Origin of the sequence: Streptomyces sp. cg35, from assembly GCF_050410835.1 — a bacterium.
GTDB lineage: Bacteria > Actinomycetota > Actinomycetes > Streptomycetales > Streptomycetaceae > Streptomyces.
In genome coordinates this window covers 1,121,905-1,237,247 of sequence record NZ_CP191268.1, presented here as the reverse complement: position 1 = coordinate 1,237,247, position 115,343 = coordinate 1,121,905, and the positions used below count along the sequence as shown (strand labels likewise).

General features: G+C 72.2%; 88 protein-coding genes, 2 tRNA genes and 3 pseudogenes (2 of these 93 only partly in view). 49 read left to right on the top strand and 44 right to left on the bottom strand.

Annotated elements, in window-relative coordinates; genetic code table 11:
* Together ACQUQD_RS05900 and ACQUQD_RS05895 are read left to right on the top strand one after the other, a co-directional pair.
* Positions 1-1,173, top strand: partial view of a glycine C-acetyltransferase gene (locus tag ACQUQD_RS05900; protein ID WP_428950870.1) — the 3' portion only. 24 nt of this gene lie to the left of the window's left edge; the window shows 1,173 of its 1,197 coding nt (coding positions 25-1,197); its start codon lies off the left edge, out of view; the stop codon is at positions 1,171-1,173.
* Between the two features lie 22 nt (positions 1,174-1,195).
* On the top strand, positions 1,196-2,098 hold the full coding sequence (locus tag ACQUQD_RS05895) for a LysR family transcriptional regulator (protein WP_428950869.1): 903 nt from the start codon (positions 1,196-1,198) through the stop codon (positions 2,096-2,098).
* Between the two features lie 67 nt (positions 2,099-2,165).
* On the opposite strand, the gene ACQUQD_RS05890 is transcribed toward ACQUQD_RS05895, so the two are convergent.
* Positions 2,166-3,182, bottom strand: a complete 1,017-nt coding sequence (locus ACQUQD_RS05890; protein WP_428957464.1) for a LacI family DNA-binding transcriptional regulator — start codon at positions 3,180-3,182, stop codon at positions 2,166-2,168.
* Between the two features lie 220 nt (positions 3,183-3,402).
* Between ACQUQD_RS05890 and ACQUQD_RS05885 the strand changes: the two genes are divergently transcribed.
* The 5 genes from ACQUQD_RS05885 (at position 3,403) to ACQUQD_RS05865 (ending at position 7,376) form a co-directional block, all read left to right on the top strand.
* Positions 3,403-4,266 (top strand): ABC transporter permease, encoded by an 864-nt coding sequence (locus tag ACQUQD_RS05885; protein WP_428950868.1) that lies wholly within the window; start codon positions 3,403-3,405, stop codon positions 4,264-4,266.
* 43 nt (positions 4,267-4,309) lie between these two features.
* Positions 4,310-5,338, top strand: coding sequence for an ABC transporter substrate-binding protein (locus ACQUQD_RS05880; RefSeq protein ID WP_428950867.1), 1,029 nt, complete (start codon positions 4,310-4,312; stop codon positions 5,336-5,338).
* Positions 5,339-5,341: 3 nt separating this feature from the next.
* Positions 5,342-6,169, top strand: coding sequence for an ABC transporter ATP-binding protein (locus ACQUQD_RS05875; protein WP_428950866.1), 828 nt, complete (start codon positions 5,342-5,344; stop codon positions 6,167-6,169).
* A gap of 68 nt (positions 6,170-6,237) precedes the next feature.
* The gene (locus ACQUQD_RS05870; RefSeq protein ID WP_428950865.1) at positions 6,238-6,837 is read left to right on the top strand and encodes a helix-turn-helix domain-containing protein; all 600 of its coding nucleotides are present in this window, start codon (positions 6,238-6,240) and stop codon (positions 6,835-6,837) included.
* Complete coding sequence (locus tag ACQUQD_RS05865; protein WP_428957463.1) at positions 6,837-7,376, top strand: GNAT family N-acetyltransferase; 540 nt, start codon at positions 6,837-6,839, stop codon at positions 7,374-7,376. The genes ACQUQD_RS05870 and ACQUQD_RS05865 overlap by 1 nt, the downstream gene beginning before the upstream one ends.
* Positions 7,377-7,383: 7 nt before the next feature.
* On the opposite strand, the gene ACQUQD_RS05860 is transcribed toward ACQUQD_RS05865, so the two are convergent.
* Both ACQUQD_RS05860 and ACQUQD_RS05855 read right to left on the bottom strand, forming a co-directional pair.
* On the bottom strand, positions 7,384-8,247 hold the full coding sequence (locus ACQUQD_RS05860; RefSeq protein WP_428950864.1) for a sugar phosphate isomerase/epimerase family protein: 864 nt from the start codon (positions 8,245-8,247) through the stop codon (positions 7,384-7,386).
* 11 nt (positions 8,248-8,258) lie between these two features.
* The gene (locus tag ACQUQD_RS05855) at positions 8,259-11,768 is read right to left on the bottom strand and encodes a ThuA domain-containing protein (RefSeq protein ID WP_428950862.1); all 3,510 of its coding nucleotides are present in this window, start codon (positions 11,766-11,768) and stop codon (positions 8,259-8,261) included.
* Between the two features lie 283 nt (positions 11,769-12,051).
* Between ACQUQD_RS05855 and ACQUQD_RS05850 the strand changes: the two genes are divergently transcribed.
* The 3 genes from ACQUQD_RS05850 (at position 12,052) to ACQUQD_RS05840 (ending at position 14,933) form a co-directional block, all read left to right on the top strand.
* On the top strand, positions 12,052-13,002 hold the full coding sequence (locus ACQUQD_RS05850; RefSeq protein ID WP_428950861.1) for an alpha/beta fold hydrolase: 951 nt from the start codon (positions 12,052-12,054) through the stop codon (positions 13,000-13,002).
* Positions 13,003-13,050: 48 nt separating this feature from the next.
* On the top strand, positions 13,051-13,410 hold the full coding sequence (locus ACQUQD_RS05845) for an MmcQ/YjbR family DNA-binding protein (protein WP_428950860.1): 360 nt from the start codon (positions 13,051-13,053) through the stop codon (positions 13,408-13,410).
* A 104-nt stretch (positions 13,411-13,514) separates the two neighbouring features.
* Complete coding sequence (locus ACQUQD_RS05840) at positions 13,515-14,933, top strand: MFS transporter (RefSeq protein WP_428950859.1); 1,419 nt, start codon at positions 13,515-13,517, stop codon at positions 14,931-14,933.
* 23 nt (positions 14,934-14,956) lie between these two features.
* On the opposite strand, the gene ACQUQD_RS05835 is transcribed toward ACQUQD_RS05840, so the two are convergent.
* On the bottom strand, positions 14,957-15,502 hold the full coding sequence (locus ACQUQD_RS05835; protein WP_428950858.1) for an SMI1/KNR4 family protein: 546 nt from the start codon (positions 15,500-15,502) through the stop codon (positions 14,957-14,959).
* Positions 15,503-15,631: 129 nt separating this feature from the next.
* On the opposite strand from ACQUQD_RS05835, the gene ACQUQD_RS05830 reads away from it, so the two are divergent.
* The 3 genes from ACQUQD_RS05830 to ACQUQD_RS05820 all read left to right on the top strand — a co-directional run bounded on the left by ACQUQD_RS05830 (position 15,632) and on the right by ACQUQD_RS05820 (position 16,705).
* On the top strand, positions 15,632-16,120 hold the full coding sequence (locus ACQUQD_RS05830) for a glutathione peroxidase (protein WP_428950857.1): 489 nt from the start codon (positions 15,632-15,634) through the stop codon (positions 16,118-16,120).
* 190 nt (positions 16,121-16,310) lie between these two features.
* Positions 16,311-16,523, top strand: a complete 213-nt coding sequence (locus ACQUQD_RS05825) for a hypothetical protein (protein WP_428950856.1) — start codon at positions 16,311-16,313, stop codon at positions 16,521-16,523.
* Positions 16,524-16,631: 108 nt separating this feature from the next.
* A tRNA-Pro gene (locus ACQUQD_RS05820) sits at positions 16,632-16,705 on the top strand.
* Positions 16,706-17,269: 564 nt separating this feature from the next.
* On the opposite strand, the gene ACQUQD_RS05815 is transcribed toward ACQUQD_RS05820, so the two are convergent.
* From ACQUQD_RS05815 to ACQUQD_RS05785, 7 genes and pseudogenes are all read right to left on the bottom strand, one after another.
* Positions 17,270-18,586 carry a S8 family peptidase gene (locus ACQUQD_RS05815; RefSeq protein ID WP_428950855.1) on the bottom strand — a complete coding sequence of 439 codons (1,317 nt, stop codon included), beginning with the start codon at positions 18,584-18,586 and terminating at the stop codon, positions 17,270-17,272.
* Positions 18,574-19,356, bottom strand: a complete 783-nt coding sequence (locus tag ACQUQD_RS05810; RefSeq protein ID WP_428950854.1) for a hypothetical protein — start codon at positions 19,354-19,356, stop codon at positions 18,574-18,576. Before ACQUQD_RS05810 ends, ACQUQD_RS05815 begins: the two co-directional genes overlap by 13 nt.
* A 375-nt stretch (positions 19,357-19,731) precedes the next feature.
* Positions 19,732-20,103 (bottom strand): annotated as a pseudogene (locus tag ACQUQD_RS05805) (LysR family transcriptional regulator); the annotation flags it as partial.
* The gene (locus ACQUQD_RS05800; RefSeq protein ID WP_428950853.1) at positions 19,992-21,107 is read right to left on the bottom strand and encodes an integrase; all 1,116 of its coding nucleotides are present in this window, start codon (positions 21,105-21,107) and stop codon (positions 19,992-19,994) included. The gene ACQUQD_RS05800 and the pseudogene ACQUQD_RS05805, both read right to left, overlap by 112 nt.
* Before the next feature lie 113 nt (positions 21,108-21,220).
* Positions 21,221-22,507: a phospholipase D-like domain-containing protein gene (locus ACQUQD_RS05795; RefSeq protein ID WP_428950852.1), complete on the bottom strand. Its 1,287-nt coding sequence runs from the start codon at positions 22,505-22,507 to the stop codon at positions 21,221-21,223.
* A gap of 196 nt (positions 22,508-22,703) precedes the next feature.
* The gene (locus tag ACQUQD_RS05790) at positions 22,704-23,300 is read right to left on the bottom strand and encodes a hypothetical protein (RefSeq protein ID WP_428950851.1); all 597 of its coding nucleotides are present in this window, start codon (positions 23,298-23,300) and stop codon (positions 22,704-22,706) included.
* A 190-nt stretch (positions 23,301-23,490) separates the two neighbouring features.
* Complete coding sequence (locus ACQUQD_RS05785; RefSeq protein ID WP_428950850.1) at positions 23,491-23,646, bottom strand: hypothetical protein; 156 nt, start codon at positions 23,644-23,646, stop codon at positions 23,491-23,493.
* A gap of 259 nt (positions 23,647-23,905) precedes the next feature.
* Between ACQUQD_RS05785 and ACQUQD_RS05780 the strand changes: the two genes are divergently transcribed.
* Both ACQUQD_RS05780 and ACQUQD_RS05775 read left to right on the top strand, forming a co-directional pair.
* Positions 23,906-27,796, top strand: coding sequence for a Pls/PosA family non-ribosomal peptide synthetase (locus ACQUQD_RS05780; RefSeq protein WP_428950849.1), 3,891 nt, complete (start codon positions 23,906-23,908; stop codon positions 27,794-27,796).
* Between the two features lie 71 nt (positions 27,797-27,867).
* A complete protein-coding gene (locus ACQUQD_RS05775) occupies positions 27,868-29,199 on the top strand; it encodes a M1 family metallopeptidase (RefSeq protein WP_428950848.1) in 1,332 nt (443 codons plus the stop codon).
* Positions 29,200-29,203: 4 nt separating this feature from the next.
* On the opposite strand, the gene ACQUQD_RS05770 is transcribed toward ACQUQD_RS05775, so the two are convergent.
* Together ACQUQD_RS05770 and ACQUQD_RS05765 are read right to left on the bottom strand one after the other, a co-directional pair.
* Positions 29,204-31,222 (bottom strand): GxGYxYP domain-containing protein, encoded by a 2,019-nt coding sequence (locus ACQUQD_RS05770; RefSeq protein ID WP_428950847.1) that lies wholly within the window; start codon positions 31,220-31,222, stop codon positions 29,204-29,206.
* Between the two features lie 177 nt (positions 31,223-31,399).
* Positions 31,400-32,965 carry a long-chain-fatty-acid--CoA ligase gene (locus ACQUQD_RS05765; protein WP_428950846.1) on the bottom strand — a complete coding sequence of 522 codons (1,566 nt, stop codon included), beginning with the start codon at positions 32,963-32,965 and terminating at the stop codon, positions 31,400-31,402.
* 223 nt (positions 32,966-33,188) lie between these two features.
* On the opposite strand from ACQUQD_RS05765, the gene ACQUQD_RS05760 reads away from it, so the two are divergent.
* Positions 33,189-34,352, top strand: a complete 1,164-nt coding sequence (locus tag ACQUQD_RS05760) for a TetR/AcrR family transcriptional regulator (RefSeq protein ID WP_428950845.1) — start codon at positions 33,189-33,191, stop codon at positions 34,350-34,352.
* Between the two features lie 74 nt (positions 34,353-34,426).
* Here the strand turns inward: ACQUQD_RS05760 and ACQUQD_RS05755 are convergent, their stop codons facing one another.
* On the bottom strand, positions 34,427-35,635 hold the full coding sequence (locus ACQUQD_RS05755; protein ID WP_428950844.1) for an oxygenase MpaB family protein: 1,209 nt from the start codon (positions 35,633-35,635) through the stop codon (positions 34,427-34,429).
* 205 nt (positions 35,636-35,840) lie between these two features.
* Between ACQUQD_RS05755 and ACQUQD_RS05750 the strand changes: the two genes are divergently transcribed.
* The 5 genes from ACQUQD_RS05750 to ACQUQD_RS05730 all read left to right on the top strand — a co-directional run bounded on the left by ACQUQD_RS05750 (position 35,841) and on the right by ACQUQD_RS05730 (position 42,130).
* Entirely contained in the window at positions 35,841-37,472 is a 1,632-nt protein-coding gene (locus ACQUQD_RS05750) for a succinic semialdehyde dehydrogenase (RefSeq protein ID WP_428950843.1), read from the top strand.
* On the top strand, positions 37,469-37,948 hold the full coding sequence (locus ACQUQD_RS05745) for a DUF4334 domain-containing protein (protein WP_428950842.1): 480 nt from the start codon (positions 37,469-37,471) through the stop codon (positions 37,946-37,948). Before ACQUQD_RS05750 ends, ACQUQD_RS05745 begins: the two co-directional genes overlap by 4 nt.
* A gap of 8 nt (positions 37,949-37,956) precedes the next feature.
* Positions 37,957-38,997, top strand: a complete 1,041-nt coding sequence (locus ACQUQD_RS05740) for an alcohol dehydrogenase catalytic domain-containing protein (RefSeq protein WP_428950841.1) — start codon at positions 37,957-37,959, stop codon at positions 38,995-38,997.
* 132 nt (positions 38,998-39,129) lie between these two features.
* Complete coding sequence (locus ACQUQD_RS05735; RefSeq protein ID WP_428950840.1) at positions 39,130-40,293, top strand: acyl-CoA dehydrogenase family protein; 1,164 nt, start codon at positions 39,130-39,132, stop codon at positions 40,291-40,293.
* 97 nt (positions 40,294-40,390) lie between these two features.
* Entirely contained in the window at positions 40,391-42,130 is a 1,740-nt protein-coding gene (locus tag ACQUQD_RS05730; RefSeq protein WP_428950839.1) for a hypothetical protein, read from the top strand.
* A gap of 75 nt (positions 42,131-42,205) precedes the next feature.
* On the opposite strand, the gene ACQUQD_RS05725 is transcribed toward ACQUQD_RS05730, so the two are convergent.
* Positions 42,206-43,777 carry a DUF4139 domain-containing protein gene (locus ACQUQD_RS05725; RefSeq protein WP_428950838.1) on the bottom strand — a complete coding sequence of 524 codons (1,572 nt, stop codon included), beginning with the start codon at positions 43,775-43,777 and terminating at the stop codon, positions 42,206-42,208.
* Positions 43,778-43,785: 8 nt separating this feature from the next.
* Positions 43,786-45,862, bottom strand: a pseudogene (locus ACQUQD_RS05720) (DUF4139 domain-containing protein).
* 98 nt (positions 45,863-45,960) lie between these two features.
* Between ACQUQD_RS05720 and ACQUQD_RS05715 the strand changes: the two are divergent.
* Positions 45,961-46,611: a DUF6226 family protein gene (locus ACQUQD_RS05715; protein WP_428950837.1), complete on the top strand. Its 651-nt coding sequence runs from the start codon at positions 45,961-45,963 to the stop codon at positions 46,609-46,611.
* A gap of 489 nt (positions 46,612-47,100) precedes the next feature.
* Positions 47,101-47,448: a DUF4333 domain-containing protein gene (locus ACQUQD_RS05710; protein WP_428950836.1), complete on the top strand. Its 348-nt coding sequence runs from the start codon at positions 47,101-47,103 to the stop codon at positions 47,446-47,448.
* Between the two features lie 45 nt (positions 47,449-47,493).
* Here the strand turns inward: ACQUQD_RS05710 and ACQUQD_RS05705 are convergent, their stop codons facing one another.
* Positions 47,494-47,985 carry an FBP domain-containing protein gene (locus tag ACQUQD_RS05705; RefSeq protein WP_428950835.1) on the bottom strand — a complete coding sequence of 164 codons (492 nt, stop codon included), beginning with the start codon at positions 47,983-47,985 and terminating at the stop codon, positions 47,494-47,496.
* A gap of 71 nt (positions 47,986-48,056) precedes the next feature.
* Here ACQUQD_RS05705 and ACQUQD_RS05700 point away from each other — a divergent pair, with 71 nt between their 5' ends.
* The 4 genes from ACQUQD_RS05700 (at position 48,057) to ACQUQD_RS05685 (ending at position 52,716) form a co-directional block, all read left to right on the top strand.
* Positions 48,057-48,632 (top strand): TetR/AcrR family transcriptional regulator, encoded by a 576-nt coding sequence (locus ACQUQD_RS05700; RefSeq protein ID WP_428950834.1) that lies wholly within the window; start codon positions 48,057-48,059, stop codon positions 48,630-48,632.
* Positions 48,633-48,697: 65 nt separating this feature from the next.
* A complete protein-coding gene (locus ACQUQD_RS05695) occupies positions 48,698-49,876 on the top strand; it encodes a GDSL-type esterase/lipase family protein (RefSeq protein WP_428950833.1) in 1,179 nt (392 codons plus the stop codon).
* A 72-nt stretch (positions 49,877-49,948) separates the two neighbouring features.
* The gene (locus tag ACQUQD_RS05690; protein WP_428950832.1) at positions 49,949-51,400 is read left to right on the top strand and encodes a glyceraldehyde-3-phosphate dehydrogenase; all 1,452 of its coding nucleotides are present in this window, start codon (positions 49,949-49,951) and stop codon (positions 51,398-51,400) included.
* A gap of 374 nt (positions 51,401-51,774) precedes the next feature.
* Positions 51,775-52,716 carry a TauD/TfdA dioxygenase family protein gene (locus tag ACQUQD_RS05685; protein ID WP_428950831.1) on the top strand — a complete coding sequence of 314 codons (942 nt, stop codon included), beginning with the start codon at positions 51,775-51,777 and terminating at the stop codon, positions 52,714-52,716.
* Positions 52,717-52,776: 60 nt separating this feature from the next.
* Here ACQUQD_RS05685 and ACQUQD_RS05680 read toward each other — a convergent pair whose 3' ends face one another.
* From ACQUQD_RS05680 to ACQUQD_RS05665, 4 genes are all read right to left on the bottom strand, one after another.
* Positions 52,777-53,265 carry a thioesterase family protein gene (locus ACQUQD_RS05680; protein WP_428950830.1) on the bottom strand — a complete coding sequence of 163 codons (489 nt, stop codon included), beginning with the start codon at positions 53,263-53,265 and terminating at the stop codon, positions 52,777-52,779.
* Complete coding sequence (locus ACQUQD_RS05675) at positions 53,262-54,245, bottom strand: 3-hydroxyacyl-CoA dehydrogenase NAD-binding domain-containing protein (RefSeq protein WP_428950829.1); 984 nt, start codon at positions 54,243-54,245, stop codon at positions 53,262-53,264. The genes ACQUQD_RS05680 and ACQUQD_RS05675 overlap by 4 nt, the downstream gene beginning before the upstream one ends.
* Positions 54,245-55,141 carry a 3-keto-5-aminohexanoate cleavage protein gene (locus ACQUQD_RS05670; protein WP_428950828.1) on the bottom strand — a complete coding sequence of 299 codons (897 nt, stop codon included), beginning with the start codon at positions 55,139-55,141 and terminating at the stop codon, positions 54,245-54,247. The genes ACQUQD_RS05675 and ACQUQD_RS05670 overlap by 1 nt, the downstream gene beginning before the upstream one ends.
* Positions 55,142-55,240: 99 nt before the next feature.
* Positions 55,241-56,095 (bottom strand): TetR family transcriptional regulator C-terminal domain-containing protein, encoded by an 855-nt coding sequence (locus ACQUQD_RS05665; protein WP_428950827.1) that lies wholly within the window; start codon positions 56,093-56,095, stop codon positions 55,241-55,243.
* Between the two features lie 310 nt (positions 56,096-56,405).
* Here ACQUQD_RS05665 and ACQUQD_RS05660 point away from each other — a divergent pair, with 310 nt between their 5' ends.
* Entirely contained in the window at positions 56,406-58,346 is a 1,941-nt protein-coding gene (locus ACQUQD_RS05660) for a beta-N-acetylhexosaminidase family protein (protein ID WP_428950826.1), read from the top strand.
* Between the two features lie 108 nt (positions 58,347-58,454).
* Here ACQUQD_RS05660 and ACQUQD_RS05655 read toward each other — a convergent pair whose 3' ends face one another.
* Positions 58,455-61,517: an NACHT domain-containing protein gene (locus ACQUQD_RS05655; RefSeq protein ID WP_428950825.1), complete on the bottom strand. Its 3,063-nt coding sequence runs from the start codon at positions 61,515-61,517 to the stop codon at positions 58,455-58,457.
* Positions 61,518-61,616: 99 nt separating this feature from the next.
* The gene (locus tag ACQUQD_RS05650; RefSeq protein ID WP_428950824.1) at positions 61,617-62,813 is read right to left on the bottom strand and encodes an amidase; all 1,197 of its coding nucleotides are present in this window, start codon (positions 62,811-62,813) and stop codon (positions 61,617-61,619) included.
* Between the two features lie 146 nt (positions 62,814-62,959).
* Here ACQUQD_RS05650 and ACQUQD_RS05645 point away from each other — a divergent pair, with 146 nt between their 5' ends.
* The 6 genes from ACQUQD_RS05645 to ACQUQD_RS05620 all read left to right on the top strand — a co-directional run bounded on the left by ACQUQD_RS05645 (position 62,960) and on the right by ACQUQD_RS05620 (position 70,073).
* Positions 62,960-64,714, top strand: coding sequence for a sensor histidine kinase (locus ACQUQD_RS05645; RefSeq protein WP_428950823.1), 1,755 nt, complete (start codon positions 62,960-62,962; stop codon positions 64,712-64,714).
* Positions 64,711-65,349 (top strand): LuxR C-terminal-related transcriptional regulator, encoded by a 639-nt coding sequence (locus ACQUQD_RS05640; RefSeq protein ID WP_428957462.1) that lies wholly within the window; start codon positions 64,711-64,713, stop codon positions 65,347-65,349. The genes ACQUQD_RS05645 and ACQUQD_RS05640 overlap by 4 nt, the downstream gene beginning before the upstream one ends.
* 306 nt (positions 65,350-65,655) lie before the next feature.
* Entirely contained in the window at positions 65,656-66,843 is a 1,188-nt protein-coding gene (locus ACQUQD_RS05635; RefSeq protein WP_428957461.1) for a thiolase family protein, read from the top strand.
* Between the two features lie 52 nt (positions 66,844-66,895).
* Positions 66,896-67,654 (top strand): 3-oxoacyl-ACP reductase FabG, encoded by a 759-nt coding sequence (gene fabG / locus ACQUQD_RS05630; protein WP_428950822.1) that lies wholly within the window; start codon positions 66,896-66,898, stop codon positions 67,652-67,654.
* Positions 67,655-67,724: 70 nt separating this feature from the next.
* Positions 67,725-69,242 (top strand): long-chain-fatty-acid--CoA ligase, encoded by a 1,518-nt coding sequence (locus tag ACQUQD_RS05625; RefSeq protein ID WP_428950821.1) that lies wholly within the window; start codon positions 67,725-67,727, stop codon positions 69,240-69,242.
* A 66-nt stretch (positions 69,243-69,308) separates the two neighbouring features.
* Entirely contained in the window at positions 69,309-70,073 is a 765-nt protein-coding gene (locus ACQUQD_RS05620; RefSeq protein ID WP_428950820.1) for a sulfite exporter TauE/SafE family protein, read from the top strand.
* 23 nt (positions 70,074-70,096) lie between these two features.
* On the opposite strand, the gene ACQUQD_RS05615 is transcribed toward ACQUQD_RS05620, so the two are convergent.
* Positions 70,097-72,181, bottom strand: a complete 2,085-nt coding sequence (locus tag ACQUQD_RS05615) for an MDR family MFS transporter (protein WP_428950819.1) — start codon at positions 72,179-72,181, stop codon at positions 70,097-70,099.
* A 135-nt stretch (positions 72,182-72,316) separates the two neighbouring features.
* The gene (locus ACQUQD_RS05610; protein ID WP_428950818.1) at positions 72,317-72,814 is read right to left on the bottom strand and encodes a DUF309 domain-containing protein; all 498 of its coding nucleotides are present in this window, start codon (positions 72,812-72,814) and stop codon (positions 72,317-72,319) included.
* Positions 72,815-72,929: 115 nt separating this feature from the next.
* Here ACQUQD_RS05610 and ACQUQD_RS05605 point away from each other — a divergent pair.
* Positions 72,930-73,003: transfer RNA gene (locus ACQUQD_RS05605), tRNA-Pro, on the top strand.
* 73 nt (positions 73,004-73,076) lie between these two features.
* Here the strand turns inward: ACQUQD_RS05605 and ACQUQD_RS05600 are convergent.
* Positions 73,077-73,529 carry a hemerythrin domain-containing protein gene (locus ACQUQD_RS05600; RefSeq protein ID WP_428950817.1) on the bottom strand — a complete coding sequence of 151 codons (453 nt, stop codon included), beginning with the start codon at positions 73,527-73,529 and terminating at the stop codon, positions 73,077-73,079.
* 114 nt (positions 73,530-73,643) lie between these two features.
* Here ACQUQD_RS05600 and ACQUQD_RS05595 point away from each other — a divergent pair, with 114 nt between their 5' ends.
* Both ACQUQD_RS05595 and ACQUQD_RS05590 read left to right on the top strand, forming a co-directional pair.
* On the top strand, positions 73,644-75,062 hold the full coding sequence (locus ACQUQD_RS05595; protein ID WP_428950816.1) for an MFS transporter: 1,419 nt from the start codon (positions 73,644-73,646) through the stop codon (positions 75,060-75,062).
* 90 nt (positions 75,063-75,152) lie between these two features.
* Complete coding sequence (locus ACQUQD_RS05590) at positions 75,153-76,046, top strand: aminoglycoside phosphotransferase family protein (protein WP_428950815.1); 894 nt, start codon at positions 75,153-75,155, stop codon at positions 76,044-76,046.
* Between the two features lie 10 nt (positions 76,047-76,056).
* Here the strand turns inward: ACQUQD_RS05590 and ACQUQD_RS05585 are convergent, their stop codons facing one another.
* The 7 genes from ACQUQD_RS05585 to ACQUQD_RS05555 form a co-directional block, all read right to left on the bottom strand.
* Positions 76,057-77,151: a mechanosensitive ion channel family protein gene (locus ACQUQD_RS05585; protein WP_428950814.1), complete on the bottom strand. Its 1,095-nt coding sequence runs from the start codon at positions 77,149-77,151 to the stop codon at positions 76,057-76,059.
* A gap of 246 nt (positions 77,152-77,397) precedes the next feature.
* Positions 77,398-78,411 (bottom strand): Gfo/Idh/MocA family protein, encoded by a 1,014-nt coding sequence (locus ACQUQD_RS05580; RefSeq protein ID WP_428950813.1) that lies wholly within the window; start codon positions 78,409-78,411, stop codon positions 77,398-77,400.
* Positions 78,408-79,424 carry a Gfo/Idh/MocA family protein gene (locus ACQUQD_RS05575; RefSeq protein ID WP_428950812.1) on the bottom strand — a complete coding sequence of 339 codons (1,017 nt, stop codon included), beginning with the start codon at positions 79,422-79,424 and terminating at the stop codon, positions 78,408-78,410. Before ACQUQD_RS05575 ends, ACQUQD_RS05580 begins: the two co-directional genes overlap by 4 nt.
* Before the next feature lie 29 nt (positions 79,425-79,453).
* Positions 79,454-80,290 carry a carbohydrate ABC transporter permease gene (locus tag ACQUQD_RS05570; RefSeq protein ID WP_428950811.1) on the bottom strand — a complete coding sequence of 279 codons (837 nt, stop codon included), beginning with the start codon at positions 80,288-80,290 and terminating at the stop codon, positions 79,454-79,456.
* Entirely contained in the window at positions 80,283-81,251 is a 969-nt protein-coding gene (locus tag ACQUQD_RS05565) for a carbohydrate ABC transporter permease (RefSeq protein ID WP_428950810.1), read from the bottom strand. The genes ACQUQD_RS05570 and ACQUQD_RS05565 overlap by 8 nt, the downstream gene beginning before the upstream one ends.
* Positions 81,251-82,516: an ABC transporter substrate-binding protein gene (locus ACQUQD_RS05560; protein WP_428950809.1), complete on the bottom strand. Its 1,266-nt coding sequence runs from the start codon at positions 82,514-82,516 to the stop codon at positions 81,251-81,253. Before ACQUQD_RS05560 ends, ACQUQD_RS05565 begins: the two co-directional genes overlap by 1 nt.
* 34 nt (positions 82,517-82,550) lie before the next feature.
* A complete protein-coding gene (locus tag ACQUQD_RS05555) occupies positions 82,551-83,420 on the bottom strand; it encodes an ROK family protein (protein ID WP_428950808.1) in 870 nt (289 codons plus the stop codon).
* A gap of 11 nt (positions 83,421-83,431) precedes the next feature.
* Between ACQUQD_RS05555 and ACQUQD_RS05550 the strand changes: the two are divergent.
* Both ACQUQD_RS05550 and ACQUQD_RS05545 read left to right on the top strand, forming a co-directional pair.
* Positions 83,432-84,430, top strand: a pseudogene (locus ACQUQD_RS05550) (aspartate aminotransferase family protein); the annotation flags it as partial.
* Entirely contained in the window at positions 84,366-85,613 is a 1,248-nt protein-coding gene (locus tag ACQUQD_RS05545) for an NAD-dependent succinate-semialdehyde dehydrogenase (protein WP_428950807.1), read from the top strand. The pseudogene ACQUQD_RS05550 and the gene ACQUQD_RS05545, both read left to right, overlap by 65 nt.
* On the opposite strand, the gene ACQUQD_RS05540 is transcribed toward ACQUQD_RS05545, so the two are convergent.
* The 3 genes from ACQUQD_RS05540 to ACQUQD_RS05530 all read right to left on the bottom strand — a co-directional run bounded on the left by ACQUQD_RS05540 (position 85,608) and on the right by ACQUQD_RS05530 (position 89,334).
* A complete protein-coding gene (locus ACQUQD_RS05540; RefSeq protein ID WP_428950806.1) occupies positions 85,608-86,762 on the bottom strand; it encodes a hypothetical protein in 1,155 nt (384 codons plus the stop codon). The two genes, ACQUQD_RS05545 and ACQUQD_RS05540, sit on opposite strands and share 6 nt — an antisense overlap.
* On the bottom strand, positions 86,759-87,961 hold the full coding sequence (locus ACQUQD_RS05535) for a hypothetical protein (RefSeq protein ID WP_428950805.1): 1,203 nt from the start codon (positions 87,959-87,961) through the stop codon (positions 86,759-86,761). The genes ACQUQD_RS05540 and ACQUQD_RS05535 overlap by 4 nt, the downstream gene beginning before the upstream one ends.
* 161 nt (positions 87,962-88,122) lie before the next feature.
* A complete protein-coding gene (locus tag ACQUQD_RS05530) occupies positions 88,123-89,334 on the bottom strand; it encodes a L,D-transpeptidase (RefSeq protein ID WP_428950804.1) in 1,212 nt (403 codons plus the stop codon).
* A gap of 253 nt (positions 89,335-89,587) precedes the next feature.
* On the opposite strand from ACQUQD_RS05530, the gene ACQUQD_RS05525 reads away from it, so the two are divergent.
* Positions 89,588-90,499, top strand: a complete 912-nt coding sequence (locus ACQUQD_RS05525) for a YceI family protein (protein ID WP_428950803.1) — start codon at positions 89,588-89,590, stop codon at positions 90,497-90,499.
* 596 nt (positions 90,500-91,095) lie between these two features.
* On the opposite strand, the gene ACQUQD_RS05520 is transcribed toward ACQUQD_RS05525, so the two are convergent.
* Complete coding sequence (locus ACQUQD_RS05520; RefSeq protein WP_428950802.1) at positions 91,096-91,272, bottom strand: hypothetical protein; 177 nt, start codon at positions 91,270-91,272, stop codon at positions 91,096-91,098.
* A 91-nt stretch (positions 91,273-91,363) separates the two neighbouring features.
* Entirely contained in the window at positions 91,364-92,173 is an 810-nt protein-coding gene (locus ACQUQD_RS05515; protein ID WP_428950800.1) for an SAM-dependent methyltransferase, read from the bottom strand.
* A 166-nt stretch (positions 92,174-92,339) separates the two neighbouring features.
* Between ACQUQD_RS05515 and ACQUQD_RS05510 the strand changes: the two genes are divergently transcribed.
* Positions 92,340-93,185 carry a GNAT family N-acetyltransferase gene (locus tag ACQUQD_RS05510; protein ID WP_428950799.1) on the top strand — a complete coding sequence of 282 codons (846 nt, stop codon included), beginning with the start codon at positions 92,340-92,342 and terminating at the stop codon, positions 93,183-93,185.
* Between the two features lie 51 nt (positions 93,186-93,236).
* On the opposite strand, the gene ACQUQD_RS05505 is transcribed toward ACQUQD_RS05510, so the two are convergent.
* Positions 93,237-94,004 (bottom strand): crotonase/enoyl-CoA hydratase family protein, encoded by a 768-nt coding sequence (locus tag ACQUQD_RS05505; RefSeq protein WP_428950798.1) that lies wholly within the window; start codon positions 94,002-94,004, stop codon positions 93,237-93,239.
* Positions 94,005-94,029: 25 nt separating this feature from the next.
* The gene (locus tag ACQUQD_RS05500) at positions 94,030-96,303 is read right to left on the bottom strand and encodes a glycoside hydrolase family 3 N-terminal domain-containing protein (RefSeq protein ID WP_428950797.1); all 2,274 of its coding nucleotides are present in this window, start codon (positions 96,301-96,303) and stop codon (positions 94,030-94,032) included.
* A 214-nt stretch (positions 96,304-96,517) separates the two neighbouring features.
* Here ACQUQD_RS05500 and ACQUQD_RS05495 point away from each other — a divergent pair, with 214 nt between their 5' ends.
* Both ACQUQD_RS05495 and ACQUQD_RS05490 read left to right on the top strand, forming a co-directional pair.
* The gene (locus tag ACQUQD_RS05495; RefSeq protein ID WP_428950796.1) at positions 96,518-98,419 is read left to right on the top strand and encodes an ABC transporter ATP-binding protein; all 1,902 of its coding nucleotides are present in this window, start codon (positions 96,518-96,520) and stop codon (positions 98,417-98,419) included.
* A 105-nt stretch (positions 98,420-98,524) separates the two neighbouring features.
* A complete protein-coding gene (locus tag ACQUQD_RS05490; RefSeq protein WP_428950795.1) occupies positions 98,525-101,278 on the top strand; it encodes an ATP-binding protein in 2,754 nt (917 codons plus the stop codon).
* Between the two features lie 179 nt (positions 101,279-101,457).
* On the opposite strand, the gene ACQUQD_RS05485 is transcribed toward ACQUQD_RS05490, so the two are convergent.
* Together ACQUQD_RS05485 and ACQUQD_RS05480 are read right to left on the bottom strand one after the other, a co-directional pair.
* Positions 101,458-102,864, bottom strand: a complete 1,407-nt coding sequence (locus ACQUQD_RS05485; protein ID WP_428950793.1) for a flotillin family protein — start codon at positions 102,862-102,864, stop codon at positions 101,458-101,460.
* 66 nt (positions 102,865-102,930) lie between these two features.
* Positions 102,931-103,446, bottom strand: a complete 516-nt coding sequence (locus tag ACQUQD_RS05480; RefSeq protein WP_428950792.1) for a hypothetical protein — start codon at positions 103,444-103,446, stop codon at positions 102,931-102,933.
* 172 nt (positions 103,447-103,618) lie between these two features.
* On the opposite strand from ACQUQD_RS05480, the gene ACQUQD_RS05475 reads away from it, so the two are divergent.
* The gene (locus ACQUQD_RS05475) at positions 103,619-104,671 is read left to right on the top strand and encodes a PucR family transcriptional regulator (RefSeq protein ID WP_428957460.1); all 1,053 of its coding nucleotides are present in this window, start codon (positions 103,619-103,621) and stop codon (positions 104,669-104,671) included.
* 16 nt (positions 104,672-104,687) lie between these two features.
* Here ACQUQD_RS05475 and ACQUQD_RS05470 read toward each other — a convergent pair whose 3' ends face one another.
* Entirely contained in the window at positions 104,688-105,674 is a 987-nt protein-coding gene (locus ACQUQD_RS05470) for a helix-turn-helix domain-containing protein (protein ID WP_428950791.1), read from the bottom strand.
* A gap of 136 nt (positions 105,675-105,810) precedes the next feature.
* Here ACQUQD_RS05470 and ACQUQD_RS05465 point away from each other — a divergent pair, with 136 nt between their 5' ends.
* From ACQUQD_RS05465 to ACQUQD_RS05455, 3 genes are all read left to right on the top strand, one after another.
* Positions 105,811-107,220, top strand: coding sequence for an aminopeptidase P family protein (locus ACQUQD_RS05465; protein WP_428950790.1), 1,410 nt, complete (start codon positions 105,811-105,813; stop codon positions 107,218-107,220).
* 228 nt (positions 107,221-107,448) lie between these two features.
* Positions 107,449-108,159, top strand: a complete 711-nt coding sequence (locus ACQUQD_RS05460; protein WP_428950789.1) for an ANTAR domain-containing protein — start codon at positions 107,449-107,451, stop codon at positions 108,157-108,159.
* Positions 108,160-108,362: 203 nt separating this feature from the next.
* On the top strand, positions 108,363-109,199 hold the full coding sequence (locus ACQUQD_RS05455) for a helix-turn-helix transcriptional regulator (RefSeq protein WP_428950788.1): 837 nt from the start codon (positions 108,363-108,365) through the stop codon (positions 109,197-109,199).
* 21 nt (positions 109,200-109,220) lie between these two features.
* Here ACQUQD_RS05455 and ACQUQD_RS05450 read toward each other — a convergent pair whose 3' ends face one another.
* Positions 109,221-110,504, bottom strand: a complete 1,284-nt coding sequence (locus ACQUQD_RS05450; protein WP_428950787.1) for an ROK family protein — start codon at positions 110,502-110,504, stop codon at positions 109,221-109,223.
* Positions 110,505-110,795: 291 nt separating this feature from the next.
* Here ACQUQD_RS05450 and ACQUQD_RS05445 point away from each other — a divergent pair, with 291 nt between their 5' ends.
* Together ACQUQD_RS05445 and ACQUQD_RS05440 are read left to right on the top strand one after the other, a co-directional pair.
* Positions 110,796-112,622 (top strand): RICIN domain-containing protein, encoded by a 1,827-nt coding sequence (locus ACQUQD_RS05445; protein ID WP_428950786.1) that lies wholly within the window; start codon positions 110,796-110,798, stop codon positions 112,620-112,622.
* A 121-nt stretch (positions 112,623-112,743) separates the two neighbouring features.
* On the top strand, positions 112,744-115,343 hold the 5' portion of the coding sequence (locus ACQUQD_RS05440) for a S8 family peptidase (RefSeq protein ID WP_428950785.1). Its footprint extends 742 nt past the window's final position; 2,600 of the gene's 3,342 nt are visible here — the first part of the coding sequence; the start codon lies at positions 112,744-112,746; its stop codon lies beyond the right edge, outside the window.

The window sequence follows — 115,343 nt, the reverse complement described above, 5'->3', positions numbered from 1 at the left end:
CTGCAGGCCACCCTCGACGAGATCGTCGCCGCCGGCCTGCACAAGCCCGAGCGGGTCATCGGCACCCCGCAGTCCGCCACCGTCGGCGTGACGGCGGGCGGCCGCCCCGGCGAGGTGCTCAACTTCTGCGCCAACAACTACCTCGGCCTCGCCGACCACCCCGAGGTGATCGCCGCGGGCCACGCCGCCCTCGACCGCTGGGGCTACGGCATGGCCTCCGTCCGCTTCATCTGCGGCACGCAGGAGGTGCACAAGGAGCTGGAGGCGCGCCTGTCCGCGTTCCTCGGCCAGGAGGACACGATCCTCTACTCCTCCTGCTTCGACGCCAACGGCGGCGTCTTCGAGACGCTCCTCGGCCCCGAGGACGCGGTGATCTCCGACGCCCTCAACCACGCCTCGATCATCGACGGCATCCGCCTCAGCAAGGCCAAGCGGTTCCGCTACGCCAACCGCGACATGGCCGACCTGGAGGCCCAGCTCAAGGCGGCCACCGAAGCGGGCGCCCGGCGCAAGCTGATCGTCACCGACGGCGTCTTCTCCATGGACGGCTACGTCGCGCCGCTGACGGACATCTGCGACCTCGCCGAGCGCCACGACGCCATGGTCATGGTCGACGACTCGCACGCCGTCGGCTTCGTCGGCCCCGGCGGCCGCGGCACCCCCGAGCTGCACGGCGTCATGGACCGCGTCGACATCATCACCGGCACCCTCGGCAAGGCCCTCGGCGGCGCCTCCGGCGGCTATGTCGCCGCCCGCGCGGAGATCGTCGCGCTGCTGCGCCAGCGCTCGCGCCCGTACCTGTTCTCCAACAGCCTCGCCCCGGTCATCGCGGCAGCCTCCCTGAAGGTCCTCGACCTCCTGGAGTCGGCCGGTGACCTGCGCGAACGCCTCGCCGCGAACACGAAGCTGTTCCGTACGCGGATGACCGAGGAAGGCTTCGACATCCTCCCCGGCGACCACGCCATCGCGCCGGTCATGATCGGCGACGCGTCGGTCGCGGGCCGGATGGCCGAGCTGCTCCTGGAGCGCGGCGTGTACGTGATCGGCTTCTCGTACCCGGTCGTGCCGCAGGGACAGGCCCGTATCCGCGTCCAGCTCTCCGCCGCGCACTCGACCGAGGACGTGAACAGGGCCGTGGACGCGTTCGTCGACGCCCGCGCGCAGCTCGGCTGACCGGTTTGCGAGAATCGGGGACATGATCGAAGCGCGGCGGCTGCACATCCTCCGGGCGGTGGCCGACCACCGCACGGTCACGGCGGCTGCCGCCGCGCTGTACCTCACCCCGTCCGCGGTCTCCCAGCAGCTGACCGCCCTGGAGCAGGAGACCGGTCACAAGCTGGTCGAGCGCGGCGCCCGCGGGGTCCGTCTGACCCCCGCGGGCGAGATCCTGCTCACCCACGCGAACGCCGTCCTGGCCCAGCTGGAGCGGGCCGAGGCGGAGCTCGCCGCCTACAGCACGGGCGAGGCGGGCACGGTCACGCTCGCCTCCTTCGCGACCGGCATCGGACTGGTCGTCGGCCCGGCCCTGGCCCGGCTCGCCCTGGCCGCGCCCGGCATCCGCGTCCGCGTCCAGGACGCCGAGGGCGACGCCAGCCTGCCGATGCTCCTGGACCGGCGCATCGATGTCGCGGTCGCCGTCGAGTACCGGGGCGCCCCGGGGGCCGACGACGACCGGATCACCCGGGTGCCGCTGTACGCCGAGCCGTTCGACGCGGTGCTGCCGGTCGCGCACCGGCTCGCGGACGCCGAGCGGGTGCCCGTCGGGGACCTGGCGAAGGACACCTGGATCGGCCCCTACCCCGGCAACCCGTGCCATGACGTGGTCGTCCTGGCCTGCGAGCACGCGGGATTCTCCCCGCAGTTCGAGCACTCCTCCGACGACTTCCGGGCGGTCGTCGCCCTGGCCTCGGCCGGCGCGGGCGTGGCCCTCGTCCCGCGTTCGGCCCTGGTGGGCATGGACCTCACCGAGGTCGTCGTCCACCCGATCGACGGCGTGGCCCCCACCCGGAAGGTCTTCGCCGCGGTCCGTCACGGGGCGGAGTCGCATCCGCTGATCCGGCCGGTCCTCGACGCGCTCGGGGAGGCGGCCCGGGGCTGACACCCCCGGTCACAGCACGCCGCCCGCCTCGTCGTCGCTCGCGGTCCGTGATCACGGCCACGCCCGCCTACGACAGGGCCCTCGTACTGCCCCGCACCATGACCTCCCCGGCGAACCGCTCCACCCGCGCCCGCTCCCCGCGCGGCTCCCGCAGGGCCAGGGCGAGCGCGGCCCGCCCCATCTCGGGCAGCGGCAGCGCCACCGTGGTCAGCGGCGGGGTCAGCTCCCGTACGAGCGGCACGTCGTCGAACCCGGCGAGCGACACGTCGTCCGGCACCCGCAGCCCCCGCTCGCGCAGCGCCGCCAGCGCGCCCACAGCCATCACGTCCGTCACCGCGAAGAGGCAGGTGGGCGACGCGCCCGGAGCGTCGAGGAGCCGGAGTGCCGCCGCGTGGCCGCCGTCCCGGGTGAAGGCCCCGCGCACCACCCGGTCCGCGGGCAGCGGTATCCCGGCCTCGGCCAGCCCCGCCCGGAACCCCGAGACCCGGTCGGCCACCGTCGTCAGCGACGCCGGGCCCGCGAGCACCGCGAACTCCCGGTGGCCCAGGGCGACGAGGGCCCGGGCCAGCGCCGCGGCCCCGGCCCGGTTGCCCGGCAGGACCGAGTCGACCCGCAGGCTGCGGTGCCGGCTGACCACCGCCACCCGGCCGCCCGAGCGCAGATACGGGGCGAGTTCGGCGTCCAGGGCCCGCTCCCAGGCCCGGTCCTGGATGCCGGAGCCGATCAGCAGGATGGCCCGCGCCCGCTGCCCCCGCAGCATCGACAGATACGCGATCTCGCGCTCGGGCTCCCGGAACGTGGAGACCAGCATCACCAGCAGATCCCGCTCCGCCGCGGCCGCCATCACCCCGCTCGCGATCGCCGCGAAGTACGGGTCGCCGACGTCATGGCAGATCACCCCGACGGTACTGCCCGTCGAACCGGCGAGCGCCTGGGCGTGCGCGTTCGGGATGTAGCCGAGGGCGTGCGCCGCCGCCCGGACCCGGCCGAGCAGTTCCGTCCGTACCCTCGCCGTACCGTTCAGCGCGCGTGACGCGGTGGCGGGGGAGACGCCGGCCCGGCGGGCCACGGCATCGAGCGTCACGTGCGGTCGTGCGTCCAGTGGTCCGTCCGGTTCGTCCACCGCGCCCCCTCGGTCCCGGTTCGCCACCGGTCACAGGAAACTTCTGCACGGTCTCTTGACCGCTCAGACATCGGCTCATTAGCGTGACTGACACCGTATCAGAAAGCGCTTTCTGAAAGCGATTTCGTAGCACCTGCTCCGCCGCTCCGCCGAAGCCGACCTGATATCAGGGGAGTTCCACGTGAGTCAGAGCACGGTCAAGTCAACTCCTCTGTGGATCAGTGGTGTTGATGAACGAAAGAAGCCGAGTGCCGGCCGCCGTCTCGCCGCGGCGGCCGAGAAGAGCTGGCGGCCGCTCGCCCTTCTCCTGGTCTGCTTCGGCGCCTGGTGGCTGATCGCCGCCGCCGAGCTCGTGGAGCCGTACCTCGTTCCCTCGCCCGGCCGCACCCTCGACGTCGTGCTCGACAAGCCCGACTACCTCTGGCAGCACAGCTGGGTCACCACGTACGAGACGCTGCTCGGCTTCGTCATCGCGGTGGGCGTCGGCGTGCTGTCGGCCGTCGTCATGGTGTACTCGACCACCGTCGAGAAGACCCTGTACCCGATCCTGCTGTTCGCCCAGGTCGTCCCGAAGATCGCGATCGCGCCGCTGTTCGTGGTGTGGCTCGGCTTCGGGATCGCGCCGAAGATCCTCATCGCGGTGCTCATCGCGTTCTTCCCCGTCGTCATCTCCATGGTCACCGGCCTCAAGGCGGTCGATCCGGAGATGCTGCAGCTGTCCGCGACGATGGGCGCGAGCCCCTGGCAGACGTTCCGCAAGATCCGGTTCCCGGCGTCGCTGCCGCACCTCTTCTCCGGGCTGAAGGTCGCGGTGACCCTCGCCGTCACCGGCGCCGTGGTCGGCGAGTTCGTCGGCGCGAACGAAGGGCTCGGCTACGTCATCCTCCAGGCCAACGGGAACCTGGACACCCCGATGCTGTTCGCCGGGCTGCTCGTCATGTCGCTGATCGGCGTCGTGCTGTTCGTGGCGGTGGAGATCGCGGAGAAGCTGCTGCTGCCGTGGCACGCCAGCCGGCGCGACGCCGCCGCCGTGACGACGTACTGAACGCGACCGGTCCATGGAACGTCCCTTCGCAGAAAGGCCCGCCATGCCCCCGCGCAGACTGCTGACCGCCACCGTGCCGCTCGCCCTGCTCGCGCTCGCCGCGACGGCCTGCGGCGGCGGCTCGGACACCACCTCGACCAGCGACTCCGGCAAGAAGCTCGACAAGGTCACGCTGACCCTGAACTGGTACCCGTACGGCGAGCACGCCCCGTTCTACTACGGCAAGCAGCGGAAGATCTTCGAGAAGCACGGCATCGACCTGGACATCCGGGCGGGCCAGGGCTCGCAGAAGACCGTGCAGGCCACCGGCGCCGGGCAGACCGACTTCGGCTGGGCGGACACCCCGGCCGTCCTCGCCGGTGTCGACCAAGGGGTGCAGGTCAGGAGCCTGGGTGTCTTCCTGCAGACGACGCCCGCCTCCGTGCAGTCCTTCGCCGCGCAGGGCATCGCCACCCCGGCCGACCTGAAGGGCACGACCATCGCGGGCACGGCCGGTGACGCGCTCTCCAAGACCTTCCCGATCTTCCTGAAGAAGAACGGCATCGCGGAGTCCGACGTCAAGGTCCAGAACACCGACCCGGCGGGCAAGATCGCCGCCGTCATCTCCGGGAAGACCGACGGCCTGCTCGGCTACGCCAGCGACCAGGGGCCCACCATGCAGGACAAGGCCAAGAAGGACGTCGCGTACCTGCGCTTCTCCGAGCACGGACTCAACTTCTACTCCAACGGGCTCATCGCGGGCCGCAAGACGCTCACCGGCCGCGGCGACCTCGCGCGGCGCATGGCGACGGCCGTCAGCGAGTCGTGGACCGCCGCCGAGAAGAGCCCGCAGCCCGCCGTCGCCGCCATGGACGGTGCCTCCGAGCAGCTTCCGCCCGCCGGTGTGCTGGCGGAGCAGTTCAGGACGACGCTGACGCTGCTGCACACGGAGGCGACCCGGGGCAAGGCGCCCGGTGTCAACACCGAGGCCGACTGGCAGCAGACCATCGACGTCTTCGCCCAGGCCGGTCTGGTCAAGAGCGCGAAGCCGGTCGAGCAGTACTGGGACGCCGACAACGCGATGAAGGGCTGAGGGATGACGATGGCCAAGGACGCCCCGGCCGGCACCGGTCCCCTCGCCCCGCCGCAGCCGGCCCCCGCCGTCCGCCTCGACGACGTCGCCGTCCGCTTCCGGACCAGGAGCAAGGACGTGACCGCCCTGCACGACGTCCGGCTCGACGTGTCCGACGGGGAGTTCGTCGCGATCGTCGGCCCGTCCGGCTGCGGCAAGTCCACGCTCCTCAAGCTCGTCGCCGGCCTGCTCGCGCCGTCCTCCGGTGAGGTCCTGCTGCACGGCGAGCGGGTGCGCGGGCCGCGCCACGACATCGGGTACGTCTTCCAGCGCGCGGCCCTGCTGGAATGGCGCTCGGCGCGGCGCAACATCCTCCTCCAGGCGGAGATGCGCGGCATGGCCGCCGCTCAAGCGCGGGCGCGCACCGCCGAGTTGATGGCGACGGCGGGCCTCGAAGGGTTCGAGGACGCCTACCCGCACGAGCTGTCCGGCGGGATGCAGCAGCGCGTCGCGCTGTGCCGGGCGCTGCTGCACGAACCGCCGGTCCTGCTGATGGACGAGCCGTTCGGGGCCCTCGACGCCCTCACCCGTGAGCAGCTGAACGTCGAGCTGAACCGGATCTGGCGCCGCACCCGCACCACCGTCCTCCTCGTCACGCACTCGATCGCGGAGGCCGTCTACCTGGCCGACCGGGTGCTCGTGATGAGCCCGCGCCCGGGTACGGTCACGGAGATCATCGAGGTCGGTCTCCCGCCGGAGCGCGGGTACGCCGAGACGCTCGCCACCCCGCAGTTCCGGTCGGCGACGGGCCGGATCAGGGAACTCCTGGGGGCGGTGGCCGCCCACGACTGAGCGGAGCGGGACCCTTCGCGGAGACCCCCGTGACCTCGCTGTTTCATATCTGGGATATCGTGCCGAATATGAGACGCGATGGTGAAGTGCCCACGGTTACCGATGCCGAGACGGATCCGGTCGACGCCCGGCTCGGCGCACGCCTGGCCGAACTGCGGGCCGAGCACGGCTGGTCCCTCGGTGAGCTGGCGGACCGCAGCGGGGTGAGCCGCTCCACGCTGTCCCGGGCCGAGCGGGCCGAGATCAGCCCGACCGCGGCGCTCCTCAACCGGCTGTGCGCCGTCTACGGACGCACCATGTCCCAGCTGCTCAGCGAGGTGGAGTCCGCCCCGGCCCAGGTCGTACGGGCCGCCGAGCAGCCCGTGTGGCGCGACGGCGCGACCGGCTTCGTCCGGCGCTCGGTCTCGCCGCCGCTCGCCGGTCTGCGCGCCGAGGTGGTCGAGGGCAGCCTCGAACCGTTCGCGGACGTCGTCTACGACCGGCCGCCCGTCCCCGGCCTGGAGCAGCACATCTGGGTGCTCGACGGCCGCCTCGACCTGACCGTGCAGGGCGTCACGCACACCCTCACCACGGGGGACTGCCTGCGCTTTCGCCTGTGGGGCCCGACGCACTTCCACTGCCCGGGACCCGAGGCCGTGCGCTACGCGCTCGTGGTGGTCCTGCCGTGATCCGTACCGAACGGCTGACCCCGGATCAGTTCGCGCCGCACGCAGGCGCGTTGGGGGAGCTGCTCGCCGACGTCGTGGCCGGCGGCGCCTCGCTCGGCTTCCTGAGCGGGCTCACGCGCGACGAGGCGACCGCGTGGTGGCTGGGCCGCACGCCCGTCGTCGAGACCGGTGACCTCGTCGTCTGGGCGGCGCTCGATGCGGCGGACGTCTGCGTGGGCACGGTCTCGCTCGGCTTCACCCGCTGGGCCAACGGCCGCCACCGCGCCGAGATCCTCAAGCTGATGGTGCACGATTCGGCCCGCGGCCAGGGGCTCGCCCGCACCCTGCTCACGACCGCCGAACAGGCCGCCGCCGACGCGGGCATCACCCTGCTCGTCCTCGACACGGAGACCGGCAGTCCCGCCGAGACCCTGTACCGCAAGGCCGGCTGGACCGAGGCCGGTGTCATCCCCGACTACGCGGCCGATCCGGCCGGGGTCCCGCGCCCGACGACGCTCTTCTACAAGCGTCCCCGGACCCAGGACCCCGACGCGCACTGACGTCGCGTCAGTATCTGAGCGCCGCGAGGTAGTTGTAGCTGTTACGTGCGGTCGCGAACGGATCGGCGGGTGTGTCGTGTTCGACGAGCCACTGCCGGACGCCGCCCTCGCGGGCATGCGCGAACATGGCGGCGAAGTCGAGCGTCCCCGACCCCACATCGGCGAAGTCCCCGTTCGGCGCCATGTCCTTGACGTGCAGCGCGGGGAACCGGCGCGGATGCCGTACGAAGTACGTCGCCGGGTCCGCCGCACCGCCCTTCGCCGCCCAGTACACGTCCAGCTCGAACGCGACCAGATGCGGATCGGTCTCCCGGACGAGGATGTCGTACAGGTTCTCCCCGTCCACCACCACATGGTCCGAACCGTGATTGTGGAACAGCACCGGGCCGAGCCCCGCCGCGCGCGACGCGGCCCCGATCCGGTTGAACTCCCGTGCCGCTTCCCGGAACCCGGCCACCGTGTGCATCGAGCCCGGCAGACTCGGCACGACCGGCCATGTCGCACCCAGCGTGTGCAGGTCGTCGAGGGCCTGGCCGAGACCGTCGCCGGTCAGTGTCGGGTACGCGACGTGCTCCAGGACCGCGCGCAGCCCCACCGCGTCGAGCATGCCGCGGATCCCGGCCGCGGTGTACCCGTGCCGGCCGCTCACGCCGACTGTCGCGTAGCCGATCTCCGCGAGCTGCCCGACGGTGCCCGCGAAGTCGCGCGCCAGTACGTCGCGCATCGTGTAGAGATGCATGCCGATGGCGCCGCGCGGGATCCGCCGTCGGCCGGACGCCGCGACGGGCGAGGTGAGGACGGCGGCTGCCGAGGCGCCGAGTGCCGTACCGAGAAGGGCTCTTCGGGTGACCGTTCGTGCGGTGCGTGTCATGTCGTCCTCCCTCACTTCACGGTGACGCGGACCGCGCCGGTCGTCGTGTCGCCCTTGTCGTCCGTCACCGTCAGATGCGCCGTGTAGGCACCCGCGCGTGCATACGTGTGCTCGGCCGTGGCCCCCTCCGTGCCGCTCGGTTTCCCGTTGTCGCCGAAGTCCCAGTGGTACGAGGCCGCTGTGCGGCCCTCCGGGAGCCGGACCGAGCCCTTGAGCGCGACCGCGAGCGGCGTCGTGCCCTCGGCGGGCGTCGCGCGCACGGTCACCTTGGCGCCGGCCCGCTTCTCCACCCCCGGCCCGTTGAAGTGCAGCCAGTCGAGGGCGAGCAGATCGGGCCCCTCGGCGGACCAGTCCGGGTTGCGGAACACCACGTAGAGCTTGAACGTGCTCTCATGCGGGGCGAGTTGCGTGGTCGGGGAGACCGCGTTGCCGTAGCCGCCGGTGTTCGGCACGGTCGCCTTCCCGAGCAGCGGCCCCGTCGGGGAACCGGCGCGGAACTCCACGTCCCCGCCGATCCCGCCGGACGCCGCGCCCACCGTCACCGAGTCGACGCCCTTGAGGTGCGCCGGGTCGAACGACACCCAATCGCCGTCCTCGATCTCGCCGAGCCGTTTGCCGCCCGACGCCTCCGCGCGACTCACCGTCTCCGCACCGTCGTGCGCGCCGCCGGTCGCCGTGAAGTGCTCGGCCTCCCGGAACGACGTGCGCAGGGTCAGCGAGTCCGACCCGGTGAGCGCCGGGACACCGGCCGTGCCGCCCTTGTCCTCGTACTGCGCGCTGATGCCGTAGTACAGGTTCTGGCCGGGGCCGTGGCTGTCCCCGGCGTCGGTGACGATCTCACCGGTGCAGCCCGTGTAGTTGTCCAGCGGATGCAGGTGGGTGTCGTGGCCGAGCTGCGACTGCACGACGACCCGCGAGCAGTCGATCCGCTTGCCGGAGCCGTCCTCCCGGTCCGTCACCTTCACCGTGAACGGAATCGTGTCGCCGAAGGAGAACATTCCGCCCTCGGGAGGCTGGTGGATCGTCACCACCGGTCTGGTGTTGCCGACGGTGACATCCGTGACCGCGCGACTGCTCAGCCCGCCGGGCCCGGTCACGGTGAGCCGCGCCGTGTACTGGCCGTTCTTCGTGTACGTGTGCGTGGGCTTCGCCTCGGTCGAGTCGGTGCTGCCGTCCCCGTCGAAGTCCCAGGCGTACGTGACCTGTTGCCCCTCGGGCAGTCCGGAGCCCGCGCTGTCGAACGCCACCTTCAGCGGCGCCTGCCCACTGTCCGGCGCCGCGGCCGCTCGGGCCTCCGGCAGCCTGCTGTCGGCGACGTAGTCGATACGGTAGATCCCCGCGCCCTCGTTGCTGCCGCCGCGGCCCGTGCCGCTGCCGAGCCCGAAGTCGATGACGTACAGCGCGCCGTCAGGACCGAAGTCCGCGTCGAACGGCTGGTTCCATTTCATGTCGCCGAACACGGAGTTGATGGAATTCAGATCGCCCGACTTCGCGGCCGGGAACCGCGGGTCGGTGAACGTCTGGTCCTTCTCCTGCATCGAGAAGACCTTGAACCACTGCCGCGTCAGCTCGTACGTGAACCACTTCCCGTCGAAGTACTCGGGGAATTTGGTGCGATACGTGTTCTCGGAGTCGTAGGCGTAGACGGGGCCGCTCATCGGGCCGCCGCCGCCCGTCCCCAGTTCCGGGAACTGCTCGGACGCAGAATACGCGTACCAGACCGTCGCGGGCTGCGCGGGCGGCAGTTCCGTCAGACCGGTGTTGTTCGGCGAGTCGTTCACGAGCTTCGCGCAGTCGAACTTCGCTCCCGAGGTCTTCGTCGCGAAGTCGTAGTCGTTGAACGGGGTGTTGTTCCCGATGCAGTACGGCCAGCCGAAGTTCCCCGCCTTCGTGATGCGGTCGAACTCGACCGTGCCCTCGGGGCCCCGGTCGGCCACGGCCTGCCGGGCGTCGGGACCGTAGTCCGCCACCAGCAGCGCCCCGGTCCTGGGATCCGTGGTGATGCGGAACGGATTGCGCAGCCCCATCGCGTACACCTCGGCCCGCGTCTTCTCCGTGCCCGGCGCGAAGAGATTGCCCTCGGGGATCGCGTACGTGCCGTCGTCCTTCGGCGTGATCCGCAGCACCTTTCCGCGCAGATCGTTCGTGTTGCCCGCGGTGCCCTGGGCGTCCCAGGCGCGGCGGTCCGCGCGCTCGTCGATCGGCGCGAAACCGTCGGAGGCGAAGGGATCGGTGTTGTCACCGGTCGCGATGTACAGATCGCCCTTCTTGTCGAAGGCGATCGACCCGGCCATGTGCGAATTGGCGCGGCCCTCGCCCCGCAAGGTGGGAATGGCGAGCAGGCGCTTCTCGCTCGCCGGATCGACCTTTCCGCCCGATTCCGTGAACCGCGACAGATTGATCCGCTTCTCCGTCTTGTCCGAATTCAGGAGATAGACCCAGTGGTTCTCCTGGAAGTCCGGATCGAGGGCGAGCCCCAGCAGCCCGTCCGACTGGCTCGTCATCTCCGGCGTGTACGCCAGATCGAGCGCCGTCGTGACCTTCATCGACTCCTGGTCGACGATCTTCAGCTTGCCGGTGCGCTGGATGAAGAACACCCGCCGGTCCGGCGCCACCGCCAGCTCGAACGGATCGGCGAGATCGGCCGTCGCCAGCGGCGTGCGCTGGAAGGCGCCCGTCTTCGTCGCCGAGCAGTCGCCCGCCTTGCTGCCCGCCGCCCACTCGATGCCGCCGAGCAGATGCCGCAGGAAACCCGCCTCCTGGAACGCCGACTTCGCGTGCCCGCCGGCCGTGTACCAGGAGCGGCCGCCGTCGTAGTTCTGGCACCACGACCACGGGTGGTCCACCCCCTCGTCGAGCCCGGAGACACCGTCACGCACCTTGATCTGCGCGAGCGTGTGCACCTTGCCCGTCGGATCGGCGCGCCAGTTGTACCACTCCTCCGTCCGTTCCCACAGCTCGGGAAGACCCTTCGTGGAGGGGTGCGCGTGGTCCAGGACCTTGACGCGGCCGGTCTGCACGGCCGGGTGCTGGTCGAAGATCGCCCCGACCAGCCCTTCGTACCAGCCCCAGTCCCGCTCGCTGGCCGACGCCGCGTGCAGTCCCACCCAGCCGCCGCCCCCGCGCACGTACTTCTGCAGGGCCGCGCGCTGGTCCGCGTCGAGCAGATCCCCGCTCTCCGGGGTGGAGTTGGTGTTGTTGAAGACGATCGCCCGGAAGCGGGCCAGGTTCGTGTCGGTGAACGCGGTGGCGTCGTCGGTCGCCTCGACCTCGAAGCCGTTCTCCGCGCCGAGCTTCTCGACGGCGTCGACACCGGCCTGGATCGAGTCATGGGCGAAGTTGGTGACCTTGGAGAAGACGAGGACCCGGAAGGCCTCCTCCTGTGCCTGGGCCCGCGGGCTCAGCCCGAGCCCGCCGGCGAGAAGAGCCAACAGGGCGAGGAGCAGGGTGAGGTGAGGGAGGTGACCTCTGGGTCTGCTCCGGCGGCGGACGGGCGGTGCGGCTGTACTCGACGTACTCATGGCGCTCCCTTGGCTGTCGGCCGCGGACGGATGCCGTGGCTGCGTGATGCTGCGGGTGTGCGGTGAGTGCTGGTGGAGTGCAGCCGGGAACGCCGGAGTGCGCCTTCCGGATTCACAGGACGTACCTAGAAAGCGCTTTCCCGAATGCGTCGTTCAGCGTAGGTTCGCCGGACCTGAGGGGTCAATGGGTCGGAAGCGGCGTACGTACCGACAGGAATGAGGGCCGACGGGGCAGGGGAGATGCAGGAAACCCGCACACCCAGCAGCGAACAGGAGCCGCCCCATGACCGACCCCGCCTACACCGCCACCGCTCTGAGCACCGGAGACGGCGCGGCCGTGGCCACGTACACCTGGCTGCCCGACGGCGGCCGGCCCCGCGCCTTCGTGCAGATCGCCCACGGCGCGGCCGAGCACGGACTGCGCTACGACCGGTTCGCCCGCCACCTCACCGCCCACGGCTACGCCGTCATCGCCTCCGACCACCGAGGCCACGGCGCCACCGCCGCCTCCACCGGCGGCTACGGCGTGACCGACGACGCGGAACCCGGCACCGTCGACGCCTGGGTCGCGATCGTCGAGGACATCAAGGCCATCGGCGACCAGGCGCGGGCGCTGCACCCGAACGTCCCCTTCGTGCTGCTCGGCCACAGCCTCGGCTCGCTGCTCGCCCGCGACTACGCCCAGCGGTACGCGGACGACCTCGTCGGGCTGATCCTCTCCGGCACGTTCCGCTCCCTGCCCGGCGCCGACAACGAGGGCTCGATCGCGGCCCTGGAGGCGGAGATCGCCCGCTCCGGCCGGGCCGCGCCCTCCTCCTACGTCCCCGACCTGTTCGCCTCGTTCAACGACCCCTACCCGCACCGCACCGGCTTCGAGTGGCTCTCGCGCGACGAGGCCGAGGTCGACAAGTACGTCGCCGACGAACGCTGCGGCTTCCCGTTCTCCGCGGGCCTCGCCCTGGACTGGGTCCGGGCCGTGCGCCGGATCAACGACCCGGCGAACCTCGCCCGCATCCCCGCCGACCTACCGATCCACGTCGCCGTCGGCACCGAGGACCCCTGCAACCAGCGGATGACCCTGGTCCACGAACTCCTGGAGGACTTCCGCTACGCGGGCGTCACCGACCTGACCTGGCGGGGCTACGAGGGCGCACGCCACGAGATCCTCAACGAGACCCACCGCGACGAGGTGCAGGCCGATCTCACCGCGTGGCTGGACAAACGAGTGCCGTGACCAGGTCGCCTGCCGTGATTGTCAGTGCCCTTGGCTACGGTTTCTCCCATGCCGGACGCCGAGGATGTACGCACCATCGCCCTGTCCCTGCCGGACACGACGGAGAAGATCGCCTGGAGCATGCCCACGTTCCGGGTCGCGGGGAAGATGTTCGCCACGCTGCCCGAGGAGGAGACGTCGATCGCCGTGCGCTGCCCCAAGGAGGAGCGCGACGAGCTGGTCCTGGCCGAGCCGGACAAGTTCTGGATCGCCGACCACGAGGCCTCCTTCGCCTGGGTCCGCGCCCGGCTCGCCGCCCTCGACGACACGGCGGAGCTGCGCGCCATCCTCGCCGACTCCTGGCGCCAGGCGGCCCCGCCCCGACTGCTCGACGCTCACCCGGAGTTGGGGCTCCCGGCCACGGACTGAAACTCCGTGGGGCCCGGCCCGGGGCGCGTGGCATGATCCGCCCGTAGAGAGGGCGGATGCGGCGTCGCAGGGGACGGCCGTGAGCCGGAAGGAGCCGGGCGGGCATGGGCGGGGACGGACCGACAGGACAGAACGGCGGAGAAAGCGGCGGTCCGGCGGGCGATGAGCGTGCCCCGGCCGGACAGGAGCGAGGCCGCGGACCGGGCGGCCTGACGGCGCGGCACGGCCCGTGGCGCCGGCGGAAGCGCGACGCCTCGACGACCCGCCCGCGCGGCATCTGGTCACGGGACTTCGGGCTGTTCTTCACGGCCCGGGCCGTCGCCAAGCTCGGCGACACCATGCTGCCCGTGGCGCTCGCCGCGGGCCTGCTCCAGTACGGGTACGGCGCGGGCGCCGTCGGCCTCGCGATGGCCGCGTCCGTCGGCTGCTTCGCCGGGCTCGTCATCTTCGGCGGGGTGTTCGCGGACCGGTTCAGCACCCGGTGGCTGATGATCGGCGCCGACGTCACACGCCTCGTCTCCCAGTCCCTCGCCGCCGTCATGTTCTTCACCGGGCACGTCGTGCTCTGGCAGATCTGCGTCATCGGCGCCGTCAACGGCGCGGCGTCCGCGATCTTCCAGCCCGGCGTGGCCAGCACCGTGCCCCGCCTCGCCGCCGATGTGCAGGCCGCCAACGGGGCGATCCGCGTCGCCGAGTCCGGCTCGCAGCTCGCGGGGCCCGCGGTCGCCGGTCTGCTCGTCGCGTTCGCCTCCCCGGGCCTCGTCTTCGCCGCGCACGCGGGGACGTACGCGCTGAGCGCCCTGTGCCTGCTGCTGCTCCGGCTGCCGCCCGCGGCCCCCGACAGCCGGGCCCCGAGCAACGGCTTCCGCAAGGACCTCGTCCAGGGCTGGCGGGAGTTCCGGTCCCGATCCTGGCTGTGGGGCGTCATCGCCGTCTGGTGCGTCCTGCAGATCGGCGCCTCGGGCCCGGCCGTCCCGCTCGTCGCCACCCAGGTCACACAGGAGTACGGGCCGCGCGCCTACGGCCTGGTCAACTCGGCACTCGGCGCGGGTACCGTCATCGGCGGCCTGATCGCCCTGCGCCTGCGGCCCCGCCGCATGCTCCGCGCGGGCTCCCTCGCCCTGCTCGGCTTCGCCCTGTTCCCCGCCGCGGTCGGCGCGGGCCTCGGCGTGCCCGGGATGATGGCGGGCTGTGCGGTCGCCGGGGTCGGCATGTCGTTCTGGGGTGTGATGTGGGCGACGAGCGTCCAGACGCAGGTGCCTCACGACGTCCTCAACCGTATCCACGCGTACGACGTCGCCGGCTCCCTCGCCATGGCGCCGGTCGGCCAGGCGCTCGCGGGCCCCGCCGCCGGGGCGTTCGGTACGCATCACGTCCTGCTCGCCGGCGGCGTGGTCACGCTCGGGTGCGTCGCCGCCCTGCTCCTGATCCCGGCGATCCGCGGCCTGGAACGGGCCGATGCACCCCGCATGCCTTCCTTGCCCGTGCCGGAGCCGCGACCGGCGAGGTCCGGCCCCCGCTGACCCGCTGGGCCGGACCTCGGCGATCAGGCGTCGCCGTACCAGCCCCTGCCGCTGGACCAGTGCGCGACCCAGCCCGCGAAACCGGGATCGCCCGCGAAGCCCCCGAACGCCGCGCCGAGCGGGGCGGCGCCCTCTCCGCTGATCCACCAGATGCGGCCGCGCTGGGGGCCGGTGACGACGAGGTGCCAGTTCATGCCGCAGCCGTCCGTCCCGAGCACGAGCGACCCGTGGTCGAAGACCGCGTCGGGCACGTCCTCGTCGGGATCCACGTCGTCGGCCTCCCACACCCATTCCTGCTCGAGCGGGAACGGCAGATCCGGCCGACGCGCGTCCCGCTCGTCCCCCCAGTCGCCCGGCAGCCCGGCCAGCGGCACGAGCCCGTACTCGGGCGGCCCCTGCTCGCAGCCGTCGGATATCTCGGCCACGCAGGTGCGGTACGGCTCCGGCAGCACGATGCCGTGTTCCGCCTCGAAGGCGCGCACCGCGTCCCAGCCGAGCGGGGGAGCGCCGTCCTCGAGCGCGGCGCGGAGCAGGTCGAGCTCCGCCGGATCAGCCTGATCGACATTCATGGGGAACAGTTACCACCGACGACGCCCGCGGCAGGTGGGGGAGCCGGGCCCCCACGCGAGCCGGCGGGGCCCGGGCCCACAATGGGCGGACCGGCAGAACCCATTGGGTACCGAACACACAGGAGTGACATGTCTGTCTTCGACACCGAGATCGGCGCTCTCACCGGCGGCTCCGCCGACCTGGGGCAGTACAAGGGCAAGGCCGTGCTGATCGTCAACGTCGCCTCCAAGTGCGGCCTCACCCCGCAGTACACCGCGCTGGAGGAACTGCAGAAGCGGTACGCCGACCGCGGCTTCACGGTGCTGGGGGTGCCCTGCAACCAGTTCATGGGCCAGGAGCCCGGCACCGCCGACGAGATCGCCGAGTTCTGCTCGGCGACGTACGGCGTGACGTTCCCGCTGACCGAGAAGGTCGACGTCAACGGGGACGACCGGCACCCCCTCTACGGCCAGCTGGTCACCACGCCCGACGCCGAAGGCCACACCGGCGATGTGCGGTGGAACTTCGAGAAGTTCCTGATCTCCCCCAGCGGCACCGTCACCGCGCGCTTCGCCCCGCAGACGGAGCCGGACGCGGAGGCCGTGACCGCGGCCATCGAGGGCGTCCTGCCGCACTGACGCCGGTCCGGGACACAGCAGGGTGCGTCCCGGTTCGCCCGGGCCACCCGCGTTCGCTCGGGGCACCCGCCGCGTCCTCGTGCGCGGCCGTGTCCCGGCGGCGCCGCTTGCCTCAAAAATCGAACACATGCTCTAGTGGTGTCATGCGGAACACCCTCACCGATGGCCCCACTCCGAGCGGGAGCGCCCCGTGGCCGACGAAATAGTCGTGCACCGTCCGTCGCCGACCGGTGGTCGCCGGGTCACGGCCGGCCAGACGATCCTCGGCCTCGCGCACAGCGACCGCGACGTGATCGAGTTCCTGCGCCGCGCCGGGCTCGACGACGCCGAGGGACTCGTGCTGGGGGATTCGCCGCTCATCCGCTGGGCGGGCGGACGCGCGCACGAGTACGGGGCGCCTTGAGCCGCGCTGGTACCTCCCCGCACGGGAAAGGCGTGCGCGACCACGGCTCCGAGTGCGGTATGGTTTCCGTGCACGTTCGGCCAGGGGAAACTCCAGGTCAGCGAGCACCGGGACGTGGCGCAGCTTGGTAGCGCACTTGACTGGGGGTCAAGGGGTCGCAGGTTCAAATCCTGTCGTCCCGACAGTTCGACTCGTCGAATGTCGCAGGTGAAGGGCCGTTTTCGAACGGCCCTTTTTCTGTTTTCCGGTGCGCTCCCTGGTGGGAGCGGGGGAGTGGGGCGGGCTCCCGCTGTCCCCTCGTCTGTTTGCTCCCCCTGGGGGCGGTGCGCGCATATTCGATTTCTTGCGCCCATGGGGCGGGGAGCCGCAGGCGACAAACCAGGCACGGATGTGAACGTGAGCGACATCTTGACCCCAGTTCCGCTTTTGTTCACGTGTTATGTCGACTATGGGGCTCGCTGGTTGCGTGGGGTGTGGAGGAGTTGAACGCGGAGGGGAGTCCTGCAGCGGCTCGCCCGCATCGGGTCATCGCGGCTGCGGACTTCGCGCACCGGTCGAGGGATACGTCGGAGGCGCCGCATCCGGGGGAGTCATCGTGGGGTGAACTGGCTTACTACGCAAAAGAGTTGGCGGCATCCACCGAGGACAGCGATGTCGCGGCGCCGGCCGATGCGGTGCGCGAGGCGGGACGGTTGAGGGAGGGCGGCGGCAGGCAATGAGGCCCGCCGCCGCCCGTGCCACAGGTGCTACTGGTTACCCCAACCGGCTCCCGGTCCGGCTCCCGGCCCCGGTGCTCCCCAGCTGGCCACCGGTGCGGCGGGTGCCGCGCCGCGGGCCTTGCGGCCGCGGCGGAGCAGCAGGATGCCGCCGATGAGTGCCAGCAGCCCCGGCCCGCCGAACGCGGCGGCCATCCCCACGTATTCGCTGTCGAGGCCCGCGGCGATACGGGCCGGGGTGCCGTCGTCGCCGGAGCCGAAGTGGGCCCCCGCGCCCTTGGTGCCCACTGGCACCGTCCTGGTGCCCTTCACCTTCGCGGCGGCGCGCAGCGCGGCCGCGGCGTCGATCTCGCCGTAGCCGGTGGTCGGCGAGTACGTGCCGGGGTGCGCGGCCGTCTTCCGCAGGACCTGGGACACCTGGGCGGGCGACAGATCCGGGTACTTCGACAGCAGCAGCGCCACGACGCCGGAGGTCAGCGCGGTGGCGGACGAGGTGCCGTCGATCGGCATCAGGCCCTTGCTGTGGTAGTCGGCGCTGTAGATACCGGTGCCCGGCGCCGCGATGTCCACGTAGTTGTGAACGGACGAGAACGACGTCCGCTGCCCGCCCGGCTGGGTGGCCGCCACGGTGAGCACGCCCGGGTAGGCCGCCGGATAGCCGACGTTGTTCTCGCCGCCGCCGTTGCCGGTGTCGTCGATCTCGTTCAGGTCGCCGCTGTTGCCGGCCGCGACGACCACGGTGACGCCCTTGGAGAGCGCGTACGAGATCGCCGCGATGTCGGTGGTGTCGCTGTGCGAGAACATGGCGTCGCTGCCGAGCGACATCGAGATCACCTTGACGCCGTGCTTCACCGCGTACGTGATCGAGTCGCTCAGGGCGTGGACGTTGTCGTCGTTCCCGCCGCCGTTCTCGACGGCCTCCTTCCAGGTCTCGTAGTCGGGGTCCTTGTCGTCGCGGATCGCCCGCAGCCCGAGGACCTTCGCCTGCGGTGCTGCCTCCAGCACGTTCGAGGCCATGGCCGTGCCGTGCGCGCCGTACCAGGACGCGTCCTGGTCGGTCTCCTGGAGCATGTCAGGGCCGTTGGTCACGCGGCCGTTCAGCGCCGGGTGGCCGGTGCGTATCCCGGTGTCGATGACGGCCACCTTCACGCCGTCGCCCTGGGTCACGGCGTGCGCCTGGGGCAGCGAGAGCGCCGCCTTTTCCCAGCCGCGCGCGGCCGCGGTGGCGGTGCCCGGTGCTGTGGCGACCAGCGTGAACGCGAGCCCGCCGACCAGGGTGGCGAGGGCCGACCGCGGCGGACGGCGCAGACGCGGCTTCGGTGCTTCGGCGCGGCTCAGACGCCCCATGACTTCTCCTTGCCGCTGAGGACATCCGGGAACGAGCGGCCGTAGGCGCTGGCGATGTCGTCGGCCATGTCGGGGTAGATCGACAGCTCGCTGAGGTCGCCGTAGGCGTCCCATTCCTCGGGCAGCGTGCCGTACGTGCGCTTGAGGTCGACCGGCCCCGCGGTGACGGCCACGACATAGGGCGGATCGTCGATGCCCACACCGATGTCCGAGACGCCGCCGCCCATGGCCCGCCAGTTGGCGGCCAGGGTACCCGGCGCGGAGAGCGGCTTGACGGGCGGTGTGACGGGCTCGCTGGCCCGGGCCGCCGACTTGGCCTCGTAGTAGTGGTTCGACAGCGCCTTCGCGCCCGCGTAGGAGTCGGTGACGATGAGCGCGACCGTGGCCGCGTTCTTGCCGCCGCCGTCGACATACGTGGCGGCCAGCACCCGCTTGCACCCGACCGACTTGGCCTTCTTCAGGAAGGTGCCCTGCAGGTTCTTCGCGCAGGAGCCCTCGCCGATGATGCCCTGCCTCATCCAGCCCTTGTTGTGCTGGATGAGGCTGGTGTCCTCCAGGTGCGCCGGGAAGATCTGGTCCGTCTTGAGGTTGTGCCAGGCCTTGGGCATGAACTCCGGGTTGGACACGGTGTGTTGTGAATTCTTGACGGCGGCGGCGAACACGGCCGCGCCGATCAGCAGCGGGAGGACGCCCAGCACGATGAGGACCGTGCCCCAGATCCGCGAGCCCTTCCCGGCGGAACGGTTGCCCGGCCCGCCGGCAGGAGGCATCGGCGCGAAACCGCCGCCCTGGGGCGGGACGTTCGGGAGGGGCGGCGCGGGCTGTGCCGGGTAGCCGTAACCGGGCTGCGGCTGCGCGGCTTGGCCCGCGCCCGGAGACGGCGGATAGCCCCCATAGGGTGGACTCCCGTAGGCACCCCCTTGGGCAGGGTACGACTGCGGCTCCGGCTGCCAGGGCCCCGGAGCGGGTGTGGACGGCACGTGTGCTTCCCCTCGTGATCTTCAGCCGGTGACCGCACCCTGTTCAGTTGAGGTGGGGCGGGTTCGGCAATGACCGTGTGCAGGGGTAAAGGTAATAGGAACATAAGGAACCAGCCGTGGCGGGGCTGCTTTCGGCACGGGAGATCCACGGTCTTGCGGGGCTGGTCAGGCAGTGCGTAGCGCTTCTTCATGCCGCGTAATCTCCGGCAACGGATCGGCCCGCCGTCCCACCTCCAGCACGTCGCGCACCGCACCCTCCGCCGCCCCCAGCCGCTCCCGCCGGCGCGCGACGATGCTGACCGGACGGAGTGGTTCGGTCAAGGGGAGTTGGAGGTCGCCGGAGTCGAGTCGGTGGGCGACCGCGAGGCGGGGGAGGCTCCCTGGCCGTGGCCACGTCAGGCGGAGCAGGGCCGACAGCGAGCCCGTCACCATGGAGAGTTGGGCGCCGGCCGGCAGGTCGCGGCTGAAGCGGTCGACCAGCATCTCGCTCGTGCAGCCGGGCTCCGCCACCAGGAAGTCGACGGCCAGGAGGCCGTCGGGCCCGGCTGCGTCCCGCGCCGCCAGCGGGTGTGCCGGGCCCGCCACCAACCCCTGCGGTCGTGGCCGACGACCGCGTGCGGGCCATGCGCTCGCGCCCCGCGGTCGTACTGCAGAGTTAGGTGCAACTGGTGCAACTGGTGCAGCGCGTGGTGCAGATGACGTTCATTCCAGATGAGGGTGCGGTCCAGTAGTTCGTGACGGCAGGTCTGGACCCAACGCTCCATGAGGGCGTTCATGCGCGGGATTCGGATGCCGGTGCGCACGACTTGGATGCCGGCGTTGGCCAGGATCTCGTCGAAGAGGGCAGGGTACTTCGCGTCCCGGTCTCGGATCAGGTAGGCGACGGTGGCTTGCGCGTCCGTCCGGTCGATGGCCAGGTTGCGGGCAGTCTGGGTGACCCAGGCCGCGGAGGGACGGGCAGTGGTGCCAAGGATCCGAATGCGGCGGGTGGCGTGTTCGATGATCGCGAGGATGTACTGGCGTCGGCCGGTCAGGGGGACGGTCTGGATCAAGTCGCAGGCCAAGAGAGCGTCTGCCTGCGAGCGCAGGAAGTCGGCCCAGGTGGTGGCGGCCCGCTCGGGCGCTGGATCGATGCCCTCACGCGTGAGGACTTCCAAGGTGGTGAAGGCGGCGATCTGGATGCCGAGGGTGGCGAGCTCGCCGTGCACCCGGCGGTAACCCCACGAGGGGTTCTCACGGACCAGGCGCAGGATCAGCATGCGGATCGAGCGGATTGTGGGCGGGCGGCCGGGTCTCTTCGGCCGGCAGGTACGGACATGACGCCGTTTCGTCAGGTCGCGATGCCGGCGCGGCACAGTGTCAGGCCGGGCCAGTAACTGCAACCGCCGCAGGCCTTGACGGCGCAGGGGCACCAGCAGAGCAGCAAGAAACACCCGGACTTCCGGAGCGAGCTTCACCCGGTCCGCCCCGAGCGGTCGTTCGAGGACGGTGAACTGGTGGCGCAGGGCGAGGACCTCCGCGTCCTTGTCGCGGTCGCTCATCACATCGCCGTCAGGGCCGACCTGGGGTGCCGCGCTCCATGGAGCGCGCATCGGGCGTGATCAGCCTCACGGCAGGGTTCGGCAAGTAACCGGCTGGCGGTGACCGAGAATGCCTATTCCTCGACCTGCGCCGGATCGATCGGAATCTCGCGTGCCGTGTTCTCGGCGCGCTCCTCGGCGCTCAACTGTCGCGCCACAGTCCCACAGCAGCGGTTGAACTGGTTCTGCCAGTCCGTCATGAACATGTCGTAGCTGGACTGGCCGACCAGCTTCAGGTCCGACTCGTCGTTGTGCCAGACGCCGTTGCTCGTCCAGTTCGAGGAGCCGACGAACACAAGTCTGGAGTTGGACGCACCCGCGTAACCGCCGCTGACCATCATGTACTTGTCGTGCGTGTAGTGCAGAGCGTTGCCGTTCGCGTCGGTGCCGCGGGTGGTGTCGTGCACGTCGATATTCGGCCGGTCCTTCAGGTAGTTCTGCACGCTGCCATCAACCATGCCGGCGGTGAAGAGTATCCGTATCTTCACGCCGGAATTCGCCAGGCTCACCAGCTTCTTCGGCAGCTCCAGATAGTTCCGGTCGCCCGGCTGCCCGTGAGAGGTCCACTCGAACATGGCGATGTTGATCGTGGCCGGCGCCTTGACGTTGTTCAGGAAGTCGACCCAGGTGTCGCTTCTGGAGCGCGCCTTGGGCCACTGGTAGGAGGGTGGCGACAGTGTCCTGGCGGCCTGGCCGCTGGTGGAGTTGTAGTAGTCGGGCACCAACGGGCCCGGGCCGCCCAGCGCCCCCTTGGTCATGGCTGTGAAGTAGCGCACGTAGGAGTTGTACAGATCGACGTTGCCCTTGACGGTGGCGGCACTGTTCCACGCGGTTCTGGCCTGGGCGGAGGTGGGGTTGGCGCTGCTGACGGTCACCGTCCTGTTCGCGTCGCTCCCGCCGCTGAGCATGTAGTACTTCGCGTGCAGGGCGGAGCCGGAGTAGTGGGTCAGGCAGCCGCCCGGGCACAGCGCGGCGAAGCTGGAGGCTCGCGGGTCGTTGCCCAACTCGGTGACCATCGACTGCCAGATCGCATTGTCGCTGTGAGAGTCCATCAGCGCCTTGACGATGACGCCACGTTGGTGTGCGGCGATCAGGGCGTTGGCGAACTCCGGGCCCGGGTGTGTGCTGCCGATCGAGTACATGGCGACGCGTATGGTCTGCCCGCAACTGGCGCTGTTGATCGATTCGATGATCGGGCCCATGATGTTCATCTGGGCGTCGGCGTCCTCGGGGTCGCTGAAGTGCGGGCCCGGTCTTGAGATGAACGTCCGAGACTCGCAACTGAGCGGAGGCTTGGCCTTCTTGACCGCCGCATGCGCCGTTGTAGGTGACAGCGCGGTGACGGCCAGCGCGGTGATCAACGTGAGCGTACGCTTCATGGACGGGCCTTTCGCTGGGTTGTTGACGATGGCGAGTCGGGGTGTTGCTGTGCTGATCGACCAATGAGTGGTCGCCGAGGTGGGCCTGGTGGCCGACGTCGCAGTGCGGTTCCGTCCGGCAGTTCGGTGTGACGGAGTCGCAGGTCACCCGGTCGCATGAGCTACGCGCGGCTACGCATCAGTTGGCGGCTTTCGCGCCGAACATCGGGTAGCCGTCGCCGTTGATGTCGCTCGCGGTGAGGGCGGCGCCCCAGCGGTCGTGAGAGGAAGCCGCGGAGTCGGCGATGGTGGTGCCACCGGGCAGGCCGCAGGCCGAGCCCTGAAGGAGCGCGACGGTGCCGCCGTCGAGGTCGGCACCGACCTGCTCGTGCCCGGCGCCCATCGCGAGGTCGTCGAAGCCGTCGCGGTTGAAGTCGCCGTAGGCGCCGACCCGGCCGAAGCCGTCACCCGCCTCGGAGGAGCCGGGCGCGCTGGTGGTGTTCTGGCTGATGGTGGTGCGTTTGACCGACGTGATGCCGTTCGCCGATGCGTACAGGGCGACGAAGTCCCCGGCGTTCTTCCGCCCGGACGCAGTGGCGTTGCCGGCGGAGAACGCGACGTCGCCGTAACCCTCCCCGGTGAAATCCGCCTTGTGGTGCGTGACGGAGTCGGCCGCGCCGGCCGTGTCCGCCGACGCGGCGAGGAGGCCGCCGGTCAGGTGCGCCGCCCAGGCGTTCGCTGTGGCGACGCGGATGCGCGTCGGAGGCGGGGTGGTAGGGCGTATGTGCTTGGCCATGCGGTGAGCTCCTGCAGGGGACAGAGGCGTCCGGCGGACATCCCGCTTCGATGAGGTGGTGGGCCGTTGGTGTTTGCCCGAATTGGTTGTTTCAGGCGTGAATCACCGTTCCGCAAACAGGAGACTCGCAAAGGCGTCCGAGGGTTGCACGAGAAAGCCGGGAAGCGGCCGCGACGCTGCGCAAGTTGAGTCAGAGGGCGAGCCGGTCGCCCGGGCGTTCGGTGGGCTGCTGGTGGGCGAGCCGGTTGCCGGTGTCGGGGTGAGTGTCGTACTCGGACAGGTGGAGAGCTTGCCCGCGGAGGAGGAACCGGGATTCGTGGCGGGCCTGTTCGGCTGTGTGGCGCATCTGCCTGAAGAACCGGACACGGTCCGCCGCGGCCGGCTCCGGCCCGTTCGGGGATGGGCCGCGCCCGGGCGGGGGTGCTTCTGTCCACCGGCAGGTGATGGGGCCGGACCGACGTGGCCTTGCCCACTCCGCACGCCGCGCGCGTGCGAACCGAATAGGCTAAGCCGGTTGTTTGGTTCCAGGTACGGACAAACCCAGGCGATCCGAGTGCGCCACGTCACACTCTCGGGGACCCGTGGCCCTCGACGAATAGGACCCGATGGAAGCCACGCGCACGAACGCCGAGCTCAGCCTGCTCGACGTGGAGATGGGCGAACAGTTCGAGGAACCGGCCTTGTTCACCGCGGGCCGCGCCGCCGCGCCGCGCACCCTGGCCGACATCCTCGACGCGACGGTGCGGGCACACCCCGATGAGCCCGCTCTCGACGACGGCACCCGACAGCTGACGTACCGTGAGCTGGCCGCCGAGGTGGAACAGCTACGGCGTCGGCTCGACGTCGCCGGGGTGGGGCAGGGCGACCGCGTCGGCGTCCGCGCACCCAGCGGGACGAACGAGCTGTACATCGCGATCCTCGCGGTCCTCGCCGCGGGCGCCGCCTACGTCCCGGTCGACGCCGAGGACCCCGACGAGCGCGCCGACCTCGTCTTCGGTGAAGCGGAGGTCCGTACCGTCATCGGTGCCGGGCACGGTTTCGTCGTGGAGAAGCCGTGCGACGTTCCGGCCGCACGGCCCGGCGCCGACGACGACGCCTGGATCATCTTCACCTCCGGTTCGACCGGTAAGCCCAAGGGCGTCGCGGTCAGCCACCGCAGCGCCGCCGCGTTCGTGGACGCCGAGGCCTCCCTCTTCCTCGCCGAGGACCCCATCGGGCCCGGTGACCGTGTGATGGCGGGACTGTCCGTCGCGTTCGACGCCTCCTGCGAAGAGATGTGGCTGGCCTGGCGCCACGGTGCCTGCCTGGTGCCGGTGCCGCGCTCCCAGGTGCGCAGCGGCGCCGACCTCGGGCCGTGGCTCGTCGAGCAGGAGATCACTGTTGTCTCGACGGTGCCGACCCTTGCCGCCCTGTGGGAGCCGGAGACCCTCAACGACGTACGCCTGCTGATCTTCGGCGGTGAGGCCTGTCCGCCCGAGCTCGTGCAGCGGCTCGTCACCGAGGGCCGCGAGGTGTGGAACACCTACGGGCCCACCGAGGCCACCGTCGTCGCGTGCGCCGCCCTGATGACCGGCGGCGATGAGCCGGTCCGGATCGGACTGCCCCTGAACGGCTGGGAGTTGGCCGTCGTCGACGACAACGGTCGGCCCGTGCCCATGGGGGAGAGCGGGCAGCTCGTCATCGGCGGCGCGGGACTCGCCCGCTACCTCGACCCCGAGAAGGACGCCGAGAAGTACGCGCCCCTGGAGTCGATGGGCTGGCAGCGCGCCTACCGCAGCGGCGACCTCGTCAAAGCCGACCCGGCAGGCCTCGTCTTCCTCGGGCGCACCGACGAGCAGATCAAGCTCGGCGGCCGCCGCATCGAACTCGGCGAGGTCGACGCCGCCCTGCAGGCCCTGCCCGGCGTCGCCGGCGCGGCCGCCGCCGTCCGCACCGCACGCGGCGGCAACCAACTGCTCGTCGGCTATCTCGTCACCCAGGACGGCTTCGACCACACGGCCGCCGTGAACCGGCTGCGCGCCGAACTGCCCGCCGCGCTCGTCCCGTTGCTCGCCCCCGTGGACGAACTCCCCACCCGCACCTCCGGCAAGGTCGACCGCGCCGCCCTGCCCTGGCCGCTGCCCGACCTCGACACCGGCACCACGACCGAGCAGCTCTACGGCACCGAGGCCTGGCTCGCCGAGCAGTGGAGCGAGACCCTCGGCATCCCCGTGACCGGTGCGGGCGACGACTTCTTCGCGATCGGCGGCAACAGCCTGGCCGCCGCCCAGCTGACCACCCGGCTGCGGACGCGCTATCCGAGCGCCGCCGTCATCGACATCTACGACCGGCCCGTCCTGCGCAAGCTGGCCCGCCGCCTGGAGAAGTCCGCGCAGGACGACGGCGCGGAACGCGTCGTCGCGCCCGTGCCCCGGCGCACCCAGATCACCCAAGTCCTGCTGCTGCTCCCGCTGTTCACTCTGGTCGGGCTGCGCTGGAGCATCGCGCTCGCCGCGCTCGGCAACGTCCTGCACCACTTCGGCGCCTACCCGTGGGCCCCCACCGCCTCATGGTGGCTGATCGGCGCCGGCGCCCTCGTCCTGTACAGCCCGCCCGGACGTCTGGGCATCGCCGCGGGCGGCGCCCGGCTGCTGCTGCGCGGCGTCGGACCCGGCACGTACCCGCGCGGCGGTTGTGTGCACCTGCGGCTGTGGACCGCCGAGCGCCTCGCCGAGCACAGCGGCGCGACCGCGCTGACCGGATCCTGGCTGGAGCGGTACGCCCGCGCGCTCGGCGCCAAGATCGGCCCCGACGTCGACCTGCACTCGCTGCCCCCGGTCACCGGACTGCTCAAGCTCGGCCGCGGCTGCGCCGTCGAGACCGAGGTCGACCTGTCCGGACACTGGCTGGACGGCGACCGCCTGGAGATCGGCCCCCTGAAGGTCGGCGCGGGCGCCGTGGTCGGCACCCGCAGCATCCTGTTGCCCGGCGCCCGCGTCGGCAAGCGCGCCGAGGTCGCCCCCGGTTCCGCCGTCCGCGGGCAGGTCCCGACCGGTCAGCGCTGGGCCGGATCGCCCGCGGTCAAGCTCGGCCGGGCCAAGCACGACTGGCCGAAGCAGCGCCCGCCGCGCGCGGTGCACTGGCGCGCGATGTACGGCGCGACCGGCACGGCCCTCACGCTCCTTCCGGTCGCGGCGCTGGTCCCCACGCTGTTCGTGGCGCACGCCTTCGTCCCCGCCGACGCCGCGCTCGGTGGGGCCGTGCGCGGCGCACTGCTCGCGCTCGTCCCCGCGACCCTGGCCTTCGGCCTCGCGTACGCCGCGCTGATCCTCGTCTGCGTACGGCTGCTCAGCCTCGGCCTGCACGCCGGAACCCACCCCACCCACAGCCGCGTCGGCTGGCAGGCGTGGACCGTCACCCAGCTCATGGACCTGTCCCGGCGGACGCTCTTCCCGCTGTACGCCGGGCTCGTCACCCCCTTCTGGATGCGGCTCCTCGGCATGCGCATCGGACGCGGCGCCGAGGTGTCCACCGTGCTCGCGCTGCCCAGCCTGACGACGGTCGGCGACGGCGCGTTCCTCGCGGACGACACACTGACCGCGCCGTACGAACTCGGCGGCGGCCGGGTCCGCATCGGCCGCGCGGAGATCGGCCGCCGTGCCTTCCTCGGCAACTCCGGTATGGCCGCGCCCGGCCGCCGCGTGCCCGACGACGGACTGGTCGGCGTGCTCTCGGCCACCCCCAAGAAGGCCAAACAGGGCAGCTCCTACCTCGGCCTGCCGCCGGTGGAACTGCCGCGTGCGGCGGCCGACGCGGACACCAGCCGCACCTACACGCCGCCCGCCCGCCTCAAGCTGGCCCGCGCCCTGGCCGAACTGTGCAGGATCGTCCCGGTGCTCTGTTCGACGGCCCTCGTGGTCCTCGTGACCGCGGTGCTCGCCGCGACCGCCGCGCACGGGCTGTGGCTCGCCGCCCTGCTGTCCGGGGTCGTGCTGCTCGGCGCCGGAACGCTCGGCGCTCTCGTCTCGATCGCCGCCAAATGGCTGCTCGTCGGCCGCCACCGCACCGGTCAGCACCCCCTGTGGTGCGGCTTCGTCTGGCGCAACGAACTCGCCGACACCTTCGTCGAGATGGTCGCCGTGCCCTGGCTCGCCGGAGCCGTCACCGGCACCCCGGTCCTGAATCTGTGGCTGCGCGGGCTCGGCGCGCACATCGGCAGGGGCGTGTGGTGCGAGAGCTACTGGCTGCCGGAGACCGACCTGGTCACCCTGGAGTCCGCCGTCGCGGTGAACCGCGGATGCGTGGTGCAGACACACCTCTTCCATGATCGGATCCTTCGGACGGATACTGTGGTCCTGCGCGAGGGCGCGACCTTGGGACCTGGCGGAATCGTGCTGCCCGGCAGCGAGATCGGAGCCCGGTCGACCCTGGGGCCCGCGTCCCTCGTGATGGCCGGCGAGTCGGTACCGGCGGACACCCGCTGGCTGGGCAACCCGATCGAGGCCTGGCGCCCCTGAGGTGGCGGGCCGCCGCCGGACGACGGCGCGGCGGCACGTCGTACGAGGACAGGGCAGGGAGCGGACCAGGCGTGAGCGGGCACCAGAAGACGGCACCGGACCCCTATTTCCCGGGCAACGGTGACGCCCGCTTCCGGGTGCACCGCTACGAGCTGGAGCTCGACTACCGGCCCGGCCCGAACCGGCTCGCGGGCCGCGCCCGGCTCAGCGCGATCGCGGGCCGGGCCCCGCTGACCGAGTTCCAGCTCAACCTCGCCGACTTCCGCATCAGCCGCATCCGCGTCGACGGCCGCGCCCCCCACTACACGCATCGCGGCGGGAAGCTGCGGGTGCGCCCCGCGAAGACGCTGCCCGCCGGGTCCGCGTTCACCGTCGAGGTGCACTACGCGGGCAACCCCAAACCGGTCAACAGCCCCTGGGGCGGCCTCGGCTGGGAGGAACTGACCGACGGCGCGCTCGTCGCGAGCCAGCCCGTGGGGGCACCCTCCTGGTACCCGTGCAACGACCGGCCCGCGGACAAGGCCGCGTATCAGATCTCGGTCACCACACCCTCGGCGTACCAGGTGGTGACCGGCGGCCGGCTGCTCACCCGTACCGCAAGAGCTTCCACCACCACCTGGGTCTACGAACAGCCCGCGCCCACGCCCAGCTATCTCGTCGGCCTGTCCATCGGCAAGTACCGGACGGCTCTGCTCGGGGACCCGGGGCTCAGCGGGGTGCCGCAGGCCGGGCACTTCCCGGCGCATCTGCTCACCGAGTTCTCCCGGGACTTCGCGCGCCAGCCGCAGATGATGGCACTGTTCGAGGAGCTTTTTGGCCCATATCCGTTCGCCGAGTACGACGTCGTCGTCGCCGACGAGGAACTCGATGTGCCCGTCGAGGCGCAGGGCCTGTCGCTGTTCGGCGTCAACCACGTGGACGGCTCCCGGGGTTCGGAGCGCCTGATCGCCCACGAACTCGCCCACCAGTGGTTCGGCAACAGCGTCACCGTCGCCGACTGGCGGCACATCTGGCTCAACGAAGGCCTCGCCAAGTACGCGGAATGGCTCTGGGGGGAACGCGCGGACGCCCGCGACGCCCAGGAGTCGGCCGCCGGCGCGCACCGGCTGCTGGCCACGCAGCCGCAGGACCTCAAACTGGCCGACCCCGGGCGCAAGTCGATGTTCGACGACCGGCTCTACGAACGCGGCGGCCTCGCCGTGCACGCGGTGCGGTGCGCGCTCGGCGACGACGCGTTCTTCCGGATGCTGCGCGCGTGGGCCACCGTCCACCGGCACGGCGTGGTCAGCACGCAGATGTTCGCCGCGCACGTGGCACGGTTCGCGTCCGGGCCGGTGGACGAGCTGCTCGACAGCTGGCTGTACGAGACGCGGCTGCCTCCGCTGCCCGCCCCGGTGGCCTGACGGCTCAGCGCCGGTTCGCCGTCATCGCCTCGTCCAGCAGGGCGAAGAACACGTCGCCGCGGACGACTTCGAAGGGATCGTCGAGGAGTGCGGCGAGGTCCGCGATGTCGCTCGGCGTCCAGCTCCAGGCGTTGATCGCGCCCGCGACGAACAAGGGGGCGGTCGGGTCCCGGTCCTCGACGTGGGCCAGGAGCGCGTCGCGGAACTCCGCGCCCTTGCCCTGCGGGTAGAAGTTGCCGATCACCGGGATCCCCGCGGGCCGGCTCCGCAGGTCGCCGGTCTCCCAGGACTGGATGATGCCGCGCAGCGGGGTGTTCTTCGCGTACGAGGCGACGACGCGCTCGTCGAAGGGGATCCAGCCGTCACCGGCCGCGGTGCGCGGGTTGTAGGCGTAGACGAGGTCCATGCCCGTGCGGCGCAGATAACGTCCGGTCAGCTCGGTGTAGGCGTCCAGGTGCTCCGCGGGCCACGAGGCGGGGTAGGTGTAACCGGCGCCGGACGGGCCGCAGACGAGCAGGTCGTTGGCGGTGGCGGTCCGCTGGTAGTGGGCCAGGATCGCGGGACCGATGTCGGCGAGCAGCGGGCTGACGGTCCAGTTGACGGGGACGCTGCCGCGCGCGGGGTCGTCCCAGATGTCGCGCATCCGGCGCTGGCAGTACTGCACGTTGTCGCCCTCGCCGACGGTGAGCGTGACGTAGACGCGGTTGCGGAGTTTCGCTTTCGGCCGCGGGCGGACGCGGCCGGAGATCTTCGCGGGGACGCCCGCGTGGACCGTGCCGTTCATGTAGAAGTCCGTGGCGACGACCTCGACGCCGTGCTGCGACGCCCGGTCGACGCCGCCCCATTCACCGGCCACGTCGTGGGGGAACCAGCCGGCGTACGGGGTGGTCGGCGCGAGCCGGCTCAGCGTCTCGTCGAGCAGGTCCCCGGTGTCGCCGGCGGGCGGCAGCCACAGCACCATGGCCCTGCTCGCGACCACGTAGTCACGGAAGTGGGGGAACGGCTCCACACGGGTGGGGGCCGTGGTGGTGGCGGTGACGAGGAACTGGTTCCACAGGTCGACCTCGGCGACCAGCTGCTTCGTACCTGCGGGGGCGGCGAAGCGGTACACGAAGGAGCCGCCGCCGTCGCTGAACCGGTTGGAGCTGTCGCCGACCGAGGAGTTGAGACCGTCGAAGAGGTACGGCGACTCGGCGGCGGTGCCCGGGGTGAAGGAGGCGATCTCCTTGCCGTCGGCCTTCACGGTGACGGCCCCGACGGACGCGCCCCAGCCGTCGTCGCCGAAGGAGTCCTGGAACCGCAGATAGACCCCGTCGTCGCCGCTCAGCTCCGGGCTCAGGTCGAGGCTGCGCACCCGGCGATTGGAGGTGTCGCGCACGCGCGCGGTCTCCCGCGCGACCTCCCGCCACTTCACGCCCGGGACGTTCACGGTGCGGGTGGGCGGCAGCCCGGCCACCAGCGCGTGGTCGCACTGCGGGAAGAGGTGGTCGAGCTGCCAGCGGTAGGTGGCGGGCACGTCGTCGGGGTCGAAGTGGCCGCGCAGGTCGTCGATCGTCTTCAGGCCGTACGTCCTCGCCTGCTCCGCGGTGGCCGCGACCGCGCTCCGCAGACCGGCCAGCGTGGTCGCGACATTGACCGAGTCGGGCACGTCCGGGTCGATCAGAACGGCGCCGCGCACCTCACGCCGGTACCGGTCCACCAGGTCCAGGGCGTGCTCGTGGCGGGTGACGGCCGCGCCGGTGCCGTCGAGCCAGCGCAGGTCGGTGTCCCCGGCGTCGAAGCTGAAGTAGAGGCGGGGGCCGCGCCGGTTGACGACACCCTGAAGGGTCGTCAGGAGCAGCTGGTCATGACCGTCCAGCGCGCTGACGTCCGCCACGTCGAGCCGGGTGGGGCGGCCGAAGGAGGGCAGGACGCGACTTGCCGCACGACCGGCGGCACCGGCCTCGTGCGGCGAGGAGAGCCCCAGTCCTCCTGCCGCCAGCACCGCGCCGCCCGCTTGCAGAAGACTTCTTCGTGACACCACGACGATCACCGCTCCTCGCAGCCGGTACGGATGGACCGATCCGGATGGACATCGTTGTCATCGATCGGTGAACGTAGCGACGGCGTACGGCAGTTGTCCATGGTGCGAACCGAGTTCTCCGCCCGGTTCGCACCATGGACGTGCGGTACGACGGCGAGTTCCGGACAGGCCCTCGCGCTATGCGCGTGCCGCGTCCTGGGCGCGGAGCACCTGCTTGACCACCTTGCCGCCCGCGTTGCGCGGCAGCTCGGTGACCAGCACGAGGTCCTTGGGCCGCTTGAACGAGGCGAGCCTGCCGTCGAGGAAGTCCGTCAGTTCGGGCAGTGACAGTCCGGCCCCCGGGGTGACGGTGACGAAGGCGACCGGTATCTGGCCCCAGCGCTCGTCGGCGCGGCCGATCACCGCGACCTCCCGTACGGAAGGGTGGGCGGCGACGGCGTTCTCCAGCTCGGCGCAGTAGATGTTCTCGCCGCCGCTGATGATCATGTCCTTCTTGCGGTCGACCACCCAGACGAAGCCCTCGTCGTCCTGCCTGACCAGGTCGCCGGAGTGGAACCACCCTCCCTCGAAGGCCTCCGCGGTCTCCCGCTGCTTGCGCCAGTACCCCTGCATCAGGGTGGGGCCGCGGTAGACGATCTCCCCGACCTCGCCCACGGCGACGTCGTTCATGGCCGCGTCGACGACGCGGTACTGGATGCTCGGGATCGGCAGACCCACCGAGCCGAGCTTGCGCAGGGAATCCTCCCCGCGCAGCACGCAGGTGATCGGCGAGGTCTCGGTCTGGCCGAACACCGCCACGTTGAGCGCGCCGGGGAACTTCTCGCCCATGGCGCGCAGCGTCGCGTCGCTCGCGGGCGCGGCCCCCCAGCTGATGATCCGCAGCTTCAGATCGCGCTTGTCGATGTCCGGCTGGGCGCAGATCAGGTCCCACTGCTGCGGAACGTTGAACACGACGGTGGCGCCTTCACGTTCATAGGCGTCGAGCACCGCCCCCGGGTCGAAGGCCCCCAGCGGATGGATCACGACCGTGCTGCCGACCGCGAAGTTCGCCACCACCGAACCCAGTCCCGCGATGTGGAAGAAGGGCGCGGTCAGGAAGCCGACATCGGAGTCGTCGAAGATCTCCATCGCGCGGATGCACGTGAGCGCCTGCATCTGCATGTTGCGGTGGGACAGCATCGCCCCCTTCGGCCGGCCGGTGGTGCCCGAGGTGTACATGATCAGCGCGGTCGACTCCTCGCTGACGTCGGGCAGTTCCATCGGCTCGTACGCCGACAGGAACTCCTCGTACCCGACGCCGCTTCCGGCCTCGGCCTCGCCGATGACGACGACCGTGCCGATCGACGCGGCGCCCGGCACCGACCGGAGCAGCGGCAGGAGCCGCGCGTCCACGACGATCGCCGAAGGAGCGCAGTCGGTCAGGATGTAGTCGAGTTCCAGCGGCGCGAGCCGGAAGCTGAGGGGCACGGCCATGGCCCCCAGGCTGTTCGCCGCGAGCACGCTCTCCACGAACCACGGATGGTTCAGCGTGAGCATGGCCACGCGGTCACCCGCTGCGACGCCCCGGTCGGCGAGCGCGGCGGCCAGTTGCAGCGACCGCCGCGACAGCTGTGCCCACGTCGTGGTCTCCCCGAGGAAGCGCAGGGCCGGCTTGTCCGGCCGCATCCTCGCGTGGGTGGCCGCCTGGGACATCCAGTGGTGCCGGAAGGACCAGGCGGGAACGGGAACCGTGTCGGTCGACATGGGCGACTCCTCGGGCGTCGTGTCGGTCGGTGGCCGCTGCGGCATTGTGCCGCTCGATGCCGCGGGCGGAGAAGGGTCATGTACCAATTTTGTAAATGGAGAATCACATGGGGCGCGGCCCGGGCCGGGCGGCTGCGCGGTCCGCACGCGGGCGGCCCCGGGCCCGGCTCGGCGTGTGATTGACTGGCCGCATGGCCCCGTCCCCGCGTTCGTCTGTGCGTTCATGACCACCGAGCCGACCTCGGCCACTCGTCCCCGCAACCGCAGGCAGCTCATCGTCGAGGCGGCCGGCCGGCTCTTCAGCGAGCGCGGATACCACGCCGCGTCCATGGAGGAGATCGCCGCGCGGGTGGGCATCACCGCCGCGGCCCTGTACCGGCACTTCCCGAACAAGTACGCACTGTTCGCCGAGTGCGCGCACGCCATGGTGGACCGACTCGTCGGCGCGCTCGACGAGCTGCCGCCCGAGGCGGCCCCGGCGGACGTGCTCGCCGCCCTCGTCCGGGTCACCGTCGAGCATCGCGCGTCGGGCGGCGTGTACCGCTGGGAGGCCAGGTACCTCGACCGCGAGGACCGCCGGCTCCTCAGGGCGAAGTTCGGGCACGTCGTCGGGCGGGTCGCCGAGGCGGTGCGGCGCGAAGGTCCGCTGCCTGACGAGCGGTTGCGGGTCGTGGCGGCGCTCGGCGCGATCGGGTCCATCACCATGCACCACACCTCCATCGCGCAACGCCGGGTCGAGGAACTGCTGTTGGCGTGCGCCCTGCGCGTGGTGGCGACCGCCCCCGCACCGGCCACGGGGAGCAAGCACTCCGTGGAGCTGCCCGCCCTGCCGGTGGCGCGCTCGCGGCGTGCGGAGATCCTCGCGGCCGCCGTCCCGCTGTTCGCCCGGGACGGGTTCGCCAACGTCACGAACGGTCAGATCGCCGAGGCGGTCGGGCTGGCCCCGTCCGCGCTCTACCGTCACTACCCGGGCAAGGTCGACATCCTGGCGGCGGCATGCCTCCAGGCGGCGGGGCTGCTGGCGCAGGCGGTGGACCGGAGTCTGCACGAGGTGGCCGATCCGCGGGACGCCGTCGTGGCGCTGGCGGCGACGTACGTGGCCTACAGCTTCGAGCACACCGCCCTCACGAGCGTCGCCGAAGCCGAGTTCGTCGGCCTGCCGGCCGAGCTGCAGCGCCCCCTGGTGCAGGCGCAGCGTGAGCACATCGCCGTCTGGGAGCAGCAGTTGCGGCTGGCCCGTCCCGAGCTGGACCCGCGCCAGGCCCGGGTGCTGGTGCACGCCGGGTTCGGTGTGGTGGTCGAGGCCGGGCGGAGCCTGCGGTGGCAGGACGGCCCCGACCGTCGTGCGGCCGTGACCGGTCTGGTCGTGGGCGCCCTGGGGCTCTGAACAGAGGCCGCGCGGGTGCCCGTCCCGCGGCAGGCGCGCCGTGGGACGGGCCCGCGTGCGCGCGTCCCGGCGGCTCAGGAGCCCGCTCTGTTCCCCGTCGGGATCACGATGGGGGTGGTCGTCCCCGAGGTGCCGTTGTTGAGGAACGCCATGGCCAGGGCGCGCACGAACTGGTCGAACACGTAGAAGGCGCCGGGCGCGACAGGTGACAGCCCCTCGCGGAACAGGATGAAGGCCGGCCATGCGGTGCGGATCAGGGCCGCCGAGGCGTAGTCGCGCTTCAGCCCCAGCCAGTCGCCGATCTCGTCGCTGAGGACGTAGCGCACGAACTCGTTGAGGAACCCGCGCGTGACGCCCAGGTCGACCTGGGCGGTCAGCCCGAGCAGGTCCTCGGCCAGCTCGATGCCCTCGGTCGTCGGGGCGAGGATCGGGGTGAGCACCTGGCCCGACTGCGCATCCGCGTCGGCCCACGTCTTGGGGATGTACTCGTCCCGCACGCCGAGCAGGTGCAGGGCGACCTGCCAACTGTGCAGGAAGGCCTCCTGGTCCTGGGCCGGGAACGGGACCTTCCAGTCGAGCAGCCTCCTGCGCACGAAGGTGCCGAGGCTGTGGAAGGTGACCAGGATGTCCGCGTTGCTGATCGGGATGCGCTCGTCCGCGACCGCCGTCCAGTGGGGCGACTGCGGCAGCAGGTGACGCACCGCGGCGTGCACCACCCGCGTCTTGTTGGCGGTGACCACGAACTGGCCCGTCGGCTCGAAGCCCTTCAGCTGGGCCAGGTCGTAGCCGAACGTGAACGTCTTGGCCGCGCGGTCCTTCATGTCGGCGCCGCCCGCGGACCAGTAGACGCTCCGGGCCTCCCGCGGGATCACGGTGCTCATGATCCCGCTGCCGAGACCGTAGAGCATGAAGAGGTACGTGTCCTTGCGGCGGTTGAAGTCGGCGGCGCGGGCCAGCTTGGCGGAATCCGCCCAGGAGGGCAGCTTGTTGGCCCGCTGCAGGTATGCGGTGAGGTCGGCCGGCAGGCCGCTGGGCAGCGGGTCGTTGTTGTTCACCCACGACGCCATCGCCGCGTTCACCGCCGGAACCTGGCCGTTCTCGAAGAGCGAGACCGCCAGCTGGTCCACCTCGTCGTCCCACACGTACTCCGGGTCGGCGCCCGTGCCCGTTCCGGCGACCGAGCCCGCCGGCGACCACGCCCAGGCGTCGGCGGTGCTCGCCGCGCCCGCGAGACCCAGCGCGGCACCCAACGAAAGGACTCTTCTACGGCTGAGATTGCTCATTAACTTGCTCGCTTTCCTGGTAGGACGAGCGGCGCGTCATTGCGCTTTGCCTGGCTCGGTGTTGGCGTTACTGCCACGTTTCAGAGCTTGTTCCAGGATGTGATTTCCGATTAACATAGCGAGGCGCGCTGCCGTCGACAAGGGCATCGACGTGACCGAGGAGCCGCCCCCGGCTCGACCAGTCCCGTACGACCGAGGAGCCCGCATGACCACGGAGCAGGACCAGATCCCCGCACCCGAGAGCCGTGCGGCGACGACTTCCCGGCCCTCGTGGGTGACGGACGAGTCGATCGCGCGATGGTGTGCGTTGGTGTGCCGGGACGCGACGCGTCGCGGGTCCGACGACGCCGAGCCGGTGACCGCGGCCGCACCGTTCGACCTCTCGCCGATCGCGGCCGTTCCCGCGTGCGTCCCGGAGGACGTCGCGGCGGCGGTGGCCGGGGCCCGGGCGGCCCAGCCGGAGTGGGCGCGGACACCGCTGAGGCGCCGCGGCGATGTCGTACTCGCCTTCCACGACCTGTTGTTGGAGCGACAGGACCAGGTGATCGACCTGATCCAGTGGGAGACGGGCAAGGCCCGGTACCACGCCTGGCAGGAGGTGGCCCAGGTCGTGGCGATCGCCCGGCACTACGCGCGGCGCGCCCGGCACTACCTGGCGCCCCGCCATGTGCGCGGGATGGTCCCCGGCCTGACGAAGGTCAGGGAGGTGCGCGTGCCGAAGGGCGTCGTCGGCGTCATCTCGCCGTGGAACTACCCCCTCTACCTCGGTGTCGGCGACGCGTTGCCCGCCCTCATGGCCGGCAACGCCGTGGTCTCCAAGGCGGACTCCCAGACCGCGCTCACCATGTTGTGGACGCGGGCCCTGATGGCGGAGGCCGGACTGCTGGCCGGTCTGTGGCGGATCGTGGCCGGTCCGGGGGACGTGGTCGGGACCGCCCTGGTCGACGCCGTCGACTTCGTCTGCTTCACCGGGTCGACCGCCACCGGACGCGCCGTCGCGGAGCGGGCCGCGCGGCGCCTGGTCGGAGCCTCGCTCGAACTCGGCGGCAAGAACCCGCTGATCGTGCGGGAGGACGCCGACCTCGCCGCCGCGGCGGCCGGCACGGTGGCGGCGGCCTTCGCCAACACCGGGCAGATGTGCATCCACATCGAACGCGTCTATGTGCAGGAGAAGGTCTACGACGCCTTCCGCGCCGCGCTCGTCCGCGCGACGCGGGCGCTGCGGCTCGGGCAGTCCTACGACTACGCGGCGGACATCGGGTCGCTGACATCGGCGGCGCGGCTCGCGGCTGTCGAGGCGCATGTCGAGGGCGCGGTGGCCAAGGGGGCGACCGTGCTGGTGGGCGGCCGGGCCCGCCCCGACATCGGCCCGCTCTGCTACGAACCGACCGTCCTCGAAGGCGTCACGCACGAGATGACCGTGTGCGGCGAGGAGACGTTCGGCCCGGTGCTCTCGCTCTACGCCTACGGCACGGACAGCGAAGCGGTGGACCTGGCCAACCAGGGGACCTACGGACTGTCGGCGTCGATCTGGTCGAAGGACTCCCGCGAGGCCGGCCGGATGGCGGCGCGGATCCGCGCCGGGTCGGTCAACATCAACGACGGCGCCGCCGCGGCGGCCGGCAGCATCGAGGCCGGGATGGGCGGCATGGGCGACAGCGGACTCGGCAGGCGCCACGGGGCCGAGGGGATCCGCAAGTACACCGAGAGCCAGACGGTCGCCGCGCAGCGCCTCCTGCCGCTCGGACCGGCGAAGCCCGGGCAGGGCTCCGTGGAGAGCTTCGTCCGCCGCACCAACGGACAGCTGGCGCTGCTGCGCCGGCTCGGTGTCCGATGAGCACCGGCGCGTCGCCCGTGGGCCGGCGGTGGCAGGCACTGCGTGCGGCGACGGGTCCGCTCGACCCGGTCGACCTCGACGCCCTGTGGGCGGATCTCGACGTCGTCGACGCGTCCTCGATCCTCGGCCACTGGCGCGGGTTCGCCTTTCCGACCGGCCACCCCATCGAGAGGACGCTGGCCACCAGCAGATGGCACGGCAAGCGGTTCGACGCGCTGCACGATGCCGCACCGCTGATCTGCCGGGCCGAGGACGGCGGCCTCTACTCCGACACCACAGCGGGCCGCGGCGGGGCCAGCCTCTGGAACGTCGAGTTCCGCGGCGAGGTGACCGCCACCATGGTGTACGACGGCATGGCCGTGCTCGACCACTTCAAGCGCGTGGACGAGCACACCCTGATGGGCGTGATGAACGGCAAGCCCGAACTCGTGCTCGCGCGGGGCCGCCACTTCTACTTCGGCCTGGAACGCGAATGAGGACCTCGGTGCTCCTCTCGAGCGGCCCCGAGGCCGGCGAGGTCGTCGAGGCCGAACTGGACGACCCGCGCCCGGACGAGGTGATCGTCCGGATCGAGGCGGTCGGCGTCTGCCCGACGGACCTCGCCACCCGCAGAGCGCTCGGGGACCGGCCGGCCGTGCTCGGCCACGAAGGGTGCGGCATCGTGGAGCGGCTGGGCGCGGACGTCGACACCCTGGGCCTGGGGGACCGGGTCGTGATCTCCTTCGCATCCTGCGGCCGCTGCGGGCAGTGCCGGGCCGGTCATCCGGCGTACTGCGACCTGGCGAGCGCGCTCAACGCGTCGGGGCGACGGCTCGACGGGTCCCCGACGATCCACGTCGGCGACGAGCCGGTGTTCGGCGCCCACTTCGGCCAGTCGTCGTTCGCGGCGGCCGCGCTGACCGACGCCCGGTCGTGCGTTCCGGTCGGCGACGTGCCACCGGAGGTCGCCGCCCCGCTGGGGTGCGGATTCCTGACCGGTGCGGGCGCGGTGCTCAACGTCCTGCAGCCCGGTCCCGGCGACCGGCTGCTGGTGGTCGGCGGTGGTGCGGTCGGCACCGCGGCCGTGCTGACCGCCCTGTCCGACGGGGTGGAGGTGGTGGTGGCGGAGCCCGTTGCCGCGCGCCGGGAACTCGCCGTCCGGTTCGGGGCGACAGCCGTCGCCTCCCTGGACGACCCCCTGCCGTCGGTGACCCACGCGCTCGACACCACCGGCCGCCCCGGGCCGCTGGCTCGCGCACTCGCTCTGCTGCGGCCCCGAGGAGTGCTGGCGGTGATCGGCCTCGGGCCTACCACGGCCGCCATCGATGTGCGTGCCCTGATGCTGCGAGGGCTTCAACTGCGCGGCTGTGTCGAGGGCGATGCCGAGCCGTCGCTCCTCGTGCCCGAGCTGATCCGGCGCCACCGGCAGGGGAGCCTGCCCCTCGACGCACTGGTCACCACCTACGGCCTGGGCGACTTCGCCCGGGCGGTCGCCGACCAGCAGGCCGGCCGGACGCTGAAGCCCGTACTCGTCCCGACCGGTTGACCGTCCTCTTCACCTCGCCTCGCCTCACTCACCCCTTGCCGTGCCCCTCCCTCGCTCCTTCCTCGTTCGCCCCTCGCCCCTTCCTGCTCTCTTCCCGCCGCATGTACGCGAACAGTTCAGATCGGAGTCCTGATGACCAAAGCGCTCTTCGGCGAACGGGTGCTCTACGACGACGAGCACGAGCTCCTGCGCGAGACGGTCCGGGCGTTCGTCGACAAGCACGCCGCGCCGCACGCCGAACGGTGGCGGGCCGAGGGCAAGGTCGACCGCGAACTCTTCCAGGAGGCCGCCCGGGCCGGGATCCTCGGCTTCAACATCCCCGAGGAGTACGGGGGCGGCGGGGTCACCGACTTCCGCTTCAACGCGGTGATCGGCGAGGAGTTCTCCCGCCACCCCGCGTCGGACGGCCTCGCCGGGGTCGGGCTGTCCAACGACATCGTCGTGCCCTACTTCACCGACCTGACCGACGAGCAGCAGAAGGCCCGCTGGCTGCCGGGCATCGCCGCCGGGGAACTCGTCGTGGCGGTCGCGATGACCGAGCCCGGAACCGGGAGCGACCTGGCCGGCATCGCCACCACCGCCGTCCGCGACGGCGACGACTACGTGGTCAACGGCAGCAAGGTGTTCATCTCCAACGGCCAGAACGCCGACCTGGTCGTCACCGCCGTACGCACCGGACCGGACCGGCACGGCGGGATCAGCCTGCTCGTCGTCGAGGCCGACCGGCCCGGCTTCTCGCGCGGCCGCAACCTGGAGAAGATCGGTCTGCACGCCCAGGACACCAGCGAGCTGTTCTTCCAGGACGTCCGCGTGCCGGCCGCCAACCTGCTCGGCGAGGAGGGCTCCGGCTTCAAGGCCCTGATGCGCAATCTGCCCCAGGAGCGGATCTCGATCGCCGCCAACGCCGTGGCCTCCCTCGAGGGCGTGCTGGAACGGACCGTGGAGTACGTCAGGGAGCGCAAGGCGTTCGGCCGGACCGTCGGCTCCTTCCAGAACACCCGCTTCCAACTGGCCGACATGGTCACCACCGCACGCGTGGGCCGCACCTACATCGACGCGCTGCTCGCCAAGCACTCCCGCGGTGAACTGAGCGCCGTGGACGCCGCGTCGGCGAAGTTCTGGGCCACGGAGGCCTACGTCGACATCGTCGGACGCTGCCTGCAACTGCACGGCGCCTACGGCTACATGCTCGAATACCGCATCGCCCACGACTACCTCGACTCACGCATCACCACCATCTACGGCGGCACCACGGAGATCATGAAGGAGATCGTCGCCCGCGACCTGGGTCTCTGACCACCGGCTCGCTTCGCGCGCCGTACTGGCGCTCCCGCCTCCCGTGCCGGTAGGACATCCGCAGGAGCACACGGCCGACCGGCATCGAGGAGCACGCATGGATCACGGCCACGAGGACTATTACGATCTCGGCCGCCACACGCGCCGCGTGACGACGGTGTCCGCCGAGGCGCAGGTCTGGTTCGACCGCGGACTGAACTGGACCTTCGCGTTCAACCACGAGGAGGCGGTCCGCTGTTTCGAGGCCGCCGCCGCAGCGGATCCCCGCTGCGCCATGGCCGACTGGGGCGTGGCCTACGCGCTCGGACCCAACTACAACAAGCCCTGGGAGTTCTTCGACGAACAGGAGCTGGCGCAGACCGTGGAGCGCACGCACGCCGCCACGCAGCGTGCGCTCGCCAAGGCCGAGGCCGGTGAAGTCACCCCGGTGGAACGAGCGTTGATCGACGCGCTGCGGGCCCGTTACCCACGGGCCGACGCCTCCGGCGGCGCACAGGAGTGCTCCGTGTGGAACGCGGCCTACGCCGACCGCGTGCGCGACGTCCACCGGCTGGCCCCGGACGACCTCGATGTGGCCGCCCTGTACGCCGACGCGCTGATGAACCTCACGCCCTGGCAGCTGTGGGACATCCGCTCGGGCCGGCCCGCCCCGGGTGCGCGCACCACCGAGGCGAAGGCCGTTCTCGAGCAGGCCATGGCGGCACCGGCCGGCGCGCACCACCCGGGTCTGCTGCACTGCTACATCCACCTGATGGAGATGTCCCCGACCCCCGAGACCGCCCTGCCGGCCGGTGACCGGCTGCGCGGTCTGGTGCCGGACGCGGGACACCTGCAGCACATGCCCTCGCACCTGGAAGTGCTCTGCGGCGACTACCGCCGGGTGCTCGTCGACAACACCGCGGCGATCGCGGCCGACGCGAAGTTCCACGCGAGGCGGGGCGCGGCGAACTTCTACACCCTGTACCGCTGCCACAACCATCACTTCAGGATCTACGGGGCGATGTTCCTCGGCCGGTTCGAGGACGCGATCGACGCCGCGCGACAGCTCGAAGCGGCCGTGCCCGACGAGCTGCTGCGCGTCCAGAGCCCGCCGATGGCGGACTGGCTGGAGGGCTTCCTCGCGATGCGCGTGCACGTGCTCATCCGCTTCGGCCGCTGGGCCGACGTCCTCGCGCTTGCGCTGCCCGAGGACCAGAAGCTGCACTGCGTCACCACGGCGATGCTGCACTACGCGCGAGGTGTCGCCCTGTCGGCGACGGGCCGCGTCGACGAGGCCGAGGCCGAACGCCTGCTGTTCCGCACCGCCGTCGCCCAAGTCCCGGACACCCGGATGCTGTTCAACAACACATGCGCCGACATCCTGGCGATCGCCTCGGAAATGCTCGACGGGGAGCTGGAGTACCGCAAGGGGGAGTACGACGCGGCGTTCGCCGCGCTGCGCCGCTCGATCGAGCTGGACGACGGCCTCCCCTACGACGAGCCGTGGGGCTGGATGCAGCCCACCCGGCACGCGTACGGCGCCCTGCTCCTCGAACAGGGCAGGGTCGCGGAGGCCGAGGCCGTCTACCGAGCCGATCTCGGGCTCGACGACACCCTGCCGCGCGCCCAGCAGCACCCGCGCAACGTGTGGGCCCTGCACGGGTTCCACGAGTGCCTGGTGCGGCTCGGCAAGGAGGGCGAGGCGCGGATCGTGGCCCAGCAGCTGAAGATCGCCGAGGCGCTCGCGGACGTACCGATCAAGGCGTCGTGCTTCTGCCGCACGGAGGCCGGCCCGGCCCTTGCCGGGGACTCCCCGGTGAAGGCCGCGCCCGGCGACGACGGGTGCTGTACCGGGTGACCGCCGAAGGGCGCGGGCCCGGTCGCCGGCATCGCGGCCGGGCCCGTGCCCGCGATGCCGGCGACCGGGGTCGCTTCAGAGCCCGTTGACCTTGGCGTTCGCCGTGAGTTCGTAGACCAGCGTCACCGTGCGGCGGCCGTCCGGCGGGAGGGACACGTCCCAGCGCGCGATGCCTTCGGCGTCGAGCGCGTCCGGGGCGGGGGAGCAGGCCTCCTTGCGCAGGCGGACCTCGACGTCCGAGACCTCGGAGACCGGGATCCGTTCGCGCAGCGTGATCACCTGGTCGTCGGCCTCGCCGGGGGCGGAGAACCGGGTCAGGTGCAGCCGGACCGTGCGGGTGATCACGGTCCGCTGGGTGAGGCCGGTGGTGTCACGGGACTCGTCGGTCTCGCGTATCACCCGGTAGGTGTCCGAGCTGCCGAACGCCAGCTCGTGGACCGCTCCGGGCGCGGTGAAGTCGAGGGTGCCGCGGCCGGTGAAGCCACTGCCGCGGACCAGCTCCACCGGCCCGGCGAGCAGCGCGTGGCCGCTGGAGTTGGTGGCCCGCACCACCTGGGTCACCAGCGGCGACAGTTCGGGCGCGCAGACGTGCTCGACGTGCGCCGCCGAGGTGCTGGTGGTGAGGGGCACGCGGTGGGCACGGCCGTCGCCGGCCACCGAGGCCGGGGCGGGGGCGTGCAGGACGCGCACCTCGCCGCCGTCGTCGACGCCCGGCAGCCCGGGCACCGCGGTCGGACCGAGGTCGGTGATCGCCTCCTCGCGCAGCTCGATGTCGACGGAGCGGCGTTCGGTGGCGGACCGGTCCCGAAGGGTGAGCCGGTCCTCGACGAGCCGCGGCGGGGCGGTGGCCAGCGCCGACCGGGCCGTCGACAGCGTCAGGCGGACGCCGGACCAGTCCTCGCCGGTGCGCTGCCACACCACCGCGTCCGTCTGCAGGGTCAGTTCCCCGCCGTCGAGCGTCGCCCGGTACGCGGGACGCCACAGCGCGCACGGAGCGAGATGGCTCAGGCGCAGGTCGACGGGGCCGGCTGCCGTCGCCCGCACGGTCAGTTCGACGTGCGCGGTCAGCTCCGGCGGCTCCTGCTCGGCGATCCCCAACGCCCGCCGCGCCTCGTTCAGTTCGGCAGTCAGTCTGCCCAGGCGGGCTTCGACCGCGCCGAGCCCGTCCTCGTACTGGTCGCGTTCGGCGTCCACCCGGTCCAACTCTGCGGACCAGCGCTCCGGTTCGGCCTCGCCGAATCCTGCTCCCTCGCCGATCTCGCGCAGCAGATCGGAAGCCAGCCCGCCCAGCAGGTCCAGGCGGGCCCGCAGCCGGTCGCGGCGCTGTTCCAGGGTGCGCAGCTCCTCGTCGAGGGCGTGCGCGCGGCGGCGCAGCGGGGAGTCCTCGTCGGTGGGCGGCTCGGGAGCGCGCGGTGTCCAGGCCCGCACCAGGCGGAGGTCGAGGACGGTGGCGTCGCCCGGGCCGCCGGTGAGTTCGGCGTGCAGGCTGCGGTCGACGGCGAGCGCGCTGACCGGGCCGAGGCGCAGCCGCTGGACACCCGCCTCCAGCGCAAGGGCGGCGGCCCGCTCGACGTGGGCGCGGTCCTCCAGGCAGGTCACCGCGGTGACGGGCAGCGGAATCGGTTCGGGGACAGGGGAGTCGGTCATGGCGGGTGTCAGCTCCTCCGGTTGCCGCCGGTGAGGGCCTTGGCGGCCGGGATGCGGATCTCGTAGCCGCCGTCGAGCGCGGTGGCGCCGCCCGCGGGTACGTCCACCCGCCACAGGCGGGTGCCGGGGGCGTGCTGCCCGGGGCCGTCGCCCGCGTCCTCCGGCGCGGACCAGCCGCCCCGCTCCTCGATGCGGATGTCGGCATCGGAGGTGACCGGGACGCGCTCGCGGACCTCCACGGTGACCGGCCGGGAGAGGCGGTTGGCCAGCTCCACGTGGATCCGGTGGTCGAGCACGGTGGTCGTGCTGCGCAGACCGGCGGTGGATTCGCGCAGCTCGGTGCGGCGGCCGACCCGGACCGCCTCGGCGGGCCCGAGCCCCACCCGGCCGGTGCCGCCGGGAGCGAGGCGGGGCAGGGCCGTCGTCGGCAGCCGGTCGCCGTCCACCGCCACGTCCACGGGGCCGGCGAGCAGGGCCTGGTCGGTGGCATTGGTGACGACCAGCGTCGCGTACACGGTCTCCTCGACGGACGGTACGCAGCGGTACTCGGTGCGCAGTCGGACCGGGAGCTCCGTGACGGTGACGGTGTGCCAGGTGCCGTCGGAGGGGATGTCGGCGGAGCCCTGGGCGTCGTAACGGTGGTCGAAGGAACCCGCCGACTCGCGCGGCCGTACCGCGTGCCCGGGGAGGGGCAGCTGAGCCACCGCGTGGGCGCGGCGCCGGTACTCGGCGGCCACCGGGTCCGTGGGAGTGCCGGGCGCGAGGAGGCCGCGGCGGCCGTCCGGCGCGTCGGGACCGGCGAGGACCAGGTCGGCGTAGTCGAGTTCGGCGGTTGCGGGCCGCGGCGGACCGGGCGGTGGCGGGGGCGGCGCCGCGGTGGTTCCGGCCGGTGCCGCGGGCGGTGGGGCGCCGTAGCCCGCGGGGGCCGGGGGAGGTGGGCCCGCCGTATCCGGCGGGTGCTGCCGGTGCCGGAGGTGCCGGAAAAGCCGCCGGTGCCGCGGCGAGGGGCATCTGTTCCGGCGCGTCGAGGCTCATGCGCCTGCCGCCCGTACGAGCCCGGGCCGCGGGCTGGGGAGCGGACGGCGCCCCCGCGAACGCCGGGGGCTCCGGGACGAACCCGCTGCCCGCCGCGGGCGGCGCCCCGTACCCGAGCGGGACCGGGCGCGGCGCCGCCGCCTCGTACCCGGTGAACAGGTCGTCCAGTCCCGGCGGGGGCTCGCGCCAGCCGGACGGGGCGGGAGCGGCCTGGCGGCGCCCGATCCGCACGGAGCGCAGGTGCGGTACCCCGGTGGCGCGGTGCAGGTCGGCGGTGGACAGGCCGATGCGGACGCCCGTCCAGTCCTCGCCGGTGCGCTGGGCGACCGAGGCGCGCAGTACCAGCCGTCCGCCGTCCTCTCCCTGACGGTGGGTCAGCCGGTAGGACGGGACCCAGACGGCACCCGGCACGCGGTACTCGACCTCGACGTCGGTCTCCTCGGCGTCGGCACCTTCCAGGGTGAGGACGGCCGAGACCGTGGTCCGTACGGGAGCCGACGGCGTGTCCGTGGAGGCCCGCTCGGCGCGGTCCGTGGCGATACCGAGTTCGTGCCCGATCCGGCGCAGTGCCTCGTCCAGCTCGACGAGCCCGGCCTGCAGGGCGGCCAGCCGCTCGTCGACGAACCCCGCGAGGTCGAGCCACGCCTCGACGGGCGTGCGCCGGTGCGGGTCCTCGCGTCTGCGCGGCGGCGGGACCGGGCGCAGCGCCGCGACCTCCTCGATCCGTCGGACCTGCCGGTCCCGGCGGGCGTGCGCCGCCTGCTGTTCCTCCGTCAGCCGGTGCACCTCGTCGACCAGGTCCTGGGGCGTGCCGGGCGCGGCCGGTTCGGCCTCGACGGCGATCCGGGCCTCGGTCACGCGCGCGCCGGGTGCGTCCACGACGCGGGCGCGCAGCGAACCGGGGTCCAGGGACCGCGGCAATCCGCTCACCCGTACCCGGCCGCCGGCCGGAGCGACGCCGCGGGCCAGCCGCCGGCACACCGCGCCGCGCGCGTACACCACCACCGACGTGAGCGTGGACTCCCACACCTGTGCCGCCGCGTCCGTCATCGCGTCTTCCTCCCCCGTACGCCGCCGAGCACGGCGCGAACCTCGGCCGAGACTACGCCGCGATCGTCGGACGGGCAGCCCCGTCTAGGGTGTCCGGTATGGATCGAGCGGGGCTCCACAGGGCAGTCGACGAGGCGTTCGCCGTCACCGGCGCGGACACTCCGCCCTGGCCCGATCCGCATCCCGACCGCGACGTGCGCGACGAGGAGTACTCGCGCTGCTCGGAGCCGGAGAAGTACCGCATCCTCGCCGCTCGCGCGGAGGCGTGGACGAAGGCGTTGTGCGGGCTCGGGCTGGCCGAGGCGGAGACGGTCGCCGATCCGGCGGGGCTCTGGCGGCGGGCACCCGATGTCGCCGTCGACGGCGCGGTCCGGCTGCGCCCGGCGCGTGCGGGGGCGGTGCCGCTCGTGTTCGGGTTCTCCGCCGTGGAGGGTGTGCCGCGGACCGTCCTCGTGCTCGGGGCGGGGGAGTCCGTCGCGACGCTGGCGGTGCTGCCGGACTGCGGCTGCGATGCCTGTGACGACGGTTCCGAGGGCCTGATCGAGGCGGTCGACGAGGTGGTGGAGGCCGTGGTCACCGGCATGTTCGTGCACGTCGACGCCGGGGACGGCCGGGAGATCGTCGCCCTCGGCGACAGTTGGTCGGCGAGCGACTGGGACGACTCCCGGCCGCCGGTGGAGGACGCGGTCGCCGACGCGCGGGCCGGGCGGTCGCCGTATCGCGTCGTGCACGGTCAGGCCTGGAGATGACGGCCGGAAGCGGGGACTGACGGGCGCATGACCGCCCGGGTCGCCGATGAGCGGCGGATCGTCATGACCGTCGCCGCGAACCGGGACGGGACGGGACGAGCGAGCGGCGTACGCCTTCTTGAACTCCGTTACGGGCCAGGGCTGTTCGAGCGAGGGGACGGCTCGCTCGGCGACGGTCGGCGCTGCCCATCGGCACGGCCGGGACCGTCGGGCACCGGCCACTCGGCCGCGTGGCCCCGAGGGCCCGTTGTGCCACAGCGCCCTATGACGGTAGGTCCCGCACCGGCGTGGGGGACCAGGTCCTCGCCCGTACGGCGTGGGTGGCTGCTGCCCGCGCGGACCGGCTGGTGGCGGCCATGTGTGGAGGCCATGTGAGGGTGCGTGACCGCGGCGGCCGTGTGTCGGGGCACTGATACCGTGCGGGGCGCGTCGGTGGCCGACCGCCGGAGCACGGACGCACAGCATCAGCCGCTCGAGGGGAACCCCGCCATGATCAAGTCCTGGACGTCCGCTGCCGCCACGATCGGCACCGCCGTGTGCGCGGGGGCGCTGCTCGTGGGCTGCTCCGCCTCGGTGAGCACCACGCCCAAGATGTCCAAGGAGAAGGTCGGCGACACCATCGCGCAGAAGCTGGCCTCGACGACCGGGGCGCCGAAGCCGGACGTCAGCTGCCCCGAGGACCTCGAGGGCAAGGCCGGCACCAGCATGCGCTGCACGGTCACGGCGACGGACGGCAGCACCGTCGCTGTCGACGTCAAGGTCAAGTCCGTCGACGGCGACCAGATCAACTTCGACTACGAGGTCGACCAGAAGGTGAACCCGGCGCCGTCCAACTGACCCCGGCAGTACCCCCGACGCCCGGCGCGTGCGCCGGGCGTCGACTCATGCCGTGACCTTGGCGACGAACGCGGCCACGTTCGCCACCGTCCGCTCGATCTTCTCCTCCGCCGTGAGCGTCTCGTGCAGCCGCGCACCGGCGCCCGCGTCCTTCTTGCCGCGCACATAGAGCGAGCACGCCAGATCGCTGCAGATGTAGGCGCCCACCGAGTTGCCCTGCTTCCCGGCCTTGCCCGCCTTCGGCGCCACCATCAGGGAGACGCCGCCGGTGTGCGTCGTCACGCACATCGAGCACATGCTGCGCCGGGTCTGCCACGACGCGGCGTGCGAGGAGCGCAGCGCGACCCCCTGCGGGCGGCCGTCGATCTCGGCGACGAGATAGGCGCGGTCGGGGGCCTGTGGATCCCGCCAGCCGAAGTAGTCCAGGTCGTCCCAGGGGCGCTCGGCCAGATCGTGCGGCACGTTCATGCGCTTCGCCTCGCCCTTGGTGCAGTTCACGAATGCGGAACGGATCTCCCGCTCGGTCAGTGGCTTCATAACACCGAGGCTAAGTTGCCTAAAGGTTTGAGGCAAATGCATAATGGTCACGGTCGAGAGGAAGGGCAGTCATGGTGCGTGTGGGGCTCAGTGCGGAGCGCTTGGCGATGGCGGGCGCGGAGCTGGCCGACGAGGTGGGCTTCGAGCACGTCACGGTCTCGGCGCTCGCGCGGCGGTTCGACGTCAAGGTCGCGAGCCTGTACTCGCATGTGAAGAACTCGCACGACCTCAAGACCCGGATCGCCCTGATCGCCTTGGAGGAGATGGCGGACCGGGCCGCCGAGGCGCTGGCCGGGCGCGCCGGCAAGGACGCCCTGACCGCCCTCGCGAACGTCTACCGCGACTACGCCCGTGAGCACCCCGGCCGCTACGCCGCGGCCCAGTTCCGCCTCGATCCCGAGGCGGCCGCCGCCGGCGCCGGGCCGAGGCACGCGCAGATGACGCGCGCACTGCTGCGCGGCTACGACCTGACCGAGCCGGACCAGACGCATGCGGTCCGACTCCTCGGCAGCGTCTTCCACGGCTACGTGAGCCTGGAGATGGGAGGCGGGTTCAGCCACAGCGCACCGGACTCCGATGTGACATGGGTACGCACTCTTGACGCACTGGACGCCCTGTTGCGGAACTGGCCCGAGCAGGGCGCCTAGCCCGCCACGGGACTCGTAGTCCATCAATTGATCAATATCCGCCGCTTGATCAACAGGTTGAGGTCATGAACACCGAGCATCACTGGATCACCACACCGCTGACCGCCGGACTGCTGCGCGGCGCCCTCGACGTCGAGCGCACCGAGCTCGGGCTGCTGCCTCATCGGCTGCCCGCATGGGCCCGCGCCCAGAACGCCGACGGTCAGCTGGCCATGGTCGAGGCACAGCCCTCCGGCGTACGGCTCGCGTTCCGTACGCGGGCGACCGCCGTCGAGCTGGACACCCTGCCGGTCAAGCGCGTCTATGTAGGTGTGCCGCAGCGACCCGACGGGGTGTACGACCTGTTGGTCGACGGGCGTCTCGCCGCGCAGGGGAGCGTGCCGGGCGGCCACACCCTGACCATCGACCTGGCCACCGGGTCCGCCGAGCGCACCGCCGGCTCGCCCGGCACCCTGCGTTTCACCGGCCTGGCCGACGCGATGAAGGACATCGAGATCTGGCTCCCGCACAACGAGACCACCGAGCTCATCGCCCTGCGGACCGACGCCCCCGTCGAGCCCGCCGCGGACCCCGGCCGCCCGGTGTGGCTGCACCACGGAAGCTCCATCAGCCACGGCTCCGACGCCGCGAGCCCGACCGCCATCTGGCCCGCCCATGCCGCGTCACTGGCCGACGCCGAGCTGATCAACCTCGGCTTCGGCGGCAGCGCCATGCTGGACCCCTTCACCGCGCGCACGATGCGGGACACCCCCGCGGACCTGATCAGCGTCAAGATCGGGATCAACCTCGTCAACTACGACGTGATGCGCATGCGTGCCTTCACCCCGGCCGTGCACGGCTTCCTCGACACCATCCGGGAAGGGCACCCCACGACACCGCTCCTGCTCGTCTCGCCGATCCTGTGCCCGATCCACGAGGACACCCCGGGTCCCGCGGCCCCCGACCTCGACACGCTCTCCAGCGGACAGCTCAAGTTCAGGGCCATGGGGGACCCCGCGGAGCGCGCGTACGGGAAGCTCACGCTCAGCGGGATCCGCGAGGAGCTGGCCCGGATCGTGACGGCGCGCGCGGCCGAGGACCCGCATCTGCACTACCTCGACGGCCGCGAACTCTACGGCGAGGCCGACGTCGACGAACTGCCGCTGCCCGACGACATCCACCCCGACGCGGCCACCCATCGCCGCATCGGAGAGCGCTTCGCGGACCGCGCCTTCGCCTCCGGCGGACCGTTCGCGAAGCGCTGATCCGGGGGCGGCGAAGCGGTGCTGAGCGGGCGGGTTAGCATATGAGCGCCGCCTAGCTCGAAAGAGACGCACGTGACTGTCAATGACGACTCGTTCACCAATTGGAAGCACCGCGAGGAGACCGCGGAGTCGATGATCCCGATCATCGGGAAGCTGCACCGCGAACGGGACGTGAACGTCCTCCTGCACAGCCGTTCCCTGGTGAACAAGTCGGTGGTCAGCATTCTCAAGACCCACCGATTCGCCCGGCAGATAGCCGGCGCCGAGCTCTCGGTCACCGAGACCATGCCGTTCCTGCGCGCCCTCACCGCGCTCGATCTGGGGCCCTCCCAGATCGACATCGGCATGCTCGCCGCGACGTACCGCAGCGACGAACGCGGCCTCAGCGTCGAGGAGTTCACGGCCGAGGCCGTCGCCGGCGCCACGGGTGACCACAAGATGGAGCGCGGCGCCGGCCGCGACGTCGTCCTCTACGGCTTCGGCCGCATCGGCCGCCTCGTCGCCCGCCTGCTCATCGAGAAGGCCGGCTCCGGCAACGGGCTGCGGCTGCGCGCCATCGTCGTGCGCGGCGGCGGCGAGGCGGACCTCGTGAAGCGGGCCTCGCTGCTGCGCCGCGACTCCATCCACGGCCAGTTCCAGGGCACGATCACCGTCGACGAGGCGAACAGCACCATCGTCGCCAACGGCAACGCCATCAAGGTGATCTACGCGAACGACCCGTCGGAGATCGACTACACCGCGTACGGCATCAACGACGCCATCCTGATCGACAACACCGGCAAGTGGCGCGACCGCGAGGGCCTGTCCGGGCACCTGCGCCCGGGCATCGACAAGGTCGTCCTCACCGCCCCCGGCAAGGGCGACGTCCCGAACATCGTGCACGGCGTCAACCACGACATGATCAAGCCGGACGAGCAGATCCTGTCCTGCGCCTCCTGCACCACGAACGCGATCGTGCCGCCGCTCAAGGCGATGGCCGACGAGTACGGCGTGGAGCGCGGGCACGTGGAGACCGTCCACTCCTTCACCAACGACCAGAACCTGCTGGACAATTACCACAAGGCCGACCGCCGCGGCCGCTCCGCGCCGCTCAACATGGTCATCACCGAGACCGGCGCCGCCTCCGCCGTCGCCAAGGCGCTGCCCGACCTGAAGGCGCCGATCACCGGCAGCTCGATCCGCGTCCCCGTCCCGGACGTCTCCATCGCGATCCTCAGCCTGCGGCTCGGCCGCGAGACGACCCGCGAAGAGGTCCTCGACTACCTCCGCGACGTCTCGCTGACCTCGCCGCTCAAGCGTCAGATCGACTTCATCAGCGCCCCCGACGCGGTCTCCAGCGACTTCATCGGCTCCCGGCACGCCTCGATCGTCGACGCGGGCGCCACCAAGGTCGACGGCGACAACGCGATCCTCTACCTCTGGTACGACAACGAGTTCGGCTACTCCTGCCAGGTCATCCGGGTCGTCCAGCACGTCTCCGGGGTCGAGTACCCGACCTTCCCGGTGCCGGTCCCCGTGGTCTGAGCACCGTCGACGGACCGAGCCCGAGGCCGCCTTCGCACACCGCGAGGGCGGCCTCGGCCGTTCGCGTGAGGCCGGTCGTCGTGCTGCGCGAGGACGACTTCTTCCGCAACCGCCAGGTCGTACGGCACGGAGACATGCGCCACCTTGACCCGGTGATCACTCACGGCGCAGGATGAGGGCATGTTCACGCATCGCGCCCACGCTTTCGGAACGGCCACCGTGCCGGACCGATGTGGTTGCGCGCGCAGCGGCTTGTAGCGGACGCCAGGTCCCTCGTCGCTCCTCTCCGTACGTTCCGCGGTGACCCCTGTCCGGGCCGCGCGCGTACGGACCTTCCGCGTTCCTCACCACCGCGTGCCCTCCGGAGAGTGCCCATGTCCGTGACGGAAATCCCGCCCTCGACCACCCCACTGCGCCCCGCCCACATCCCCGCCGACGGCCTCTACGAGGGGCGGCGCCTGCTGCGCCGCACCCCGGACGGGTGGCAGCACCGCCCGTACGAGCTCTTCGACGTCGTCCCGCAGGGCGCCACCATCGGCGCCGAGATCCGCGGCCTCGACCTCGCCCGGCCGCTGTCTCCCGCGCTGCGCGAGGAGGTGAACCGGGCCCTGCTGGAGTGGAAGGTGCTGTTCTTCCGCGGCCAGCATCTGAGCAGCGCGGATCAGCGTGAATTCGCCCGCAACTGGGGTGAGTTGGAGACCAATCCGCTGCTGGAGCGCGGCGACAGCGACGAGGTCGTGCGGTTCGACAAGAGCGCCTCGTCCACACCGACCTTCGAGAACGTGTGGCACACGGACGTCACCTTCCGCGAACGGCCCGCCATGGGCGCCGTGTTGCAGCTGCGGGACGTCCCGCCGTCCGGCGGCGACACGATGTGGGCCGACATGGCGGCCGCCTACGACAACCTGCCGCAGGACGTCCGCGCCCGCATCGACGGAGCCGTCGCCGAGCACGACTTCCTGCCCGGCTTCCGCCGGTTCTACGGTCCCGAGCGGCTCGCCCGCTGGCAGGACGCGTTCCCGCCCGTGACCCACCCGGTCGTGCGCAGGCACCCCGAGACCGGGCGGCGCATGCTCTTCGTCAACACCTCGTTCACGACGAGGATCGTCGGGCTGGAGCGGGCCGAGAGCGACCGGCTGCTGCGCCTGCTGTTCCAGCAGGCCCACGTGCCGGAGTTCCAGGTCAGGTTCCGCTGGCAGGCGGGTGACATCGCGTTCTGGGACAACCGGGCCACGCAGCACTACGCCGTCGCCGACTACGGCGACGCCCGGCGGGTCGCCGAGCGCGTCGCCATCGCGGGGGACCGGCCCCACTGACCGCGGCGTCCCACGACGAAGGGCACCGGCCCGGTGGCCGGTGCCCTTCGCGTGCGTGGTTCAGGCCACGGGGGCGATGGATCGTCCCGCCCAGTCCGGCGCCGGTTCCGTGAGGGCGCGGAACCGGTCGTGGACCGGCTCGGGGAACTCGGTGGCGCGGCCCGCCTTCTGGTCGACGTGCAGGGCGAGCAGCTCCGTCGTCGCCACCGGAGCCGCGTCCGCGTCCGGTTCGGCGGAGTCGTCCGGGACCACGTACATCTCGTGCGTGAAACGGGCCTTCTTCGCCGCCACGCCCAACACCCGTGTCCGGATGGCCAGATGGGCGCCCTCGGGAACGTCGCGCAGATAGCGGATGTGGGACTCGACCGTGTAGAGGGAGCAGCCGGTCGACTCGCGGTAGCCCGAGTGCAGGCCCGTCTCGATCATCAGGGCGTCCGTGGCGTGCCCGAAGGCCAGGATGTAAAAGGCCTCGCTCATATGGCCGTTGTAGTCGATCCACTCGGGGCGGACCGTGCGGTGCAGCAGCGGGATCATGGTCGTCTCGGTCATCGGGGGTCCGCCTCGCGGTCGAGGCGGCCGGTCGCGCGCAGGACGTCGATGACGCCCCGGTCGCGTTCGGCCACCAGCTCGGCGATGGTGCGGCCGTCCGCCGCCTCGTCGCAGCCGGCGACCACCGCGTCGTACAACTCCCGGTCGAGCTCGGGTGCTTCGAGCCGGGTCCAGGGGGACTTCAGGGACGGGCCGAAGTGGTCCAGCATGTGCGCCATGCCGCCCTCGCCGCCCGCGAGCGCGAACGTGAGCATCGGGCCCATGACCGCCCAGCGCAGTCCGGGGCCCTCGGTGATCGAGGCGTCGATGTCCCGCACCGTCGCCTCGCCGTTGGCGACCATGTGCAACGCCTCTCGCCACAGGGCCTCTTGGAGGCGGTTCGCGATGAACCCGGGCACCTCGCGGTCCATGGTGATCACCGACTTGCCCGCCGCCTCGTAGAAGCGCGAGGCCCACGCGACGGCCGCCGCGTCGGTGCGCTCGCCGCCGACGACCTCGACGAGCGGGATCAGATAGGGCGGGTTGAACGGATGCCCGACGACAAGGCGCGACGGGTCCGCGGCGGTCGTCTGCATGTCGGTCATCGGGTAGCCGGACGTCGACGAGGCGATGACGACGCCCGGCGGCGTCGCCGCGTCCAGCCGGGTCAGCAGGTCGCGCTTGAGGTCGAGCTTCTCGGGGGCGCTCTCCTGGACGAACTCGGCGTCTGCGACGGCCAGTTCGAGCGTGGGGGCGACCGTGAGGCGGTCGCGGGACGCGCCGTCCGCGAGGCCCAGCCGGGTGAGCGCGGGCCACGCCGCGTCGACCAGGCGGCGCAGCCTCGACTCGGCGTCGGGCGCCGGGTCCCAGGCCGTCACGTCGTAGCCGCGGGCCAGGAAGTGGGCGACCCAGCCGCCGCCGATGACACCGGCACCGACGCAGGCGACGCGCTGCACGTTCTCAGGAGTGGTGGGGGAGATGGGGGAGGTGGGGGAGGTCATCAGTGGTTCGCCTTCCTGAGGCCGAGGAGCTCGCGGGCCTCGTCGGGGGTCGCGACGCGCGCGCCGATCGACTCGGTGATCGTCACGGCCCGCTCGACGAGCTGGGCGTTGGTCGCCTTGTTGCCCTTGCCGAGGTAGAGGTTGTCCTCCAGGCCCACGCGGACGTGCCCGCCCAGCAGGATGGACTGCGCCACCCACGGCATCTGCATCCGGCCGAGCGCGAAGCTGGCCCAACGGGCCCCGTCCGGCAGCATGTTGACCATCGACTGGAGGACACCGGGGTCGGCCGGGGCGCCCCAGGGGATGCCCATGCACAGCTGGAACACGGTCGGGTCGTCGAGCAGGCCCTCGGCCAGCAGTTGCTTGGCGAACCAGAGCTGGCCGGTGTCGAAGATCTCCAGCTCGGGCCGGACGCCCAGCTCCTGGATGCGCCGTGCGCCGGCGCGGAGCATGTCCGGGGTGGAGACGTAGAGGTTCGAGCCGTCACCGAAGTTGAGGGAGCCGCAGTCGAGCGTGCAGATGTCGGGGAGCAGGTCCTCGACGTGCGGGAGGCGTTCGAGGCCGCCGACCAGGTCGGTGCCGGGGAGGTGGGTCAGCGGGTCGTCCGGGTCGATGACGAGGTCGCCGCCCATGCCGGCGGTGAGGTTGATGACGACGTCGGTGCCGGTTTCCTTCACGCGCTCGACGACCTCGCGGTACAGGCGGGGATCGCGGGAGGGGGCGCCGGTCTCGGGGTCGCGCACGTGGATGTGGACGACGGCCGCGCCGGCCTCGGCGGCCTGCACCGCGTTCTGGGCTATCTGTTGAGGGGTTACCGGGACGTGGGGGCTCTTGCGGACGGTGTCGCCCGCGCCGGTGAGGGCGCAGGTGATGATGACGTTCTCGGTGACGGTCATGTGGGGGCCTCCCGTTGGCCTACTCGCCGTAGGGGTGGGTGATGTGTTCGCGGGTGCGGGTGGCTGGTCGCGCAGTTCCCCGCGCTTCTGAGGAGCCGCCTACGCGGCCTTGAGGAGCGCCGTACGGACGTGCGCTTCCAACGCGGTGTGCATCGCGTCCGGATCCGTACCGGCCGTACCGGACGCCAGTACCTGTGCGGCCAGGCCGTCGATGAGCGCGGTCAGTGTCAGCGCCGCCGCCTCCGGGTCGACCGCCGGACGGAACACGCCCTGGGCGACCCCTCTTCGTACGACGTCGGCGACGGTCTCCCGCCACTGCCGGTAGTACTCGGCGTGCAGCCGTCCCACCGCCGTGGAACGCGCGGCCTCGGCCCACAGGTCGAGCCAGACCGCCCACTGGCGGCGCTGCTGCTCGGTGCGCGGTGTCTGCAGCTCGATGAGCTGGGCGAGCTCCGCCACCGCGTCGTCCGCCGCGGCGAGCCGGGCGGCACGGCGGGCGGTGTCCTCGTCCATACACCAGCGCACCGCGGCCTCCAGCAGGTCGGCGCGGCCCGGGAAGTGGTAGTGGATCGCGGCGGTGCTGGTGGCGCAGGCGCGGGCGATGTCGGCGACCCGCACCGCGTGGAATCCGTGCTCGGCGATCAGCCGGACCGTCTCGCGGACGATCTGCAGCGGACGCCCGCCCTCGACGGGGGCGACGGCGGCCTGGGACTGCTCCCGGGGCCGCGCCCCGAGCAGGCGGCCGACGTCGACCCGCCCCTCGTCGGCGATCCGCGCCAGCTCGGCGGCCGTGAAGCGGCGGGTGCCGCTCAGCGAACGCGAGAGCTTCGACGGATCCATGACGATACGGCGCGCGAACTCGCGCTGGCTGACGCCCGCCGCCGTGATGACCTCACGGACACGGGCGGCGGTGTCGGCGCTCGGGGCGCGGCCGGGGACGTCGTCGGTTTCCACAGGACACGACCCTAATCACGTATTGAGAAAAACTCAACAGTGAGTCCCCTCAAGTGGTGCCCTCACCTGGGTGTTGCGCATCTGACTGGCTCATCAGTCGGTCGGCGCACCATCGGCCGCCGGCTCCTGTGCCGGCGCCTGCCGAAAGGCCCCGGAGTCAACCGGAATCCGTGCCGCCGCGCCCTCTTGTCGACGGTGCGGCAGCGCCTTAGCCTGCTCCGAGGCGCAAGCGCTTTCTGCCCCCCCTGTGGCCCCACGCCTCACGCGCCCCACCGCGACCGAGTCACGCGATCCCCTGGAGGAGTCCCGCATGACCGCCCGGAGAACACTGAAGGCCTGTACCGCCGCGGCCCTGCTGCTCGCCGCCTCCGTCGGGGCGGCCCCGACCGTCACCGCGGCCCCCTCCGCACCGCCCGGCCCGCTGCCCACCGTCTCGCCGACCCCGCAGCACCTCGCCCGCGCGGGCGACGACCTGCCGCTGCCGGCCCGCGCCGAACTCGTCGTCGGCGACACCACCGACCCCGCCGCCCGAGCCCTCGTCACGAAGACCCTCCAGGACCGGGGTGTGCAGCGTCTGGACGTCCGGGCCAAGGCCTCCGGGCACGCCGCGCTCACCGTCCTGCTCGGTCCCGCCGCCCGCCCCGACATCGCGCAGGCGCTGCGGGGCACCGAGGTCCCCGACCATGAAGAGGGCTACGCGCTGCGGGCCGCCCGCCGCACGGTCGCGCTCGGCGGCACGGACGCCACCGGCCAGTTCTACGCCGCGCAGACCCTGCGGCAGCTCGTCGCACGGCACGCCGTCGCGGGCGCCTCGGTCTCCGACTTCCCGTCGATGCGGCTGCGCGGCAGCATCGAGGGGTTCTACGGTCCGCCCTGGACCACCGACGAACGCCTCGACCAGATGGACTTCCTCGGCGAGGTCAAGTCCAACACCTATGTGTACGCGCCCAAGGACGACCCCTACCACCGCGACAAGTGGCGCGACCCCTACCCCGCCGACAAGCTGACGGAGCTCGGCGAACTCGTCGACCGGGCGGGCGCCAACCACGTCCGGTTCACCTTCGCCGTCTCGCCCGGCGGCTCCATCTGCTACTCCGACCCGGCCGACGTCAAGGCGCTCACCGCCAAACTCCAGTCCCTGTACGACCTCGGCGTGCGCTCGTTCTCCGTGCCGCTCGACGACATCAGCTACACCAAGTGGAACTGCGCCGCGGACGAAGCGACGTTCGGCGCGCCGGGCCGCGGGCCCGCCGCCCTGGCGCAGGTCGCGCTCCTCAACGCCGTCCAGCAGGACTTCATCGCGACGCACGACGGCGCCAACCCGCTCCAGATGGTGCCGACCGAGTACGGCGACCTCACCGACACCGCCTACAAACAGGAGATCCGCGCCCACCTCGACTCGGCCGTCGAAGTGATGTGGACCGGTACCGACGTCGTCCCGCCCGAGATCACCAACTCCCAGGCGCAGCAGGCCTCTCAGCTGTTCGGCCGCAAGGTCTTCGTCTGGGACAACTACCCCGTCAACGACTTCGGGAAGACCGCGGGACGCCTCCTGCTCGCCCCGTACGACAAGCGCGAGGCGGGCCTGTCCGACAACCTCAGCGGACTCGTCTCCAACCCCATGAACCAGGAGGCGGCCAGCAAGCTCGCCGTCTTCACCATGTCCGACTTCTCGTGGAACGACCGCGGCTACGACCGCACCCGCTCGGCCCGCCGGTCCGCCCTGCACCTCGCGGGCGGCGACCCGCGGGTGGCGGACGCGGTCCAGGTCTTCGTCGACCTCAATCACATGGCACCCACCTTCGGGGACACCCCCTGGCAGCCCCAAGCGCCGCTCCTCAGCGCAGAGTTGGATGATTTCTGGCAGACGTACGAGACCGATCCGCGCGCCGCGATCCGCGCCTTCTCCCCGACGGCCGCCACGATCGCGCGCACCCCGGCGGTACTCCGCGACGGCGTCCCCGACCGGCTGTTCCTGCACGACGCCGACCGCTGGCTCACCGCCACCGGGCACTGGGGCGAGGCCCTGCGCCAGGGCCTGACAGTGCTGCGGGCGATCGACACCCACGACAAGGAAGGCGCGGCGACCGCGCGCACGGCCATGGACGCCGCCGCCGACACCGCCGCGCACATCACCGTCGACCCGGCCGAACACCACCAGCTCGGACCGGTGAAGATCGCCGACCCCTACCTCCAGGACTTCGTCACCAAGGTCGACGCACTGCACGACGCGGCGGCGCAGGAGTCCTGAGCCGACGCGTCGCGCACGGCGCCAGGTGCTGTCCCTCGGCGTGATGTGGACCGGCACCCCCGTCCTCGGCCGAACTGTCCGGCGGCCCGCAGGTGCGCCGGACGGCGGTCAGGTGGACAAGAGGCCGGGGTAGTGCCGCTCGACGACCCGCCGCATCCGCAACCGCGTCAGTTCGTGCAGGGGCGAGTCGTCGTCGAGGTCGGCGGCCAGGCCGCGCACGAAGTCGTCGACACGCTCCGCGACGGGCGTCGGAAGCCGTGCCCGGTCCCGGTCCCGTGCCGTGAGCAGCATGTCCATGATCCGGTCGAGGGCGGCGAAGCGGCGGGGCAGCATGCGGATGCCGTCGAGCACCCTGACGTACAGGGTGGCGAGCTCGCCACCGGGGACCATGGAGATGTCCTCCATGAGGAGCCGCAGGAGATCGTGCGCCAACGACGTCGCGGGCGCCCCGGCCTCGGCGACGAACGTGGTCACGGCCGGGCCGAGGTTGCGGAACACCGGGTCCATCGCGTGCCGCACGACCGAGTCGTTCGTCGCCCCCGTCAGGGACATCTTGTGCCACAGATCGTCCCAGTAGGTGCGCTGCCAGGCGCTCCCGCCGTGGCCTTCCGGGTTGCGGAACAGCCAGTTGGGGTCGACGCGTTCCGGAGCCAGGACCTCGCCCTCACGGAGCGATATCTCCAGGACGCGGTGTCCGTCGGAGTCCCAGCGGCGGCGCGTGGTGAAGGCGAGCGCGAAGTCCGTCCATTGCTGCTCGTCCATCGAGGACCGCCACAGCTGACAGCTCCGGGACCAGTCGCTCACCGGGTCCGACGACTTCGGGAACAGCTCGGCCGCGGTCGTCCGCCCCACGAGGACCATGGCCATGAGCACCAGGTTCGAGCCGTACAGGCCGTGGCGCGTGGCTGTGGCCATGCCGGCGGGCCGGTAGCCCGGATGGTGATCGGCGGTCCGTGTCTCGTGTTCGTGCAGGACCCGGATCAGCCGGGCCGCCAGGCGCTCGCGCTCCGCCGCGTCCATCGGACGGACGAGCCCGCGCGCGAACCGCAGCATCTGACGGGAGGCCAGGGACGCGTAGGACAACAGGGCGTACGTCAGATCGTCGTCGATCCGGGACTCGCCGAGGGAGAGCGACGGGCGCGGCGTCAGCAGGTCGGTGAGCAGCCGCAGCGCGAGCCGGACCACCAGGTACTCGCCGAACGTCGCGTGCAGGAACTCGTATGTCGACAGGGTCTGCCCGTCCCGCACGGACTGCGCGCGCTGCACGAAGAAGAACCGGCCGAGCGCCACCTCGGCCGCGCCCAGCGGCGTGCGGAAACCGGAGGCCTCGGCCGCGCGTCTGCCGAGCAGCGCCGCCAGGTCCTCGTCCAGCTCGGCCGCCGACACCCACTGCCGGCGCCGGTTGACGAGGGCGAAGGCGACGAGGGACAGCCGCTGCAGCTCCTGCTCGACCCGCTCGCCGCTCTCGTGGTCCGGCACGCCGCCCCGCGTGGTCTTGCCGACCTCGCGCCGCGCGAACGACGACAGCAGCTCCTCGTACAGCTCGGTGACCGCGAGGGGTTCGCCGCCCTCCCGGTGGAGGCCGCCCTCCGTGGCGTCGTACAGCGCGAGCATCGTCAACAACAGTGGCTGCGCCGCGAGTTCGGCGTGCCGGGAGACGGTCTCCCAGGTGAGCGGCCGCAGTGTGGTCGCGTTGGCGTCGTTCCAGATGGCCAGCCACCGCTCCACCTGCTCCGTCCGGAAGGGTTCGAGGCGCAGGACCACCATGCCGTCCGGATAGCGTGTCCGGTCGGCGACGGCGGTGCGGCTCGTCACCAACGCCAGGACCGGGCGGCCCTGTTCGGCCTCGCGCTGCTGGAAACGGGCGACGCGCACCAGGAAGTCCGTGTGGTGGACGCCGGTGGTCTGGAGGAGTTCGTCGAACCCGTCGAGCAGGAGCACGGGAGTGCTGCCGCCCGCCGCGCGCACCAGGTCGGGCCAGGTCGTGCGCTCGCCGGTCGCCGCGCGGATCGCCTGCTCGATCTGGTCCTGCAGTTCGTCCTCCGCGCGCACGTCCCGCAGCGGGACCCGGACGGGCAGGAACCCGGCGGCCGGCAGCCGCGCGGCCAGGACCCGGGTGAGCACGGACTTGCCCGCGCCGGGCTGGCCGAGGACGAGGAGCGGGGCCTCGGCCAGGGCCGGACCGGTGAGCGCGCCGGCGAGGTACCGGGTCAGGTCGTGCCGCACGCCGAACTGCTCCCACCACGACTCGTCGGCGGGGCCCGACTGGCCCCGTGGCTGCGCGACGCGGAAGTCGGGGTCGAGGTACATGGCCCGGAGCGTGGGGACGACGATGCCCTCGGGGGCCGTCGAGGTGTCGAGGACCGGGTGGCCGAGCGCGGCCTCGTGCGAGCGGGCCAGGGCGGCGGCGACGTCGACGGGCGCGGTGAGGCCGCGGGCGGTGGCGGTGAGGAGGGTGTCGATGCCGTCGAGGGCGCGGCGCACCTCGGCGCGGGTCGCGCGGTGTTCGTTCTCGGTGACCCAGAGGGCGAACTCCGGCGCGGTCTGCATGAGGTGTGAGTAAAGCTCCCGGTAGTTCGCCAGGGCCTCGTCCGTTCTCGCCACGAGCAGGGTGTCGCGGAACGCCTGCTGCTGCGTCTCCGAGAGCAGCTCCCACTGCGCAAGGCCCGTCACGAAGGCGATGAATCGGCGTGAGAGGGAGAAGTACCAGTGGTCGAGGGCCTCCACGAAGTCCTCGTGCGGCGCCGGACACGGAACGGCCGCCGTCAACAGTGACTGCACCAGCCCGTCCTCGGCGGAAGCGCCCACGAGCGCCAACTGCTCCTGACCGGACAGCTCCACGTCGTCCAGCGAGATCGGCAGGTCCGCCGCCTCCAGCGCCTGGAACCAGGCCACCACGACGATCACGGTGTGGGCCGCCCGCAGCACCTCGGTCCGCTCGGCCCGGCCCTCGGCCCGGCCGAGCCGTCGGCCGGCGCCCCGCACCGCGTCCCGCCCGAGCCCGATGATGCGGCCGCGCTCGGACATCATGCCGAACACGGTCCCGCTCGCCCCGCCGGTCGCCAGATTCAGCGCCCCGCCGAGCGCCCGGTCCAGCGCGGCGATCCGCGGCGGATCGACCCCCAGCAGCTCCAGCGCGTCCGCGAACGACAGCAACCTCCGCGATCCCACCCCGACCCCCTCGCTCGTTCCTCGGCGTCCGCCGACCCCGCCCCGGGTGGCTTCCTTACAGTACGAGGGCGTCAGGGGCGTCGTGGGGCGATCGTTCGCTCAGGTGCCGGCCAGGGCCAGCAGCGCGTGGTCCGCCCCCGGCGCCCCCACCGCGCACAGCCCCACGGGCAGTCCTCCCACCCGCAGCAACGGCATCCCGACCGCGGGCAGCCCGGCCAGCGACGCCGGACACGTCAGGCGCAACGTGGCGGCCCGCGTCGCCTCGATCGCCTCCGCGCCCGCCTCCGCGCGGGGCGCGGGGCTGCTCGCCGACGGCAGCAACAGTGCGGTGCCGGGCGGGACTTCGGCCAGCAAGGTGGTCCGCGCGGAGTCCAACACCCGCCTGCAACGGGCGAGTTCGCGATCGCCGACCGTGCGCCCCGCCTCGAACCGTGCCGCCACGTCCCGCCCGAGCGCCCCCGGATGGCGTTCGATCCACGCCCCGTGGCTGTGCCACGCCTCGGCGGCCTGCACGGTGCGGAACGCGGGCAGCCACTCCGTCACCCCGGCCGCGACACCGCTGTCGACCCGTACGACATCGAGGCCCGTCCGCGACGACAGTGCCCGCACCGCCGTCTCGAACGCCGTCGCCACCTCCGGCCCGGCCTGCGCGGTGACCGCGTCGTCCACCACGAGACGGCGCACCGGCACGGTCGCGCTCTCGGGCAGCAGTGCCCGCGCCCCGGCCCGCAGGACCCCGGCCGTACGCGCCAGCAGCCCCACCGTGTCGAACGACGGCGCGAGCGCCACGAGTCCGTCCGTCGGGATACTTCCGTGCGTGGGACGCCAGCCGTACAGACCGCAGTACGAGGCGGGCACCCGGATCGAGCCCGCGGTGTCCGTGGCCAGGCCCAGGTCCGCCGCGCCGCCGGCCACCGCGGCCGCACAGCCGCTGCTGGACCCGCCCGTGGTCCGGCCGGGCGCCGCCGGATTCCCCGGCGTCCCGTAGTGGACGTTCGTCCCGGCGAGGCTGAACGCGAGCTCGTCCGTGTGGGCGAGGCCCGCCACCGAGGCCCCGGAATCCAGCAACTGACCTACGGCTGAAGCGTGTTCGGGCTCCGGTGGCGCTTGCTCCAGCCACACCGGATTGCCGCCGCCCACCCGCTGCCCCGCCACCGCGAACAGGTCCTTCACCGCGACCCGCACCCCCGCGAGCGGGCCCTCGGCCGCACCGGCGGCGAGGAAAGGCGCGCCGGTGGCGCGCCAGACCGCGGGGTCGAAGGAGAGGCTGACCTGGTCCGTCACTGTCGCGTCCACGACGGGAGCGTAGGGGCGGGGCGTTTCACCGGGGTTAATCACAGGGCGCCCTACCGGAAGGTGAGGACGGGACAGGAGGGGCACTTGGGCGCGTATCCCCTGAGCGGCGTGTTCCGCAAGCCGCTGAATGGCTTACCGTGTGGCCCGTGGACAGTCAGGGAAAGCGGGCGGTTCGGCTGCGCCTGACCGGGGCCGCGGCCCTGGCCGTCGTATCGGGTACGGCGGGGACCTGGGCGTACGCGCGCGTCGGCGCCTCCGCGTCCGACCTGGTCCGCGACCTCGCGGTCGGCTGGGCCTACGTGGTCGCCGGCATCATCGCCTGGCGGCGCAGGCCCGCCAACAACACCGGCCGCCTCATGGTGTTCGAGGGCATCACCTGGTTCCTCGGCAACCTCCAAGGCACCTCGGTCCCGGCCCTGTTCGCGTTCGGCGCCTGGTGGGAAGCGCTGAACATGGCGGTGCTGCTGCACCTCGTCCTGTCCTTCCCCGAGGGACGTCTCACCACGGTCCTCACCCGGCGCCTCGTCCAGTTCGCGTACGGTCTCGTCGCGGTCGGCGGCCTGCTGCGCGCCCTCCTGTTCGACCCGGCGACCGACACCGGGGCGACCTATCTGGACTGCCGCGCCTGCGGCCCCAACCTCTTCCTCGTACCGTCCTGGCACGGCCTGTTCGACACCTTCGACGCCGTGTACCACGCGGCGGGCTGGGTGATCTCCGCAGTCGCCGCCGTCGCGATCGTGCTGCGCTGGCGGCACGCGTCGGCCGCCCGGCGGCGCGCCCTGCTGCCCGCCTGGATCGGCATCGGCATCGCCGTCGCGTTCCTGATGTGGGACATGCTGTTCTACGTCGTGCCGTGGTTCGGCGAGGTCGGCTCCGTCGCCGAACAGGCCGTGTACCTGATGTCGGACCTCGCCCAGGTCGCCGTCCCCTTCGCCTTCCTGGGCGGTCTGCTGCGCATGCATCTGCAGCGGGCCGAGGTCAGCGGGCTCGTCATCGACGTGGGCACCGACCCCGACCCGTCCCGGGTCCGCGAGGCGCTGGTGCGCGTCCTCGGCGACCCGACGCTGCGGCTCGGCCTGTGGCGCGAGGAGCGCGGCGCGTACGTCGACGGGGCGGGCCGCGAGGTGAGCCCCGAGCGGCCGGGCCGGACCCGGGTCGACGCCGCCGACGGCCGGCCGCTCGCCGTGCTGCACCACGACCCGGCGCTGCTCGAGGACCCGGAACTCCTCGGCTCCGTCTCCGCCGCGCTGCGTCTCGCCCTGGAGAACGTGTGGCTGCGCACCCGCGCCAAGGACGTCGCCACCCGGATCGTCCAGGCCGCGGACGCCGAGCGGGGCCGTCTCGAACGGGACCTGCACGACGGGGCGCAGGCCCGCCTCGTCTTCGCGCTCATGGCCGTGCGCCGCGTGCAGCGCGGGCTCGCCGAACACCCCGACGAGACCTTGCGCGAGGCCGCGGGAGAGGCCGAGTCGAGCCTGCGCCTGGCCATCGAGGAACTGCGCGGCCTCGCCCAGGGCATCCACCCGGCCGTCCTCACCCGCGAGGGACTCGCGCCCGCGCTCACCGCGCTCGCACAGGAGGCCGCGCTGCCCGTCGTCGTAGCGGCCGAGCCCCGCCGCTACGACCCCCTCGTCGAGACCACCGCCTACTTCACCGTCTGCGAGGCGCTCTCCAACGCGGCCAAGCACGCTCGGGCCCGCGCGGTCAGCGTCTCCGCCCGGCACCAGGACGGCCGGCTCGTCGTGGAGACCGTCGACGACGGAGTGGGCGGCGCCGACACCGCCCGCGGCACCGGACTGCGCGGCCTCGCCGACCGGCTCGCCGCCGTCGACGGCGTACTGCACATACACAGTCCCGCCGGCGGCGGGACCAGGATCAGGGCGGAGCTGCCGTGCGGGTGATCGTGGCCGAGGACTCGGCGCTCCTGCGGCAGGGGATCGTACGGCTCCTCACCGACGAGGGGATCGAGGTGGCAGCCGAGTGCGGGGACACCGCCCCGCTGCTCGCGCTCGTCGCCGAGCACGCGCCGGACGCCGTGCTGCTGGACATCCGGATGCCGCCGACCCACACCGACGAGGGCCTCGTCGCGGCGGCCGCGATCCGCGCGATCCACCCGGGAACCGGCGTCCTGCTGCTGTCGCAGTACGTGGAGACGACGTCCACGGTGCACGCGCTGGCCGAGCGGCCCGAGGGCTTCGGGTACCTGCTCAAGGAGCGGGTCGCCGACATCGAGGAGCTGCACGGTGCCCTGAAGCGGGTGGCCGCGGGCGAGACCGTCCTGGATCCGCTGGTCGTGGCCCGGCTGATGGACGCGCCGCGCGCGCCGGGTCCCCTCGACGAGCTGACCGGGCGCGAGCGCGACGTGCTGTCCCTGATGGCCGAGGGCCGCTCGAACGAGGCCATCGCCCAGAAGCTGGTCATCGGCGGCAAGACCGTCGAGACGCACGTCCGCAACATCTTCGGCAAGCTGCGCCTGGAGCCCGATCTCCTGGAGCACCGGCGCGTCATGGCCGTTCTCATGTATCTGCGGGGCTGAAGCCCGCCCGCCGCACGCAAGAGGTTCCGGCTGTCCGCTCCGGAGACGACGTCGTTCCCCCGTTCCCCCGTGGTCCCCCGTACGTCGTCCGCGGAGCGGTGCCGGAGCTCCACAGTAGGCGTGGCCGTGGAGCGGGACATCAGGGTCAGCCCTGAGATGTGGAATCCGGCCCACCTCTTTGATCACGGCATGCCCCCATTTGATCACCGGGTGATTGCTCCCGGGTGCCCCTTCCCAGCTGCCGTGACCCGGGTCTATAGTCCAAAACTAGCAGTGCTAATTTACCGCTGGCCCTTGGAGCTGACCGTGCGTCCCGTCCACTTCGCCGCCGCCCGCCGCACCCCGATCGGAAAGCTGCGCGGAGCCCTCTCCACGGTCCGCCCCGACGACCTCGCGGCGACGGTGATGCGGGGCGTGCTGGCGGACGTGCCCGCGCTCGACCCGGCCCGCGTCGACGACATCTACTGGGGCGCCGCCAACCAGGCCGGCGAGGACAACCGCAACGTCGCACGGATGGCCGCCCTGCTCGCGGGCCTGCCCGAGTCGGTACCCGGCGCGACCGTGAACCGGCTCTGCGCCTCCGGCCTCGAAGCCGTCACCACCGCGGCCCGCACCATCGCCGCCGGCGAGGCCGACATCGTGCTCGCGGGCGGCTCCGAGTCCATGAGCCGCGCCCCCTTCCTGCTGCCCCGCCCCGACGACGCGCTGCCGCACACCCTGCAGACGTACGACACCCGCCTCGGCTGGCGCCTGACCAACCCGAGGATGAAGGAGCTGCACGGCGTCCTCGCGATGGGGGAGACCGCCGAGGAGGTCGCCGACCGGTACGGCGTCCCGCGCGAGCGGCAGGACGCGTTCGCGCTGCGCAGCCACCAGCGGGCCGCCGCCGCCCGCAAGGACGGTCTCTTCGACGCCGAGATCCTCCCGGTCACCCGGCCCGACGGCGTCGTCGTCGACGCCGACGAATGCATCCGCCCCGACACCTCCCTGGAGAAGCTCGGCGGCCTCAAGCCCGTGTTCCGCAAGGGCGGTTCGGTCACCGCGGGCAACGCGTCGCCGATGAACGACGGCGCGGCCGGCCTCCTCCTCGTCAGCGAGGAGGCACTGGAGGAACTGGGCCTGGAGTCCCTCGGTCGCTACGTCGTCGGCGCCTCGGCCGGTGTCCACCCCGACGTCATGGGCATCGGTCCGGTGCCCGCCACGCGCAAGGCGCTCGGCCGCGTCGGCTGGACGATCGACGCCATCGAGGAGGCCGAGTTCAACGAGGCGTTCGCCGCCCAGGCGCTCGCCTGCGTCGACGGCCTCGGCATCGACCCCGACCTCGTCAACCCCACCGGCGGTGCCATCGCCCTCGGCCACCCCCTCGGCTGCTCCGGGGCCCGCATCCTCACCACCCTGCTGCACCGGCTGCGCCGCACCGGCGCCGCCCGGGGCCTCGCCACCATGTGCGTCGGCGTCGGCCAGGGCAGCGCCGTCCTCGTCGAGCGCGGCTGAACTCCCTGGCCAGTACCTGAACTCCCCGACCAGTAAAGGACATCGAGCACTCATGAGCAGGTTCACCGGTCGCGTCGCCGTCGTCACCGGCGCCGCCCAGGGCATCGGCGCCGCCACCGCCCGGCGGCTCGCTGAGGAGGGCGCGACCGTCGCCGTCGTCGACCTCACCGCGGAGCGCGCCCGGGCCACCGTCGACGCGATCGAGGCCAAGGGCGGCACGGCCCGCGCCTACGGCTGCGACGTCACCGACCAGGAGGCGGTGGAGGCCGCGTTCGCCCAGGTCGTCGCGGACCTCGGCGGGCTGCACATCCTCGTCAACAACGCGGGCATCACCCGCGACGGCATGTTCTTCAAGATGCCGAAGACCGACTGGGACGCGGTCATCAACGTCAACCTGAACAGCGTCTACACCTGCTCCCAGGCCGCCCAGAAGTACATGGCGCAGGCGAAGTACGGAAAGATCGTCTCCCTGTCGTCGCGGTCCGCCCTCGGCAACCGGGGCCAGGCCAACTACGCCGCCGCCAAGGCCGGCATCCAGGGCTTCACCGCCACGCTCGCCATCGAACTGGGCCGCTTCAACATCAATGTCAACGCGGTCGCCCCCGGCTACATCGCCACCGCGATGACCGCCGCCACCGCCGAGCGCGTCGGCTCCACCGCCGACGAGCACCAGAAGCTCGCCGCCGAGCGGACCCCGCTGGGCCGCGTCGGGCAGCCCGAGGACGTCGCCGCGGTCGTCGCGTTCCTCGCCAGCGACGACGCCTCCTACGTCAGCGGTCAGACGCTGTACGTCAACGGCGGCGCCCGCTGACCCAGTTCAGGGTCCACGACCTGGTCCAGAGCCGCACCAGCAGTCAGCACCGAACGGAGCACCACTCCTCATGGCAACCCTCTCCCTCGCCGCGATCCTCGCCGAGTCCGCCCGTCGCCACCCCGACAAGGTCGGACTCGTGGAGGGTGAACTGCGCCTCACCTTCAAGGAGTTGTGGCTGCAGGCCCGCAAGCAGGCCGCGGCCCTGACCGGCCTCGGCGTCCGCCCGGGGGACCGGGTCGCCCTGATGGCGCCCAACACGGCCGAGTTCCCCCGCGCGTACTACGCGGCGCTCGCGGCGGGCGCCGTCGTCGTGCCCGTCCACCTGCTCCTGTCGGCCGAGGAGGTGCAGCACGTCCTCAGGGACAGCGGCGCGAGCCTGCTGCTGTGCCACCCGGCGCAGGCCGCGGTGGGCGCGGCCGCCGCGCAGGCCGCAGGGGTGCGCATGCTCACGCTCGGCGCCGCCGGGGACCTGGAGCAACTCACCGACGCCGAAGACCCGTTGCCGTCCTACGTCACCCGCGAGGCCGACGACCCGGCCGTCATCTTCTACACCAGCGGCACCACGGGAGTCCCCAAGGGCGCCGAGCTGAGCCACTTCAACCTGGTGATGAACGCGACCGTCAGCGCCTTCGACGCCAACGACGCGCACGTCGACGACATCGCGCTCGGCGCCCTCCCGCTGTTCCACGCGTTCGGCCAGACCGTCTCCCTGAACGCGACCTGGCGCGTCGGCGCGACGCTCGTCCTGCTGCCCCGCTTCGACGCGGCCCGCGCGATCGACCTGATGGTCGCCGAGAACGTCAACACGTTCCACGGCGTCCCGACGATGTACGTGAACCTGCTCGCGGCGGCGCCCGAGGCCGGGAAACTCCCGCAGCTCAAGATCTGCGTCTCGGGCGGCGCCTCGCTCCCCGTCGCCGTCCTGGAGGGCTTCGAACAGGCCTTCGGCGCCACCGTCTACGAGGGCTACGGCCTCTCCGAGACCTCCCCGGCAGCCTCCGCCAACCAGCCCGCGTTCGGGGCCCGTCCCGGCACGATCGGGCAGCCCCTGTGGGGCGTCGACGTCGAGATCGCGCGCGCCGAGGTCGAGGACCGCGTCGAACTGCTGCCGACGGGCGAACTCGGCGAGGTCGTCGTCCGCGGCCACTGCGTCTTCACCGGCTACCTGGGCCGCCCGGAGGCGACCGCCGAGGCCCTGGTCGACGGCTGGTTCCGCACCGGCGACCTCGGCACCAAGGACGAGGACGGCTATCTGCGCATCGTCGACCGCAAGAAGGACATCATCATCCGCGGCGGCTACAACGTGTACCCGCGCGAGGTCGAGGAGGTCCTCATGCGGCACCCCGGCATCGGCCACGCCGCGGTCATCGGCCTGCCCGACGACGTCCACGGCGAGGAGGTGTGCGCGGTGATCGTGCCCAGGCCCGGCACGGCACTCGACGCCGCCGAGCTCACCGCCTGGTCCAAGGAGCACCTCGGCAAGCACAAGTACCCGCGCCGCATCGAGTTCACGGACCAACTGCCGCTCGGCCCCAGCATGAAGGTCCTCAAGCGGGAACTGAGGGCCACCTACGCCGGCAGCTGAGCACCCCGTATCACCATGTGGCGCCCCTGACGCGCGGCGGATAGGTGGGTCTACCATCGGCCCCCCATGCACGACATTTTCGGGATCACCCCGTGGGAGTTCACCGCCCTGGCCGCCGCGGCCCTGCTGGTGGGCTTCTCCAAGACCGCCGTCAGCGGCGCCAACACGGTCAGCCTCGCGATCTTCGCCGCGATCCTGCCCGCCCGTGCGTCCACCGGGGTACTGCTGCCGATCCTCATCTGCGGCGACATCCTCGCCGTGCTCACCTACCGGCGGCACGCCCACTGGCCCACGCTGTGGCGGCTGTTCCCGGCCGTCGCCGGGGGAGTGGTGCTCGGCACGGTCTTCCTCGCCCTCGCCGGGGACGGGGCCGTGCGCACCTCCATCGGCGCGATCCTGCTGCTGATGGCCGCCGTCACGCTGTGGCGGCGGCGCAGGGCCGAGACACCCGAACCCGAGGAGACGGCGACCCGCGCGGCCCGCGTCAAGGCAGGCTCGTACGGGGTGCTCGGCGGCTTCACCACGATGGTCGCCAACGCGGGCGGTCCCGTGATGTCGATGTACCTGCTCTCCGCGGGCTTCCGGAAACTGGGCTTCCTCGGCACCTCCGCGTGGTTCTTCCTCATCGTGAACTCCGCGAAGGTGCCGTTCAGCGTGGGCCTCGGCCTCATCGACGGCCGCTCCCTGCTCCTGGACGCCTGCCTCGTCGCGTTCGTCGTGCCCGGTGCACTCATCGGCAAGACGGCCGTGAACCGCATCAACCAGCGTCTGTTCGAGCAACTGGTCATCGCCGCCACGATCCTCGGCGGCCTCCAACTGCTGCTGCGCTGACCCCGTCCGCGCGTCCTCGGCGCCTAGGAAGGCGTGAGCGTGCGGTCGGAGCCGGGCTGCTGCGGCAGGCCCTGCGCCAGGTCCTCCGCGAGCAGCCGCTTCGCGATCGAGTCGACCGCAGCCCGCAGGTCCTTGCCCGGAGCCCGGCCCAGATCCGCCTCGACCTGCTTGGACAGCCACTCGCCCCACGCGTGGCCGATGACACCGGCCTCCCGGCGCCCCGCCTCCGTGTGCGAGAAGTACGAGCCCGTACGCGACAGATAGCCCTCGTCGACCATCCGCTGGAACACCGGCACCAGGACCTCCGGCGGCAGCTTGCGCCGCGCCGCGATCATCCCGAGACTCGCGTGCCCGACCATCCGCGTGAAGAACTCCACCTGCATCACCGCCCAGGCACCCGCGATGTCGAGCCGGGTGTCCGAGGACCCGAGGATCCGCCGGGCGGTCTCCAGGTCCGACTTCTTCACGATGTTGCCGACCGCCCGCTCCAGCAGATGCGCCGGGTCACCGGTCGTCGGCTGGGCGAAGCCCTCGCCCATGTCCGAGGAGCCCATCCGCGCACTGTCGCGCAGCTGCACCTGCTTGAGGAACAGCGCCACCAGGAACCCGATGGCCGCCACCGGCACCGTCCACAGGAACACCGTGTGCAGCGAGTCCGCGTACGCCTCGACGATCGACGCCCGCGCGACGGCCGGCAGCGCGTGCAGCCCCTCCGGGCTCTGCGCGGCCTTCGCGAGCGCCGCCGGATCGAGCCCCGTGCCGGTCCGGGCCGCCGCCTCCACCCCTTCCGTCAGGTTCGGCTTCAGCGTGTTGGCGTAGATCGTGCCGAACACGGCCGTCCCGAAGGAACTGCCGAGCGTACGGAAGAACGTGACGCCCGACGTCGCGGTGCCCAGATCCGCGTACTCGACGGTGTTCTGCACGGCGATCGTCAGCACCTGCATGCACAGGCCGATGCCGACGCCGAGCACGAACATGTAGAGCGACTCCAGCCAGGCGCTCGACGAACTCCCCATCAGGGACAGGAGATACAGGCCGAGGGCCATGACGAGCGACCCGACGATCGGGAAGATCCGGTACTTGCCCGTCTTGCTGACGACGTTGCCGGAGAAGATCGACGCGATCAGCAGACCGATCACCATGGGCAGCGTCCGCACCCCGGAGATCGTGGCCGAGTCGCCGTCGACGTACTGCAGATACGTCGGCAGGAACGTCATCGCGCCCAGCATCGCGAAGCCCACGATGAAGCTGAGGATCGAGCACACCGTGAAGACGGGATTGGCGAAGAGCCGCATCGGCAGCATCGGCTCCGCCGCGCGCAGCTCCACCCAGCAGAACAGGCCGAGCGCGACGATGCCGCCCGCGAACAGGCCGATGATGACGCCGGAGCCCCACGCGTACTCGTTGCCTCCCCAGCTGGTGGCCAGGATCAGCGCGCTCGCCCCGACCGCGACCAGGGCGATGCCGAGATAGTCGATGACCGGCCGGGTCGCCGATCTCACCACCGGGATGGTGCGGGCCGCGGCGATCACCACGACGATCGCGATCGGAACGTTGACGTAGAACGCCCAGCGCCAGGTGAGGTGGTCCGTGAACAGGCCGCCGAGCAGCGGACCGATGACCGTCGCCACGCCGAACACGGCGCCGATCGCACCCTGGTACTTGCCGCGCTCGCGCAGCGGGATGACGTCCGCGATCAGCGCCATGGCGGTCACCATCAGACCGCCCGCGCCGATGCCCTGCATCGCCCGCCAGGCGATCAGCAGCGTCATGTTGCCCGCGAGACCGCACAGGAACGAGCCGGTGATGAAGACGATCGCCGAGACCTGGAAGACCACCTTGCGACCGAACAGGTCACCGAACTTGCCGACGAGCACCGTGGCGACCGTCTCCGCCAGCAGGTACGCCGTCACCACCCACGACATGTGGGCCGCGCCGCCGAGGTCCGAGACGATCGTCGGCAGGGCCGTGCCGACGATCGTCTGGTCGAGGGCGGCCAGCAGCATGCCCAGCATGATCGTGACGAAGACGACGTTGCGGCGGCGCTTGTCCAGCACCGGCGGGGCCGGGGCCTCTGCGGCGGGCTGCGGGGTTTCGGTGGCTGTCACCTCTGCAGGGTGGCCCGTGGCCGCGGGCGGCGCATTCGGGTGGGGCCGGACCGGTGAAGCCGCTGGGCCGTCTGGCGTGATGCCGGGTGGCGGGTGCGGGGGGTGTGTGGTGGGCCGCGCAGTTCCCCGCGCCCCTTACGAGGCTTTCCTGAGGCGGGGTGTGCAGGCGGCCGCGTCCACCGGTGCGGGGTTCCGCTCCACCCGGCTCGCCAGCCGTCCGGCCCATGCCGCCAGCGCCTGCGGGTCCAGACCGGCCGGGGGCTCGCCCGTCCAGGCCGTCAGCCCGTCCGCCCCCCGCCGCAGCAGCCGGGCGCCGCCCCTGGCGTTGCCGCGGGCCGCGTGGGTGAGGCCCACCGCCAGCTGGGCCAGGGCCCGCCACAGGTCGCGCTCGGCGGCGGGGCCGGACTTCCAGGCGTCCTCGAAGACCTCGTGCGCGTGGAACGGGCGGCCCGCGTCGAGCAGCTCCTGTGCCTGGGCGACGGTCTGCGCCGGGGTGCGCACGACGCCCTCCGGCTGGCGGTCGACGCCGGGGCTGCCGTAGGGGAGCGGCCGGCCGAGACCGTCGCGGGGACGTGCGTTGCGCGCCCGGCCCGCGTCGTCGCGGTCCCGGTCACCGCTGTGCGAAGTGCTCATGCCCCGATTCTCGCCCACCTCTCCCGGCGGCCGCGCAAGGGTTTCAAACCACCCGTGAGCTTGGGGTATTGTTCTGTCTGTCGCCGCCGGACGGGACCCGGAAGGCAGCCGACATCGGGACGTGGCGCAGCTTGGTAGCGCACTTGACTGGGGGTCAAGGGGTCGCAGGTTCAAATCCTGTCGTCCCGACTTAATGAAGTCGCAGGCCGTGGGGCCGCTTCGGAGAGATCCGAAGCGGCCCCACAGTCGTTCCCGGGGCCGCTCACCGCGGGTGCGCCGCCCGCCAGGCCGCCATGGACGCGTCCCACTCGTCCCCCGACAGCGCGGTCAGCGAGGCCGGGAACAGTCCGTCCTCCTCCTTCGCGATGTGCCGGTGCAGCTCGTGCACCGCCTCGGTGAAGGTGCGGACATCGCCCGGGTCGGTCAGGTCCAGCGCGGGTAGCAGCCCGGCCAGTTCGCGGTGCTCGGACTCCAGGGCCGCGATGTACTCCGCGTACTCGGGATCCTCACGCATCACCCAGAACAGGCCGTCCTCCTCGCCGCGCCAGTGCGCCGTGAGCTCCGCGGCCATGCGGTCCACGAGGCTGCGCGCCCTCGCCGGGTCCCCGCGGTCGAGGGCCCGCAGCGCGTCGCCGGCGGCGTCCGTGACGCGCTCGTGCTCGGCGATGAACTCCTTGATGAGGGGAATGTCCCGGCAACCGCAGTAATGGCACATGGGGTCAGTGATACGTCAGTCCCGAGGAGGGATCGTGGAGGCCGTCGGTGTGGGGCGGTCCGCATGACAGCATGCGTGTAACCAGCAGCTATAGCGGAAGGTCGGGGAACGGGCATGACCGGCGGGACGGTTGAGGCGACACCTGATGACGGCACGGCGGCGCGCACGGATGGGCCCGCCTGGCCCGCCGTCGCCGCCCGCCTGGACGCCGTACCCGTCCACGCCTGGCACTGGCGGATCACCCTGCTCGCCGGACTCGCGACCTTCTTCGACCTGTACGAGGTGTTCCTCGGCGGTGTGCTCGGCAGCGTCCTCACCGAGCAGTGGCACCTCGACTCGGACGCGAAGGCGCTCCTCGTCGGGGCGCCGTTCTTCGGCATGTTCGCGGGGGCCGTGCTGCTCGGCAGGGCGGCGGACCGCTTCGGCCGCCGCCCGCTGTTCATGCTCAACCTCGCGGGTTACAGCGTCAGTTCGCTGCTGGCGGCCTTCGCCCCCGACCTGACGTCGCTGGTCGTGCTGCGCGTCGTCGCCGGGCTCTTCCTCGGCGCCGAACTCCCGCTCGTCGACACGTACGTCAGCGAACTGCTGCCGGGCGCGGTCCGCGGGCGGTTCGTCGCCGTCGCGTACACCCTCGGCTTCTGCGGCGCGCCGGTCGCCGCCCTGCTCGGCGGGCTGCTCGTCGCGGACCGGCACCTGCTGATCGACGGCTGGCGGTGGCTGCTGGTCTTCGGAGGCGTCGGCGCGGCGTTCGTCTGGCTGCTGCGGCGGTCGCTGCCCGAGTCGCCGCGCTGGCTGAGCGCCCGCGGCCGGTACGGCGAGGCGGACGGCATCGTCGCCGAGGTGGAGCGCGGCGCCGGGCTGACGCCGGCCCTGCCCTCGTCCCCCCTTCCGCCGCCCGCACCGCAGGCGACGGAGAAGGACACCGTCGTGCCCGTCCGCGCACTGTTCCGGCCGCCGTACCTGCGGCGCACCGCGATGCTCTGGATCTTCCAGGTGCTGCAGACCGTCGGCTACTACGGCTTCGGGTCCCTCGCGCCGCTCGTCCTGATGGCCAAGGGCCACGACGTCGTGCACTCGCTGACGTACACGGCGCTCAGCTTCCTCGGCTACCCGATCGGCTCCGCCGTCTCGATCCTGTTCATCGAGCGGATCGAACGCAAGACGCTGGTGATCGTCTCGGCCGCGGCGATCGCCGTGTTCGGCCTCGCCTTCGGGACCGCGGACTCCTCGGCGGCGATCGTCACGGCGGGCGTCCTCATGACGCTCACCCAGAACATCTTCTCCAACGCCTTCCACGTCTACCAGGCCGAACTGTTCCCCACCGGCATGCGGGGCAGCGCCGTCGGCATCGCCTACTCGCTGTCCCGGCTGACCGGCGGCGTGCTGCCCTTCGTGGGCCTCGCGGTGCTGGACGCGTTCGGCGCCCGGGGCATGTTCGCCGGGTGCGCCGTCCTGATGGCGCTGCTGTGCGTGGACGTGGCGGTCCTCGGGCCCCGCACGACCGGACGGACCCTGGAGAACGTGCGGGGGTAAGGTCTCGCGTCCGCCACGAAAATGACGCGAACCGGCGGACCGGGCCCGGATAGGCTCACGCGGCGTTGATCCCCGCCGCGAAAGGTGACCATGGGCGTTCGCAAGCTGCACGACGACGAGGCCGACATCGACGAGGCGCTCGTACGCGCCCTGGTCGACGAGCAGTTCCCGCACTGGGCGGGGCTGCCGCTGCGGTACGTCGCCTCGCACGGCACGTCCAATGTGCTGTTCCGGCTCGGCGACGATCTGGTGATCCGGCTGCCGCGGGTGCGCCGGGCGGCCCCGGACCTGGCGAGCGAGCACCGGTGGATGCCGTTCCTGGCCGCGCGGCTGCCGGTCGCCGTGCCCGAACCGCTCGCCGAGGGCAAGCCGGGGCACGGGTTCCCGTACCCGTGGGCGGTGCACCGCTGGCTGCCCGGCGCGATCCCGGACGTGGGGAACCTGGAGAACCCGCAGGCCCTGGCCGGTGACCTGGCGGCGTTCGTCGCGGCGATGCGCGGGATCGACCCCACGGGCGCGCCCGAGGCGTACCGGGGCCGGCCGCTCGCCGAACGGGACACGGGGACCCGCGAGGTGCTGCGGCGGCTCGCCGGTGCGATCGACGCCGACACGGCCCTCGCCGTCTGGGACGCCGCCGTGCGGGCCCCGCGCGGCCCACTGCCCGACGTGTGGCTCCACGCCGATCTCCAGCCCGGCAACCTCCTCGTCGACGGCGGACGGCTCAGCGCCGTCATCGACTTCGAGTGCATGGGCACGGGCGACCCGGCCGTCGACCTCCTCGTCGCCTGGTACGTCCTCGACGCTCCGGGGCGCCGGATCTTCCGGGACGCCGTCGGACTCGATGCCGACACGTGGGCGCGCGGCCGGGGCTGGGCCCTGACCGTCGCCGCCCACGAGCTGGCGTACTACCGGGAGTCGAACCCGTTCATGGCACGGACCGCCGAGCGTGTCATCGGCGCCGTGCTCGCCGAGGACCGCGGCTGACGGGCAGGCTCTAGGCGGTCGGCGCGATCGAGCTCGGGCCCGTGGCCTCGCGCTGGTGCGGGATCACGATCGGGGCGCTGCCCGCGGTGAGCGCCACCGTGCGGGCCGGCGACGGGATCCGGATGCCCTCCTCGCGGAAGCGCTGGTGCAGCCGCTTGATGAACTCGTGCTTGATCCGGTACTGGTCGCTGAACTCGCCGACGCCGAGGATCACCGTGAAGCTGATCCGCGAGTCGCCGAACGTGTGGAAGCGGACGGCCGGTTCGTGCTCCGGCAGCGCGCCCTCCACGCCCGTCATGACCTCCTCCACGACCTCCGTGGTCACGCGCTCGACGTGCTCCAGGTCGCTGTCGTAGCCGACGCCCACCTGCACGGTCAGGGTCATGTCCTGCGCGGGGCGGCTGAAGTTGGTCATGTTGGTGCCGGACAGCTGGGTGTTCGGGATGATCACGAGGTTGTTGGAGAGCTGCCGCACCACGGTGTTGCGCCAGTTGATGTCCACGACGTACCCCTCCTCGCCGCTGCTGAGCCGGATGTAGTCACCGGGCTGCACCGTCTTCGACGCGAGGATGTGCACACCGGCGAAGAGGTTGGCGAGGGTGTCCTGCAGGGCGAGCGCCACCGCGAGGCCGCCCACACCCAGCGCGGTGAGCAGCGGCGCGATGGAGATCCCGAGGGTCTGCAGCACGACGAGGAAGCCCATCGCGAGCACCACGACCCGCGTGATGTTCACGAAGATCGTCGCCGAGCCCGCCACGGCTGACCGGGACTGCGCGACCGTCCGGACCAGGCCGGTGATGACGCGGGCCGCCGTCAGCGTCGCCGCGACGATCACGAACGCGGTCAGCGTCATGTTCACGTTGCGCCCCGTGCGGGCGGTCAGCGGCAGTGCCTCGGCGGCCACCGCCGCGCCCGCCGCGAAGGCGGCCCACGGCACCAGCGTGCGCAGCGCGTCGACGATCACATCGTCCCCGCCCCACCGGGTCCGGCTGGCCCGGTCGCCGAGCCAGCGCAGCAGGACCCGCAGCAGCAGCCCGGCCAGCAGACCGGCGAGGAGCGCGACTCCGGCGACGACCAGGTCGTGCAGGTCGAGAGCGCGGTTCATCGGGCACCTCCCACGGGGATGCGGCGGAACCGTGCGGCGGGGGCGGATATGTGATGCTTCGTCACGTGGTACCTGCTTGTTCGGGGATGTGAAGAGCGCGTGTCGGCGGGGTGACGAAACGCGCGCCGGGCCATCCTGCCGCACCGGCCGGGCGCCGCGCGGGGCGGGCCGCCGATCCGGCCGATGGCCCTCGCCCCGCGCGCCCCGGTGAGCAACTCCCGCCCCGCCCGGCCCCCTTGTCCGCGCTCAGCCGACGGCCACGGCTCGCCCCGTCCGCGCCGACTCGTACGCCGCCTCGACGATCCGCAGCGAGCGGAGCCCGGACGCGCCGTCCGTCACCCCGACCGGCCCCGAGCCGTCGCCGAAGAGGAACGCACGCAGCATCAGCGCGTCCAGGTCGACGCCGTACGGGAGTTCCACCGGGGCGCGCGACGTCTCGCTGAAGCCGTGCACCTTCTGGTCGAAGGCGTCCATCTCCAGCGTCGCCCGGTCGCCGACCACCTGCATCGAGAGACCGCCCCACGCCGGGTGGTGCCGCGGCTGGCTCCAGCTGCAGTCGATCGTGGCCACCGCTCCGTTCGCGTACGTGACGGTGAGCAGGCCCGCCGTCTCGACGGCCACGTCGCCCTCGTACAGGACGTTGTTGGTCTGCGCGTAGACGGAACGCGCCGGGGCGCCGTCGAACAGGTCGTCCAGCAGGTCCGCGATGTGCACCGTGTGGTCCATCAGCGCCCCGCCGCCCGAGAGCGCGGGGTCGACGAACCAGCGGCGCCGCGCGCCCGGCATGTAGCCGTTGTTCGCGCCGGACACGGTGAGGACCTCGCCCGCCGTGCCCGCGCGCACCGCGTCGCGCACCGCGAGGTAGGCGGGGCTGAAGCGCACCGGATGCGCCACGGCGAGCCGTACCCCGGCCGCCCGGCAGGCCGCGATCATCGCCGCGCCGTCCTCGGGCGTGGTGGCGAGCGGCTTCTCGCACAGGACGTCCACGCCGTGCGCCGCGGCACGTTCGACGAGCGGACGGTGACGGACGTTCTCGGAGCAGACCACCACCTTGTCGGGCCCCCAGGCGAACAACTCCTCATATGTGTCCACGTGGTCGACGCCCAACCGGGCCGCGAAGTCCTTGCCGCGGACCTCGCCCGGCGCCGCCAGGTCCGTCTCCGGATCGGCCGCCAGGACCTCCACCCCGTCCATCGCGGCGAGCAGGCGCGCGAATCCGCCCGCGTGGACGTGCGCGAACGACAGCACTCCGACCTTCACAGTCCGGCCTCCTCGGTGGGCTTCGGCTCGACGGGTTCCCCGGTGCGCGCGGACTCGGCGGCCGCGGTCGCGATACGGACCGCCTCGACGCCGTCGTGCGCCGACACACGAGGAGCGGGCCCGCCCGCGAAGGCCGCCGAGAACTCCCGCAGTTCCGTCAGGTAGGGGCTCTCCGTCAGGGGGCTGCCGGGGATGCCCTCGCCGCGCGGCCGTGAGCCCTGGGCCAGCACGCGGAAGCCGGTGCGGGCGGTCGAGTCGTGCTCCAGGACACCGCCGGGACCCGCGACGCGGAACGTCGTACGGAACGGCAGGTCCGGCAGGCCCCACACGCCGAGGACATGGCTGACCGCACCGGACGCGTGCGTGAGGACCGCCGTGCCCGTCGCCACGTCCCCGGCGACCGCGCCCGGCTCCTGACGGCCGCGGACCTGCGCGTGGACGCGGACGACCTCACCCGCGAGCAGCCGCGCGAAGTCGAAGTCGTGGATCATCTGGTCGACCAGGATCCCGCCGGACAGCGCCGGGTCGGAGAACCACGGCGCCCACACCGGGTAGCTGCCCGAGCGGGTGAACCGCAGCACGGCGGGCGCGCCGACGCCGCCCGCCGCGACGGACCGCGCCAGCGCCGCGTACGCCGGGAAGTAGCGCACGACGTGCGCCGGGAACAGCAGTACTCCCGCGGCCTCGGCCGCCTCCGCCAGTTCCCGTGCCTCGTCGACGGTCGGCGCGAGCGGCTTCTCGCACACCACGTGCCGGCCCGCGGCGATCGCGTCGAGGACGAGCTGCCGGTGGGTGAACGTCGGTGTGCACACGTCCACGACGGTGCTGCGGTCGAGCAGCTCGGCGAGGGTGTGCACGGCCGTCACGCCGAACTCGGCGTATGCGGCGGCCAGTTTCTCCGCGTTGCCGTCGGTGGACAGGATCGTGACGCGTGCGCCCAGCTCCGTCCAGGCGGGCAGATGCGCGCGGGCGATACCGCCGGCGCCGATCAGGCCCACGTCGAGGCGTGCCATACAGGTCCTTTCCCGGGAGGGGGTGGGGGTCAGCCCTTCGTACCGCTCTGGGCGATGCCCTGCACGAAGTGGCGCTGGAGGAAGAGGTAGAGGAGGATCATCGGCAGGCTCGCGATCAGTGAACCGGCCATCATCACCGGGTAGTTGGTCTCGAACTGGCCCTCCAGGGAGGTCAGTCCGGCGCTGATCGGCATCTTCGCGGGGTCGGTGTTCACGACCAGGGGCCACAGCAGGTCGTTCCACGACCACATCGCCGTGATCACGGCGAGCGCGGCGAGCGCGGGGCGGATCAGCGGCAGCATGATCGACCAGAAGATGCGGAAGGGCCCCGCGCCGTCGATGCGGGCCGCTTCCTCCAGCTCCCGCGGCAGGGCGAGGAAGAACTGCCGCAGCATGAACGTGCCGAACGCGCTGAACATGCCCGGCAGGAACAGCGCGGGCGGCGAGTTCAGCAGACCGAGCCGCTGGATGATGTCGTACTGCGGCAGGATCAGCAGGGACGACGGGACGAGCAGCACGGACAGGAACAGGGCGAACAGCACGTTCTTGCCGCGGAACCGCATCCGGGCGAAGGCGTACGCGGCGAGCGAGCAGAACACCAGCTGGCCGACGGTCCGGCCGACGGTGTTGATCACGCTGTTGCCGAGCATCTCCCCGTAGGGCATGGCGGTGAACACCTCTTTGAAAGAGGCCCAGTTCCACCGCTCGGGCAGGAACGTCGTCGGCACGTGCACCGCTTCGGGCAGTGTCTTCAGCGCGGTGAGCAGCTGCCACAGGAACGGGAAGACCATCACGAGCGCACCGAGCGACAGCAGGAGGTGCGTGGCGACGGCGCCGCCGTCCACCCGGCGCAGGCGGTCACGCATAGTGCACCCACTTCTTCTGGAGCCGGAACTGGAGGTAGGTCAGAGCCGCGGTGAGCAGCATCAGGAGGAAGGCGAGCGCGGCCGCGGCGCCCTGGTTGTTCTGCTGGAACGCCCACTGGTAGAAGAGGCTCACCACGGACTGGGTGGAGCCCAGCGCCGGGTTCGTCGGACTCATCATCACGTAGATCAGGTCGAACATCTGGAGCGAGTTGATCACGCAGATGACCGCCGCGAAGAAGATGCTCGGACTCAGCAGCGGCAGCGTGATCGTGACGAAGCGCCGCACCGGGCCCGCGCCGTCCAGCTCGGCCGCCTCGTAGTAGTCCTGCGGAATGCCCTTGATCCCCGCGATGAAGATGATCAAGTAGTAGCCGACGCTCTGCCACACGGAGACGACGCCGATGGCCCACAGCGCGGACGACGGGTCGGACGCCCAGAAGTGCCGGGAGACGCCGAACCACGACAGCACCTCGTTCAGGAGGCCGAAGTTGCCGTTGTAGAGCCAGTTCCAGACCAGGCCGACCGCGACCGGCAGCGTCACGAACGGGATGAAGTACAGGGCGCGGTAGATGCCCACGCCGCGCAGCCCGCGCCGGTTGAGCAGCGCGGCCACCACGATCGAGAGCGGCAGGGTGAGCAGGCCGATCGCCCCGTACAGCAGCGTGTTGCCGACCGCGCGCCACACCGTGACGTCCTGGACGACGCGCACGTAGTTGTCGCCGCCGGTCCAGGTGTTGCCGCCGAACGGTCCGAAATGGGTGAAGCTGAAGCCGAACGTCTGGATCATCGGCCAGATGTAGAACACGAGGAAGCCGACACCGATCGGCGCGATGAAGAGGTAGGCGGCTTTCTGCGTACGGGAGTTGGGGCCGCGCGTGGTGCTGTCCCGCCCGGCCTTCGTGCGGGGCCTCCTGATGCGGCCGTCCGCCTCCGCGGCGGCCGTCGACGGGAACACGGCCATCACTTGCCCTCCTCGTCGAGTGCCCGGTCCATCTGCTGCGCCAGCGTCCGTGCCGCCTGCTCGATGCCGCCCTTGCCGCTGAACGGAGCGCCGAGCAGCAGGTACTCCTGGTCCTCCCAGACGGCCGTGTTCCGTGAACTCGGGTACGGGAACGCGTAGTCGAGCATGTCGATGAAGCACCGCAGGCCGAACTCGGGCATCGACTTCAGCCAGGCGTCCTGCGTCCCCTCGTACGAGGAGATGGTGACGCCGCCCTCGGCCTGGATCTCCGCCGCCTCGCGCCGCGCCATGAAGTCCACGAACTTCCAGGCCGCCTGCTTCTTGCGGGACTTGGCGCTGACGACATTGGCGAGACCGTGGATGACGGTGGCCCGCTCGCGGCCCTTGGGCAGCACGGCGACGCCGCCGTGGTCCTTGATGGCCGGTGTGCCGTACATGAACGACGCCATCGCGGAGATGTCGTAGTTCATCGCCACCTGCTCCGACAGGAACAGATTGCGGGCCCGTACCTCCGACATGGCGCTCTGCGGCGGCGACCAGCCCCGGTCCACCAGGTCCGTCCAGAACCGCAGCCCCTCGACGGACCGCTGGTCGGCGAACCCGGAGCGCCCGTCGCGCAGCACGTACCCGCCCGCGCCGAAGACCGTCGGGTAGAACTTCGCCTGCCGGTCCATCTCGGCGGCGATCCCGTAGACCCGCGTCCTGGGGTTCGTCAGCTCGCGCGCGGCGTCGCGCACGTCGTCCCAAGTCCACGAGGAATCGGGGTACGTGATGCCCGCCTTGTCGAACAGTGCCTTGTTGTACCAGAGCCCGATCGTGTCGAAGTCCTTCGGGAGCCCGTACTGTCTGCCCTCGTAGGCGTAGATGTCGACGAGCGCCTCGGGATGTCTGCCGAGCGGGGTGCGGTCGCGGGCGATGTGCTCGCTCAACGGCTCCAGCGCGCCGTTCGCCGCGTACAGCTGGATGTTCACCGCGTTCATCCAGAACACGTCGGGCGCCGTCCCGCCGCGCATCGACGTGCGCAGCGTCGTCCAGTACGAGGTCCAGGGCGTGAGCTGGATCTCCACGGAGATCTCGGGGTTCTCGCGCTCGAAGGCCTTGATGATCCGCTGCATTCCCGGGGCCTGGGCGACGTCCCAGATGCCGTACGAGAGGGTGGTGCGGCCGCGCGCCGAGGCGGCCTCGGAAGCTCCGTCGCCGCTGCTGCAGCCGGCGGCGAGCGGGGCCGCCGCGAGCGCACCGGCGAGAAGCGTTCTCCTGCGCATACGCGTCTCCGGTCGGTAGGGGAGAGGGGAGAGATCAGGGAGATCGGGGAGAAGCGGACGGCCTCGACGGGACGGCCATGTGCGGCAATGGGGGCTCGACGGCATCCAGGGCGCGGCGTACGGCCCCCAGCGCGACGCCCTCGCGACCCAGTGTGCTGACCGCGATGCGCGGCACGTGCAGGGTCAGGGGGCGCAGATGCTCGGTGAGGAGCGGCCCGAGCGGCTCACCTACCGGGGCCAACGCTCCCGACAGCACGACGAGTTCGGGGTCGAGCGCCAGGACGAGCGCGGCGACGCCGGGTGCGACCCCGGCCAGATACCGGTCGAGGACCTCCAGCGCCGCGGGGTCACCGGCCCGTACGGCCCGCGCGAGCGCGTCCGTCCGGGACTCGCCGTCCTGTCGCTCCCCGTCCCAGCCGAGGGCCTTCCCGGCCTCGTCCAGGCCGAGTTGGGGCAGGATGCCCAGCTCGCCGGCGCCGCCGCGGCGCCCGCGGTGCAGCCGGCCGTCGATCATCAGGCCGCACGAGATGTGCCGCCCCACGAGCACGCACGCCACGTCGTCGGCCAGCACGGCCGCGCCCCGCCAGTGCTCGGCCAGCACGGCGAGATTCACGTCGTTCTCCACCAGGACACGGCAGGGGACGTCGTGCGCGAGGCGGCGGGCCAGGTCCAGGTCGGTCCAGTCCGGCACGATCACCGAGCGGATCCGCCCGGTGTCGTCGACCATGCCCGGCACACCGATGCCCATTGACCACACGTCGTCGGGGCCGATCCCCTGATCCGCCAGGAAGCGGCGCAGCCGACCACGCAGCAGCTCGATGCGCTCGGCGCCCGACAACTCCGCCGGGAACTCCTCACGATGCCGCGCGACGACCTCGCCGTCGAGCCGCGCGAGCAGCAGCACCAGCTTCCTACGGGCGGCGGTATCTGGACTTCACCGCAGGGATCGGAGTCACCAGCACCGGGCACTGTCACCCCTCGGTGGTCAGCGCGATCGCCGACCAGGCCGGCAGACTGATCCACGGCCAGTACGTGACCGTCCGGCACCGGCCCCTGCTCGACCTGTGCGACCGGCTGGGTCAGGTGCTCCCGGCCGGCCTCGACTCGCTGTTCTTCGCCAACTCCGGCAGCGAGGCCATGGAGGCGGCGCTGCGGCTGGCCCGGCAGTCCACGGGACGTCCCAACGTCATCGTGTTCCACGGCGGCTTCCACGGCCGGACGGTGGGTGCCGCGTCCCTGACGACCTCCAGTCCCCGGTTCCGTACGGGATACGCGCCGCTGATGGCCGGAGTGCACATCGCGCCGTTCCCCTCCGCCTACCGGTACGGCTGGAGCGAGGACGAGGCCACCCGGTTCGCGCTGCGCGAGCTCGACTTCCTCCTGTCGACGGTGACGGCGCCCGAGGACACCGCGGCCCTCATCATCGAACCGGTACTGGGCGAGGGCGGGTTCATCCCCGCCAACACCGCCTTCGTGCAAGGCCTGCGGGAGCGAGCCGACCGTCACGGCTTCCTGCTGGTGATGGACGAGGTGCAGACGGGGTTCGGCCGCACCGGGCGGTTCTGGGGGCACCAGCACTTCGGTGTCGAGCCGGACATCCTGGTGGCCGCCAAGGGCATGACCAGCGGGCTTCCGCTGTCCGTGATGGCCACGTCGGAACAGCTGATGAACGCCGCTCCGGCGGGCTCCCAGGGCGGCACCTACGGCGGCAACGCCGTGGCCTGCGCTGCCGCGCTGGCCACGCTGGACGTCATCGCCCAGGAAGGTCTCGTGGCGAACGCGGATCTGCAGGGCCGCCGGCTCGCCGAGGGCCTGAAGCGCATCGAGGCGGACAACGGCATCCCCGGCGATGTCCGCGGGCTCGGCCTCATGCTCCCACGAGATCATCCTCGACCGCACCGAGGACCTCGCCCTCCTGATGACCCTCGAAATGGGCAAGCCCCTCGCGGAGGCCCGCGGCGAGGTCGCCTACGCCGCCGAGTTCTTCCGCTGGTTCTCCGAAGAGGCCGTCCGGATCGACGGCGGCTACGCCACCAGCCCCGACGGCCGCAACCGCCATCTCGTCCTGCGCCAGCCGGTCGGTCCGTGCCTGCTCATCACGCCCTGGAACTTCCCGCTCGCCATGGGCACCCGCAAGATCGGCCCGGCCGTCGCCGCGGGCTGCACCATGATCCTCAAACCGGCGCCACAGACCCCGCTGTCCACGCTCGCGCTCACCGCGATCCTCACCGAGGCGGGCCTGCCGCCCGGGGTCCTCAACACGGTCACGACGACCGACGCCGCGGCCCTCGTCGAACCCCTGCTGCGCAGCGGCGGCATCCGCAAGCTGTCCTTCACCGGCTCCACGCAGGTCGGCCGGATCCTGCTCGCCCAGTGCGCCGACACCGTCGTACGGACCTCGCTCGAACTCGGCGGCAACGCCCCGTTCATCGTCTTCGACGACGCCGATCTCGACGCGGCCGTGGACGGCGCGATGGTCGCCAAGATGCGCAACATGGGGGAGGCCTGCACCGCCGCCAACCGGATCTTCGTGCACAGCTCCGTCGCCGAGGAGTTCGCGACCCGGCTGACCGCGCGGATGTCCGCCCTCACCGTCGGGGACGGCACCGCGCCCGGCACCGACGTCGGCCCGCTCATCGACGCGGCAGGCCGGGCCAAGGTCGAGACGCTGGTGCGCGACGCCGTCGACCGCGGGGCGAAGGTCCTCACCGGCGGCGAACTGCCGTCCGGCGCAGGCAACTTCTACCCGCCGACCGTCCTCGCCCAGGTCCCGCGTGACGCCGAGCTCACCGGCACCGAGATCTTCGGGCCCGTCGCCGCGCTGTTCACCTTCGACGACGAGGACGACGTCGTCCAGGTCGCGAACGACACCGAATGGGGGCTCGTCAGCTACGTCTTCACCCGCGACCTGGACCGTGCGCTGCGCGTCGGCGAACGCCTGGAGACCGGCATGGTCGGCCTCAACACCGGCCTCGTCTCGAACCCGGCCGCCCCCTTCGGCGGCGTCAAACAGTCGGGCCTCGGCCGGGAGGGCGGCCGGGTCGGCATCGAGGAGTTCCTGGAGTACAAGTACCTGGCCGTCCCCACCGGTTCATAGCCGCTCCACGGCCCGGAACCCGGCGAGCCGGGACAGCAACGCCCGCGCGGGCGGGGTGAGTTCGGCGACAGTGACCTCCTCGCCCGCGTTCAGCAGCCCGATCAGTGCGGAGAGTTCGGGCGCGGTCAGATCGGTCTCCAGGATGTGCCCGCACGCGGCCACCAGCCGTCGTCCCGCGGCCTCACCCCACAGCACCCGCTCGACGGCCCGCACGCCGTCGTCGTCGGTGAAGTGGCCGGGCCGGGCGGGCGGCGGCACCGGCCGCAGCCCGCCGTCCGTCGCGTGCCGCAGCGCCTCCCGCACCAGCCGCCGCTCCAGCGCCGCGGGACGCGCGGCCTCGCGATAGTGGGCGAGCGCCTCGATGAGCACCGGGGGCAGCAGGTCCGCGGCGGCGTCGTCGCGGACGAGGATGTCGTCCCCGCCCCAGCGCCCCTGCGGGGACGCCGGCGTGGGTCCCGGAGCGAGCAGCGAGTGCAGCCCGTGGCCCGGCAGGGGAGCGGTCCGCGGGATGCCCAGATGCGCGACGGCCGCCGGGGCGCGGCCCGGTTCGGGGACGCACCGCCGCCCGGCCGGCCAGTAGAGCAGATCGCCGGGCGCGGGCCGGGCGACCGACCACCGCCCGTCGTGCTCCAGGCGCAGCCGCGGGCGTCCGAGCAGCGTGTAGAGAAACGATGCGCCCTGGGCGTACGGCAGCCGGCCGGGGCCGAGCGTGCCGTGGCACAGCGCGGTCGTCGCCCCGAGCAGCGGCTGGCCCGTGCGCGCCCACAGCCCGGCGAGGAAGTTCCGTGCCCTGAGCCAGACGGGGTGGTGGCAGGCGTGCAGCCCGCGCACGACGAGGGTGAACGGCTCGCGGTCCGACTGCCCGAGCAGCCGCCGGTCGTACCGGGCGAACGAGCCGTCCTCCGGCTGCGGCAGCAGGTCCCCGGGGTCGGCCAGTCGCCGCGGCCCGAGCGCGAAGCTCACCCGGCCGGCCGTGGGCCGCTGCGCCACGGTGACGGAACCCTCGAAGACCTCGTGCGCGTCGAACGGGGCGCTCCCCAGCGCGCCGCCTGTGATCAGCACGGGCCGCCGGTCCCAGTGCGTGTCGATGAACGTGTCCCAGTCGAACGACTCCAGGACGTCGACGGAGGGAGCCGGTGCCGTGCTCACCGCACCAGCTCCAGAGCGCGCACCCGGTACAGCTCGGTGAGCAGGGACAGGAGGCCGGGGCTGTCGGCGCGCAGACCGCAGGCCTCGGCGAGCGCGCCGACGCCGGTCCGGGGGACGGCCGCGAGGTGGTCGAGGACCCGCCGCGTCACCGGGTCGGTGCTGCGCCGCGCATGCCCGTGGGCGGCCCAGATCAGCTGTTCGGCGGCGGGCCGCAGGCACAGGATGTCGGCGGTGCGCCGTAATCGGTGGTGCGGGGCGAGCGGGACGCCGGGCCGGGGCGGCGGGGCCGGGTCGAGGCCGCCCGCCGAGTGCAGGCCGGCCCAGCGCAGCAGCAGCGCGCGCTCGGGGGCGTCGCCGGCCAGGGCCGCGACATAGCGCCGGCCGGGCTCGGTGAACGGGGGAGCGGGCGTGAGGCGTCCGTCGGGCGCGGCCGGCGCGGGGTGCGGGACCGCGGGCTGCTCGTCGGCGGCCGGCGCGTCCTGGCGCAGCAGCTCCCGGACCACCTCGCCGACGTAGGGCAGCGCCGACGTGGTGCGGGCGGGCACGGACAGCCGCAGCGTCGTGCACGGCCGGGTGCGGTCGTCGAGGTGGGTGCTGCCCGCGGGCCAGTGCACGAGGTCGCCGGCCGTGGCGTGCAGCGCGAACTCCGTGCCGGTGTGCTCGGGCCGTACCCGCATCGTCAACGACCCGTCGAGGACCCAGGTGAGCGCCGCCGCGTCGGGGCGCGCCCCGAACTCCTCGGCCGCCTGGTGCCGGGTGCCGACGGCCAGCTCCGCGGTGACGGGCAGCGGCGGCCGGCCGACGTGCCGCCACAGCCCCGCCACGGCGTCCCGTACCCGCGACCAGAGCGTGAAGTCGAGGCTCAGCGCGTGCTCGGCGGTCAACAGCCAGCCGCTGTCCGTCAGTTGACCGGAGGATGCCAGCCGGGCCGCGTAGGCGGAGGTGTCCCGGTCGGCCGGCGAGGGCAGCAGCGGTCCGGGATCGCACAGCACGCCGTCCGGGACGGCGAGCCGCAGCCGGGTCGGGCCCGGCGCGCTCGCCGCGGCCACCATGAGCCGGTGGGCCCCTGCGGCGTCGAGGCCGGACGGGGGTCCGCCCGGGACGACCACCGGTTCCTTCGCCCAGTACTTCTCTGCGAACCGCCGCCACGGATCGGTGGGCGGGGCGGGCGCTGGGGAGGGTTCACAGCTGTGGTTCATCGGGGCTGGGATCTCCTCGGTCCCTCGTCAAGGGGCGGCGTGACGGGCCTGGTGACCTTGCCAGAGGCCTTCCGGCGCCGTCAACGCTTCACGGAGAACCTGTGAACATCTGGCGTAGAACGTGCCGCTTGTCCCATTGCCGCGCTATGGCCCCGGCCCGCTCAGACCGCGCTGCCGGCCTTCCAGTCGGCCCACGACATGTTCCAGCCGTTGAGCCCGTTCGCCGGATCGACGGTCTCCTCGCCCGAGCGCCGTACCTCCACCACGTCGCCGACGATCGAGCTCTTGTAGAACTTCGCGCCCGGTGTCGAGGGGTCGTCGGCGCCCTGGGCGTCCCGCAGGCCGACGCAGCCGTGGCTGGTGTTGCTGGTCCCGAACGCGGACGCCGCTCCCCAGTAGTTGCCGTGGATGAAGGTGCCGGAGGTGGTGAGCCGCTGGGCGTGCGGCACGTCGTCGATGTCGTACTCGTCGCCGAGCCCGACCGTCGTCGAGTCCATCCGCGTCTCCTCGAACCGCTCGGAGATCACCATCTTCCCGGCCCACGTGGGGTGTTCGGCGTCCCCGCCGCTGACGTCGTAGGTGGCGATCTCCTCGCCGTCGCGCCGCACGGTCAGCGACTTGGCGCGCAGGTCCACGACGCTGATCTGGGCGCGCCCGATGTGGAAGGTGACGTCCTTGTCCTGGGTGCCGAACACCCCGTCGGCGCCCTCGACGTCCTTCAACCGCAGGCTCAGCGTGATCTTCGTGCCGGACGCCCAGTACTCCTCGGGGCGGAAGTCGATCCGGGTGTCGCTGAACCAGTGTCCGGCGATCTCCACGTCGGGGTCCGCGGTCACGGTGATCGCCTTCTGCACGGCGGCCCGGTCCGTCACGGCCTCGGTGAAGGTGAGGGAGACGGGCATGCCGACGCCGGACGTCGAGCCGTCCTCCGGGGTGAAGTAGCCGACGAAGGTGGCGCCGGGCTTCTTGGTGGTGAAGCTGGTCGTGTGCGCGGAGTCGCTGCCGTCCACCTCCGCGCGCACGGTGTACTCGGTGTCGGAGGCGGGGTGCGACGACGAGGTCCACTTGGTCCGCCCGTCGTCGTACGTCCCCTTCAGGTGCGTGCCGTCGGCCGCGGCGACCGTGACGGCGGACAGGGTCCCGCCGGTGACCGCGACGGTGACCGGGCTGCCGAAGCCGGCCTGCCGTGTCCCGTCGGCGGGGCTGACCCTGACCGCGGCCCTACTGGTGGCAGCACCGGCGCCGTCCTTCGCCCTGGCCTCGCCGCCGCAGCCCGCGACCGTGACCACCGAGGCCGCTCCCAGCGCGGCGAGCACTCCGCGCCGCGACCAGCGATCCGTGTCATCCGCTATCCGAACCCGAGAGTCACCCACACGCACACCGAACCTTCCTGATCCATGGCCTTTGCGGTGTCGCATGCTGCCCGGGCGACCTGGATGAATCCTTAGAGAATGGCGCGGTTGTCTTATTTCTTCCTTTGAGGGAGCGGCTGCGTCCCGGTACGTGTGGATCTTGTGAAACGCGGGGGCGACCGAGAACGGAATAGGAGATTCCGCCGGAATTGCGCCACTGGTGCCCATGGCAAAGTGATCACGGAACGTCAATTGCACCGGAAAGGCCGCCCTCATGCCCCTCGCCCTGTTCCGCCGGAAGCGGGCCGGTTCCGCAGCGCGGGGAGCCGGCCTCGCGCACCCGGTGCCGCCCGGCGCGGGCGCCTTCCACTGCGCCGTCGCCGACCCCGTCGGCGAGCCGATGCCCGGCGCCGAGGTGACCGTCACGGACTCGGGCTCCGGCCGGGTCGCGGCGCGGGCCACGGCGGACCCGTACGGCCTCGTCTTCCTGACGCTGCAGCCCGGCCGCTACGGCGTGCTGATCGCGGCGGAGGGGCTGCAGCCCCACCAGCAGACGGTCGACGTGCTCCCCGACGAGACCTCGCCCCTCACCTCGGTCCAGCTCCACCCGGGCCGCGCCCCGGAGCTCCCCGGCCCCGGCACCTGGCTCTTCGACCCGCCGCACACCGCGATCCGGTTCATCGCCAAGCACGTGGGCATGGCTCATGTGCACGGCCGCTTCACCCGCTTCGAGGGCGGCATCCACGTCGCGCCCGACATGGCGGACTCCCGGGTCGAGGTGCGCATCGACGCGGCGTCGATCGACACGGGCAACAACACCCGGGACAACCACCTGCGCTCGGCCGACTTCCTCGACGTCGAGCGCTACCCCTACGTCCACTTCTCCTCCGACCGCTTCATCTACCGCGGCGGCTCCAAGTGGACGCTCCAGGGCGCCCTGACGATGCACGGCGTCAGCCGCACGGTCGACCTCGACACGAACTACCTCGGCGTCGTGAACGGCGGCTACGCGGAGGAACTGCGCTGCGCGGCCCTCGCCACGGCGGAACTCCACCGCGAGGACTACACGCTCAACTGGCGCACGATGCTGGCCCGCGGGATCGCGGTGGTCGGCCCCACGGTGAAGCTGGAGCTGGACGTGCAGGCGATGTACCGCAGCCATGACACGCCCACGCCGCCGGAATAGGCTCGTCGGGCCGGGCGTTCGCGAGGCTCCGGCCGAGTCGGTGGGGGCGCTGTGGCGGGTCGGCGACACAGGCGAGCCGCGACGCTTCGGAGCTGACTTCGGGTTGGCGGGGCGGGGGATTTGGACGTAGCGCGCGGTGTCGCTGGCGCCGCTCATGGCCATCATGCTGGTGCCCGCATCGAACCCGTCGACACCGCCGACGAAACTGTCGTGAAGTCCTGGCCCGCTGATGCATCCCTACCCGGCGGGGCCACTGAAGAGGATGAGTGAGGGATCGGACACCCCCCCATCCGGTCCGCGCGTGGGATGGCTGCTGCCGCCGGATCAATGGCGATCCGGTGGCAGCCGCATTGTCGCTGATGGGTGCCGCTGTCGCGCCGTGATCCCCGCCCGATGGGCGCCGCGGGTGACCCTGTGGAATGGTGGACGGGTGAAATGTCCCGCTAGGTCCCGATTGGGGGGCTTAGGGGATCTGTCCGCCCGTTCGTATCCTCAGGAGGCGCCATGTCCTCGAAGCGACGCCGTAAGAAGAAGGCCCGCCGCAAGCACGCCGCCAACCACGGCAGCAGGCCGCAGTCCTGAGCGTCCAGCGGGCGTCACGCCCGCTGCGCGAGGCCCCCGCTGGTCGCCGTCGCCCACTCCGCCACCAGCGTCTCGTACTCCGCCCGGTCCTCGGCACTCAACTGGCCGCCGGTGCGCGCCCACAGGTCACGAATCTGCTCGTTGACGACGTCGGCGGACCGTGCGGAGTGCGGGGTAGGCGTGGAGGACATGTGAACGAGAGTAGGGGATCAGTGGGACTGCGCGCTCCGTTCTGTCACGTGGGCATCGCCATGTGTGATGTTCGTCATCCCAGGCAACCCTTCACGGTTTCCGCGCGACCCCCGCGTACAGCGGCACGGCGGTCCCGTCCCGCTCCTCGTCGACGGCCAGCTCCGGATGCCAGTCCGGCAACCAGACCACGCCCGGGTCGAGCAGCTCCAGACCCGCGAAGAAGTCCGTCATCTCCTCGCGGGAGCGCGGTACCAGCGTGACCCCGCCGGCCGCGTACATGTCGACGGCCTGCCGGGTGCGCTCCGGATCGTGGTCGGAGGCCAGTTGGGACAGGACGAGGTGGCTGCCCGACGGCAGGGCGTCCACCAGTGTGCGGATGATCTCGTGCGCGCCCTGCTCGTCGGGAATGAAGTGCAGCAGCGCGATGAGCGACACCGCGACCGGGCGGTCGAAGTCCAGGATGCCCCCGGCCAGTTCCAGGATCTTGTGCGGTTCGCGGGCGTCGGCCTGCAGATAGCGGGTCACGCCCTCGGGGGTGCCGCGCAGCAGCGCCTCCGCGTGGGCCAGCACGATCGGGTCGTTGTCGACGTAGACGACCTTCGTCTCGGGCGCCGCGGTCTGCGCGATGCGGTGCAGGTTCGGTTCCGTCGGGATGCCGGTGCCGATGTCGAGGAACTGGCGCACGCCGAGCCGCGCCGCGAGCATCCGCGTCGCGCGCTGCATGAACCAACGGTTGTGGCGCGCGCCGTACTTGGCCGTCGGCTCCATCGCCGTGATCTGCCGCCCGAGCGCCTCGTCCACCGGATAGTTGTCCTTGCCGCCGAGGAACCAGTCGTACACCCGGGCCGGGTGCGGTTTGCTGGTGTCGATGGCGGAGGTGGCGGGGGACGTCTCCGTCATGGGGCAACTCCCTTGTCAGCGCGGCCTGTTCGAGCGTACGTCCGAGCATCCTGCCGTACGGGTGTGACGCGTGGGGCGTAATCGAGGAGGATGGGCGCCGCCTCCGGTCCCGCCGGGCGAGCGGAGGGGCCGTACGCGGACAGGAGCGGGAGCCAGGAGGGTGCGTATGAGTGAGGTCCCCCAGCGTCTCGACCTCTCCCGGGCCGCCCTCGCCGACTGGCCGGTGATCCGGGGCTGGGCCGCCGACGAAGGATGGAACCCCGGGCTCGCGGACGGGCCGAGCTTCTTCGCGCAGGATCCCGACGGGTTCTTCCTCGGGCGGATCGACGGCGAGCCCGTCTCCGCCGTCTCCGTCGTCACCTACGGTGCCGCGTACGCGTTCCTGGGCTGCTACCTCGTCCGTCCCGACGTGCGCGGCCGCGGCCACGGCCTCGCCACCTGGCGCGCCGGGCTCGCGCACGCCGGCGGGCGCACCGTCGGGCTCGACGGCGTCGTCGCCCAGCAGGACAACTACCGCAGGTCCGGCTTCGAACTCGCCCATCGCACCATCCGGTTCACCGGCCCTGTCCGGCACCGCGCCGCACCCGACGGCACCGTCGTCCCGATCGAGGGCGACCTCGCGCCCGTCCTCGCCTATGACAGCGCCTGCTACCCCGCCGACCGGCCCCGCTTCCTGGAGTCCTGGCTCACCACGGCGGGCCACAGGGCGCTCGCCCGCGTCGTCGACGGCCGCGTCACCGGATACGGCGTGGTGCGCCCGGCGCACGACTCCCCGCGCATCGGGCCGCTGTTCGCGGACACCGCCGACGACGCGCGCGCCCTGTTCGACGCGCTCGCGCCCGTAGGGGAGCCGGTCGGCATCGACGTGCCGGCGGCCACCCCCGAAGCCGTCGCGCTCGCGGAGTCACGCGGCCTTGCGGCCGGGTTCGAGACGGCCCGGATGTACACCGGGCCCGTCCGGCCCTTCGCCCAGGAACGCGTCTTCGGCGTGACGACCCTCGAACTCGGCTGATCCCCAAGCCCGTCGGGCCGCTCGCGGCATCCGGACGCGCACTGAGCGGGCTCACCCGCCGTCGAACGTCCCGTGCCGCCCCTCGCCGGACGCGAATCGCCCCGCGCCCCGCAGCCCTTCCGCCAACACGCCCGATCCGTGCCTAAGTTCGGCCCGCATCGCCGACGCCTCGTCCAGGCCGCCCTGCTCGCGCACCGACGCGCGGTCGCTGCGCAGGCACGCCTGCGGGAACGCCGCCAGCCGCGCGGCGAGTTCCTCCGCCGCGGCGCGGGCGCCGCCCGGGGGCACCAGGCGGTTGGCGAGACCCATCTCGTACGCCTCCCGCGCCGGGACGGGCCGCCCGGTCAGGATCATGTCCATCGCGCGGCTCTCCCCGATCAGGCGGGGCAGCCGGATCGTGCCGCCGTCGATCAGCGGCACGCCCCAGCGGCGGCAGAAGACCCCGAACACCGCGTCCTCCTCGGCGATCCGCAGATCGCACCACAGGGCGAGTTCGAGACCGCCCGCCACCGCGTGACCGCTCACCGCCGCGATCACCGGCTTCGTCAGCCGCAGCCGCGTAGGGCCCATCGGGCCGTCGCCGTCCCGCGCCACCCGGTTGCCGTGCTCCGTGCCGACGGCCTTGAGGTCCGCACCCGCGCAGAACGTGCCGCCCTCTCCCCACAGCACCGCCGCGCTCGCCGTCTCGTCCGCCTCGAACTCGCGGAACGCGTCGGCCAGTTCGGCGGCCGTCGGCCCGTCGACCGCGTTGCGGGCCCCGGGGCGGGACAGGACGACGGTGGTGACGGGACCTTCGCGTTCGACACGGACGGACGGCATGGCGGGTGGTCCTCTCGTGGGACGGCTAGGTGATGTTCAGGGCCAGTTTGGCCTCGGCCGTCGAGGAGGTGCCGACGAACAGCTCGAACGCGCCCTCCTCCACCCGGAATTCACCGCCGGTGTCATTCGTCCAGAACCCGAGGTCCTCCGCCCCGAGCCGGAAGCGCACCGTCGTGGAGGCGCCCTTGTCGAGCGTGACCCGCCGGAACCCGCGCAGCCTGCGCACCGGCTGGGTGATGCTCGCGGCCACGTCATGGACGTACAGCTGCACCACCTCGTCGCCCGCGCGCGAGCCCGTGTTGCGCACGGACACCGACACCTCGACGGTGTCGCCCTTGCGCAGCGCCCGCACCGGCACACTGCTCCGGCTCAGCTTCGGGGTGCCGAGCTCGAACGTCGTGTAGCTCAGCCCGAACCCGAAGGGGAACTGCGGGGTCGGCGGCAGGTCCAGATACTTCGACGTGTACTTGTTGTCCGGGTCGTAGGGGCGGCCCGTCGACTCGTGGTTGTAGTGGATGGGGATCTGGCCGACCGTGCGCGGGAACGACACCGGCAGCTTGCCGCCCGGGTTCACCGTGCCGAACAGCACGTCCGCGACGGCGTTGCCCGCCTCGGTGCCGGGGTGCCAGGCCTCCAGGACGGCGGGCGCCGACTCCAGCCAGTCGCCGACGGTCAGGGGGCGCCCGTTGACGAGCACCACCACGAACGGCTTGCCCGTCCTCGCGATCGCGGCGATCAGCTTCTCCTGGTCGCCGGGGAGCGAGATGTCGCTGCGCGCCGACGCCTCGCCGCTCATCGCGGCCGGCTCGCCCACGACCACCACCGTGACGTCCGCCGCCTTCGCCGCCGCGACCGCCTCGTCGATGCCCCCGACGTCCTTGCCCTCCGCGTCGACGCCCCGCGCGTACGTGACCTTCGCGTCCGGCGCCGCCTCGCGTACCGCGTCGAGGACCTTCACCGCGGGGAACTTCTCCGCCGACGCCGGCACCACCCACGTACCGAGCAGATCGGCGGAGTCGGCGAACGGGCCCACCACGGCCAGGGAGCCGACGGACTTCTTCAGCGGCAGGACGTCCCCGTCGTTCTTCAGCAGCACCATCGAGCGGGCCGCCGCCGCCCGCGCCGCCCCGCGCGCGGCCGCCGAGGGCTCCGTGATCGCCGCGGACTCCTTCACGTACGGGTCGTCGAAGAGCCCGAGCGCGTACTTGAGGCGCAGCACGCGCGCGACCGCGTCGTCGATCCGCCGCTCGGAGATCTTCCCGGCGCGCAGCAGCTTCTTGCCGTGGGTGAGGAGATTGGTGCTGCTCATCTCCATGTCGACGCCCGCGTTCAGGGCGAGCCGCGCCGCGTCGGCGCCGTCCGCGGCGAACCCGTGCGCGATCAGCTCCTGCACGCCCGTCCAGTCGCTGACCACGAACCCGTCGAAGTCCCACTCCTTCTTCAGGATGTCGGTCAGCGTGTGGGCGTTGCCGTGCGCCGGGACGCCGCTGATCGTGTTGAAGGACGCCATCACCGTGGCCACCCCGGCGTCCAACGCGGCCTTGAACGGCGGGAGATAGAGATTGCGCAGCCGTGACTCGGACACGTCGACCGTGTTGTAGTCCCGGCCGCCCTCCGCGCCGCCGTAGGCGACGAAGTGCTTGGCGCAGGCGGCCAGCGTCTCCTTCGAGCCGTAGCCGGAACCCTGGTAGCCCTTGACCTTGGCGGCCGCGAACCGGGCCGTCAGGTACGGGTCCTCGCCGGTGCCCTCGGCGATCCGGCCCCAGCGCGGCTCGTGCGTGACGTCCATCATCGGCGAGAACGTCCAGTGCACCCCGTTGGAGCGGGCCTCCTTCGCCGACACCTCGGCGTCGGACCGCGTCACCTCCGGGTCGAAGCTGGAGGCCTGCGCCAGCGGGACGGGGAAGTTCGTCCAGAACCCGTGGATGACGTCCAGGCCGAACAGCAGCGGGATGCCGAGCCGGGACTCCTCCACGGCGAGGCGCTGCAGTTCGTTCGTGGTCTTCGCGCCGAAGATGCTGAGCACCGAACCGAGCCGGCCGGAGCGCGCGGCGTCCTCGACCTCCTTGGTGGAGCCCGAGCCGGGGTTGAGGTCGTACGCCCAGGGGAGCTGCTGCAACTGCCCCAGTTTCTCTTCGAGAGTCATACGGGAGAGCAGGCCCTGGACCTTGCTCTCGTACGGTGTGTCGCGTCTGCCGCCCACCGCCGACGCGCTGGAGGACTGGCTGGTCACGACGGCCCCCGCGGCGGCGGTGACGCCGATCGCGGACAGCAGAGTACGCCTTCGTAGCTCCGGCATGTCTTCGCTTCCCGATAGTCCGAGACCCACAACTTCTGTGGTGGGTACAAGAATTGAGGCGAAGTTACGTTCCGGTTACCCGAGGGTCAAGAGGTACGGCCGGGGTGCCGCTCCGGATCACCTGCCTGCGCGCGCGAGCGGCCGCGCGCGGGCCGGTCCGGCGGACGGGCGCGCCCTTGACCTCAAGCTTGGTCGAGGTTCTACCGTCGTCCGCATGAGCATGGAAACGACAGCCTGGTCGCAGTTGCAGAGCGTCATGAACGCCCAGAACGGGGGCCCGCGCCACCGCCCCTTCGCCCGCGCGACGCTCCGCCGGATCGCCGGATTCGCCCGGCCGCACCGGCGCCGCATCACCCAGTTCGTGATCCTGAGCGTCCTCACCGCACTGCTCGCCGTCGCGACGCCGGTCCTCGCGGGCCACGTCGTCGACGCGATCGTCGGCGGCAAGGAGCAGCGGGTGGTGATCCGGCTGGCCGTGCTCATCGCGGTCATCGCCCTCGCCGAGGCGGGCCTCGGGCTGCTCGCCCGCTGGCTGTCCGCGAACCTCGGCGAGGGGCTCATCCTCGACCTGCGCACCGCCGTCTTCGACCACGTCCAGCGCATGCCCGTCGCGTTCTTCACCCGCACCCGCACCGGCGCGCTCGTCAGCCGTCTCAACAACGACGTCATCGGCGCCCAGCGTGCCTTCAGCAACACGCTCTCCGGGGTCGTCGGCAACGTGGTCACGCTGCTGCTCACCCTGGTCGTCATGCTCACGCTGTCCTGGCAGATCACCCTCCTCTCCCTCGTCCTGCTCCCGGTCTTCGTGCTCCCCGCCCGCCGCATGGGTACCCGGATGGCCCGGCTCCAGCGGGAAGCAGCCGCCCACAACGCGGCGATGGGCACCCGGATGACCGAGCGGTTCTCCGCGCCCGGCGCCACGCTCGTGAAGCTGTTCGGACGGCCCGAGGACGAGTCGGCCGAGTTCGCCGACCGGGCGCGCCGGGTCCGCGACATCGGCGTCCGCACCGCGATGGCCCAGTCGGCGTTCATCACCGCGCTGACCCTGGTCTCGGCCCTGGCGCTGGCGCTCGTCTACGGCCTCGGCGGCTACTTCGCGCTCGACGGCACGCTGGAGGCGGGCGCGGTGGTCTCGCTGGCCCTGCTCCTCACCCGCCTGTACGCGCCGCTGACGTCCCTGGCCGGGGCCCGGGTCGAGGTGATGAGCGCGCTCGTCAGCTTCGAGCGCGTCTTCGAGGTCCTGGACCTCACGCCGCTGATCGACGAGAAGCCGGACGCGGGGGACGTCCCCGAAGGCCCGGTCGCGGTCGAGTTCGACGACGTCCGCTTCGGCTACCCGTCCGCCGACAAGGTCTCCCTCGCCTCTCTCGAAGAGGTCGCCTCCCTCGACACCCGCGGCGGCGCGCAGGTGCTGCACGGGGTGAGCTTCCGCGCCGAACCCGGCCAGACCGTCGCCCTGGTCGGCTCGTCGGGCGCGGGCAAGTCGACGATCGCGCAGCTGCTGCCCCGCCTCTACGACACCGACGCCGGGGCCGTCCGCATCGGCGGCGTCGACGTACGCGACCTGAGCGCACCGTCGATGCGGGCCACGCTCGGCATGGTCACCCAGGACGGCCACCTCTTCCACGACACGGTCCGCGCGAACCTGCTGCTGGCCCGGCCCGCCGCGAGCGAGACGGACCTGTGGGACGCCCTGCGCCGGGCCCGCCTCGACACGCTCGTCCGGGACCTGCCGGACGGCCTGGACACGGTCGTCGGCGAACGCGGCTACCGTCTGTCCGGCGGCGAGCGCCAGCGCATGACCATCGCGCGCCTGCTGCTGGCCCGCCAGCGCGTGGTCATCCTCGACGAGGCGACGGCCCACCTCGACAACACCTCGGAGGCGGCGGTCCAGGAGGCGCTGGCCGAAGCCCTCACCGGGCGTACGGCGATCGTCATCGCCCACCGCCTCTCCACCATCCGCTCCGCGGACCAGATCCTCGTGGTGGAGGACGGCCGCATCGTGGAACGCGGCACCCACACCGAACTGCTGGCCGCCCACGGCCGCTACGCGGAACTGCACCGCACCCAGTTCGCCCCGGGTGAGCAGCGGGACGAGGTACCGGAAGCCGCCTGACGCTCCCACCCCCGGCGCCGCACGGGGGTGAATCCGGCCAACTGGACCCTTCGATCGTCCAGTTGGCCTCCGCGTCGGCTGCCCGCCCCCGGCTACCCTGACCCCATGCTGCTGGGTCGCACAGCGGAATGCGCACGGATCGACGACCTCGTCGACGACGCACGCGCGGGGCAGAGCACCGCCCTGGTCATCCGCGGAGAGGCAGGCATCGGCAAGACCAGCCTGCTCAGCTACGCCGAGTCGGTCGCCGGGGACCTCACACAGCTGCGCACGCGCGGCATCGAGGCCGAGTCCGGGCTCCCGTACGTCGGCCTCGCCGACCTGTTCCGCCCGGTGACCGACCACCTCGACCGCATCCCGGACCGGCAGGCGGCCGCCCTCACCGGCGCCCTCGCGCTCGGCCCGGCCGTCACCCAGGACCCGTTCGCCGTCGCCGCCGGCACCCTCAGCCTCCTCGGCGCGATCAGCGAGTCCGGGCCGGTCCTGGTCGTCGTCGACGACGCCCAATGGCTCGACCCGTACTCCCTGGACTCCCTCGCCTTCGCCACCCGCCGCCTGGGCCGCGAAGGCGTCGCCGCCCTGTTCGCCACCCGTGACACCGACGAGGCCGCCTCCCGGCTCGCCCCCGTCGAGACCCTCGCCCTGCAGGGCCTCGACACCGCCGCCGCCCGCCGGCTCGTCGCCGGCGAGCCGCTCTCCCCGCACGACGCCGACTGGCTCCTGACGGAGGCCCGCGGCAACCCCCTCGCCCTCGTGGAACTGCCCGCCCTGCTCGCCCGCGGCGGTCACCGCCCCGGCACCGGGGCCCCGCTGCCCGTCGGAGAGATGCTCGCCCGCACCTTCCGCGGCGCCATCGCCCGGCTGCCGGAACGGACCCAGGACGCCGTGCTGCTGCTCGCCGTCCTGGGACCGCGCCCCCGCGCAGGACCCGAACGCGTCCTGCGCTCCCACGGACTGACCCACGCGTCCCTCGAACCTGCCGACCGCGCCGGGCTGATGACCATGGAGGAAGGGGCGTACGTCTTCCGGCACCCCCTGGTCCGGTCCGTCGTCTACCACGGCGCGAGCGCCGCCCGCCGCCGGCGTGCCCACCGCACCGTCGCCCACGCCCTCCAGGACGCCCAGGCACCCGCGGCACTGGAGCGCTACGCCTGGCACCTCGCCGAGTCCGGCGCCGACCCCGACGAACAGGTCGCCGCCGCCCTCGAACGCGCCGCGTCCGACGCCCCTCACGGCCTCACCTTCCCGCTCGCCGCACGGCTGTACGCGCACGCCGCCCGCTTCACCCCGCAGGACGAGCGCCGGGCGGGCCGTCTGCTGTCCGCCGCGCGCGCCGCGCAGGCCGCCGGATCCCTCGACGAGGCCGCCGACCTCCTCGACCGCGCCCTCGGCCACGCCGCCGGCCCCCGCACCCGCCTCGACGTGCGCCACCTGCGCTGCTACGTCGACATCCAGCGGGGGCGCCCGGCCCGCGCCCGCGACCAGTTGCGCGCCACCGTCGACGAGGCCCGCCGCGTCGACCCGGCCCTCGCCGCGGTGATGCTCGGCGGCCTCGCCCTCACCGAACTCGCCATCGGCGACCTCACCGCCGCCCGCGCCGCCTCCGCCGAGTCGATGCGGATCACCGGCGCCTTCGGCGACCCCGCCGCGGCGCTGCCCGTACGCCTGCTGCACGCCCTCGTCCACCTCCTCGGCGGCGACGCGGACGAGGGGCGCGCCCTCCTGCACGAGCTGGAGAAGCCCCTCGCCGCACCGGACCCGGCGTTCCCCTACCCCCTCTCCGGCGTCGGAGGGCTCTGCCACCTCGCCGCCGAGGAACTCGACGAGGGGCACGACCTGCTGGACCGCGCCGTGCACGCCGCGCGCGCCGCCAGCACCGTGGGGCTGCTCGCCCACCTCCTCGGCACCCTGTCGGTCGTCGAGTTCTGGCGCGGCCGGTGGAACGCCGCCCTCGCCCACGCCGACGAGTCCGCCCGCCTCGGCGAGGACACCGGACGCGTCATCGAGGTGTGCCGCGCCCGCGCCGCCCAGGCCAAGACCGAGGCCGCCCTGAACCGGGAGGCGGACTGCCGCCGCCACGCCGCCCAGGCCCTCGCGCTCGCCGCGACCGCCGAACTGCCCATGGACGCGGCCCGCGCCCACGGCGCCCTCGGCCTGCTCGAACTCGGCCTCGGACACTTCGAGGCAGCCGTCCAACACCTGCGAGAAGTAAGGGAGTTCTCCCTCGCCAACGGCCGCGGCGACGGCCTCTACCTCTCCTGGGCGGCCGACCTCGCCGACGCCTGCGCCCACCTCCACCGCACCGACGAGGCCCACGAGGTACTGCGCGTCCTGGAGTACGAGGCGGGTCGCGGACACCGCCCGATCGCCACCGCCGCGGCCGCCCGCTGCCGGGGCATGCTCGAACCGGCCGACGCGGAGCGCCACATGGACCGGGCTCTTGCCCATCTCGCCCTCGTGGGCGCCCCGTTCGAGCGCGGCCGCACCGAGTTCGCGCGCGGAGAGCTCCTGCGCCGTCAGGGCCGCCGCAGCGAGGCGCGGCGCTGGCTGCGGTGCGGCCTCACCACGTTCGAGCGGCTCGGCGCGAACGGCTGGGCGGCCCGTGCCGCCGCCGAACTGCATGCGGCGGGCGGCGCTCCCGTACGGACCGGACCCGCCCCGCTCGACGGCCTCACCCCGCAGGAGCTGCGCGTCGCCCTCGCCGTCGGTCGCGGTGTCACCAACCACGAGGCGGCCGAACAGCTCTTCCTCAGCGTCAAGACCGTCGAGTTCCACCTCGGCAACATCTACCGCAAACTCGACGGCGTGCACCGCAGGGCCCAGCTCGTGCGCCTGCTCAGCCGCTCCGACGGCCCCTGACACGCACAGCGGGGGTGCCCGTCACGAGCACCCCCGTCCCCCGTTGTTCCCCCGTGCCGGAAGCTCCCGTGCGCTTCCGTGCCCTCCACGATGGACCGGCGCGGCGCCCTGGGGCCACGGTGAAAACCCTGGGATCCGGGCCCGGGGGAGTACGTCGGCCGCTGTAGTCGCGCCGGTCCTCAGTCCGTGACCTCGATCCGGCCGTTCTGCGCCGGCACCGGAGCCGCGGTCGCCTTCTTGAGCAGCTCCGCGAGGTCGACTCCCGTGGTGGAGCTGAGGAGTTCGAGGCCTTGCGTGACATTGTCCGTGACCGTGCGGGACAGCTTGCTCGCGCCGTCCGTCGAGATCACCGTCATCTTGTCGACGGCGCCCAGCGGCTCGGCCGCCTTCGCGACGACCTGCGGCAGCGCCTCCACCATCATCTGCAGCATCGCCGCGTCCCCGTACCGCTCGAACGCGTCGGCCTTCTTCTGCATCGCCTCGGCCTCCGCGGCGCCCTTCGCGGCGATCGCCGCGGCCTGCGCCGAGCCCTCCAGACGGACCGCCTCGGCGAGCGCGGCGCGGTGCGCCTTCTCGCCCTCACCGGTCAGCCGGGCCCGCTCCGCGTCCGCCTCCGCCTGCTTGACGAGGCCGACCCGGCGGGCCTCCGCCTCCTGCTCGGCCTGATAACGGGCGGCGTCCGCGGGCTTACGGACCTTCGTGTCCAACTCCCGGTCGGTCAGGGCGGCCTGACGCTCCGCCACCTTCTCCTGCTCCGACAGCACCTCCTGGCGCCTGGCCGCCTCCGCGAGCGGGCCCGCCGCGTCGGCGCGGGCCGCGGCCTCGTCGGTCTCCGCCTTGATCTCGGCCTGCTTCAGCGCGAACGTGCGCTGCGCGATCGCGATCTCCTCCTCGGCCTTCAGCCGGGCCTGCTCGGCGGCGCGACGCGCCACGGCCTCCGCGATGTCGGCCTCCTGCCGGGCACGGGCCGCCTCCGGCCGGCCGAGGTCCTCCAGGTACGAGCCCTCGGTGGTGATGTCCTGGATCTGGAACGCGTCGAGGACCAGGCCCTGCCCGGACAGGGAGGCCTCCGCCTCCTCGGCGACCTGCCCGGCGAACGCGGCCCGGTCCCGGATGATGTCCTCCACCGACATCCGGCCCACGATGGAGCGCAGCGCACCGGACAGCACTTCCTGCGTGAACCCGACGATGCCCTCCTGCTGCACGAGGAACCGCTGCGCCGCCGCGCGGATCGAGTCCTCGGTACCGCCCACCTTCACGATGGCGACGCCTTCCAGGTGCGCCTTCACCCCGCGCAGCGTGACGGCGCCGCGCACGGCCACCGGGATGTGCCGCGACGACAGGTCGAGCGTGAACTTCTGCTGCACGAACGGCACGACGAACACGCCGCCGCCGACCACGACCTTCTGCCCGCTGTTGTCGGTGAAGATCCGGCCGGTCTCCGGATCGGTGGACTTCTTGCCGCGGCGCCCGGTGACGATGAACGCCTGGCTGGGCCCGGCGACCTTGTACCGGGTGACGACGACGAGCGCCAGCAGGACGAGGAGTACGACGACTCCGATCACGGCGATGACGACTGGACTCATGGTGGACTCTCCCTCGGGCCGGTCCGGCCGGGTGGTACGGATGCGTTCGCGTGCGGCGCGGGCGGTTCAGCGTTCGACGGGGCGCACGGCCACGGAGGTCGGTGACAGGGTCTCCTCGACCCACACCTCGCCGCCCCGGGCCACGGCGACCTGGCTCCGCGCCGCCAACTTCACGGGCTGGCCCGCCTGGTGGAGCAGTACCTCGCCGTATCCGTCGGCGGGGATCGCGGTGACCACCCGGCCCGTGCTGCCCACCAGGTCGGCGCCGCGCGGCGCCCGGGAGGAGTCGTCCCGCATCAGCGCCCGGCTCAGCCGCCACGTCAGCCAGCCGGCACCGGCCCCCGCACCGGTACCGACGGCCGTGGCCGCCCCCGCCCCGAGGCCCGTCGTGCCGAGCACGAGCGCGCCGCCGAAACCGAGCATGGACACGAACCCCGCGATGACGGGCAGCGACAGCACCCCGTCGAACACCCCGTCCAGCGCGCCCACCCCGTCGAGGAGTCCCTCCAGGACCCCGTCCAGGACGAGCGAGAGCGCGAGAAGGACGATCCCCGCGATGCCGAGACCGAGAAACAGCGTCATGGCCGGCCCCTTCCCCTGAGCGCCCCCAACTGGCCGCACAAGGAGCCTTTCACGCACCGGCACCCCGGTTCATTGCCGGAACCCGGCAGTCTTTTACGCTTTCCTGATGCCGGGCGGGCCCGCCCGGCCGGGCCGCGCACGGATCACGGCCGAAGCGAGCAGGGGGAGTTCGATGGTGGACCAGGAGATACCCGACACGTACCTGGACGGCTATGCCGCGCTCATCGCCACCGCCGCGGCGACCGGCCGCCGCCTCACCCGCGACGAACTCGACGAACGACGCGCACTCGGCCTGCGCGCCGCCGAGGCCGGTCACGGACTGCGCGCCCTGGTCGCCGCCCACCTGTCGGCCACCCGCGCCCACTGGCCGCGCACGGCCGACGCCGACAGCGTCCTCGCCGCCGCCGAAGAGGCCGTCGACGCCTTCGCGGAGGGGTACGAGCGGGCCCAACGCCTCGCCGTACGACGGGAAGAGGCCGCACGCCGCGAATTCGTCGACGACCTCCTCTACGGCCGCAGCGACCTGGGCCGCCTCGCCCGGCGCGCCGAACGCTTCGGCCTGCGGCTGTCCTCCGCGCACGCCGTCGCCGTCGCCCAGGGAGCGAACGCGTACGAGGACGGCGACCCGGTGCCCCGCGAGGTGGAGAGCGCCCTCATCGCCCGCTTCGGCGACCGCAGTGTCCTGCTCACCACCAAGGAGGGACGGCTGATCTGCGTGGCCCCCGGCGACCAGGACGAGGTCCTCGCCTTCTTCGCCAAGCACGCGTACGCCGCCACCGCGGGCCAGGTCGCCATCGGCCGCCCGCAGCCGGGCCCCGGTGGCGTCGTCCACTCCTACGAGGAGGCACTGGGCACCCTCGACCTCGCCGCCCGGCTGGACCTCAACGCCCCGGTGCTGCGCGCCGCCGACCTCCTCGTCTACCCCGTCCTGACCCGGGACCGGGACGCCATCGCCGACCTGGTCCACCACACGCTGAGCCCGCTGCGGGGCGCCCGCGGCGGCGCCCGCCCGCTCCTCGACACCCTCGCCGCCTACTTCGACTCGGGCTGCGTCGCCGCCGAGGCCGCCCGCCGCCTGTCGCTGAGCGTGCGCGCCCTGACCTACCGCCTGGCCCGCATCCACCAGCTCACCGGCGCCGACCCCACCGACCCCGCCCAGCGCTACTCCCTGCAGACCGCGGTGATCGGCGCCCGTCTCCTGGGCTGGCCCGACGGGCAGCCGTGAACGGCCCCCGGGGCCGTCACAGCCAGCCGCTGCGCTGTGCCTGAAGGGCCATCTGGAAGCGGTTCGCGGCGCCCAGCCTGGCCATCAGGATCTGCAGGCGGCGATAGAGCGTGCGGCGGCTGATCCCCAGTTCGCGGGCGATCACGTCGTCGTCCGCACCGCCTGCCAGGAGCCACAGCAGGCGCCGGTCGGCGGCCGGCAGCCCACCGGGCCGCGTGGTCCGGCCGTGGAACGGCAACGCGCTCTGCCAGGACTGCTCGAACAGGGCCATGAGCGCCGACAGCAGGCCGCACGGCTGCACCACCAGCATCGTGTTGTGCACGTCGGCCTCCTTGATCGACAGCGACACCAGCGCGTACGCGTCGTCGATGATCACGAGCTTGACCGGAACCGACGGCAGCACCCTGGCCTGCTCACCGGCCTTGACGCACGGTTCGATGACGTCCTTGACGTGGCCCGGGTGCTCCAGCGACGCCCGCGAGTACACGACCCGCTGCGTGACACCGCGGGCGAGCGTGGCCAGGGCGTCGTCCGTGGCGCCGGGCAGCGGGAAGTACGGCGGCGACTCGAACTGCCGGATCTGGTCGCGGGCGCTCGCCCAGGCCTGCCGTATCCGCGGGCCTACGGCCTCGCCGGTGACGACCTCGACGAGGTCGTCGTTGTACGCGGCGAGCCGCTGCCGCCGGAACGACTCGAACGCCCCGGTGACCGCGATACGCGACTCCTCGACCTCCGCCGCCCGGTGCCGGGCGAGGATCTCCAGACCGGCGGTGGGCGGAACCGGAGCCACCACGTCGGCGCCCTCCTCGGCGGCGCTGGCCAGCCCGGCGTCGACCAGCGTGCCGTACGCCGCGGCCAGCTCCGCCTCGCCGAGATCACCGGCCGCGGCCGCGATCGAGCCCAGCGGCGCGGGGGCCAGCTCGAGCAGCGCCAGATAGACCCGGCTCGCCGCGGGGCCGAGCCCCAGAAGCCGCAGCGCCTCGCCGAGTTTCGCGTTCGTCATACGCGCATTATCGGCCGCGCCCGGCGCGAGAGCTGTCCGATCCGTGCCAGTGGCACGATCCGGCCCCCGGCGGGCGTCTGCCCGGATACGGTCCGGGAGCCGTCTGCACCAACACAGCCAGAGGAAGGTGTGCGCCGTGGCGAAAGGCCGAAAGAACGGTCTCTACGCAGGGATCTCCGAGGAACTGTCCGCGCTGATGCGCACCGGCTGGGCGGACACCGAGCGGCACGATCTGCAGCCCGCGGAGCAGGCCCCGTACGCGGCCGCCCGCCGCGCCGCGCTCTCCGCCCGCTTCCCCGGCGAACGCCTCGTGGTCCCCTCGGGCAACCTCAAGGTCCGGTCGAACGACGACACCTACCCCTTCCGGCCGCACTCGGCGTACGTGCACATGACCGGCGACCAGGCCCGGGACGGCGCCCTCGTCCTCGAACCCCGCGCGGACGGCGGCCACGACGCCTACTGCTACCAGCTGCCCCGGGACGGCAGGGACGACGACGAGTTCTGGACCGGCCCCACGGCGGAGCTGTGGATGGGCCGACGCCTTTCCCTGGCCGAGGCGGAGCTCGTGCTCGGCCTGCCCTGCCGGGACGTCCGTACGGCCGCCGCGGACCTCGCCGCCTCCGGTGCGCCGACCCGGATCGTGCGCGGCGTCGACCCCGCCCTGGAGGCCGCGGTCACCACCGACGAGGAGCGCGACGCCGAACTGGAGGAGGCGCTCAGCGACCTCCGCCTCGTCAAGGACGCCTGGGAGACCGCCGAACTGCGCAAGGCCGTCGACTCCACGGTGCGCGGATTCACCGACGTGATCGGCGAACTCTCCCGCGCGGTCGCCTCCACCGAACGCTGGATCGAGGGCACCTTCTTCCGGCGCGCACGGCTGGAGGGCAACGCCGTCGGCTACGGCACGATCTGCGCCGCGGGCGAGCACGCCACGATCATGCACTGGACCCGGAACGACGGCCCGGTGCGGCCGGGGGAGCTGCTCCTGCTCGACGCGGGCGTGGAGACGCACACCCTCTACACCGCCGACGTGACGCGCACGCTGCCGATCAGCGGAACCTTCACGCCCTTGCAGCGCACGGTCTACGACGCGGTGTACGAGGCCCAGGAAGCCGGGATGGCCGCCGTCAAGCCCGGCGCCGCGTACCGCGACTTCCACGAGGCGGCCCAGCGCCACCTCGCGGCCCGGCTGGTCGAGTGGGGCTTCATCGAGGGCCCGGCCGACCGCGCCTACGAACTCGGTCTCCAGCGGCGATTCACCATGGCCGGCACCGGACACATGCTGGGCCTGGACGTCCACGACTGCGCGCAGGCCCGCACCGAGGACTACGTCGGCGGCGTCCTGGAACCGGGCATGGTCCTCACCGTCGAGCCCGGCCTGTACTTCCAGCCGGACGACCTCACCGTGCCCGAGGAATGGCGCGGCATCGGCGTCCGGATCGAGGACGACCTGCTCGTCACCGAGGACGGCCACGAGAACCTGTCGGCGGGCCTGCCGCGCTCGGCGGACGAGGTCGAGGCGTGGATGGCCCGGTTCGCGGGCTGACGGCACGACTGCCCGGCATCAACGTCCCTGGGGGGCAGGGGAGTTGACGGGACTACTCCGCGGAGCCGAAGCCGGTGGGAAATCCGGGGCCTCTTCGTTTTATGGACAGTCACCCGAAGGAAGTGGCTGCCGATTCGTTATGGGGGCTGCGGATCGGGGTGTCGCTCGTCATGATGGGAGCGGTGTGCCCGCGGATATGCCAGAAGGGTAGTCGTGATGTTGTCGGACGTGGAACTCGCTTCCCTGGCAGCACGGTTGACGGTCGAAGCCAGTTGTGAGCCGCTCGACGCGAAGAGAGTCCTGGGCACGTTCGTGGAGGGCGCCCGACGTCTGGCCGGCGCGCACGGTGCGGGAGTGCACTACGCGCCGCCGGGTGGTGCGGCCGTGGAGACGGAGGGGACCAGTGGGGGACTGCGCGCGCTGACGGCCGACGCGGCGGGGTGGAACGAAGGCCCGGGGCACGAGGCCCACACCGCGGGTTGTTCGCTCACCGACCTGGACGTGACGGGGCGCCCGGCCCACGTGCGGTGGCCCCGCTGGGTGCCCCGCGCCAGGGCCCTGGGGGTCGGCCGGATCACCGCGCTGCCCCTGTCCGGTCCCGGTGGCCCGGTCGGCGCGCTCCTCCTGCTCGGCGGCCCGGGACATGTCCTGGACGAGCGGGCGCTCACGCTGGTGCGCACGCTCACACAGCTGACCGCGGACGCGCTGTTCCTGCTGCGGGAAGTGCAGCAGAGCCGCGTCGTGGTGGCCCAGTTGCAGCACGCGCTGACCAGCCGGGTCGTCATCGAGCAGGCCAAGGGCATGCTGTCCGCCCGGCACGACGTCCCCGTCGACGAGGCCTTCGCCCGCCTGCGCACCTACGCCCGCTCCCATCAGCGCAAGATCGCGGACATCGCCCGCGAGATCACCGAGGGCCGCGCCGAGTTGCCCGCGCCGTGAGCCCGGGCGATCCCGTGCGCGGCTCCCGGCTCCTCGGGTAGCGTGAACGGATCGCCTGAATCGGGGTCGGGGTTGTGAGCGACGGGCCTGTGCGGCTGACCGAAACGCGTACGCACTCAGCGGAGGAAGCGGAGAGCCTGCTGCAGGCTGCCTATGGGCGGGAGTTCCGCGCGGGGGCCATGCCCCGAGGCGGGGAGTACCTCATGCGGCACTTCGACGCCGATGCCTTCGAGTACAGCGAACTGGCGCTGCCCGCCCACTTCGAGTTCACCAACGAGCCTCAGGGCAGCCTGGTCGTCATCCGCGTCGGCGGCGGCCGGGCCCGGCGCAGCTCCGGAAAGCAACACGGCAGCTTCGTGGCGGGGGACGTCTTCCTCGGCCACGTGCCGGCGCAGGCCTGTTCCGGAGTCACGGCGGATCTCCACGCGTCCGTCATCACCCTGCCCGTGAAGCTGCTCTCGCAGGCCGCGGCCACCGTCGACCCGCGCCGCGGCCACCCGCTGCGTTTCACGAGCTTCACCCCGGCCGATCTGTCCAGCGCCGTCCACTGGGAACGCACCCGCGCCTACGCCCGCAGCGTCTGCGACCTCGGAGCCCAGGCGAGCCCCCTGATCATCGGCCCGCTGGCACGGCTGCTGGCCGGGGCGGCCCTCCAGGTCTTCCCCAACACCGTCATCGGCCACGAGCCGGCCCTGTCCGACACGCGGGACGCCACCTCCTCGACGACGGCCCGCGCCACGGCGTACATCGACGAGCACGCGCACACCGACATCGGCCTCGCCGACATCGCTGCCGCCGCCCAGGTCACGCCGCGCGCCCTGCAGTACGCCTTCCGCCGGCATCTGGACACCACGCCCACGGCGTATCTGCGCCGTGTCCGCCTCGCGCACGTCCATGCCGCCCTCAAGGCCGCCGACCCGCTCAGCGGCGCCACCGTCACCCGGATCGCCGCCCAGTGGGGGTTTCTCCACCCGGGGCGCTTCTCCGCCGCGTACCGCGCCGAGTACGGCCGCACACCCCGGGCCACTCTCCACGGCTGACCGCGCGGCGCCCGCCCCGCGCTACGAAAGAGCAGGCCGCTGGTAGACGGCGTCGAGCGCGAGGTGGGCCCCTCCGTACGCCGCTGCCACGAACCCCAGTTCGGACAGGCGCACTTCGCAGCCGCCCGCGAGGGGCGCCATCACCCGTGCCCGCACCGTCTCGCGGACCCGGTCCAGGAACCGGTCCCCGATGTGCGTGAAGTAGCCGCCCAGGACGACCACCCGCGGATTGAGGACATCGGTCAGCAGGGCCAGGCCGAGGCCCAGGTCGTGCGCGACCCGGTCCAGGGCCTCCACGGTGCGCGGATCACCCGCCTCGGCGCGGCCGCGCAGGTCTGCCAGGCGGTCCTCCAGCGCGAGGCCGGGGTCGTGGATCGGATCGCTGCCGCCCGCCGCGAGCCGCAGAATGGCGTCGAGCCCGACCATGGTCTCCCAGCAGCCGTGGCGGCCGCAGACGCAGGGGTTGCGGTGCGGGTCGAGAGGCATGTGGCCGACCTCTCCGGCGAATCCGTCGGCGCCGCGCAGCAGCCGCCCGTCGTTGACGATGCCGGCTCCGATGCCGCGTTCTCCGGTGATGCAGAGCATGTCGCGGACGCCCGAACCGCGGATCTGCGCGTACTCGGCGAGGGCGGCCAGCTTGGCGTCGTTGTCCACGGCGATCGGCGGCAGCGTCCCCGCGGCGGCCCGTCCCACCCGGGTCCGCAGGGCGTCGGCCACGGCCACGTCGCGCCAGCCGATGCCGGGGGCGTACGTGACGGTGGCCGACGCCATGTCGATGACGCCGGGCAGGGCGAGCGTGAGGCCGGCCGGACGCCTGCCCTCGCGGTCGAGCGCGGTCAGGCAGTCGGCGACATGGCGGGCCGTCACGTCGAGGGTGGCGTCCGGGCCCTCCTCCTTGACCGCGAGCGGCACCCGGTGCGCGTAGACCTGAGTGCCGTCGAGCGCCAGGGCGAGGACGTGGACGTAGCTGGTGCTGATCTCCACGCCGATGCCGCAGATGGCGTCACCGTCGAGGTGCACCAGGGTGCCGGGGCGGCCCACGGCCCCTTCCCGCTGCGCGGGGCCCTCGCGCACCAGGCCGAGGGTGACGAGCTCGGCGACGAGACTGGTGACCGTCGGTTTGGGCAGGCCCGTGTCCGCGGCGATCTGGGCCCGGGAGCGCGGGCCGCTGTCGCGCAGCAGGCCCATCACCGCGCTGAGGTTCGTGCGCCGGATCGACGCCCGGTCCCGCGGGCCGGGGGCGTCCGGGGGCGCGGCGTTCGGCGGCGCCGCCGTTCCGAGTTCGGTCACTTGGTTCTCACCCATGTTCCTTCGTCGGCCGTGACCGACGCGAGAGTCGTCGCTCCCATGATGGCAAGCGCCCTGCAGGGCATGCCGGTTGCGGGGGCATCGCCCGCCTGTGCGGTCCAACGAATTGCTTGACAGTCCCTGCATTAGTTCGGATTCTAGTCGAACTAAATCGCGCCACGCGGTGAACACCCTGCAGACCCCCACGGTCCGACGGCCTCGGTATGCCCTGAAACGCCTGGCTCCGGACATCTCGCCACCCTGAACCGCCGTCCTGCCATGGCCCGTTCAGGTATGAGAGGAGCAGTTGTGCCAGCTCGTCCCGGTATCAAGGCCGCCTGCGCGCTGGCCGCCGCCAGTGTGGTGCTGCTCGGCGGATTCACCGGCCGGCCGGCGTCCGCCGATGCCCCCACCTACACGGTCTCCGTGGGAACCAAGGGCCCGTGGACCCACCCCGACGACAGTCCCGCGGCGACGTTCATCGACAAGGACGGCTCGTTCCACTATCAGTCGGCCCATGCCCTGTACGGGGCGGACGACCCGCGGGAGTGGACGTTCTACAGCGGCAAGGACTTCGACGCGGCTGCTCGTGACGGCGAGTTGAGCGATGCTGTGAATCCGGCGAATGCGGACGACCGTAACGACGACACCACGTGGCGCTGCAACAACAGTCCCACGGGCCGGGAGTCCACGTACGCCCCGGACACGTCGCACTACGCGCAGAAGAACTACTGCGACCTGATGGGTGTGTGGGTCGATCCGGACAGTGGTGACTGGTACGGGCTCGTGCACAACGAGTTCACCCCGAGCCCGTACGGCGACGGCCTGCACTACGACGCGATCGACTACGCCGTCTCGAAGGACCGGGGCAGGACGTGGGACATCAAGGACCACGTGCTCACCTCGCCCTACAGCACGAAGAGGGGTGACAGTGCGGCGTTCCCGCACGAGACGTACTACTACGGCGACGGTGATCCGCGTCTGTTCGTGGACACGGCCTCCGGCTACTTCTACGTCTTCTACAACTCGCGGGTGATCCCGAAGGGCGGTGTGCCCGGCGGCTGGACCGACGGCAGCCGGGCGCATGTCGCCCGCGCGCCGATGTCCGGGAAGATGGCGCCGGGTTCGTGGAGGAAGTGGTACGACGGGGCCTGGTCGCAGCCCGGACGCGGTGGCCTGGAGAGCAACATGGAGCCCGTCGACGCCGGCCACCCCACCGGGTACACGGCCGTCGCGCACGACTACGACCCCGACAACCCCGGCAGCGTCGCCGAGCAGCAGAAGGCCGGGACCCTGCCCGCCAAGTCCGACCTGCTGACCATGAACGTCGCCTACGACGCCCACCTGGGCCTGTACATCGGGCAGCCCGAGGCCATCACCCAGGACAGCAACGAGCCCCAGCGGATCTACGCCACCGACGACCTCGCCACCCAGAAGTGGCGGCTGCTCGGCGACACCGGCGCCTACAAGACCGGCTCCTGGTACCGCTGGTTCCTCGACCCGGTGAACCGGACCGGATCGACCATCGTCGGCAAGAAGTTCCGCAGCTACTGCTCCTTCCAGTGCTCGAACGGCGCCTCCGGCGAGTACTACGAGACCGTCATCGACACCACCGCACCGGCCGCCCCCGTCACGACGGGCAAGGCCCACACCATCGCGAGCCGCGACGGGCGCTTCCTCGCCCAGGTGTCCGGCGGTTCGGCGACCACCTCCGCCACCGGCGGCGGAACCTCGGCGCTGAGCCAGTGGATCTTCACCAGTGACGGCGACGGCTCGTACCGCATCGCCAACGCCTCCACCGGCCTGCTCCTCGGCGTCGACGCCACGGGCGACGCCGGACGGGCCTGGGGCGCCAAGCCCACCGTGACGGCCGCGCCGGCCGGCGGGCCCACCGTCGGGCAGCAGTGGTTCGTCGTTCCCGGCAAGACCACCGACGGTACGGCCACCGGAACGTACCGCCTGGTCAACCGCTACAGCGGACTCGTCATCGGGCTGTCCGACGACCCGGCCAGGACCGCCGAGACCACGCCGACGCGGGCCTGGACGGACAGCACGGGAGGCCCCGTCGGCGGCGCCCGCACCGCCGCCGAACAGACCCTCACCCTCACCGCCGTGGCATCCGCGCACCGGCACTGACCCCACCGCGGTACCCGCGTGCGCGTCCCCGCCCGGACGCGCACGCCTCCGAACGGACGCGCGCGGACACCTCGCGCGCGTCCAGCACCACCGTTGCTCCTGCCCTTACCTAAGGAACCCTGTGCGCAGACTCGTCAGAAGACCCACGCTCGTCGCGCTGGCCGCCACCGCGGTCGTCGCGGCGACCGCGGCCGCCTCCGTCCCGGCCACCGCCTCCGGCGCGGCGTCCGCCACCCCCGCGGCGCCGGCCAAGAAGGAGCCCACGCAGCGCCGCGTCCAGCTGATCACCGGTGACGTCGTCCAGGTGACGGACGGCAAGGTCAGCGGTTTCACCCCGGCTCCCGGGCGCGCGGACATACCCGTCCACGTCGAGGACGACGGCAAGCAGTCCCTGGTCGTACCGCTCGACGCCCAGCGGCTGATCTCCGACGGCACCCTCGACAAGCGGCTCTTCGACGTCAAGCAGCTCGACACCGCCGCCGCCCGCAAGCTGTACAGGAACGGGCTCAAGGTCATCGTCGGCTACCGGGGCACCGCCGCCACCGCCCGCGCCGATGTCCAGGACGCCGGCGCCACCGTCCACCGCAGCCTCAAGGCTCTCAACGCCCAGGCCCTCACCGCGTCGGCCGACGACCTGCCCGCGCTGTGGAAGTCCCTGACGCGGACCGACGGCTCCGACAACGATGTCGCGCGGACCTCCGCAGCTCAGGGCGTCGACCACGTCTGGCTGGACGCGCCCGTCAAGGCCCAACTCGACGTCAGCGTCCCGCAGATCGGCGCCCCCGCGGCCTGGCAGGCGGGCTACGACGGCAAGGGCGTGAAGGTCGCCGTCGTCGACACCGGCGTCTACGGGGACCACCCCGACCTGGCCGGCAAGGTGGTCGCCGCCAAGAACTTCTCCACGTCCCCGGACGACGTCGACCACCAGGGACACGGCACCCACGTCGCCTCCACCATCGCCGGCTCCGGCGCGAAGTCGGGCGGCACGTACAAGGGTGTGGCCCCCGGCGCGAGCATCATCGCCGCGAAGGTCCTCGACGACACCGGCAGCGGCGCCGACTCCGACATCATCAGCGGCATCGACTGGGCCGTCGCGCAGGGCGCCGACATCGTCAACATGAGCCTCGGCGGCACCGACACCCCGGACGTCGACCCGCTCGAGGAGACGGTCAACCGCTACAGCGAGAGCGACGGCGTCCTCTTCGCGGTCGCCGCCGGCAACGAGGGACCGGGCGCGAGCACCGTCGGCACCCCCGGCTCCGCGGACGGCGCGCTGACCGTCGGGGCCGTCGACAGCGGCGACAAGATGGCCGACTTCTCCAGCCGCGGCCCGCGCCTCGGCGACGGAGCCATCAAGCCGGACGTGACCGCGCCGGGCGTCGACATCACCGCCGCCTCGTCCCCCGGCAGCGTCATCGCAGGCGAGGTCGGCGAGAACCCCGAGGGCTACGTCACCATCTCCGGTACGTCCATGGCGACGCCGCACGTCGCCGGCTCCGCGGCCCTGCTCAAGCAGCAGCACCCGGACTGGACGGCCGCCCAGCTCAAGGGCGTGCTCACCGCCTCCACCAAGGACACCGGCTTCGCCGCCTTCGAGCAGGGCTCGGGCCGCATCCAGGTCGACCACGCCGTCAAGACGGGCGTGTACGCCGAGCAGACCTCGCTGAACTTCGGCAAGGCCGCCTGGCCGCACGACGACGACAAGCCGCTCACGCAGACCCTCACCTACCGCAACACGGGCACCTCCGACGTCTCCCTCGACCTGACGGCGAGCGGCACGGCCCCGGACGGCAAGGCCGCGCCCGAGGGCATGTTCACGGTCACCCCGGCGAAGGTCACCGTGCCCGCGGGCAAGACGGCCGACGTCACGGTCACCGCCGACACCAGGGTCGACGCCCCCGACGGCCAGTACTCCGGCGCCGTCGTGGCGGCCGACGCGGACCAGAGCGTGCGCACCGCCTTCGCGGTCGAGCGTGAAGTGGCCTCGTACGCCGTCGAGTTGAGCCACATCGGCCGGGACGGCAAGGCCGCCGCGCACTTCCAGACGTACGTCAAGGCCCTGACCGGCGACGCCGCGGGCACCGAGTACGCCGTCGACGAGAACAGCGACTCCGGCACGCTGCGCCTGCCCATCGGCGAGTACACCGTGCAGGGCGTGATCCTCGCCGACCGTGCCGACTCCACCAAGGGGACGGACTGGATCGCCCAGCCCAAGCTCATCGTCGACAAGGACCAGAAGGTCACCCTCGACGCCCGCACCGCCGAGCCCGTCGACATCACCGTGCCCGACGGCAAGGCGACGGCCCGGCAGGCGTACATGTACTACGCGGTCAAGAAGGGCTACACGGACTACAAGTCCGGCTGGCAGCTGACGTCGTACAAGAACTTCCGCGCCGCCCACCTCGGCCCCGAGATCACCGACGGCTCCCTGAGCCAGCTCTGGGACGCCGACTTCGCCGTCGGCACCACGAAGCAGTACTCGCTCGTGTACGGCGGTCCGGTCCAGCGCCTCGCCACCGGCTACACGCGCCACGAGAGGAAGAGCAACTTCGCCGAGGTGAAGGCGTCGCTCGGCACGCCCGTGCCCGGCAAGGACTCCTGGCTGAGCCCCATCGGCACGGTCCAGGGCTCCCTCATGGGCTACTCCTCGGGCATCACCGCTCCCGCGCCGGCCAGCCGGAAGGTCTACCTGTCGACGTCCGACAAGGCGCAGTGGGGTCT

What these genes read in the sequence shown, in the direction of transcription:
- ACQUQD_RS05895 (WP_428950869.1), top strand. Translation starts at nt 1,196, where the DNA reads ATGATCGAAGCGCGGCGGCTGCACATCCTCCGGGCGGTGGCCGACCAC.
- ACQUQD_RS05880 (WP_428950867.1), top strand. Translation starts at nt 4,310, where the DNA reads ATGCCCCCGCGCAGACTGCTGACCGCCACCGTGCCGCTCGCCCTGCTC.
- ACQUQD_RS05875 (WP_428950866.1), top strand. Translation starts at nt 5,342, where the DNA reads ATGACGATGGCCAAGGACGCCCCGGCCGGCACCGGTCCCCTCGCCCCG.
- ACQUQD_RS05870 (WP_428950865.1), top strand. Translation starts at nt 6,238, where the DNA reads ATGAGACGCGATGGTGAAGTGCCCACGGTTACCGATGCCGAGACGGAT.
- ACQUQD_RS05860 (WP_428950864.1), bottom strand. Translation starts at nt 8,247, where the DNA reads ATGACACGCACCGCACGAACGGTCACCCGAAGAGCCCTTCTCGGTACG.
- ACQUQD_RS05855 (WP_428950862.1), bottom strand. Translation starts at nt 11,768, where the DNA reads ATGAGTACGTCGAGTACAGCCGCACCGCCCGTCCGCCGCCGGAGCAGA.
- ACQUQD_RS05850 (WP_428950861.1), top strand. Translation starts at nt 12,052, where the DNA reads ATGACCGACCCCGCCTACACCGCCACCGCTCTGAGCACCGGAGACGGC.
- ACQUQD_RS05845 (WP_428950860.1), top strand. Translation starts at nt 13,051, where the DNA reads ATGCCGGACGCCGAGGATGTACGCACCATCGCCCTGTCCCTGCCGGAC.
- ACQUQD_RS05840 (WP_428950859.1), top strand. Translation starts at nt 13,515, where the DNA reads ATGGGCGGGGACGGACCGACAGGACAGAACGGCGGAGAAAGCGGCGGT.
- ACQUQD_RS05835 (WP_428950858.1), bottom strand. Translation starts at nt 15,502, where the DNA reads ATGAATGTCGATCAGGCTGATCCGGCGGAGCTCGACCTGCTCCGCGCC.
- ACQUQD_RS05830 (WP_428950857.1), top strand. Translation starts at nt 15,632, where the DNA reads ATGTCTGTCTTCGACACCGAGATCGGCGCTCTCACCGGCGGCTCCGCC.
- ACQUQD_RS05815 (WP_428950855.1), bottom strand. Translation starts at nt 18,586, where the DNA reads ATGGGGCGTCTGAGCCGCGCCGAAGCACCGAAGCCGCGTCTGCGCCGT.
- ACQUQD_RS05810 (WP_428950854.1), bottom strand. Translation starts at nt 19,356, where the DNA reads ATGCCTCCTGCCGGCGGGCCGGGCAACCGTTCCGCCGGGAAGGGCTCG.
- ACQUQD_RS05800 (WP_428950853.1), bottom strand. Translation starts at nt 21,107, where the DNA reads ATGAGCGACCGCGACAAGGACGCGGAGGTCCTCGCCCTGCGCCACCAG.
- ACQUQD_RS05790 (WP_428950851.1), bottom strand. Translation starts at nt 23,300, where the DNA reads ATGGCCAAGCACATACGCCCTACCACCCCGCCTCCGACGCGCATCCGC.
- ACQUQD_RS05785 (WP_428950850.1), bottom strand. Translation starts at nt 23,646, where the DNA reads ATGCGCCACACAGCCGAACAGGCCCGCCACGAATCCCGGTTCCTCCTC.
- ACQUQD_RS05780 (WP_428950849.1), top strand. Translation starts at nt 23,906, where the DNA reads ATGGAAGCCACGCGCACGAACGCCGAGCTCAGCCTGCTCGACGTGGAG.
- ACQUQD_RS05765 (WP_428950846.1), bottom strand. Translation starts at nt 32,965, where the DNA reads ATGTCGACCGACACGGTTCCCGTTCCCGCCTGGTCCTTCCGGCACCAC.
- ACQUQD_RS05760 (WP_428950845.1), top strand. Translation starts at nt 33,189, where the DNA reads ATGACCACCGAGCCGACCTCGGCCACTCGTCCCCGCAACCGCAGGCAG.
- ACQUQD_RS05755 (WP_428950844.1), bottom strand. Translation starts at nt 35,635, where the DNA reads ATGAGCAATCTCAGCCGTAGAAGAGTCCTTTCGTTGGGTGCCGCGCTG.
- ACQUQD_RS05750 (WP_428950843.1), top strand. Translation starts at nt 35,841, where the DNA reads ATGACCACGGAGCAGGACCAGATCCCCGCACCCGAGAGCCGTGCGGCG.
- ACQUQD_RS05745 (WP_428950842.1), top strand. Translation starts at nt 37,469, where the DNA reads ATGAGCACCGGCGCGTCGCCCGTGGGCCGGCGGTGGCAGGCACTGCGT.
- ACQUQD_RS05735 (WP_428950840.1), top strand. Translation starts at nt 39,130, where the DNA reads ATGACCAAAGCGCTCTTCGGCGAACGGGTGCTCTACGACGACGAGCAC.
- ACQUQD_RS05730 (WP_428950839.1), top strand. Translation starts at nt 40,391, where the DNA reads ATGGATCACGGCCACGAGGACTATTACGATCTCGGCCGCCACACGCGC.
- ACQUQD_RS05725 (WP_428950838.1), bottom strand. Translation starts at nt 43,777, where the DNA reads ATGACCGACTCCCCTGTCCCCGAACCGATTCCGCTGCCCGTCACCGCG.
- ACQUQD_RS05715 (WP_428950837.1), top strand. Translation starts at nt 45,961, where the DNA reads ATGGATCGAGCGGGGCTCCACAGGGCAGTCGACGAGGCGTTCGCCGTC.
- ACQUQD_RS05710 (WP_428950836.1), top strand. Translation starts at nt 47,101, where the DNA reads ATGATCAAGTCCTGGACGTCCGCTGCCGCCACGATCGGCACCGCCGTG.
- ACQUQD_RS05705 (WP_428950835.1), bottom strand. Translation starts at nt 47,985, where the DNA reads ATGAAGCCACTGACCGAGCGGGAGATCCGTTCCGCATTCGTGAACTGC.
- ACQUQD_RS05700 (WP_428950834.1), top strand. Translation starts at nt 48,057, where the DNA reads ATGGTGCGTGTGGGGCTCAGTGCGGAGCGCTTGGCGATGGCGGGCGCG.
- ACQUQD_RS05695 (WP_428950833.1), top strand. Translation starts at nt 48,698, where the DNA reads ATGAACACCGAGCATCACTGGATCACCACACCGCTGACCGCCGGACTG.
- ACQUQD_RS05685 (WP_428950831.1), top strand. Translation starts at nt 51,775, where the DNA reads ATGTCCGTGACGGAAATCCCGCCCTCGACCACCCCACTGCGCCCCGCC.
- ACQUQD_RS05680 (WP_428950830.1), bottom strand. Translation starts at nt 53,265, where the DNA reads ATGACCGAGACGACCATGATCCCGCTGCTGCACCGCACGGTCCGCCCC.
- ACQUQD_RS05675 (WP_428950829.1), bottom strand. Translation starts at nt 54,245, where the DNA reads ATGACCTCCCCCACCTCCCCCATCTCCCCCACCACTCCTGAGAACGTG.
- ACQUQD_RS05670 (WP_428950828.1), bottom strand. Translation starts at nt 55,141, where the DNA reads ATGACCGTCACCGAGAACGTCATCATCACCTGCGCCCTCACCGGCGCG.
- ACQUQD_RS05660 (WP_428950826.1), top strand. Translation starts at nt 56,406, where the DNA reads ATGACCGCCCGGAGAACACTGAAGGCCTGTACCGCCGCGGCCCTGCTG.
- fabG (WP_428950822.1), top strand. Translation starts at nt 66,896, where the DNA reads ATGAGCAGGTTCACCGGTCGCGTCGCCGTCGTCACCGGCGCCGCCCAG.
- ACQUQD_RS05625 (WP_428950821.1), top strand. Translation starts at nt 67,725, where the DNA reads ATGGCAACCCTCTCCCTCGCCGCGATCCTCGCCGAGTCCGCCCGTCGC.
- ACQUQD_RS05620 (WP_428950820.1), top strand. Translation starts at nt 69,309, where the DNA reads ATGCACGACATTTTCGGGATCACCCCGTGGGAGTTCACCGCCCTGGCC.
- ACQUQD_RS05610 (WP_428950818.1), bottom strand. Translation starts at nt 72,814, where the DNA reads ATGAGCACTTCGCACAGCGGTGACCGGGACCGCGACGACGCGGGCCGG.
- ACQUQD_RS05600 (WP_428950817.1), bottom strand. Translation starts at nt 73,529, where the DNA reads ATGTGCCATTACTGCGGTTGCCGGGACATTCCCCTCATCAAGGAGTTC.
- ACQUQD_RS05595 (WP_428950816.1), top strand. Translation starts at nt 73,644, where the DNA reads ATGACCGGCGGGACGGTTGAGGCGACACCTGATGACGGCACGGCGGCG.
- ACQUQD_RS05590 (WP_428950815.1), top strand. Translation starts at nt 75,153, where the DNA reads ATGGGCGTTCGCAAGCTGCACGACGACGAGGCCGACATCGACGAGGCG.
- ACQUQD_RS05585 (WP_428950814.1), bottom strand. Translation starts at nt 77,151, where the DNA reads ATGAACCGCGCTCTCGACCTGCACGACCTGGTCGTCGCCGGAGTCGCG.
- ACQUQD_RS05575 (WP_428950812.1), bottom strand. Translation starts at nt 79,424, where the DNA reads ATGGCACGCCTCGACGTGGGCCTGATCGGCGCCGGCGGTATCGCCCGC.
- ACQUQD_RS05570 (WP_428950811.1), bottom strand. Translation starts at nt 80,290, where the DNA reads ATGCGTGACCGCCTGCGCCGGGTGGACGGCGGCGCCGTCGCCACGCAC.
- ACQUQD_RS05565 (WP_428950810.1), bottom strand. Translation starts at nt 81,251, where the DNA reads ATGGCCGTGTTCCCGTCGACGGCCGCCGCGGAGGCGGACGGCCGCATC.
- ACQUQD_RS05560 (WP_428950809.1), bottom strand. Translation starts at nt 82,516, where the DNA reads ATGCGCAGGAGAACGCTTCTCGCCGGTGCGCTCGCGGCGGCCCCGCTC.
- ACQUQD_RS05545 (WP_428950807.1), top strand. Translation starts at nt 84,366, where the DNA reads ATGTCCGCGGGCTCGGCCTCATGCTCCCACGAGATCATCCTCGACCGC.
- ACQUQD_RS05535 (WP_428950805.1), bottom strand. Translation starts at nt 87,961, where the DNA reads ATGAACCACAGCTGTGAACCCTCCCCAGCGCCCGCCCCGCCCACCGAT.
- ACQUQD_RS05525 (WP_428950803.1), top strand. Translation starts at nt 89,588, where the DNA reads ATGCCCCTCGCCCTGTTCCGCCGGAAGCGGGCCGGTTCCGCAGCGCGG.
- ACQUQD_RS05520 (WP_428950802.1), bottom strand. Translation starts at nt 91,272, where the DNA reads ATGTCCTCCACGCCTACCCCGCACTCCGCACGGTCCGCCGACGTCGTC.
- ACQUQD_RS05515 (WP_428950800.1), bottom strand. Translation starts at nt 92,173, where the DNA reads ATGACGGAGACGTCCCCCGCCACCTCCGCCATCGACACCAGCAAACCG.
- ACQUQD_RS05510 (WP_428950799.1), top strand. Translation starts at nt 92,340, where the DNA reads ATGAGTGAGGTCCCCCAGCGTCTCGACCTCTCCCGGGCCGCCCTCGCC.
- ACQUQD_RS05505 (WP_428950798.1), bottom strand. Translation starts at nt 94,004, where the DNA reads ATGCCGTCCGTCCGTGTCGAACGCGAAGGTCCCGTCACCACCGTCGTC.
- ACQUQD_RS05500 (WP_428950797.1), bottom strand. Translation starts at nt 96,303, where the DNA reads ATGCCGGAGCTACGAAGGCGTACTCTGCTGTCCGCGATCGGCGTCACC.
- ACQUQD_RS05495 (WP_428950796.1), top strand. Translation starts at nt 96,518, where the DNA reads ATGAGCATGGAAACGACAGCCTGGTCGCAGTTGCAGAGCGTCATGAAC.
- ACQUQD_RS05490 (WP_428950795.1), top strand. Translation starts at nt 98,525, where the DNA reads ATGCTGCTGGGTCGCACAGCGGAATGCGCACGGATCGACGACCTCGTC.
- ACQUQD_RS05485 (WP_428950793.1), bottom strand. Translation starts at nt 102,864, where the DNA reads ATGAGTCCAGTCGTCATCGCCGTGATCGGAGTCGTCGTACTCCTCGTC.
- ACQUQD_RS05480 (WP_428950792.1), bottom strand. Translation starts at nt 103,446, where the DNA reads ATGACGCTGTTTCTCGGTCTCGGCATCGCGGGGATCGTCCTTCTCGCG.
- ACQUQD_RS05475 (WP_428957460.1), top strand. Translation starts at nt 103,619, where the DNA reads ATGGTGGACCAGGAGATACCCGACACGTACCTGGACGGCTATGCCGCG.
- ACQUQD_RS05470 (WP_428950791.1), bottom strand. Translation starts at nt 105,674, where the DNA reads ATGACGAACGCGAAACTCGGCGAGGCGCTGCGGCTTCTGGGGCTCGGC.
- ACQUQD_RS05455 (WP_428950788.1), top strand. Translation starts at nt 108,363, where the DNA reads ATGCGGCACTTCGACGCCGATGCCTTCGAGTACAGCGAACTGGCGCTG.
- ACQUQD_RS05450 (WP_428950787.1), bottom strand. Translation starts at nt 110,504, where the DNA reads ATGGGTGAGAACCAAGTGACCGAACTCGGAACGGCGGCGCCGCCGAAC.